The 115,343-nt window shown below is 34.8% G+C and carries 111 protein-coding genes, 8 tRNA genes, 2 rRNA genes, 5 pseudogenes and 2 riboswitches (2 of these 128 running past the window's edge); of the genes and pseudogenes, 103 read left to right on the forward strand and 23 right to left on the reverse strand.

Annotation, left to right across the window (positions count from 1 at the left end; translation table 11 throughout):
- The 18 genes from THEBR_RS02095 to THEBR_RS02175 form a co-directional block, all read left to right on the forward strand.
- Positions 1-1,606 (forward strand): 23S ribosomal RNA (locus THEBR_RS02095); it begins 1,743 nt to the left of the window's first position.
- Between the two features lie 32 nt (positions 1,607-1,638).
- Positions 1,639-1,790, forward strand: a 5S ribosomal RNA gene (gene rrf / locus THEBR_RS11635).
- A 9-nt stretch (positions 1,791-1,799) separates the two neighbouring features.
- A tRNA-Asn gene (locus THEBR_RS02100) sits at positions 1,800-1,874 on the forward strand.
- 6 nt (positions 1,875-1,880) lie between these two features.
- A tRNA-Glu gene (locus tag THEBR_RS02105) sits at positions 1,881-1,955 on the forward strand.
- A gap of 9 nt (positions 1,956-1,964) precedes the next feature.
- A tRNA-Ile gene (locus tag THEBR_RS02110) sits at positions 1,965-2,040 on the forward strand.
- Positions 2,041-2,065: 25 nt separating this feature from the next.
- Positions 2,066-2,142: transfer RNA gene (locus tag THEBR_RS02115), tRNA-Asp, on the forward strand.
- A gap of 9 nt (positions 2,143-2,151) precedes the next feature.
- A tRNA-Phe gene (locus tag THEBR_RS02120) sits at positions 2,152-2,227 on the forward strand.
- Positions 2,228-2,256: 29 nt separating this feature from the next.
- Positions 2,257-2,331, forward strand: a tRNA-Thr gene (locus THEBR_RS02125).
- Positions 2,332-2,585: 254 nt separating this feature from the next.
- On the forward strand, positions 2,586-3,872 hold the full coding sequence (locus THEBR_RS02130; protein WP_012268996.1) for a tetratricopeptide repeat protein: 1,287 nt from the start codon (positions 2,586-2,588) through the stop codon (positions 3,870-3,872).
- 99 nt (positions 3,873-3,971) lie between these two features.
- Entirely contained in the window at positions 3,972-4,223 is a 252-nt protein-coding gene (locus THEBR_RS02135; protein ID WP_013570779.1) for a hypothetical protein, read from the forward strand.
- Positions 4,189-5,175 (forward strand): ABC transporter ATP-binding protein, encoded by a 987-nt coding sequence (locus THEBR_RS02140; protein WP_012268997.1) that lies wholly within the window; start codon positions 4,189-4,191, stop codon positions 5,173-5,175. Before THEBR_RS02135 ends, THEBR_RS02140 begins: the two co-directional genes overlap by 35 nt.
- On the forward strand, positions 5,172-5,966 hold the full coding sequence (locus tag THEBR_RS02145) for an ABC transporter permease (RefSeq protein ID WP_012268998.1): 795 nt from the start codon (positions 5,172-5,174) through the stop codon (positions 5,964-5,966). Before THEBR_RS02140 ends, THEBR_RS02145 begins: the two co-directional genes overlap by 4 nt.
- A gap of 4 nt (positions 5,967-5,970) precedes the next feature.
- Entirely contained in the window at positions 5,971-6,732 is a 762-nt protein-coding gene (locus tag THEBR_RS02150) for an ABC transporter permease (protein ID WP_012268999.1), read from the forward strand.
- The gene (locus THEBR_RS12355) at positions 6,729-7,928 is read left to right on the forward strand and encodes a radical SAM protein (protein WP_012269000.1); all 1,200 of its coding nucleotides are present in this window, start codon (positions 6,729-6,731) and stop codon (positions 7,926-7,928) included. The genes THEBR_RS02150 and THEBR_RS12355 overlap by 4 nt, the downstream gene beginning before the upstream one ends.
- Before the next feature lie 17 nt (positions 7,929-7,945).
- Positions 7,946-8,929 carry a radical SAM protein gene (locus tag THEBR_RS12360; protein ID WP_013570781.1) on the forward strand — a complete coding sequence of 328 codons (984 nt, stop codon included), beginning with the start codon at positions 7,946-7,948 and terminating at the stop codon, positions 8,927-8,929.
- Between the two features lie 608 nt (positions 8,930-9,537).
- Positions 9,538-9,756: a UPF0236 family transposase-like protein gene (locus THEBR_RS02165; protein ID WP_244261797.1), complete on the forward strand. Its 219-nt coding sequence runs from the start codon at positions 9,538-9,540 to the stop codon at positions 9,754-9,756.
- Between the two features lie 405 nt (positions 9,757-10,161).
- Entirely contained in the window at positions 10,162-10,941 is a 780-nt protein-coding gene (locus THEBR_RS02170) for a hypothetical protein (RefSeq protein WP_012269002.1), read from the forward strand.
- A gap of 134 nt (positions 10,942-11,075) precedes the next feature.
- Positions 11,076-11,369 carry a hypothetical protein gene (locus tag THEBR_RS02175; RefSeq protein ID WP_012269003.1) on the forward strand — a complete coding sequence of 98 codons (294 nt, stop codon included), beginning with the start codon at positions 11,076-11,078 and terminating at the stop codon, positions 11,367-11,369.
- 204 nt (positions 11,370-11,573) lie between these two features.
- Here THEBR_RS02175 and THEBR_RS02180 read toward each other — a convergent pair.
- From THEBR_RS02180 to THEBR_RS12595, 8 genes and pseudogenes are all read right to left on the reverse strand, one after another.
- Positions 11,574-12,310, reverse strand: a pseudogene (locus THEBR_RS02180) (IS256 family transposase); the annotation flags it as partial.
- A gap of 134 nt (positions 12,311-12,444) precedes the next feature.
- Positions 12,445-13,245, reverse strand: coding sequence for an ExeA family protein (locus THEBR_RS02185; RefSeq protein WP_012268840.1), 801 nt, complete (start codon positions 13,243-13,245; stop codon positions 12,445-12,447).
- Positions 13,246-13,261: 16 nt separating this feature from the next.
- Positions 13,262-14,587, reverse strand: coding sequence for an IS481 family transposase (locus THEBR_RS02190; protein ID WP_012269005.1), 1,326 nt, complete (start codon positions 14,585-14,587; stop codon positions 13,262-13,264).
- Between the two features lie 136 nt (positions 14,588-14,723).
- Positions 14,724-15,305, reverse strand: a complete 582-nt coding sequence (locus THEBR_RS02195; protein ID WP_013570782.1) for a DUF6431 domain-containing protein — start codon at positions 15,303-15,305, stop codon at positions 14,724-14,726.
- 139 nt (positions 15,306-15,444) lie between these two features.
- A pseudogene (locus THEBR_RS02200) lies at positions 15,445-16,011 on the reverse strand (IS256 family transposase); the annotation flags it as partial.
- 93 nt (positions 16,012-16,104) lie between these two features.
- Positions 16,105-16,932, reverse strand: a pseudogene (locus THEBR_RS02205) (IS3 family transposase); the annotation flags it as partial.
- A complete protein-coding gene (locus tag THEBR_RS02210; protein WP_012269009.1) occupies positions 16,896-17,171 on the reverse strand; it encodes an IS3 family transposase in 276 nt (91 codons plus the stop codon). The gene THEBR_RS02210 and the pseudogene THEBR_RS02205, both read right to left, overlap by 37 nt.
- 56 nt (positions 17,172-17,227) lie before the next feature.
- A complete protein-coding gene (locus THEBR_RS12595; protein WP_013570784.1) occupies positions 17,228-17,362 on the reverse strand; it encodes a transposase in 135 nt (44 codons plus the stop codon).
- A gap of 88 nt (positions 17,363-17,450) precedes the next feature.
- Here THEBR_RS12595 and THEBR_RS12750 point away from each other — a divergent pair, with 88 nt between their 5' ends.
- The 22 genes from THEBR_RS12750 to trxB all read left to right on the forward strand — a co-directional run bounded on the left by THEBR_RS12750 (position 17,451) and on the right by trxB (position 33,661).
- On the forward strand, positions 17,451-17,582 hold the full coding sequence (locus THEBR_RS12750) for a cation transporting ATPase C-terminal domain-containing protein (RefSeq protein ID WP_286882031.1): 132 nt from the start codon (positions 17,451-17,453) through the stop codon (positions 17,580-17,582).
- A gap of 353 nt (positions 17,583-17,935) precedes the next feature.
- Complete coding sequence (locus THEBR_RS02215) at positions 17,936-18,430, forward strand: ferritin-like domain-containing protein (RefSeq protein ID WP_003868477.1); 495 nt, start codon at positions 17,936-17,938, stop codon at positions 18,428-18,430.
- A 21-nt stretch (positions 18,431-18,451) separates the two neighbouring features.
- Entirely contained in the window at positions 18,452-18,826 is a 375-nt protein-coding gene (locus THEBR_RS02220) for a class II SORL domain-containing protein (protein ID WP_003868478.1), read from the forward strand.
- Between the two features lie 216 nt (positions 18,827-19,042).
- Positions 19,043-19,128, forward strand: a tRNA-Tyr gene (locus THEBR_RS02225).
- A 3-nt stretch (positions 19,129-19,131) separates the two neighbouring features.
- Positions 19,132-19,207, forward strand: a tRNA-Lys gene (locus THEBR_RS02230).
- A gap of 325 nt (positions 19,208-19,532) precedes the next feature.
- Positions 19,533-20,045, forward strand: a complete 513-nt coding sequence (locus tag THEBR_RS02235) for a DUF8052 family protein (protein WP_003868479.1) — start codon at positions 19,533-19,535, stop codon at positions 20,043-20,045.
- An 18-nt stretch (positions 20,046-20,063) separates the two neighbouring features.
- On the forward strand, positions 20,064-21,704 hold the full coding sequence (locus THEBR_RS02240; RefSeq protein ID WP_012269010.1) for a carbon starvation CstA family protein: 1,641 nt from the start codon (positions 20,064-20,066) through the stop codon (positions 21,702-21,704).
- 350 nt (positions 21,705-22,054) lie between these two features.
- Positions 22,055-23,419, forward strand: coding sequence for an alanine/glycine:cation symporter family protein (locus THEBR_RS02245; RefSeq protein WP_012269011.1), 1,365 nt, complete (start codon positions 22,055-22,057; stop codon positions 23,417-23,419).
- A 402-nt stretch (positions 23,420-23,821) separates the two neighbouring features.
- The gene (locus THEBR_RS02250; protein ID WP_003868482.1) at positions 23,822-24,322 is read left to right on the forward strand and encodes a Na+/H+ antiporter subunit E; all 501 of its coding nucleotides are present in this window, start codon (positions 23,822-23,824) and stop codon (positions 24,320-24,322) included.
- A complete protein-coding gene (locus THEBR_RS02255; protein ID WP_003868483.1) occupies positions 24,303-24,578 on the forward strand; it encodes an MrpF/PhaF family protein in 276 nt (91 codons plus the stop codon). The genes THEBR_RS02250 and THEBR_RS02255 overlap by 20 nt, the downstream gene beginning before the upstream one ends.
- 1 nt (position 24,579) lies before the next feature.
- Complete coding sequence (gene mnhG, locus THEBR_RS02260) at positions 24,580-24,897, forward strand: monovalent cation/H(+) antiporter subunit G (protein ID WP_003868484.1); 318 nt, start codon at positions 24,580-24,582, stop codon at positions 24,895-24,897.
- Between the two features lies 1 nt (position 24,898).
- Positions 24,899-25,150 (forward strand): Na(+)/H(+) antiporter subunit B, encoded by a 252-nt coding sequence (locus tag THEBR_RS02265; RefSeq protein WP_003868485.1) that lies wholly within the window; start codon positions 24,899-24,901, stop codon positions 25,148-25,150.
- Position 25,151: 1 nt separating this feature from the next.
- Positions 25,152-25,877 (forward strand): MnhB domain-containing protein, encoded by a 726-nt coding sequence (locus THEBR_RS02270; protein WP_009052829.1) that lies wholly within the window; start codon positions 25,152-25,154, stop codon positions 25,875-25,877.
- Positions 25,874-26,239, forward strand: coding sequence for a sodium:proton antiporter (locus THEBR_RS02275; protein ID WP_009052828.1), 366 nt, complete (start codon positions 25,874-25,876; stop codon positions 26,237-26,239). Before THEBR_RS02270 ends, THEBR_RS02275 begins: the two co-directional genes overlap by 4 nt.
- Before the next feature lie 8 nt (positions 26,240-26,247).
- Positions 26,248-27,708: a complex I subunit 5 family protein gene (locus THEBR_RS02280; RefSeq protein WP_012268645.1), complete on the forward strand. Its 1,461-nt coding sequence runs from the start codon at positions 26,248-26,250 to the stop codon at positions 27,706-27,708.
- Between the two features lie 14 nt (positions 27,709-27,722).
- Complete coding sequence (locus THEBR_RS02285) at positions 27,723-29,402, forward strand: complex I subunit 5 family protein (protein WP_012269013.1); 1,680 nt, start codon at positions 27,723-27,725, stop codon at positions 29,400-29,402.
- Positions 29,403-29,431: 29 nt separating this feature from the next.
- Positions 29,432-30,094, forward strand: a complete 663-nt coding sequence (locus THEBR_RS02290; RefSeq protein ID WP_009052825.1) for a transporter associated domain-containing protein — start codon at positions 29,432-29,434, stop codon at positions 30,092-30,094.
- 158 nt (positions 30,095-30,252) lie between these two features.
- Positions 30,253-31,773, forward strand: coding sequence for an FAD-dependent thymidylate synthase (locus tag THEBR_RS02295; protein WP_009052824.1), 1,521 nt, complete (start codon positions 30,253-30,255; stop codon positions 31,771-31,773).
- 17 nt (positions 31,774-31,790) lie between these two features.
- Entirely contained in the window at positions 31,791-32,105 is a 315-nt protein-coding gene (locus THEBR_RS02300) for a MazG-like family protein (protein WP_003868493.1), read from the forward strand.
- 78 nt (positions 32,106-32,183) lie between these two features.
- A complete protein-coding gene (locus THEBR_RS02305) occupies positions 32,184-32,366 on the forward strand; it encodes a hypothetical protein (RefSeq protein ID WP_003868494.1) in 183 nt (60 codons plus the stop codon).
- A 15-nt stretch (positions 32,367-32,381) separates the two neighbouring features.
- A complete protein-coding gene (locus tag THEBR_RS02310; RefSeq protein WP_003868495.1) occupies positions 32,382-32,657 on the forward strand; it encodes a spore coat protein in 276 nt (91 codons plus the stop codon).
- 56 nt (positions 32,658-32,713) lie between these two features.
- Positions 32,714-33,661 (forward strand): thioredoxin-disulfide reductase, encoded by a 948-nt coding sequence (gene trxB / locus THEBR_RS02315; protein ID WP_255345463.1) that lies wholly within the window; start codon positions 32,714-32,716, stop codon positions 33,659-33,661.
- A gap of 28 nt (positions 33,662-33,689) precedes the next feature.
- Here the strand turns inward: trxB and THEBR_RS02320 are convergent, their stop codons facing one another.
- A complete protein-coding gene (locus THEBR_RS02320; RefSeq protein ID WP_009052822.1) occupies positions 33,690-34,673 on the reverse strand; it encodes a LysM peptidoglycan-binding domain-containing protein in 984 nt (327 codons plus the stop codon).
- A 105-nt stretch (positions 34,674-34,778) separates the two neighbouring features.
- Here THEBR_RS02320 and cwlD point away from each other — a divergent pair, with 105 nt between their 5' ends.
- From cwlD to THEBR_RS02355, 8 genes and pseudogenes are all read left to right on the forward strand, one after another.
- Positions 34,779-35,459, forward strand: a complete 681-nt coding sequence (gene cwlD, locus THEBR_RS02325; protein WP_003868498.1) for an N-acetylmuramoyl-L-alanine amidase CwlD — start codon at positions 34,779-34,781, stop codon at positions 35,457-35,459.
- Positions 35,460-35,542: 83 nt separating this feature from the next.
- Positions 35,543-36,175, forward strand: a complete 633-nt coding sequence (gene ppaX / locus THEBR_RS02330; RefSeq protein WP_003868499.1) for a pyrophosphatase PpaX — start codon at positions 35,543-35,545, stop codon at positions 36,173-36,175.
- 64 nt (positions 36,176-36,239) lie between these two features.
- Positions 36,240-36,659: pseudogene (locus tag THEBR_RS02335) on the forward strand (MerR family DNA-binding transcriptional regulator).
- Positions 36,640-38,076 carry an IS200/IS605 family accessory protein TnpB-related protein gene (locus THEBR_RS02340; RefSeq protein WP_003868501.1) on the forward strand — a complete coding sequence of 479 codons (1,437 nt, stop codon included), beginning with the start codon at positions 36,640-36,642 and terminating at the stop codon, positions 38,074-38,076. Before THEBR_RS02335 ends, THEBR_RS02340 begins: the two are co-directional and overlap by 20 nt.
- Before the next feature lie 145 nt (positions 38,077-38,221).
- A complete protein-coding gene (locus THEBR_RS02345) occupies positions 38,222-39,166 on the forward strand; it encodes an AAA family ATPase (RefSeq protein ID WP_012269014.1) in 945 nt (314 codons plus the stop codon).
- The gene (locus THEBR_RS12365; RefSeq protein ID WP_012269015.1) at positions 39,159-39,509 is read left to right on the forward strand and encodes a hypothetical protein; all 351 of its coding nucleotides are present in this window, start codon (positions 39,159-39,161) and stop codon (positions 39,507-39,509) included. Before THEBR_RS02345 ends, THEBR_RS12365 begins: the two co-directional genes overlap by 8 nt.
- Complete coding sequence (locus THEBR_RS12370) at positions 39,506-40,018, forward strand: DUF58 domain-containing protein (protein WP_012269016.1); 513 nt, start codon at positions 39,506-39,508, stop codon at positions 40,016-40,018. The genes THEBR_RS12365 and THEBR_RS12370 overlap by 4 nt, the downstream gene beginning before the upstream one ends.
- A 132-nt stretch (positions 40,019-40,150) precedes the next feature.
- Positions 40,151-40,564 (forward strand): universal stress protein, encoded by a 414-nt coding sequence (locus THEBR_RS02355; RefSeq protein WP_003868505.1) that lies wholly within the window; start codon positions 40,151-40,153, stop codon positions 40,562-40,564.
- A gap of 9 nt (positions 40,565-40,573) precedes the next feature.
- Here THEBR_RS02355 and THEBR_RS02360 read toward each other — a convergent pair whose 3' ends face one another.
- Entirely contained in the window at positions 40,574-40,969 is a 396-nt protein-coding gene (locus THEBR_RS02360; protein ID WP_012269017.1) for a BON domain-containing protein, read from the reverse strand.
- A 501-nt stretch (positions 40,970-41,470) separates the two neighbouring features.
- On the opposite strand from THEBR_RS02360, the gene THEBR_RS02365 reads away from it, so the two are divergent.
- The 19 genes from THEBR_RS02365 to THEBR_RS02455 all read left to right on the forward strand — a co-directional run bounded on the left by THEBR_RS02365 (position 41,471) and on the right by THEBR_RS02455 (position 59,519).
- A complete protein-coding gene (locus THEBR_RS02365; protein ID WP_172632708.1) occupies positions 41,471-42,709 on the forward strand; it encodes an IS110 family RNA-guided transposase in 1,239 nt (412 codons plus the stop codon).
- A gap of 273 nt (positions 42,710-42,982) precedes the next feature.
- Positions 42,983-43,816, forward strand: a complete 834-nt coding sequence (cdaA, locus tag THEBR_RS02370) for a diadenylate cyclase CdaA (protein WP_003867440.1) — start codon at positions 42,983-42,985, stop codon at positions 43,814-43,816.
- A complete protein-coding gene (locus THEBR_RS02375; RefSeq protein WP_003867441.1) occupies positions 43,806-44,996 on the forward strand; it encodes a CdaR family protein in 1,191 nt (396 codons plus the stop codon). Before cdaA ends, THEBR_RS02375 begins: the two co-directional genes overlap by 11 nt.
- Before the next feature lie 201 nt (positions 44,997-45,197).
- Positions 45,198-46,262 (forward strand): butyrate kinase, encoded by a 1,065-nt coding sequence (gene buk / locus THEBR_RS02380; RefSeq protein ID WP_208853767.1) that lies wholly within the window; start codon positions 45,198-45,200, stop codon positions 46,260-46,262.
- Between the two features lie 13 nt (positions 46,263-46,275).
- Positions 46,276-47,172, forward strand: coding sequence for a phosphate butyryltransferase (gene ptb, locus THEBR_RS02385; protein ID WP_003867443.1), 897 nt, complete (start codon positions 46,276-46,278; stop codon positions 47,170-47,172).
- Between the two features lie 25 nt (positions 47,173-47,197).
- Complete coding sequence (locus THEBR_RS02390; protein WP_012269019.1) at positions 47,198-48,265, forward strand: Glu/Leu/Phe/Val family dehydrogenase; 1,068 nt, start codon at positions 47,198-47,200, stop codon at positions 48,263-48,265.
- 120 nt (positions 48,266-48,385) lie between these two features.
- Positions 48,386-49,459, forward strand: coding sequence for a butyrate kinase (gene buk / locus THEBR_RS02395; protein WP_172632711.1), 1,074 nt, complete (start codon positions 48,386-48,388; stop codon positions 49,457-49,459).
- A 14-nt stretch (positions 49,460-49,473) separates the two neighbouring features.
- Positions 49,474-50,148 (forward strand): hypothetical protein, encoded by a 675-nt coding sequence (locus THEBR_RS02400; RefSeq protein ID WP_009052816.1) that lies wholly within the window; start codon positions 49,474-49,476, stop codon positions 50,146-50,148.
- 14 nt (positions 50,149-50,162) lie between these two features.
- The gene (locus tag THEBR_RS02405; protein ID WP_003867447.1) at positions 50,163-50,375 is read left to right on the forward strand and encodes a 4Fe-4S binding protein; all 213 of its coding nucleotides are present in this window, start codon (positions 50,163-50,165) and stop codon (positions 50,373-50,375) included.
- A gap of 15 nt (positions 50,376-50,390) precedes the next feature.
- Positions 50,391-51,458 carry a 3-methyl-2-oxobutanoate dehydrogenase subunit VorB gene (locus tag THEBR_RS02410; protein ID WP_012269020.1) on the forward strand — a complete coding sequence of 356 codons (1,068 nt, stop codon included), beginning with the start codon at positions 50,391-50,393 and terminating at the stop codon, positions 51,456-51,458.
- Positions 51,458-52,207, forward strand: a complete 750-nt coding sequence (locus THEBR_RS02415) for a thiamine pyrophosphate-dependent enzyme (protein WP_009052814.1) — start codon at positions 51,458-51,460, stop codon at positions 52,205-52,207. Before THEBR_RS02410 ends, THEBR_RS02415 begins: the two co-directional genes overlap by 1 nt.
- Before the next feature lie 2 nt (positions 52,208-52,209).
- A complete protein-coding gene (locus THEBR_RS02420) occupies positions 52,210-52,767 on the forward strand; it encodes a 2-oxoacid:acceptor oxidoreductase family protein (protein WP_003867450.1) in 558 nt (185 codons plus the stop codon).
- 38 nt (positions 52,768-52,805) lie between these two features.
- Positions 52,806-53,696, forward strand: coding sequence for a bifunctional enoyl-CoA hydratase/phosphate acetyltransferase (locus THEBR_RS02425; protein ID WP_003867451.1), 891 nt, complete (start codon positions 52,806-52,808; stop codon positions 53,694-53,696).
- A 115-nt stretch (positions 53,697-53,811) separates the two neighbouring features.
- Complete coding sequence (locus THEBR_RS12600; protein ID WP_279624946.1) at positions 53,812-53,934, forward strand: hypothetical protein; 123 nt, start codon at positions 53,812-53,814, stop codon at positions 53,932-53,934.
- 233 nt (positions 53,935-54,167) lie between these two features.
- Positions 54,168-54,767, forward strand: a complete 600-nt coding sequence (locus THEBR_RS02435; RefSeq protein WP_009052812.1) for a lysophospholipid acyltransferase family protein — start codon at positions 54,168-54,170, stop codon at positions 54,765-54,767.
- Between the two features lie 68 nt (positions 54,768-54,835).
- Positions 54,836-56,179: a phosphoglucosamine mutase gene (gene glmM, locus THEBR_RS02440; protein WP_012269021.1), complete on the forward strand. Its 1,344-nt coding sequence runs from the start codon at positions 54,836-54,838 to the stop codon at positions 56,177-56,179.
- A gap of 260 nt (positions 56,180-56,439) precedes the next feature.
- Entirely contained in the window at positions 56,440-58,266 is a 1,827-nt protein-coding gene (gene glmS / locus THEBR_RS02445; protein ID WP_012269022.1) for a glutamine--fructose-6-phosphate transaminase (isomerizing), read from the forward strand.
- A 341-nt stretch (positions 58,267-58,607) separates the two neighbouring features.
- Complete coding sequence (locus tag THEBR_RS02450; RefSeq protein ID WP_003870037.1) at positions 58,608-59,024, forward strand: EamA family transporter; 417 nt, start codon at positions 58,608-58,610, stop codon at positions 59,022-59,024.
- A 105-nt stretch (positions 59,025-59,129) separates the two neighbouring features.
- Entirely contained in the window at positions 59,130-59,519 is a 390-nt protein-coding gene (locus THEBR_RS02455) for a secondary thiamine-phosphate synthase enzyme YjbQ (protein ID WP_003870036.1), read from the forward strand.
- Between the two features lie 2 nt (positions 59,520-59,521).
- Here THEBR_RS02455 and ligD read toward each other — a convergent pair whose 3' ends face one another.
- Positions 59,522-60,445, reverse strand: a complete 924-nt coding sequence (ligD, locus tag THEBR_RS02460) for a non-homologous end-joining DNA ligase (protein ID WP_012269023.1) — start codon at positions 60,443-60,445, stop codon at positions 59,522-59,524.
- A 13-nt stretch (positions 60,446-60,458) separates the two neighbouring features.
- Complete coding sequence (ku, locus tag THEBR_RS02465) at positions 60,459-61,271, reverse strand: non-homologous end joining protein Ku (protein ID WP_012269024.1); 813 nt, start codon at positions 61,269-61,271, stop codon at positions 60,459-60,461.
- Between the two features lie 132 nt (positions 61,272-61,403).
- Between ku and THEBR_RS02470 the strand changes: the two genes are divergently transcribed.
- Positions 61,404-62,672 (forward strand): serine hydrolase, encoded by a 1,269-nt coding sequence (locus tag THEBR_RS02470; RefSeq protein WP_012269025.1) that lies wholly within the window; start codon positions 61,404-61,406, stop codon positions 62,670-62,672.
- Between the two features lie 93 nt (positions 62,673-62,765).
- Here the strand turns inward: THEBR_RS02470 and ytaF are convergent, their stop codons facing one another.
- Positions 62,766-63,434: a sporulation membrane protein YtaF gene (ytaF, locus tag THEBR_RS02475; protein ID WP_081448146.1), complete on the reverse strand. Its 669-nt coding sequence runs from the start codon at positions 63,432-63,434 to the stop codon at positions 62,766-62,768.
- Positions 63,435-63,532: 98 nt separating this feature from the next.
- Between ytaF and THEBR_RS02480 the strand changes: the two genes are divergently transcribed.
- Together THEBR_RS02480 and hcp are read left to right on the forward strand one after the other, a co-directional pair.
- Positions 63,533-63,820, forward strand: a complete 288-nt coding sequence (locus THEBR_RS02480; protein ID WP_012269026.1) for a DUF503 domain-containing protein — start codon at positions 63,533-63,535, stop codon at positions 63,818-63,820.
- 117 nt (positions 63,821-63,937) lie between these two features.
- Positions 63,938-65,581 carry a hydroxylamine reductase gene (gene hcp / locus THEBR_RS02485; protein WP_003867463.1) on the forward strand — a complete coding sequence of 548 codons (1,644 nt, stop codon included), beginning with the start codon at positions 63,938-63,940 and terminating at the stop codon, positions 65,579-65,581.
- A 70-nt stretch (positions 65,582-65,651) separates the two neighbouring features.
- On the opposite strand, the gene THEBR_RS02490 is transcribed toward hcp, so the two are convergent.
- On the reverse strand, positions 65,652-66,050 hold the full coding sequence (locus tag THEBR_RS02490) for a helix-turn-helix domain-containing protein (protein WP_003867464.1): 399 nt from the start codon (positions 66,048-66,050) through the stop codon (positions 65,652-65,654).
- A 177-nt stretch (positions 66,051-66,227) separates the two neighbouring features.
- On the opposite strand from THEBR_RS02490, the gene THEBR_RS02495 reads away from it, so the two are divergent.
- The 11 genes from THEBR_RS02495 (at position 66,228) to THEBR_RS02545 (ending at position 74,943) form a co-directional block, all read left to right on the forward strand.
- Positions 66,228-66,413 carry a helix-turn-helix domain-containing protein gene (locus tag THEBR_RS02495; protein WP_003867465.1) on the forward strand — a complete coding sequence of 62 codons (186 nt, stop codon included), beginning with the start codon at positions 66,228-66,230 and terminating at the stop codon, positions 66,411-66,413.
- Positions 66,414-66,711: 298 nt separating this feature from the next.
- Positions 66,712-67,077, forward strand: coding sequence for a DUF6514 family protein (locus tag THEBR_RS02500; RefSeq protein ID WP_003867466.1), 366 nt, complete (start codon positions 66,712-66,714; stop codon positions 67,075-67,077).
- Positions 67,078-67,172: 95 nt separating this feature from the next.
- Complete coding sequence (gene acpS / locus THEBR_RS02505; RefSeq protein ID WP_003867467.1) at positions 67,173-67,589, forward strand: holo-ACP synthase; 417 nt, start codon at positions 67,173-67,175, stop codon at positions 67,587-67,589.
- Positions 67,552-69,084: a bifunctional ADP-dependent NAD(P)H-hydrate dehydratase/NAD(P)H-hydrate epimerase gene (locus THEBR_RS02510; RefSeq protein WP_013570786.1), complete on the forward strand. Its 1,533-nt coding sequence runs from the start codon at positions 67,552-67,554 to the stop codon at positions 69,082-69,084. The genes acpS and THEBR_RS02510 overlap by 38 nt, the downstream gene beginning before the upstream one ends.
- Before the next feature lie 11 nt (positions 69,085-69,095).
- Positions 69,096-70,106 (forward strand): LolA family protein, encoded by a 1,011-nt coding sequence (locus THEBR_RS02515; RefSeq protein WP_003867469.1) that lies wholly within the window; start codon positions 69,096-69,098, stop codon positions 70,104-70,106.
- Positions 70,107-70,127: 21 nt separating this feature from the next.
- Complete coding sequence (gene alr / locus THEBR_RS02520) at positions 70,128-71,294, forward strand: alanine racemase (protein WP_003867470.1); 1,167 nt, start codon at positions 70,128-70,130, stop codon at positions 71,292-71,294.
- 89 nt (positions 71,295-71,383) lie between these two features.
- Positions 71,384-71,659 (forward strand): CopG family ribbon-helix-helix protein, encoded by a 276-nt coding sequence (locus THEBR_RS02525; protein WP_003867471.1) that lies wholly within the window; start codon positions 71,384-71,386, stop codon positions 71,657-71,659.
- A gap of 2 nt (positions 71,660-71,661) precedes the next feature.
- On the forward strand, positions 71,662-72,012 hold the full coding sequence (locus THEBR_RS02530; RefSeq protein WP_003867472.1) for a type II toxin-antitoxin system PemK/MazF family toxin: 351 nt from the start codon (positions 71,662-71,664) through the stop codon (positions 72,010-72,012).
- Positions 72,013-72,339: 327 nt separating this feature from the next.
- Positions 72,340-73,185: a YitT family protein gene (locus THEBR_RS02535; RefSeq protein WP_003867473.1), complete on the forward strand. Its 846-nt coding sequence runs from the start codon at positions 72,340-72,342 to the stop codon at positions 73,183-73,185.
- 15 nt (positions 73,186-73,200) lie between these two features.
- Entirely contained in the window at positions 73,201-74,022 is an 822-nt protein-coding gene (locus THEBR_RS02540) for a transketolase (protein ID WP_012268649.1), read from the forward strand.
- Positions 74,023-74,943, forward strand: a complete 921-nt coding sequence (locus tag THEBR_RS02545; protein WP_012269028.1) for a transketolase family protein — start codon at positions 74,023-74,025, stop codon at positions 74,941-74,943.
- 28 nt (positions 74,944-74,971) lie between these two features.
- Here THEBR_RS02545 and THEBR_RS02550 read toward each other — a convergent pair whose 3' ends face one another.
- Positions 74,972-75,487, reverse strand: a complete 516-nt coding sequence (locus THEBR_RS02550) for a ferredoxin domain-containing protein (RefSeq protein WP_012269029.1) — start codon at positions 75,485-75,487, stop codon at positions 74,972-74,974.
- A gap of 183 nt (positions 75,488-75,670) precedes the next feature.
- Between THEBR_RS02550 and THEBR_RS02555 the strand changes: the two genes are divergently transcribed.
- Positions 75,671-76,915 (forward strand): 6-phosphofructokinase, encoded by a 1,245-nt coding sequence (locus tag THEBR_RS02555; RefSeq protein ID WP_012269030.1) that lies wholly within the window; start codon positions 75,671-75,673, stop codon positions 76,913-76,915.
- A 12-nt stretch (positions 76,916-76,927) separates the two neighbouring features.
- Here the strand turns inward: THEBR_RS02555 and THEBR_RS02560 are convergent, their stop codons facing one another.
- The 4 genes from THEBR_RS02560 to thiC all read right to left on the reverse strand — a co-directional run bounded on the left by THEBR_RS02560 (position 76,928) and on the right by thiC (position 81,122).
- Entirely contained in the window at positions 76,928-78,292 is a 1,365-nt protein-coding gene (locus tag THEBR_RS02560; RefSeq protein WP_012269031.1) for a Na+/H+ antiporter NhaC family protein, read from the reverse strand.
- Between the two features lie 30 nt (positions 78,293-78,322).
- Positions 78,323-79,462, reverse strand: a complete 1,140-nt coding sequence (locus tag THEBR_RS02565) for a universal stress protein (RefSeq protein WP_004404448.1) — start codon at positions 79,460-79,462, stop codon at positions 78,323-78,325.
- 117 nt (positions 79,463-79,579) lie between these two features.
- Complete coding sequence (gene rd / locus THEBR_RS02570; RefSeq protein WP_003871221.1) at positions 79,580-79,738, reverse strand: rubredoxin; 159 nt, start codon at positions 79,736-79,738, stop codon at positions 79,580-79,582.
- A gap of 85 nt (positions 79,739-79,823) precedes the next feature.
- On the reverse strand, positions 79,824-81,122 hold the full coding sequence (gene thiC / locus THEBR_RS02575) for a phosphomethylpyrimidine synthase ThiC (protein ID WP_012269032.1): 1,299 nt from the start codon (positions 81,120-81,122) through the stop codon (positions 79,824-79,826).
- A 45-nt stretch (positions 81,123-81,167) separates the two neighbouring features.
- Positions 81,168-81,275, reverse strand: a riboswitch (TPP riboswitch).
- A gap of 200 nt (positions 81,276-81,475) precedes the next feature.
- On the opposite strand from thiC, the gene THEBR_RS02580 reads away from it, so the two are divergent.
- The 11 genes from THEBR_RS02580 (at position 81,476) to THEBR_RS02630 (ending at position 102,558) form a co-directional block, all read left to right on the forward strand.
- Positions 81,476-82,519: an IS30 family transposase gene (locus THEBR_RS02580; protein ID WP_011025138.1), complete on the forward strand. Its 1,044-nt coding sequence runs from the start codon at positions 81,476-81,478 to the stop codon at positions 82,517-82,519.
- Between the two features lie 300 nt (positions 82,520-82,819).
- A riboswitch (SAM riboswitch) is annotated at positions 82,820-82,930 on the forward strand.
- 67 nt (positions 82,931-82,997) lie between these two features.
- Positions 82,998-84,290, forward strand: a complete 1,293-nt coding sequence (locus THEBR_RS02585; RefSeq protein WP_012269033.1) for a homoserine dehydrogenase — start codon at positions 82,998-83,000, stop codon at positions 84,288-84,290.
- Between the two features lie 39 nt (positions 84,291-84,329).
- Complete coding sequence (locus THEBR_RS02590; protein WP_006569537.1) at positions 84,330-85,613, forward strand: homocysteine synthase; 1,284 nt, start codon at positions 84,330-84,332, stop codon at positions 85,611-85,613.
- Positions 85,614-85,633: 20 nt separating this feature from the next.
- The gene (metX, locus tag THEBR_RS02595) at positions 85,634-86,734 is read left to right on the forward strand and encodes a homoserine O-acetyltransferase MetX (RefSeq protein ID WP_003867485.1); all 1,101 of its coding nucleotides are present in this window, start codon (positions 85,634-85,636) and stop codon (positions 86,732-86,734) included.
- 98 nt (positions 86,735-86,832) lie between these two features.
- On the forward strand, positions 86,833-87,969 hold the full coding sequence (locus THEBR_RS02600; RefSeq protein WP_012269034.1) for a Gfo/Idh/MocA family protein: 1,137 nt from the start codon (positions 86,833-86,835) through the stop codon (positions 87,967-87,969).
- A gap of 44 nt (positions 87,970-88,013) precedes the next feature.
- Positions 88,014-89,396 (forward strand): RsmF rRNA methyltransferase first C-terminal domain-containing protein, encoded by a 1,383-nt coding sequence (locus THEBR_RS02605; RefSeq protein WP_012269035.1) that lies wholly within the window; start codon positions 88,014-88,016, stop codon positions 89,394-89,396.
- 108 nt (positions 89,397-89,504) lie between these two features.
- Positions 89,505-98,168 carry a glycoside hydrolase family 94 protein gene (locus tag THEBR_RS02610; RefSeq protein ID WP_012269036.1) on the forward strand — a complete coding sequence of 2,888 codons (8,664 nt, stop codon included), beginning with the start codon at positions 89,505-89,507 and terminating at the stop codon, positions 98,166-98,168.
- A 440-nt stretch (positions 98,169-98,608) separates the two neighbouring features.
- On the forward strand, positions 98,609-99,586 hold the full coding sequence (locus THEBR_RS02615) for an ABC transporter ATP-binding protein (protein ID WP_003867490.1): 978 nt from the start codon (positions 98,609-98,611) through the stop codon (positions 99,584-99,586).
- Positions 99,552-100,259 carry an ABC transporter permease gene (locus tag THEBR_RS02620; RefSeq protein ID WP_003870609.1) on the forward strand — a complete coding sequence of 236 codons (708 nt, stop codon included), beginning with the start codon at positions 99,552-99,554 and terminating at the stop codon, positions 100,257-100,259. The genes THEBR_RS02615 and THEBR_RS02620 overlap by 35 nt, the downstream gene beginning before the upstream one ends.
- Before the next feature lie 11 nt (positions 100,260-100,270).
- The gene (locus THEBR_RS02625) at positions 100,271-101,659 is read left to right on the forward strand and encodes a GldG family protein (protein ID WP_003870610.1); all 1,389 of its coding nucleotides are present in this window, start codon (positions 100,271-100,273) and stop codon (positions 101,657-101,659) included.
- Positions 101,656-102,558 (forward strand): DUF4340 domain-containing protein, encoded by a 903-nt coding sequence (locus THEBR_RS02630; RefSeq protein ID WP_004404421.1) that lies wholly within the window; start codon positions 101,656-101,658, stop codon positions 102,556-102,558. Before THEBR_RS02625 ends, THEBR_RS02630 begins: the two co-directional genes overlap by 4 nt.
- Positions 102,559-102,927: 369 nt before the next feature.
- Here THEBR_RS02630 and THEBR_RS02635 read toward each other — a convergent pair whose 3' ends face one another.
- The 3 genes and pseudogenes from THEBR_RS02635 to THEBR_RS02645 all read right to left on the reverse strand — a co-directional run.
- Positions 102,928-103,338 (reverse strand): HEPN domain-containing protein, encoded by a 411-nt coding sequence (locus THEBR_RS02635; RefSeq protein WP_012269037.1) that lies wholly within the window; start codon positions 103,336-103,338, stop codon positions 102,928-102,930.
- Complete coding sequence (locus tag THEBR_RS02640) at positions 103,322-103,669, reverse strand: nucleotidyltransferase domain-containing protein (protein ID WP_012269038.1); 348 nt, start codon at positions 103,667-103,669, stop codon at positions 103,322-103,324. Before THEBR_RS02640 ends, THEBR_RS02635 begins: the two co-directional genes overlap by 17 nt.
- Before the next feature lie 349 nt (positions 103,670-104,018).
- Positions 104,019-104,465, reverse strand: a pseudogene (locus THEBR_RS02645) (Uma2 family endonuclease); the annotation flags it as partial.
- Between the two features lie 217 nt (positions 104,466-104,682).
- Here THEBR_RS02645 and hisZ point away from each other — a divergent pair.
- The 10 genes from hisZ (at position 104,683) to ltrA (ending at position 114,070) form a co-directional block, all read left to right on the forward strand.
- On the forward strand, positions 104,683-105,825 hold the full coding sequence (gene hisZ / locus THEBR_RS02650; protein ID WP_012269040.1) for an ATP phosphoribosyltransferase regulatory subunit: 1,143 nt from the start codon (positions 104,683-104,685) through the stop codon (positions 105,823-105,825).
- A 1-nt stretch (position 105,826) separates the two neighbouring features.
- Complete coding sequence (gene hisG, locus THEBR_RS02655; protein ID WP_003870626.1) at positions 105,827-106,468, forward strand: ATP phosphoribosyltransferase; 642 nt, start codon at positions 105,827-105,829, stop codon at positions 106,466-106,468.
- A 1-nt stretch (position 106,469) separates the two neighbouring features.
- Positions 106,470-107,753 carry a histidinol dehydrogenase gene (gene hisD, locus THEBR_RS02660; protein WP_012269041.1) on the forward strand — a complete coding sequence of 428 codons (1,284 nt, stop codon included), beginning with the start codon at positions 106,470-106,472 and terminating at the stop codon, positions 107,751-107,753.
- Between the two features lies 1 nt (position 107,754).
- Entirely contained in the window at positions 107,755-108,810 is a 1,056-nt protein-coding gene (gene hisC, locus THEBR_RS02665) for a histidinol-phosphate transaminase (RefSeq protein ID WP_012269042.1), read from the forward strand.
- Positions 108,807-109,391 carry an imidazoleglycerol-phosphate dehydratase HisB gene (gene hisB / locus THEBR_RS02670; protein ID WP_012269043.1) on the forward strand — a complete coding sequence of 195 codons (585 nt, stop codon included), beginning with the start codon at positions 108,807-108,809 and terminating at the stop codon, positions 109,389-109,391. The genes hisC and hisB overlap by 4 nt, the downstream gene beginning before the upstream one ends.
- A 61-nt stretch (positions 109,392-109,452) precedes the next feature.
- Positions 109,453-110,064, forward strand: a complete 612-nt coding sequence (gene hisH / locus THEBR_RS02675) for an imidazole glycerol phosphate synthase subunit HisH (protein ID WP_012269044.1) — start codon at positions 109,453-109,455, stop codon at positions 110,062-110,064.
- Positions 110,055-110,762 carry a 1-(5-phosphoribosyl)-5-[(5-phosphoribosylamino)methylideneamino]imidazole-4-carboxamide isomerase gene (gene hisA / locus THEBR_RS02680; RefSeq protein WP_003866544.1) on the forward strand — a complete coding sequence of 236 codons (708 nt, stop codon included), beginning with the start codon at positions 110,055-110,057 and terminating at the stop codon, positions 110,760-110,762. The genes hisH and hisA overlap by 10 nt, the downstream gene beginning before the upstream one ends.
- On the forward strand, positions 110,763-111,524 hold the full coding sequence (hisF, locus tag THEBR_RS02685; protein WP_003866545.1) for an imidazole glycerol phosphate synthase subunit HisF: 762 nt from the start codon (positions 110,763-110,765) through the stop codon (positions 111,522-111,524). It begins immediately after the preceding gene.
- Between the two features lie 22 nt (positions 111,525-111,546).
- Positions 111,547-112,206, forward strand: a complete 660-nt coding sequence (gene hisIE, locus THEBR_RS02690) for a bifunctional phosphoribosyl-AMP cyclohydrolase/phosphoribosyl-ATP diphosphatase HisIE (RefSeq protein WP_012269045.1) — start codon at positions 111,547-111,549, stop codon at positions 112,204-112,206.
- Positions 112,207-112,657: 451 nt separating this feature from the next.
- Positions 112,658-114,070, forward strand: a complete 1,413-nt coding sequence (gene ltrA, locus THEBR_RS02695; protein ID WP_012269046.1) for a group II intron reverse transcriptase/maturase — start codon at positions 112,658-112,660, stop codon at positions 114,068-114,070.
- A gap of 80 nt (positions 114,071-114,150) precedes the next feature.
- Here ltrA and THEBR_RS02700 read toward each other — a convergent pair whose 3' ends face one another.
- Positions 114,151-115,343: the 3' portion of a serine hydroxymethyltransferase gene (locus THEBR_RS02700; protein WP_003866547.1), read on the reverse strand. 49 nt of this gene lie beyond the right edge of the window; only the last 1,193 of its 1,242 coding nucleotides appear in the window; its start codon lies off the right edge, out of view; its stop codon occupies positions 114,151-114,153.

The following is a 115,343-nucleotide window of genomic DNA, read 5'->3' on the forward strand; positions in this document are numbered from 1 at the left end:
GTAGAGAGAATGCCGGCATGAGTAACGAGAGTAAGGTGAGAAACCTTACCGCCGGAAGCCTGAGGTTTCCTGGGGAAGGGTAATCCACCCAGGGTAAGTCGGGGCCTAAGCCGAGGCTTAAAGCGTAGGCGATGGGGAACCGGTAGATATTCCGGTACCACCGAGGGCCGCAAAGAGATGCGGGGACGCAGCGAGATAGGTGGAGCGTGCGGTTGGTAGGGCACGTTCAATCAGGCACCGAAGGGTACGTAGGCAAATCCGCGTACTGGCAGGGGTCTGAGAAGGGGAGCCGGAAGGCGAAGCCACCGAAGCAGCTGCCGAGAAAAGCCGCTATCGAGGCCTGAGGTGCCCGTACTACAAACCGACACAGGTAGGCGAGGAGAGAATCCACAGGCGAGCGGGAGAACCCTCATTAAGGAACTCGGCAAAATGACTCCGTAACTTCGGGAGAAGGAGTGCCGAAAGGCCGCAGAGAAGAGGCCCAAGCGACTGTTTACCAAAAACACAGGTCTCTGCTAAGTCGGAAGACGAAGTATAGGGGCTGACGCCTGCCCGGTGCTGGAAGGTTAAGGGGAAGTGTGAGAGCACTGAACCGAAGCCCCAGTGAACGGCGGCCGTAACTATAACGGTCCTAAGGTAGCGAAATTCCTTGTCGGGTAAGTTCCGACCCGCACGAAAGGCGTAACGACTTGGGCGCTGTCTTGATGAGGGGCCCGGTGAAATTGTAGTACTCGTGAAGATGCGAGTTACCCGCGATTGGACAGAAAGACCCCGTGGAGCTTTACTGTAGCCTGTCACTGGATTTTGGTAATTCTTGTACAGGATAGGTGGGAGACAGAGAAGGTAGGGCGCCAGCCTTACTGGAGTCGACGTTGGGATACCACCCTGGGATTACCGGAATTCTAACCTATAGCCGTGAAACCGGCGTAGGGACAATGGCAGGTGGGCAGTTTGACTGGGGCGGTCGCCTCCTAAAGGGTAACGGAGGCGCCCAAAGGTTACCTCAGCGCGGACGGGAATCGCGCGAAAGAGTGCAAAGGCAGAAGGTAGCCTGACTGCGAGAGAGACATCTCGAGCAGGGACGAAAGTCGGGCTTAGTGATCCGGCGGCAGTGAGTGGGAACGCCGTCGCTCAACGGATAAAAGCTACCCCGGGGATAACAGGCTGATCTCCCCCAAGAGTCCACATCGACGGGGAGGTTTGGCACCTCGATGTCGGCTCATCGCATCCTGGGGCTGAAGTAGGTCCCAAGGGTTGGGCTGTTCGCCCATTAAAGCGGTACGCGAGCTGGGTTCAGAACGTCGTGAGACAGTTCGGTCCCTATCCGTCGCGGGCGTAGGAAACTTGAGAGGCACTGCCCCTAGTACGAGAGGACCGGGGTGGACGAACCGATGGTGTACCAGTTGCACCGCCAGGTGCACAGCTGGGTAGCCAAGTTCGGAAGGGATAAACGCTGAAAGCATCTAAGCGTGAAGCCCGCCTCAAGATTAGGTTTCCCATCCGAGAGGGGTAAGACACCTCGAAGACTACGAGGTAGATAGGCCGGGGGTGTAAGAGTGGAAACACTCTTAGCTGACCGGTACTAATCAGTCGAGGACTTGACCGATAAGGCTTTGTGCAGTTTTGAGGGTCTAGATTTCCGGTGGCGATAGCGGAGGGGAAACACCCGTTCCCATTCCGAACACGGTCCACAAGGGGCCCCCAGACGGTCGCAAGACCGGCTGGGGTGCTAGTTAAGCCCTCCAGCGCCGATGGTACTGCTTTCGCGGGAGAGTAGGTCGCTGCCGGAATTAAAATATTCCTCAGTAGCTCAATGGTGGAGCAACCGGCTGTTAACCGGTAGGCTGTAGGTTCGAGTCCTACCTGAGGAGCCAAATCGTGGCCCCGTGGTCAAGTGGTTAAGACACCGCCCTTTCACGGCGGCAACATGGGTTCGAATCCCGTCGGGGTCACCAAATAAATATGGGCCTTTAGCTCAGCTGGCAGAGCGGTCGGCTCATAACCGATTGGTCCGGGGTTCAAATCCCTGAAGGCCCACCATTTCAATAAAATTAAATAATAATGCGGCCCAATAGCTCAGTTGGTTAGAGCGCCAGCCTGTCACGCTGGAGGTCGAGGGTTCAAGTCCCTTTTGGGTCGCCATTATGTTATGCCTCGATAGCTCAGTAGGTAGAGCAAGGGACTGAAAATCCCTGTGTCAGTGGTTCGATTCCACTTCGAGGCACCATAATTTTTTTTATGGAGGTTTTAGTTATTGCTGGCGTAGCTCAGTGGCAGAGCAGTTGATTCGTAATCAACAGGTCGTGGGTTCGAATCCCACTGCCAGCTCCAGTATTTATGCATATTTTAAGGGTATCGACATTGTGTCGATACCCTTTTTGTGTGCGAAATTAAAATAAGATTTACACTTGTTAACATTGATTATTCTTGACATTGAAAATCATAGGCATTACAATGAATTGGACGGTAGTAATGGAGAGGAATCCGATTCAAGGCAGAGTATTTTACGAAAAATATGAAGTTGACTAGTCAAAATCCAGTACAGTATTAATTTACACATTTTTTACTAAAAGGTAGGGATGTTTATGGAATTTCTAACACCCGGTGAAAGAGTTAAAAAAATTAGAAAAATGCTCAAAATGAAACAAAGAGAACTAAAATCTGAAAATATTACAAGAGGCTTTATAAGTATGATTGAAAGTGGCAGAAGTACCATGAGTAAAGAAACTGCTTCTATTATTGCAGATAAGTTTAATAAAAGAGCTCAAGAGCTGGGTATAGATTTAAATATAGATGGGAATTATCTTTTGATGACTCCTGCAGAAGAAGCTGAATATTACTGTATTCAAAAGCTAGAAGAAATTAGAAGTTTGGAAGATTTAAACGAATTAAAAGAAATATTTGAAATTGCTGATAAATATAAAATAAAGAGAGTAACTGCTTTAGCATACGTAAAAATAGGTGATATAATGTATAGTAGTTGTAATTACCAAGACGCATTTACAAACTATTATAAAGCCCTTGATATATTGCTACTTAATAATATAAAAGACCAATTGCCATATACTTACAACATGTTAGGTGCTTGTAAAGTAAATATGCTAGAATTTTCTGAGGCAATAATATATTTTGACAAAGCTATAGAATATGCGGACGAAATTAATGCTATTGATATAAAAAATAAAGCGATTTATAACAGTGCTTTGTGTTATAGATGTATTGGTCAACCAATTATCGCAATTGATTATATTGATAAATATCTCTCAACTGGGGATAAAGAGAAGGATTTTGTACACTACATATACGCAAATTCAATAAAGGCAAACTGCTACAGGGATATGGGAAATTATGAGAAAGCGTTAGAAATATTCAAAAGATTGGTTGGCGAAATAGTTGATGAGGAACATCATTTACTAGGCTATCTTTATACAAACATTGGAGAAATTTATATGGAGAAAAATAATTTCAAAGAATCTCTAGAATATTTCAATAAGGCTGAGAGAATTAGACGCAAGAAAGATGAAAATTTACTGGGACACACCTTAATCGAAAAAGCAAATCTCTACATAAAAATGAAATTATATGACGAAGCACGCTCTTTATTAGAAGAAGGTCTTGAAATATCATACAGAAATAGTGACATAGAATATGTAGTAAAAGGCAGTTACCTTTTGATAGAAGTGTACAAACAGTTAGGGAGTAAACAAGCTATCATAGAAATATATAAAAAGATGATAGATGTACTTCAAGGCACAAGTAATAAAAAAGAAGTTCTAAAAGTTTACATAGAATTATCACTATTGTATATCGAAGACAACGATATAACTAATTCCAGTTATTATTTACAAAAAGCTAGAGAAATTATTAAATAAAAAAGCAATAAAAAAATAAAAAATATATTGTATTTTTATTTTTTATGTTAAAATAAAATCAAACGTTTAACTAGTAATTAAAAAGGAGGGGTAATGAAAATGATAAAAAAACTTAAAGCATTACTCACATTAGTGATAGGAATTATTCTTTTTACATATATGGCTGTTGTAATTCCATTTGAAAATCCTCCTGTCTGGGTTATATGTCTTTCATGTGAATTACTTCCTTTATGCGGTGGCGGTTGCCCAGGGTTAATATTCGATAGATATGGTACATTACAAGAAGTTGATCCTCGTTGTTGTAGGAGGAAAAACAATGAAACCCCAAATAATCGTCAAAAATGTCAGTAAAACTTATAAAGTATACATAAAAGAAAATGGCATGATAAATGCAGTTAAAAGCTTTTTCAATCGTAAATACAAATACATACAAGCAGTAAAAGACATTTCTTTTACTGTAAATCAAGGAGAAATACTTGGACTAATTGGTCTTAACGGTGCTGGAAAAACTACCACAATTAAATTGGTATCCGGCATAATTAAAGCAGATAAAGGTATTATAAGGGTATTAGGAAAAGACCCATTTTTACGCTCCAAAGAGTATAGAAATAAAGTATCATTAGTAATGGGACAAAAAGGGCAGTTAGATCCAGACTTATCCATCATTGATTCTGTAAAACTATTTGCCTCTATTTATTCTATTGACAAAAAAGAAGCAATTTCTAGGACAAAATCTATGGCAGAAGAACTTAACTTGTCAGAAATAGACCTGCAAAAACAGGTCAGAACTCTGTCTTTAGGACAGAGGATGAAAGGTGAATTAATATTATCTTTTATTCATCTGCCAGTAATCGTTTTTCTTGATGAACCTACACTAGGATTGGATTTCATCACCCAAAGGGCTATTAGAAATTACCTAAAAAATTATAAAAAGAAATATAATGCATCCATAATACTCACAAGCCACTATATAACTGATATTGAGGATTTATGCGACAATATATACATACTGCATAAAGGACATGAGCTCTACTATGGAACAATTGACAAATTAAAAAGCATGGTACCTAATATAAGAAAAGTAAGGTTTAATGCAAGTAATTGTGCCATTGAAAGAATCAGTAAATATTATAAGGTAGAAAAGGCAGATGAAGAACAAGAATACTTCATAAGGTTTAACCCTCATGAGACGATAAATGTAATGAAAATCTTATCAAATGAAATTGAAGTTTCAAATATAAATTTTCATGACGATACTCTTGACATAATAATAGAATCATTATATAAGGGTGCAGAGAAATGAAGACTTTGTATACTTTCATGGGATATTTTGAGTACTCAATAAAAAAGCTCCTGATGTACAGAATCTACATTATAGGAGAACTTCTAAGTTCATTAATCGTGCCGGTTATAATCAGTTTCTTTCTTTGGAGGGCCTTGATTGAAACAAACCCTATAAACTACAGCTTAAAAGAAATGATGATTTATATAATAATTTCCAATATAATACTTTTGTTTACACAGATCCACGCTGAACATGACATTGAAAGAGATATAAAGACTTATAGACTTGGTCAAAAACTTTTACTGCCTATAGATTATCTTACAAGTATTTCATACAGTTACTTAACCTCAAGCCTTGCTAAATTTACAATTGTATATCTTCCTATAATTGTTATAATTTCAATTTGGGCAAAGATTGAGATTCCGGCAAACCGCCTATTATATCTACCTATTACATTAACTTTCGGCTTTTTACTCAATGCTTTATTTTCCTTTATAATAGGCTTATTATCCTTTTGGCTGACAGAAATATGGGGTATAGCTGCTGTAAGAAACTTACTGACAGGACTTTTCTCAGGTGCTATTTTTCCTCTAGACCTTTTACCTAAGAAAGTAGAATCATTTATGCTACTTACCCCTTTTCCATATATGACCTTCATACCTGCAAAACTCATAAGTGATGATAGCTTTGATATTAAAATAGTGAATAAAGGATTATTTATTTCTCTAATCTGGGTGTTAATACTTGGTTTAATTGTATTTTTACTCGTAAAAAATGGGCTAAAAAAATACACCTCTCATGGGGCGTGAAAACATGCTAATTGAATCTGTAAAATTTTCAATTAAAAAAGCAATTCAATACAGAGCAAATTTAATCAGCTGGTTTTTGGCAGACCTATCTTTATACACTGCAATATTTTTAGGTTATTATCTACTTACACAGAGAATTACTGTCTTTGGCGATTACAGGAGGGAACAGATTCTTTTTTACATAACCTGTTTCTTTTTAGTAAACAACATATATGCTATCTTTTTTGCAGAAGCAGTTTCTAAATTTGGTCAGTCTGTTTTAACAGGATACTTTGATTTTGATTTATTAAAACCTCAGCCTCTCATAAAATACATTGTACTAAAAAACTTAAATTTCCCTGCAGCTCTTTCAACTCCACTGTTAATATTTCTAAATATATACTGTCTGAAACTATGTGGAATTAAATTGACAATACCTTATATCATTTCTATTTTTAGTGCTTCTATTTTAATGGGACTTTTATTCTTTATAGTTTACAGTTTCACTCTTTTAGGTTTAAGGTCTGAGGCAATTTCAGCAATAGTCCTGCAGCTTTTAACAATGGCAGAAAAACCCGATACAGTTTTTCCAAAAATCCTCCGCAATCTTCTCATATATGCGATTCCCATTTTCTTATTTAGTGCAATTCCTGCAAGGATTGCCCTTGGTAAGAGCAGTATATATGAAAATATATGGTGTTATTTATCCCCCTTACTATATTATTTGGTTTTAAAAATTATCCTTTGCCAAGGGCTGAAAAAATACCAGTCAGGAGGAGAATTATGAACAAGATTTTAGAATATTTAAAATATTGTAAACACAGTAATATTATTTTAACTGGAGGGATGAAGATATTTGATACTATAACAGAATATTACATTGAAAAAGGAATTCAACCCTCATATCCTCTATATCTAAGCTTATCTGTTACATCAATGTGCAACGGACAGTGCCTTTTATGTAGCTCTGAATCTAAAAAATTTTGGAGTGGGGAGATTGATAAGGCGAATCCTTTGTTAAAGAAACGCCTAGTTGAATTGTCAGAGAATAATCCTCCGGTTGTTTTCATTTTATCAGGTGGAGAGCCATTATTGTTTCCAACCAGGTGCAAGGAATATTTAGAAATTTTTTACGACACAAGTGTAATATTTGGGCTTTTTTCAAATTTAGCTTTGGATCTAGATTATAAACGATTAAAAATAGTAGAAATTCTTGAAGAAAGACCTTTTTCTTTCATACAAACAAGCATTGATAGTATTGACAAAAATGAACATGAGCTGTTAAGAAAGGGTACAAATTTGGCTGTTATTCTAAGTAACATAAAGTATTTAAAGAGGAAAAATATAAAAATAAAAGTAAATACAACTATTTCTCCATATAATTATAAAAGTATAATGGATATTGTAAAGTATGTATTTAATGAAGGGATTGAAAGCTTACATATTAATCCGGTTCTCCCTTTTGGGCGAGCAAAAGACAAAATTGATGAAAGATTGTGTATTGAGATTGTTGATGCGTTGATAAAGGTAGTAAGCAGCAGGGAGTTTAATAATATTAAAGAGCATTCAATTACATTTCCAAGTGAATTAATTCCGTTATCTTATATTGGTTCTAAATATGAAGATATTTTAGAAGTTTATGATAACAGTAAAAAAATGAAAAACAAGTTTCTGAGCCATCAATTTGTATGTGGCATTTCCCATGAAAATTGCACATGCGGTATAGGGTGGTTTCCAGAGATTTATATTTCGCTCGAAGATAAAAAAATAGAGGAAGCTTTCCGTATAGCTCTTTCCTATGGCAAAAAATATTATTACGCTACGTGCGAAAAATGCTACCAATATTATAATTGCGACTTTGAATCATCTTATACAGGTAAATGCTTAATGATGGAACTATACAACAAAATAGAATATATACTTAATTATAATACACCACTGTCAGAGGAAGAATCTATAAGAAGAAAGTGTTTAATGAATTAGAAGAGATAAGTAAAGGAATGTTTGAAGTAATTATTGGAATGACAAGAGAATGTAATGGAAATTGCAATTTCTGTCAGGTTGGGGGGCCACAAAGAGATATCAATAAAAGGTTTGATTATAAACAACTGGTTAGGTTTTTAAAAGGAAATAATTATCATATACAAATAACAGGTGGCGAACCTTTAATTAGAAAAAAAGAACTAGCTCCATTGATTCAGGATCTCAAAGAAGATGGTCATATGATAACTTTGTTAACAAACCTAGTTCTTATCGATAAGAAGTTTATTGAACTCTTAAAAGAATCATTTTCTATATTAGATGTGGTTCAGGTTTCTATTTATGCACACAATCCACAACTTCATGAGATTATAAGTGGAAGAAATGATTGGAGCAAACTAAACGCTTTAATCACAGAGCTTATTAATAATGGTATTCAATTGAGAGCAAACTTGACTTTAACGAAAGAAAATGTAAGATATATTAAAGAAATTTATAATTTTTACAAATCTCTGGGGGTGAAACAAATATCAATAAGTAGTCTTATTAAAAAAGGGAGAGCTTTTCATTTGGTTGACGAAAAGTATATCTACGACTACATTTATTATATGTACGAATTCCTCGAAAAAAACAATCCTAAATTTATAACAATTTCGATACCTATTGAACTTCTCAAAACTTATTCAAATATAAAAAGTAATTTTGGACATTATGTAAAAAATGACAACTTAATAGTTTTAGAGAAAGACAAATTATATATTCATTATGATGGAAATGTTTACTCATTGCTAACAGGGAAATTAATTTGTGAAATTTCTGCAAATAATGCAAAGAACATAGTCATTCCTCCCTTAAAACGCAACTTGTCTAAGTCAGAGTGTGCTAGGTGCCATGCTTTTTATCTTTGTAAAGGTCGTGAAGATTTCGAATTAATAAGAGCTAAATACGGAAACTTGAATTTTTCTCAGTGTGATTTAGAATTAGAGAATATAAATGTACTTTAATATTCTTATTTAAAATACCATAATTGGTAGTACATTACTATTCCAAAGACAGCAAGGGGAAATTGACCTATTATCCTGTTAATAGAAAAAACATTATATCAAGATAAGATTAAAACTTATCTAGTTTTCATAAAGAGACTCTGATTAACTTTGATTTTACATTTAAGCCTTGCAGTGATAAAAATTAATAAAAAGTTTACAACAAAGAACTTTGTTTATTGCACAGAAAACGTAATATTCCTTAAATACCTCGGGTGAGAAGGCACATTTTCCTGTAGAGATCCTCTCCAAAAGAACATCAGGTTTAAAAGGTCATGAAAGAATAGCTCATGAAAGTAGATGAGGAACATCCTTAGATCATGACTTGTTATTTGACGAAGTAGAGAACTATCTTGCTTTAAATACCTCGGCTGTTTATGTAAGACTAAAAATACTCCCAGTGTTAGTGTAAAATTTCAGTAGGTGACAATGCAGGAAAATGAGGTATGAATATAGAAAAAAGACCTCACCGGGAAAAACCAAAAATCAAATCAAAGGAAGGCGAGGTCTGATATGTTATTAGATATTGACACATAGTGGGTATAATCCTGCTTTTTATTCAAGGTTTAATGAGAATAATAAGGGAGAGTAAAGATTTTTATGAACTGGAGAAAGGGATACATGAACTTACACAAAAAGTATCAAGACAACTTCTTGAGTGGGCAGCAGAAGAGATGGATAAAAAGTTGATGGAAGACCGAGGCAAAAGAGTGTGGGAAGTAGTAGGATTTAGAGCGAAGCAGGTAATAAGCATTTTTGGGGAATTCACATATACAGAAGTTTGCTAGAGGACACCTCTTCAATCTTGATATCGAGATTACTACTCTTTGTAATCTTGCTTGCCAAACGTGCTACAATGAACCAATTCACCCACAAGTTATGACAGTGGAATAGTTTAATCGTATTTTGCCAGATGCACGGCAACTTATAGAGTGTTTGGAGATGGATGGGCTTTGGCTGACGATTTCTGGGGGAGAGCCGTTGACAAATGGCCACATATGGGACATGCTTCAGCTGGCTCAAGGGCAGGACTTTAGAGGCATTGCAATTATCACTATTTACTTTCGTTAATATAGATAAGACAGTTTTTAAAACTTAATTGGTGCATCAACAGAAGAAATATATACAAAGTTACCAATTTAATTTTAACTTTATACAGGTTTAAAAGAGAACATAACTTGGGGATGATAAGGATGGAGTATTTATGTTCACAAGAAGAATTAATTTCTTTTTATGAGCAATGTAATAAAATAGGACTTCCTTTTTCAATAAATAAACCACTAGTGTGTCTAAATATACAAGATTTAGAGGTAAAAATACAAAAAAACCAAAAACTGACAGATACCTTTCGCTGTTGTGCAGAAAAGAATTGGGTAAGAGGGAAATATCTATTTTTACTTGCAGATGTTGAAGGATATTTATTGGAAGTAAAATGCAGTATAGAAGAAGAAAAATATGTAAAAGACTCAGGTTTTAGGCCGGGCGTATCCTTTAAAGAAGAGAGCTGTGGGACAAATGCAATTTCAATGGCAATGAGATTAAAACGCGTAGTTTATATCAGAGCTTATGAACACTATTGTGACATATTTAAGAAATGGTACTGCATTGCTTCACATATAACGACAAAGAATGGAGAAATAGTAGGCTATGTAGATATATCAATAATTAATGAAAAAATTGCAGATGAAATAACAATAGTAATAAAATTGTTAGCTGAAAAAATAGCAAATAAATACGAAAACCGAGTAAAAGAGGAAGAATTAAAAGATTTTAAAATTAAATTGAATGATAAGCAGATAAAAATATTGACATTAGAAGCGAAAGGATACAAAGAATTAGCTATAGCAGAGCTGATTTTTAAAGATAGTGGTCAAATACTCATGAGCAAACTCATTAATAAAGCAGTGAAAAATCCAGTAAGAAGGAAGAGCTCTAGTAATATCGAAGCTACAAAATACAAAGATGAGCGATAATAAGATTATTGCGGAAGTAGTCTACAAGATCAGAAATTTGCCGAATTTTTCAGCCTGCATAAAGATAAAAGCTCTAAACATTGTATCATAAGAATAACCTTTACGGCCAGGACCAGAGGAAGGGAATTCAGGTATTGAAGACAGGTCAAGATTCAAGAATGGAGGGTGAAAAAATCTTGTTAAGCAAATATGTAATTAAAATACCAGTAGATAATAAAGAAACTCTTTTGTATAATTCAATTACTAAATCTTTAATATCTTTGCCTACTTCTAAAGAAGATGTAGAAATATTTATTAAAAAATTGAACCAAGAAGAATTACAATATTTAAGTAAAGAATTATACTTACAATTTGATGAAATAAATGAAGAAAAACTTGTGGATTTATGTCAATATGGGAGTGAAAAATATTTTGTGTATTTAGATTAATTTTATCCTCTTTCTCAGCAAGAATCAGTTAACATTTTTTATTTGATCAATCTTTAGTATAACCTTTTTTCTACATCTTATGCATGAAAGTGAATAATTTTGGTTAAAATATTTAATTAGGGATACTGTAAGCTTTTCTCTAGAACCTTTGAAGACCCAGGGATTCAAAGGTTCTAGAGAAAAAATTTTTTCGGGCTTCGCCCCCTATAAGTATTTTTCAAGTCTTCCAGGATACATTATGATTAATTGATTTAATACTATATCCCAGTTTTTATACCTCACTGTCCATTTCTTTAATACATTCATTGTTACTAAGTATAGCATTTTTTCTAATGCTTCATCAGATGGAAATATTGTTTTTGATTTTGTAACTTTCCTTAACTGCCTGTGGAATCCTTCAATTATGTTTGTTGTATACATTATTTTCCTTACTTCTTCAGGGAATTTGTAAAATGGACTTAATACATCCCAGTTATTCTCCCAACTCTTTATGGCATAAGGATATAGATTCTGCCATTTGTTTTTTAATTTCTCAAATTCATCCCTTGCTATTTCTTCATTAGCTGATTGATATACTGCTTTAAAATCTTTACTGAATTCTTTAAGGTGTTTATATGACACATATTTGAAGCAGTTCCTTAATTGATGTATTATACATCTTTGTATCTCTGATTTTGGAAATGCTGCTTGTATTGCTTCTTTTATCCCTGTTAATCCATCTACAGAAAATACTATAACATCTTCTACTCCTCTGTTCTTTAGCTCATTTAATACTCCAAGCCAGAATCTTGAACTCTCATTTTCTCCAATCCAAATCCCTAATACATCTTTTATGCCTTCTATCGTTACCCCTAATACTACATTGTCAATTCTCAAATTAAATCTCCAAAGATTTTCAAATTATAATGGCATTTTTTAAGTGCATAAAAGTATTTTTTCTCAAATTATCACAGCCTGATTAAAAATTTTTTTCACTTTTTAAGAGCATAACCGCCAAAATATGTTAATATCTGTTATTGGCAATTTGGGTTAATTGAAGTATAATAAAAAATGAGAGTAGCGAAAGCTACTACTCTCATAAACTGATTTCATTTTGTGCCTGGTATATTACTTCTTCATCTATTTCTCTTAGCCTTTTAGAATACGCATAGAGAAGAGAAGCCGTTACCAGGTTATTTATTATCCTTGGCAGCCCTTTTGTTAGAGAATATATTGCTTCATATGCCGATGGTGTAAATATATCATCCATCACTCCAGCTATTTTCATTCTTGTTTTTATATAATCTTGAATTTCTTCTTTTTTTAGCCCTTGCATTACATACTTTATAGAAATTCTTTGCCTTAGTGCACTGTTTACATTCAAGGCTAGTTTGTTTCTTATGTGTGGTTGTCCTGAAAGTATCAGTATATACGGGTTTTGAGAATCCATATTAAAGTTAAATATTATTCTCAAATCTTCAAGAACATCATTAGAAACCAGTTGTATTTCATCTAATATTATGACAGGAGTTATCTTCTGGCTATAGTAAAGTTCTGTTATCGCTCTTTGTATCTGGTGAAAGAGCGTTACTTTTTTGTATGAGGGGGTTTCGCCTAAAATCATAGCCAATGCTTGATAGAATTCTCTCACTGTGAGTGTAGATAGAGCAAAGTAACATGGTTTAAATGTAGAACGGTTGAGGCTTTCAGCATATCTTCTTAATGCGGTAGATTTGCCTGAACCCGCCTCCCCAACGATAAGTCCTATACCCCTTGTTTCTTGTAAATATTTTAGCCTGGCATTTAATTCAGCAATGTCTTCACTTATATAAAGGTCATTTACACTTATCTCTTTAGAAAATGGATTAAATTTCATTCCAAAATATTGGGTAAACATTGTAAACACCTCTTTTTTAATCAATGATATCATTAAAGGATATTACTGGGGGATTAGGTTTTGCAGCAAAATCCACAGTATCTTCATTTTCGCTTACAACCTTTCTGTCTTCGATATATTCTACAGGAATTTTAGCATTCTCATGAAAATTTACCTTATACGCTTCCCCTACTTTTTTGCCTTCATGAAAAAGTAAAAGGGGTGTATTATCCTTAAGCCACTGCGGGTCATATCTGACTTCTAAGCGCATACCTTTAAACTTTTCTTCTGTTTCGTAAAGTATATTTTCCACTTTAAGTGTGGCATCTTTGTTTACTTTACGATTTACTCTTATGAGAAAACATTCATTCAACATATCTATGTCACCACACATATTTACCCTTGATATTTGAGACATGAAAAAATCTAAAGGACTCATGCCAATACTGCTATGTTCTTTTCGGTTGTAATCATCCTCCAGCCATTTAAAAAACATCATATTGAGCTCATCTATACTCTTTATGGATGTAGGATCTATTGTGCTTAAAAATCTCATTCTCACCGTATGAAAGAATCTTTCTATTTTCCCTTTTGAATGAGGTGAAAAGGGCTCAGCATGAATAAGAGATGTACCTAATGATGCACATATATATTCAAATTGAGTGCTTCTATATATCTTTCCATTGTCAGTGTAGAGCATTTTGGGTATTCCCCTTCTTAGCACTGCTTCTTTAAATGAGTCTCTTAAAGCTAAAAAATTCTGGGTATAGTAAAAGCGAGCATAGGTACACAGCCTGGAAGCATCATCTATATATGCAATAAGGTACGTTTGTCTCTTTGTTTTACCTTCTTTAATATATGGCCCATACATGACATCAGTCTGCCACAGTTCATTGATGAATTCATGGGAAAATCTCTTTGTTTTACCCTCTTTTTCTTTATCTAAAGATTTTACAGGAATGTTTTTCAAAAACCTATAGAATGTCGAAAGGGATACTTTATCCGGTGAGATTATTCCTTCTCCTATCAATGTCTCATAAAGAAGTTTGTTTGGCATTTCAGGATGTTCAAGCTTTTTTTGCTTTATTTTCTCTGAAAGTTCAAAGTTTATCTTTCTGTATTTGCCTCTGTCGCTTCGATAACCCGGCTTTAACGCTTCTATACCGCCTCTTAAATACTGATATAGCCACCCTCTAAGTGTCTTGGGAGTATATCTTCTCATTCCAAGATAAGGTATCTCAATAGGTTTATCGGAAAGAGCATCAAAATATTCTTTCTGATTTTTTACCTGTCCGTTTAGCACCGGACTTATCAGTGAAAATCTCTTTAATGCTATAGCTTCTCTCGCTTTTTCATCAAGCATTTATATGTTCCCCCTTCACTTTTTTGATTTCTTAATCGTAATTTTAGCTCATACCTGGGGGACATTAAAGGAAAAAGTTATGTTGCTAAGAAAAAATCAAAATTTTTATTTAAATCTTTCGGATTTAATGCTAAAATTATGTGAGAGAGGCCAGAAATGATTTTTGGCAATGAGCATAAAACCGTTGGGAAAAGAGTGGTACAATGCTTATTATGTCCAAAATCTCTCTGGCCCTCTCTCTTTGTGAGTCAGTCTCAGATAACTTTATGTAAGGGTCTATTTGCCTTAATCCGTATATGATAAAACTTAAATTATTCATTATCCTTTTGGTGTAAAAATATATATGCTGTCTTGAAAATAGTATGGTGGGAAAGTTTCTTTTTAAGTCACTTATGAAAGAACTGAGAGTTTTTTCTCTTGTAAGTGTCTCTTTTAAAGACTTTACAATCATATTGAAAGAATACTGAAAATGGGGAAGACAGAAATCAGGAAGGTAGGAAAGAGTTCTTTTACACACAGGACATATATATCTTCTTATGGCTATTTTTATACAGTTAGGTCCATCTAAATAGTAACGGTAATAAAACCCGTGCTTTTTTAGTTTTACTCTACACTTGCAATCGGGATAAGGACATCTATCTGGCGGGGCAGGGAAATTGTAATCTTTGCCCTTTCGTAAATACTCTTCAATGTTATCAACATGGAAAACTATTTGCATAAGTAACCTCTCCAATTAAAATTAATGCTAAAGGAATCTGAAAAAAATTTTTTTAAATTCCTTTAGCATTAATTTTATCACAAGATTATTTAATCTGAAAAATTTTATCGGTTTTGGGCTAAATTAATTTGAGAAATGACACTACATAAGCTGCTCTATTGATAATATGACCGTCTGTTCTTACTTTGTAATGGATGGCATCCATAAATATGAAAGTGTATATCTTTTCTAATGGCCTTGATTGCCATTCTTTTATTTCTGGTACTATTCTTTCGGTTATTTTGCTTACCATTTCTGCAGATAGTTCTATTCCATACAGGTCTTTTATCTGGTCATGAATATCTCTTGTTGACATTCCTCTTGCATATAGAGCTATTACTTTTTCTTCAATTCCTGATATGTCTCTTTTGTATTTTGGAACTATTTTAGGTTCAAATTCTCCTTGTCTGTCTCTTGGAATATCAATTTCCATCTCACCAAATTGAGTTTTTACCGTCTTTTGAGTATAGCCATTTCTTGAATTTTGAGTATCTTTGTCTTTTTTGTCATATCTTTCGTAGCCAAGTTCTGTTGAAAGTTCTGCTTCAAGCATTTCTTGAATAGTATCTTTAAAAAGGTTTTTTAATGATGTATAAAGGTCTGGAATAGATTGAATATTGTTTTCACTAATGAAATTTCTTAATTGTTCTTTTGTCAATAGTGACATTTTTAAAACCTCCTTCTTGGTTTTGTATATATTCTAATTCTTACCAAGAAAGAGGTTTTTAATCAGTTTACACAAAATTTTTTACAGTCTCTACCAAGATTCAATATACTCAAATATAGCAAGTCTGGCAGTATCAAAATCATGGTAAGTAGCTAAATTTACTTCTTCCTTTTTTAAAGAAGCATGAAAAGATTCTATACATGCATTATCATAAGGGCATCCTTTGTGACTAAATGAGTGTTTTATGTTACCTTTGGATAATATATATTCTTGAAATTTGGTGCTTGTATACTGTGAACCTAAATCACTATGGAGTATAAGCTCTCCCTGTGGCTTTTGAGTATTATAGGCATTTTCTACAGCACGAATAGCAAGCTCTGTATCCATCGTTTTAGAAAACGCATAGCCAATGACTTTCTTGGTATAAAGATCTATTACTGTCGCAAGGTAACACCATTTATCCTTAACAGTATAAATATATGTTATATCAGTAACCCACTTTTGATTAATCGTAGTGGTAGAAAAATCCCTATTTAAAATGTTTTCTCTTTCTTCTACTCTGTTGCTAGAACTGTAAGGTTTAAACTTTTTGATAATTATAGATTTTATACCTAATTTATTCATAAGTCTTTGGACTCTTTTAAGACTTATATTATAGCCTTTATTTACAAGCATTTTGTGAATTTTGGGAGCTCCATAACGCTTTTTGCTTTCTTCATATATCTTCATTATTTCTTCCTCATACATCCTGTTTTCTCTACTCCTTTTGCTTTCTGTTTTATGAAGATACTTATAATAGGAGCTCCTTGAAACTTTTAAAACTTCACACATTAATTTAACATCATGATATTTTTTATTTTCCTCAATAAACTCAAATATAGAGTTTACTCCTTTACGAATATGGCCATGGCTTTTTTTAATATTTCATTCTCCTCTTCAAGCCTTGCCATCTTCTTTAACATAGCCTGATATTCTGCTGCTGTAATTGTTGTGCCTTTGTTGTCTATATTTATTGGTTTTGCTTTTTTCAACCAACCTGATATTGTGGATTTTGAGATGCCATATTCGCTTGAAAGCTCTGCTAGACTTTTACCATGGTTATACAACTCTACTATAGTATTCTTGAATTCATCATTATATTTTCTTTGTCCTCTTGGCATTTTGTAGACACTTCCTCTCTTTATATTTTTATTTTATCCTGTTCGAGTTAAAGTGTCTACAATAATATACTAACACCAGCTTTTGATATACCATATTTTCTACACACAGCAATCTTAGTAGTAGAAGAACTTTCTGCTTCTGCTAAAATAGCAAGTTTTTCTTCAATGGTAAAGTTTTTATGTGATGCCATTGCTTTACCCCCCCCTTCAAGAGAAATTTTATCATGTTATGCGTTTTAGTCCAATTCTCTTGAGGGGCCAGCAAGATAAGTTATCGTAATTGCAACTCCTTTAAACACTATATTTGGACTTAGAAATATTAATATTTATGACTGGGATATAATTATTGCAATGTCAATTGTACCTCTTTTAGTAATGGAAGTAATTAAATTTTTTAAAAATAAAAGGTAAGGTTGATTGTTGAAAATAATGGGGGTGGTTTTGAGAATAATTTCATCTCCATTATTTTTTTTATTTTATTTATATCTTTTAATCCAATGGGGTAAGTACCAGACTATTATTTATGACTTTCTTTTAAAAGAAAATAGTTAGTTTATAATTTTTTGTTAAATATATGTTAAATATAAAATTTTTAGAGCTTTTTGACTTTGGGATAAAGTTGTGGTATAATGAAAAACAAGGATGTAGTAGAAAAAAATGCTGTATCAATATAAATAGACGGTATTTGAAGATAGCTTTAAATTCAGTTTACACAAGCTAAAGATAAAAGAATAAACTAAAAATATGTGGGAAGGAGAGTTTATATGGGAACAAAGGGAAGAGAGATAGTGGGAAAAGAGGTTGACAAGATAATTGAATTTTTAAACAAAGCATTAGCTGATGAATGGTTGGCTTATTATCAGTATTGGATTGGGGCAAAAGTTGTAAGAGGGCCAATGAGTGGAGCAGTAGCTGCTGAACTAAGTGAGCATGCAGGAGAGGAATTAAGCCATGCTGAGAAGTTGGCAGAGCGCATCATTCAATTAGGTGGAACACCTATATTAAAACCAGAGGATTGGTATAAGCTTACCAATTGCGGTTATGATACGCCAGACAATCCTGAAGTTAAAGTTATTTTGGAGCAAAATATAAAAGGAGAACAATGTGCTATAGAAGTTTACAACAAAATGTTGTCAGAACTTAAAGATGTTGATCCTGTGACATATCATTTAATTTTAGAGATATTAGAAGATGAGATAGAGCACGAAGAAGATTTAGAGAACTTAAAAGAAGACATGGATATGATGAATAAAAAATAATAAAAAGTGAGGAGGATATTTATGGAGAAATTTGGTTCATTATATCAAAGTGGAGATTGGAAAGGAGAAAAACACGTTCCTGTCATACATATCTCTGACAAGGTCAAAAAAGAAGAGGTAGTTGAATTAAGAGTTAATATAGGAGAAGAAATTCCACATCCAAATACGCTAGAACATCACATCAAATGGATTAAAGTGTATTTTCATGGTGAAGGAGATAAATTCCCTGTTGAGATAGGTAATTACAATTTCACATCTCACGGAGAGTATGGAGTGTTTACAGAACCCGACTTGACAATAAAGTTTAAAGTTGAAAAATCAGGGACAATCTATGCGGCAAGTTACTGCAATATACACGGTTTGTGGGAGAATAGCAAAAAGATAGAGGTTGAGTAAAATATCAAAGGGCTTTCATCTTTAAATTTATCCAGATGAAAGCCCTTTGTTGCTAATTTAATGAAAGGAGTAAATCAAATTATAGAATCATTCACATATTTTAACATAAAAATAGTTGCATAAAAGCCCTTTACAAATAGGGCTCTATATGATAAAATAAGCTACGTGGTTTTTCTTAAAGTTTTAGAGTAAAACTTTTTATTGTCTTAAAAATGTGGAGGGGTACCCAAGTGGCCAAAGGGGGCAGACTGTAAATCTGTTGGCTATCGCCTTCGATGGTTCGAATCCATCTCCCTCCACCATATGACCCATTAGCTCAGGAGGTAGAGCACCTGCCTTTTAAGCAGGGTGTCCCGCGTTCGAGTCGCGGATGGGTCACCAGTTATGAGAAAAACAGTTATCTTTTTAGATAGCTGTTTTTTTATCATAGTGTAAAATTATCCTAAAGTATCTTGACACTATCGGAATATGTGCTATAATGATAACGTAACCATGCAGCAATTGATATTACGGTTTATCATGATTAGGTTTTAAAATATGGATATTAGAGCTTTAAATACGATTATAATAAAAAAAAGAAAGAGAAGTGATTTTGCTATAGGGACAATAGGTTAAACCGAATTTTATTTTAAAATAATGAAGGAATTTCTATAACTATGTAGACTATATACATAAAGAAGATAATAATCTTGCGGGGTGTATATAAATGGTTAAGGAAGAATATTTAGATTTATTGGAAAAGAAACATAGTGTTTACTATGATGTGTATAGAGACTATGAATTAAACGGTAGATTTCTGGATATATATGCAGAGTTTCATATGAGGAATGAGAGGTACTTTTTGATAGATGTGCTGGATGCATACGAGACCCATGAGTATAGGCTCGTGAAATATTATGAAAATCTAAAGCTTGATGATGCAGCAGAGTTTGGCACATGGTTGAAAGAGCAGGTTGAAGTCCTCATTAAACCTCATACGGAGCATATGTGCACCATATTGACCGGAGTAATGGTAACTGATAGAGGTATTAACAGGAATGTGGAGAAATTTATTAAAGATTACAGGTATACAAGATACTTCACATTTGGAATAAAAGGCTGGGGAGAAATAAGACTTGTAGGCGTTGACATTGCTTCCAATAGGGTGGTGGCAAACAGGAAGGGAAGAGAGGTGATAAAGGATTTTATGATTCCTATGCCAAAGCCCAATTATAAATAAAAGGGAGGCAACATTTAAATGAGTGCAATAATTTTACTGATAAGTGCTATTATTCTTTTTGTACTTGCTTATATCTTTTACGGAGGCTGGCTTGCAAAACAGTGGGGTTTGCAGCCAGACAATAATACCCCTGCACACACCATGTATGATGGCGTGGACTATGTCCCTGCAAAGGCACCTGTCCTTCTGGGCCATCACTTTGCATCCATAGCCGGTGCCGGTCCTATAAACGGACCTATACAAGCCGCTATATTTGGATGGGTACCAGCAACACTCTGGATTCTTTTAGGCGGTATATTCTTAGGTGGAGCCCATGATTTTGGTTCACTTCTTGCATCATTGAGGCATAAGGGCAAGTCCATAGGTGATATCATACAAGCAAATGTTGGCTTGACAGCAAAGAGGTTGTTTCTTTTGTTTTCCTGGTCGACACTGGTACTCATAGTTGCAGCCTTTACAAACATAGTGGCTGATACTTTTGTCTCTACACCCCAGGCAGCCACTGCTTCACTGCTTTTTATACTATTTGCCGTGGTATTTGGATTTGCTGTATACAGAAGGAATGCACCACTTGGCTTGAGTACCGTGTTGGGTGTGGCGGCTTTGGCGTTATCTATATGGATAGGTTATATAGCCCCGTTATCATTGCCTAAGACCACATGGATAATCATCCTTGCCGTGTATATAGTAGCTGCATCAGTTATGCCTGTATGGATACTCCTGCAGCCAAGGGATTACTTGAACTCTTTCCTTCTCTATGGAATGATGATTGGCGGTGTTGTTGGTATACTGCTTTATAACCCGAGGATTCAACTTCCAGCGTTTACAAGCTTTAAGGTTGGTACGCAGTATCTCTTCCCGATCCTGTTCATTACCATAGCATGCGGTGCCATATCCGGTTTCCACTCACTGGTGGCCTCCGGCACCACAGCAAAACAGCTGGACAAAGAAGGGGATGCTAAGTTAATAGGCTATGGCTCTATGCTTATAGAGAGCACCTTAGCCATAATTTCTATAATTACCGCAGCGTATCTTACTCAAGATAAGTTTGCAGAGCTTATTAAGTTTGGTCCAACCAATGTGTTTGCTGATGGATTAGGTACATTCATGGCCAGCTTTGGTATAAATCAGGTTGTAGGAAAGACCTTTGCTGCCCTTGCTGTGTCTGCATTTGCCATGACCACGCTGGATACAGCCACAAGGCTCGGCAGGTTTGCCTTCCAGGAGTTTTTTGAAAATATATCGGAGTCTGGAGAGACAGTGGCATCTTCTAACCCTGTGGCTAAATTCTTTAGTGACAGGTATGTGGCATCTGTAATCACTGTGGTTATTTCTATTGTACTTGCATTTACAAGCTGGAAGGCTATATGGCCTATATTTGGTGCGGCTAACCAGCTCCTCGCAGCGGTAGCACTGCTGGCAGTGGCTGCATGGCTTGCCAATGCAGGTAGGAACAATAAAATGCTCATTATCCCTATGATATTTATGTTTATAGTTACTTTGACAGCCCTTGTACTTCTGATTCAATCTAATATTGCTTCTGGTAACTATATACTGGTGTTATTTGCCGTCCTGCTGTTTATCCTGGCTATACTATTAATACTTCAAACATATGGAGTGCTTACAGGAAAGAACAGAAGAGAAGGGGTAGCAAAATAGATAAAAAGCCTGCCGCAGGGCAGGCTTTTTAAGTGCGCCCGGCATGGGCGATAGCTAGGCGGTGAAAGTCCGCTATGGCCATGGCGGTGGGAACCATTAGCCAAAGGCAAGGGTGTCCATCGTAATTGGACGTTAATTGTTTAGCTTTGTTTTCAAAGGATTTCCTCCATTATAAGAATTCGACAAAAAGGAGGAATTCCTTTAAAAATACATAGCAGAACCCCTTAATTTGTGAGGATTTTGGGGTTTTGTAATCTCTAATGAATGTATTTTGAAAGAGGGTATATTAGGTTAAATTTTGTATATAATTAAGAAATTTATAAAAATTGAGTGTTTAGAGGGGTTATATTATGGACAAATTATTGGAAATCAATAGTACTGTCAATGGTATAGTATGGGGTCCACCTATGCTTATTCTTATCGTTGGAACGGGCCTTATACTTACCATAGGTCTGGGATTCATACAGATTAGAAAATTCCCTTATGTAATGAAAAACACGTTGTTTAAAATGTTTGAAAAGTCCCAGAAGGGAGAAGGAGAAATAACTCCCTTTCAGGCTCTGGCAACGGCTCTGGCGGCGACGGTTGGAACCGGCAATATCGCGGGTGTCGCTACGGCTATTGCACTTGGCGGACCGGGAGCTATTTTTTGGATGCTCATCGCTGCTCTCGTCGGCATGGCAACCAAATTCAGTGAAGTCGTGCTGGCGGTTCATTTTAGAGACAGAAAACCCGACGGAAGTTTTGCCGGTGGGCCTATGTATTATCTGGAGAAGGGGCTTAAACAGAAATGGCTAGCGGTGCTTTTTGCCCTGTTCGGTGCACTAGCTGCTTTTGGTATAGGCAATATGGTTCAGGCCAATTCGGTAGCTGCTTCTCTTGAAACGACTTTCGGGGTCCCGAAGTTATATACCGGTGTAGCCCTTGCAATATTGACCGCCCTTGTAATCCTTGGAGGTTTAAAGAGGCTAGCTGCAGTTACTGAAAAACTGGTGCCCTTTATGGCTGCGTTTTATATTATTGGAGCTCTAATAATAATTTTATTGAATATATCAAAACTACCCTCAGCCATCGGTATGATAATAAATCAGGCCTTCACGGGATCGGCTGCCGCTGGTGGATTTGCCGGCGCTACAGTTATGATGGGGATGCGCTATGGTGTGGCCAGGGGTATTTTTTCTAACGAAGCCGGTTTGGGTAGCGCTCCCATAGCCCATGCTGCGGCTACCACTGACCATCCGGTCCGCCAGGGTCTGTGGGGAATTTTCGAGGTTTTCATGGATACCATCGTTATATGCTCGCTAACTGCCCTTGCAATACTCACCACTGGTGTATGGGCCGAGGTGGATGCGGCTGGCAAGCAGCTTACAGGCGCTGCGTTGACCACCGCAGCGTTTAACAAGGGGCTCCCAGGACCGGGCGGCATTATAGTGGCTATAGGTATACTGCTTTTCGCGTTTTCAACCTTGCTCAGCTGGTCCTATTACGGAGAAAAGTCTGCCGAGTACCTTTTCGGCGTAGGCGTAAAGATTATATACAGAATTATATGGATACCTTTTGTGGTAATAGGTGCAGTGGGTGGACTTGAACCACTGTGGGACCTGGCGGATACTTTAAACGGCCTTATGGCGGTACCGAACCTCATTGGTCTTATAGGTTTGAGCGGAACAGTCTTTAAATTAACAAGGGAGTTTTTTAAAAAAGAGGGCGCGTAACTCGTCTTTACGTAGCAAGAAGGATATTATTTTCCCGCCCTGAAATTTCTTTCTAAGAGAGGGGACTAAGGCGGGTATTGTTTTTTTGGAATTATTTGAGTATAATGCTTCTATACATTATTTCATTATTTACATTACGGGTGGTGCTGTTGTTCAGTGTTGTGGGATTTGTCGTTTTTTCCGACAGCGGAAAAGAGGAGAATGGCCAATGTCAAATCACTAAAGGAAGCTATTTTAAAAGAAATATATGTAATTATATATTTCCATCCCTGGGGTTGTAGAAGGAGAGGTCTTATTGAATAAAAAACCTAAAAATACTTGATATGTTCTTTTATTTATGATACCATTTTTATTGGTATAATATTCTTAAGCTATAAAATTTATATTTGAGGTAATGATAATATGACGAATCTCATATATTTTTATACTGTTCTTTTCATTTTTTGGTTTGCTTCGTCTGGAAAAACAGATTTCATAAATCTATCTTTAGGGTTTTTGGCAAGTATTTTTGCAATGGAAGTTTATAAAAAATTCTTTTATATTTCAAAGATGAAGGAAATAAATCTTATAAAATTTCTTCTCTCATTCTTTAATTATATAGTAAACTTGATAAAAAATATTTTAATGGCAGGAATTCAGGTAACGAGGATTGTCCTGTCGAGAGAAATGAAGATTTCACCGAGGATTATAAAAGTTCGGAAAAAATTTAAGACCAATTTTGGAAGGGTTATAGCTGCTACAACAATAACGTTGACTCCGGGCACATTGACAATAGATTTTTATAACGATACTTTTATAATACATGCTTTAAATTCCCAAAATGCTGAAGAAATGCTGGAATGGCCCCTGGAAAAAGTTATTTTGGAGTTGGAGGATGTTTTTTATGGAAATGGAAATACTTAAGACTCTAGGGGGCATAATCCTATGTATTACAATAATAATATCTATTTTGGCCAGCATAAATAGAAAGGGAGTTCTTGAAAAAGTCGTAATAACAAATATAGTCAATACAAAGACGGTAGCTCTTATTTTTATTTTATCTTATATTAGGAATAAACCTGTTTTTCTTGACGTAGCTGTAGTATATGCTTTGATAAACTTTATCGCAGCTATTGCAGTTTCCAAATTTTTTGATGGTTATCATAAGCAGGGTGATTAATATGGTGATATTATCTTATATAACCTTTTACATGGGAATATTTTTCTTCGTTGTTTCAACAGTAGGGGTAGTACGCCTTCCCGATTTGTATTCCCGGCTTCATGCAGCTACGATATGTGATACCCTAGGTTTAGGCCTTGTTGCTCTTTCGCTGACGATGATGTACGGTATTTCTATCGAATCCCTGAAACTCCTTTTTATAGTTGTTTTGATTTGGATAGCAAATCCAGTAGCTGCACATTTGGTTTCGAAAGCAGCGTACATTAATAAGCTGCCGACTGTTCAGGGGAAATTTGTCATCGAGGAAGGAGAAAAGTAGAATGCGATGGTTGGAGGAAGCTTTTAATCTTCTTCTGCTGGTGATATTGATTCTCTGCTCCTTGGTAGTATACATTAAAAAAGAAATAATCTCAGCTGTAGTTATATTTTCAATTTACAGTTTCGTGATGGCCATTGTTTGGCTCGAATTGAAAGCCCCTGACCTGGCGATTACAGAAGCAGCCGTTGGAGCTGGGATAACAACCATTTTGTTCGTCATTGCAATTAAGAGAATGGGTGGTCGGTGGGATTGATATGAAAAAATATATTTATTTTATTATTTCTGTATCGCTTTTTATACTTTTGCTTTTTGTAAATTCGGAATTACCACCTTTCGGTAGTGGAGAAAATACTTCTTATCTAAATAACTATGTTGTAAAAAAATATGTCGACGATGTATTAGACGATACTGGGGTTTTAAGCTCAATTGCTGCAATCCTTTATGATTACAGAGGTTTTGATACACTCGGTGAAGCCACTGTGCTTTATACGTCTGTGCTGGCGGTATCTGTGATGTTAAAAAACGAAAAAAAATATTACTTTAGACATACTGAAAGCACTTATCTTAAAACCGTAAGCAAATTAATATTTCCATTTATATTTGTTTACGGTATCTACATAACTCTTTATGGTCATATTTCACCTGGAGGAGCTTTCTCCGGAGGGGTTGTCATTGCAGCTGGTTTTATTTTAATAATGCTCAGCTACGGAAAAAAATATTGTGAGTATTTTCTTGATTATTACCGGGCTTCAATGATTGAAAGCCTTTCAATGCTGTGGTACATTACAGTAGGCCTTTTCTCGGTTTTAGCAGGATATCAATTTCTCTCAAACAAAATTGCAGGGATTCCAACGGGGGTTGCTGGCAGCGTTTTTAGCGGAGGTTCAATTTTTTTATTAAACGCAGCGGTGGCCATGAAAGTATTTGGAACTATATATATACTCTTTTACTTTATTGCTCTTGAGGAGGTCGAAAGGTGAAGGTATTATATGGAATTTTAAATAATTATTATTATTTAGCGGCGTTTGTTCTTTTTTGCATAGGGTTTTATATAATACTTGCAAGCCCCAATTTAATCAAAAAAGTTATTGGTATGAACATTATGGATACCTCCGTTTTTCTATTTATAGTGGCTTCTGGCTATATCAAGGACGGAAAGGTACCAATTATGTCAACATCAACACCAGGGCCTACAGTTTATGTAAACCCATTAACCACAGCTTTTGTCTTAACAGGAATCGTAATTGCAGTTAGTAAGACTGCATATGCTCTTACGCTCATTACTAAGATTCACGATTTTTACGGTTCTATAGATATTGATAATATTTATAAGTCCGGGTGAAAATGGTTATGAATCACATTCCAATTGTATTAATAATATCCCTTTTCAGCCATGCTTTTTTAACTCCTCTGTTAAAGAAAAAATTTCGCAGCCTATACATATTCAGTCTTGCTTTATATTCTTTGTTGCTTTTTCTAACAGGTAAAACATTTTTTTACGTCGAATCGATGGGGCCTATTAGGTACTGGATAGGAGGATGGATCCCTCCGATAGGTATAGAACTTTATGCGGATAAACTTTCGGTCTTTATGGCTACTCTTTTTTTGAGCTGCGCCTTATTAATTCTTGTTAGCTTTGAGTCGTTTAAGTACGAGATAGGAGAAGAAAAGGCAGCATATTATTTTATGCTAGTTTCAATTTTAATTGGCGCTATGCTGGGCATAATCTTTACCAGGGACCTCTTTAATTTATATGTTTTTGTAGAAATTACAACAATTGCTGCTTGTGGAATTATATCTATAAAAAATGAAAAGAAAGCGGTGGAAGCTGCTCTTAAATATTTTATATTGAGCTCTATAGCATCTACCTCTATATTACTTGGCCTGATCCTCATATACAATATAGGTGGTTATTTACACTACGATACATTAAAATCTGTTTTGCTAGAATCTAAGGATGTATTTCCGAAGATTATATCTGGATCTTTAGTACTTATAATATCAGGATTTAGCTTGAAATCTGCTCTCTTTCCTTTGCACATATGGCTCCCCGATGCCCACTCTGCCGCCCCTACAACATCAAGCGCTCTATTGTCCGGATTAGTTATAAAAGTTTATGTTTTCGCCATAATACGCCTGCTAAACGATGTTTTTGGTCTAATGTATACATACACTTCAATTTTGTTGGAGGTCCTTTTAGCATTAGGCAATGTTGGTGTATTTTCTGGGGCTGTTTTGGCGGGATTTCAAAACGATATAAAAAGAAGGTTAGCTTATTCAAGTGTATCTCAAATGGGCTATGTTTTTTTAGGTCTCGGCTTTAATAATCAGTACGGATTTGAAGGAGCATTGTTACAGGTATTAAACCATGCCCTTGCCAAAAGCGGTTTGTTTTTAGCTGCAGGCTGGATGGTCAAATTCACTGGCACAAGAGATATAAAAGGACTAGAAAAAATCAGTGACAAATTGCCGCTGACAGCTCTTTGCTTTTCTGTATGTGCCATGTCTTTGGTGGGGATGCCTTTTACCTTGGGATTTTTATCAAAGTGGCACTTGGCTATGGCCGCTATAGAATCGGGAAGGCCTTTACAATTAATTTTTATAATATTATCTGCCCTTTTGACATTAAGTTATTATTTTCCCATCATAGTAAAGGCCTTTACAGGCGATAAATCCTTTGAAAGAAAGTTAGAATTTGAAAAGATAAAGGGCGGTAGTTTGATTTCCATTCTTATATTTACTTTTGTTATCATGTTTTTAGGCATTTATCCTAAATTTTTGTTAAAATATTTGTTGCAGAACATGTTCTAAGGAGAGTGAAAGCAATGAGCTCATTGAGCTTACTTTTTATATTGGTACTCCCAATTATAGGTACGCTGGTAATATGGCCTGCCAGTAAAAAAAATGATAAGATGGGGGAGATTTTTGTCGCATTGATATGTGGCATCTGTGTATTATTTGCAGCATTTACTCCAGCAGGAGATTTTTTGAGTATAAACACAGGTTTTCACTCAATTAGGTTTACTTTAGGTGATATAAATCGCATATTCCTGCTTTTTTCCACCTCTATTTGGTGTTTAGTTGCACTTTTTCTGACGGGCTATGTTCATCATATGGAAAATAGGGCAAGGTTCTGGGGCTTTTTCATGCTAACGTTATGGTCGGTTATATTTGTTTTTTTAGCTGGAGATCTTTTGACCTTTTACTTTTTTTTCGAATTAATGGCTTTATTTTCTTATTTCTTAATTATACACCAAGAGTCAACTGAAGCCCTATCGTCAGGGAATTTATATATCTTTACCACATTTGTAGGGGGTCTTGCAGTTCTAGGTGCCATACTGATAATATACAATAATGTTGGAACTTTTGAGTTTGAAAAATTAAACCTTGTCATAGAACATGGGGGATTAAAGGGGTATTTGGCCCTCGTATTATTATTTGTAGGATTCGGGATTAAAGCAGGTTGCCTGCCTTTTCATTTTTGGCTCCCAAGAGCTCATCCAGTAGCGCCGGCTCCAGCCAGTGCCTTGCTCTCTGGGGTACTTGTGAAATCAGGAGTCTTTGGCATTCTGCAGATTTTGCGATATACAAATTCGCATTATTTAGGGCTGGTCCTGATAATTTTAGGAATTTTGTCAACATTATACGGCGGTTTTATGGCTCTGTGTGACAATTACCCCAAGCGTCTTTTAGCATATGGTACTATAAGCCAGATAGGATATATTTTTGTAAGTATTAGTGCAACGATTTTAGCAGGGGCACATTCTTTGGTCGCTCCTTACTTGCACATATATGCTCACGGTCTTTCTAAAACAGCATTGTTTCTTGCTGTTGGGTATATATATTTAAAGACTTATGAAATGAAACAACTAAAAAATCTTACTTTAGTCCCGCTGGCAGCAATTGCACTTGCGGGACTAAATCTCGCGGGATTCCCGGGATTTATAGGTTATACCGCAAAAATTTTAACAAAAGATTTACTTCTATGTCTTTCGACTCAAGGAATGTTTTTTCATTGGGTGGAGGTAATTTTTAGACTTTCTGGCATTCTGACGGCGGCTTATCTAACCAAGATCTTTTTCTGCTTTTATGAGTCTTACTTAAAACACAGGGTAAAAAATCCATTGAGTAATCAAAAAGAGTTTAATATAATGATATTCGTGCTGTTTTTGTTGGTTTTTATGACAATCATCCTTGGATTCTTACCAATTGCGGCTAGCGATGTTGAAATTAATCTATATTCTCCAGCTAAAATAATTGCATCGATATTTGATATTATTACAGGTATTATAGTTTATTTGAAGTTCAAAGGTCACATAAAAAGACCTGTATTAATACCACAGCCTTCATACAGAAATACAGTTTTCAAACTTACCGGTTATTTTGGTAATTTAGTCCAAAGGTATATTCATCTTCCTATAAGTATAGATCTCAGCATTGCGCTTTTTGGCATCTCAATTCCGTTGCTGTATTTACTGTTAATATTATACCTAAAGCCTTATTGAGTTTGAAAAAACGAGGAGGTTAGAGCCTTATGTTAAACTTTTGGGAAAAGTTCAAGTGGCGATTGCCCAAAAATTTTGCGAGGCTGGTGTTTTTTTTGGAAGCATTGCTGGCTTTATTCATAATTAGCGGGGTTGCAATTAGCTTTTTGGACCTTATAAGGTATTTAAACCTTATTATAAGCCAACCACCATTGCAAACTTATGAGATATTGAGGACCTTTTTAGGTCATATACTTTTACTCGTAATCGGCCTTGAGTTGGTTATAATGCTAGTTAGGCACACTCCTTCAAGCGTGGTAGAAGTTCTTCTTTACGCTATAGCGCGAAAAATTATTATGGAAGCCAAAACCACCCTCGATGTCTTGATAGGTGTTGTGGCTCTAGGAGGTCTATTTTTACTTATTAAAATATATACCCCAGAAAGACTTCATGCAGAAAAAGGCGCTATAGTAAGTTCAAGTATGCCAATATGGGAGGTAAATGAGATAGCAAATGTAAATATTCCCGAAAATATGGCAAATACTATAGGAGGACTTATATCAATTTTGGCCAGCAATGAAGGGAAAAACATAGCTATTGGTCAAGTGTTTAGAATAAATGATGCAGAAATCTCAATTTATTCTATGGAAGGAAACCTAGTAAGGTCGGTTTTTGTCAAAAGAAGCGAAGAAGCTAACGAGGTGCATTGTTGATTATGAAATTTAGGAAAAGCCGGCGGGCTGTACAGATTTATAAACTGGGAGTGTTCTATACTTACCGATTTTATTTCCCTTTTTAAAAAAGGTTTTATGGTATAATAATATAAAGTGGAAAAAGTGATGATTTTACGATTTTGAAGGGAGTTTTTGACATGAAAATGAGAAAATTGACTCTTGAAGAGGAGAGGCTTTTAGAGAATTTTGTAACAGATGTATACGGACCCGTTTATTTTATACATTCACTTCCAGAATTTATCATACCGCCTATAAATTCAAAAGTGAGTAGAAGAGACACCAGCTGGAGGCTTAATATACTTGAGTCTTTGACAGATGGAGATTTAAACATAACTGACTATATACCCAAACACAACATACCTTTAGAAAAAGCAATACAAAAAGCGAAAGAATTTCACGAAAAGTGGGTGGAAAGGTTTGGACATTCTTCTATTGCTGAGCAGCATTTAATGCACCTGTGTGTGGAAGATGTGTCGAGGCTTTTGTCAGGGGATATTGAGCTTATGAACAGAAGACCTGCTTTTATAGAGTGGAGTCAGAGGTATCAAAAGCCTACAAGAGATAAAGTAGTGATACCACAAGAATTAGAAGAAAAGCCCGATTTGAAAGAAAAGTTTTTAAAAGTCTGGAACAACTCCTATGATGCTTATGAAAAACTTGTAGAAGTTTTGACGGAATATTTAGCTAGGGCAGAAGAGAAAAAAGAGGGAGAAAGTGAAGAAAGATTTTACAATAGGATTAGTAAGATTGCCTTTGAAGATGCGAGATATGCCCTTCTTTTAGCTACTAAGACAAGTTTTGCAGTGGCTTTAAATGCCCTAGATTTACAGGATATAGTGCGAAAACTTTTTGTACATCCTACTAAAGAGGCGAAGTTATTAGCTGAAAGAATAGTCGAACAAGGGGAAAAAATTGCACCGAGTATGTTAAGACATACAGCTCCTACTGTTTATCAATTAAAAGTTCACGATAGATTAAAGAATTTAGCGAGTGTTGTAAAAGAAGATGAGCTTTCAGATTCAAATGAGGATGTTATTTTAATAGATTATACAGGGAAAGATAGCGAATATTCTCCTGTAGATATTGTAATTATGCATATTTTGTTTACATATTCAGGTAAAAATTTTGAAGCAGTGAGAAAAACAGTGAAGAATATGTCCGAAGAGGAGAAAAGTAAAATCCTGCAGCAGGCAGTTGAAGATATAGGGGAGTTTGACCATTTAATAGAGGCATTTAAATCGATCAGATTTAAATTTCAACTGAAGATAAGTGAAGCCAATTGGCATCAGCTTTTAAGACATAGAACTATTGTCTTTGATTACAGTGAACCGACAATTGAAAATGGCTTTGTTATTCCTCCTAATATTGAAAAAGCGAATGCTTCTGAAATTTTAATAGAAGCAATAAAGGCTTCAGAGGAATTATTTATAGAATTAAAAGAAAAATTGCCTGAAGTAAGTCCTTACGTGGTAACAAATGCACACAAACGCTTGGTTCTTATGAATGCGGATTTATGGGCTTTTGATCATTTTGCAAATTTGAGATGCACTAATGAAGCTCAGTGGGATATACGGAATGTTTCTTTTAAGATGCTTGATTTGATTAAGGAAGTAGCTCCCCAGTTGACAACCTTTATGGCAAGGCGAAAAAAAGCTTAAAAGATGGAGATGAAATCATGAAAACCAGTTTTAAAGAAATAAGTTTGCCAAAGCTTAATAATTTGACACCATCACTGGAATCTACTGCCCTTAAATTAATGGAAGAAGCAGGAGAATTAGCACAAGCTATAGGAAAATTTAGAGGTTTAAACGGAGAAAATGTCACTTTAAGCGAAAAAGAGATAATGGAAAAAATTTCAGAAGAACTTTTAGATGTTGCTCAAGTGGCAGTTTCAATGATGTTTGTATTAGAGGAAAAGTATAATATAAATATTGAAGAAAAACTTAAAGAACATATCGAAAAATTAAAAAGGAAAGGGTATATAAAATAAAAAATATGCAGAAAAACTCTGCATATTTTTTGTTTTTGTGCACATATTAAAATTGAAATCTAAGAAGGGAGGATAAATATGCAACTTTCAACCAAAGAGTTACTTTATTTGGATGATATTTTATCATTACAGCAAAATATGACAAAAACTTTAAACGATTATGCTTCAAGATGTCAAGACCCACAGCTTAAAGCTTTATGCCAAAATCTTGCGGATAGATGTCAAAACAATTTCAATTCTCTGCTAAAACATTTAAGTTAGAAGGAGTGTAAAAATATGTATGGAAATACGCAAATTAGTGACAAGGATATTATGATGAATGTACTGGGCAGTTATAAATTGGCAATAGAAATGTTCAGTCATGCAGCAGTTGAGTCTGCAAATGAAAGCATAAGAAGAGAATATATCAATCTTTTAAATTCTACTTTAGAAGACCAAAGGACAGTTTGGAATGCTGTAAATCAAAGAGGATGGTATCCTGTCAAACCGGCTCCACCTCAGGATATACAAGAGGCAAGGAATAAATTTAGACAACCAGTTGGGATGATGTAAATATAAAAAGTTTGTGATATAATAATGGAAGTAGTGTTTTTACTACTTCCATTATTATATTTTATTTTCAAAGGAGGAGTGATTTTATTATGTACGATCTAATTATTTTAGGAGGAGGTCCTGCGGGACTTACTGCTGGATTGTATGCTGCAAGGTCAAGGCTTAAAACGGTACTTATTGAAAAAACTTATCTGGGAGGGCAAATAGTAAATACTTATCAGTTAGAAAATTACCCGGGTTATGAAGAGATAAGTGGTGCTGACCTTATTGCCAAGATGGAGGCACAGGTGAGAAAACACGGCCTTGAGATTGTTAATGAAGATGTTGAGAGTCTAGATATTACAGGAGATGTAAAGAAAGTTAAGACTTCTAATAAAACTTATGAAGCAAAAGCTATTATTTTAGCGATGGGCGCTACACCTAAAAAGTTAGGTGTTCCAAATGAGGATAGATTTATAGGGGCAGGTATCTCCTTCTGTGCTACCTGTGACGGAGCTTTTTACAGAGATGCCACAGTGGCAGTTATAGGCGGAGGAAATACAGCAGTAGAAGACGCGTTATACCTTACTAAATTTGCAAAAAAAGTCTATATAATTCATAGAAGAAATGAACTTAGAGCTACAAAGATTGAACAGGAAAAAGCCTTCGCAAATGAAAAAATTGAGTTTATTTGGGATACTGTAGTAGTTGATGTAGAGGGAGAGTATGGAGTAGAAAGACTCAAACTTAAAAATGTTAAAACAGGAGAAGAAAGCACACTAAACGTAGATGGTGTCTTTGTAGCTATTGGATATGCTCCTAATACAGAATTGGTGAAAGGCATAGTAGACCTTGATGAATATGGATATATCATGACAGATGATGATATGAGGACAAATATACCTGGAGTTTTTGCAGCTGGAGACATAAGGCATAAATCTTTAAGACAAGTTATAACGGCTGCTGGAGATGGCGCAATAGCGGCTTATGTAGCAGAAAAATATATAGACAGCCTAAAAAAATAGTCAGGATTTTTCCTGACTATTTTTCACTTTATTCTTCTTGCTCTTGTTCTTGTTCTGCATTTATTTCTTGTACTTCTTGGTTATAGACTATTTCTTGTGAAGATGTAGGAATTATAATTCTCTGACCGGGATAAATCAAATTAGGGTCTTTAATATCTGGATTTGCCTTTAATATAACGTCTACTGTTGTATTGAAAGTTTTTGCTATATTCCATAAAGTGTCACCAGGTTTTACTATATAAACTTTTCCTGGTGGTGTAGGGGTAGTAACAGGAGGAGTTCCAAACAAGAGTGCATTCCATGTCACATTATCGACAATTCCTGTTACTGGAAGTCCTCTGCTTTGCTGATACGCTTTTACGGCTTCTTCTGTTTTTCTTCCAAAGATACCATCAATAGGACCAGGGTCAAAGCCCAAAGATTTTAGTCTTGCTTGGAGATTTACTACAAAGGGTCCTTTATCTCCAATCTTTAGTGTGGGATATTCAATGGGTGGCGATGTGGGACAAGGAATTATTAATGTTTGCCCAGGGTATATCATATTTGGATTTATTAAATAGTTTGCTTTAATTAGCTCCTCCAATGATACTCCAAATTTTTGTGCTATAGTCCATAAAGTATCTCCTGGCTGTACTGTGTAATAAGTTGGACAAGGCTTTTGTGCGGGAGGTGGTGAAGGTAGTGGTGGTTGTGGTGCGATTATTTTTGCTCCAGGGATGAATAGCTTTTGACCCGGATATATTGTATAAGGGTATGTGAGATTATTTGTATAAATGATAGCTTCGTAAGGAACATTAAATTTTTGAGCAATAAGATATAGAGTATCTCCAGGTTGGACAGTATAATAACTTCCTTGTACTGGAATGACAAGCCTTTGTCCAGGATATATTAAAGATGGATTTATAATGTTGTTTCTTGTGATTATAGCGTCAACTGAGGTGTTAAATTTTTTAGCAATTGAAAATATCGTGTCTCCTGGTTGTACTACGTATGTGAATTCTAAAGTGACCATATTTTTACCCCCTTCCTTTAATCATAATATGTGGATTTTATTATTAAGTGACATATAAACTTTTTTAGATGAATAATTTTTACTAAAAGATAAGGGGATGGGGACATGGTATTTAAAAGGTGGATGATGTTTTTACTAATTGTAAGTTTAATAGTAGGGTTATATAGTTTTAAAAAAGGGTATTATATAGCTGCTTTTAAAACTGTTCCAATAATGAATAAAGTTATTGTCATAGATGCGGGACATGGAGGACCGGACCCTGGGAAACCTGGAAAATATGGAAAAGATGAGGATGAGTTAAATCTTGAGATTGCTCAAAAATTAAGAGAACTTATTGAAGAAAGTGGTGGGATTGTAGTGATGACAAGGGAAGACGACACTTTGTCAGATAGCTCTCTTTCAAAGGATTTAAAAAATAGAGTGGTAAAAGCAAATGAAGTAATAGCAGATGTTTTAATTAGTATTCATTTAAATAGCTTTAGTCAATCTAAATACAAAGGGGCACAGGTATTTTATCAAAACAATTCTGAAAAAGGTAAACTATTAGCAGAACTTATTCAACAAGAGTTAAGAAATACGTTAGATCCGAATAACGACAGGATGGCTAAAAGTTCTAATAGTTATTACCTTTTGCGAAACGCTAAAATGCCGGCAGTTATTGTGGAATGTGGCTTTATGTCAAATCCTGAAGAAGAAAAACTTTTAAATGACGAAAATTATCAATATAAAATTGCTTGGGCAATATATAAAGGTTTAATACATTATTTTCAAAAAGTTTCAGAATAGAAAAATTTTTCACTTCATGTCTTGTTATGAAGTGATTTTTTTTGTATACTAAAAGAAGAAGAGAATTTATGAAGGGAGATAATATGGGGATAAAAACAGTACTTTTCGATTTAGATGGAACGATTATTGATACCAATGAACTTATTATTGAGTCTTTTAAATACACAATAGAACGGCATTTAGGATATACCGTAAAACCGGAAGACGTTACTCCTTACTTTGGAGAACCCCTTCCAATAACTTTAAAAAGATTTAGCCAAGATAAATGGGAATTAATGCTGGATACTTATAGACAATACAATGAGTTTAATCATGATAAATATACCAAAATAAGAAAAGATGTAAAAGAAGCCCTTGAATTTATGCATAAAAAAGGTATAAAAATGGGTATAGTTACATCTAAAAGGAGAGAATTGGCTATAAGGGGATTAAGGCTTTTTGACTTGGAAAAGTATTTTAAGGTAATTGTAGCATTAGAAGACACTGAAAAACATAAGCCAAATCCGGAGCCAATTTTAAAAGCTTTGGAACTACTCAATGCTAATAAAGAAGAGACTTTAATGGTGGGAGACAGTCCTTATGACATATTATGTGCTTCTAATGCTGGGGTAAAAAGTGTGGCTGTTAAATGGACAATCTTGCCCTTTAATCTTTTAGAGGAAGCAAAACCGGATTATGTCATAAATGATATGTTGGAAATTCTAAAAATAATTTGAATATATGGTGGAGGTAAAAACAGTTGAAATTAATAGTAAAAAATGATGTAATTTCAATTAGATGATGACAAATGTTATTAACTATAAAAAAGTTAAAGAGCTATATGATATAAGCAGAATTACATTAATAAACTGGGAAAAGGAAGGATTAATAACCCCAGTTAGAACAGCAAAAGGAAGAAGAAGGTACAAAAAAGATATAGAGAAGTTATTAGGCATGCTGGAAGAAAAACCAAAACCTAAAGTAGTTTTGTATGCAAGAGTGTCCACAAAGAAACAAGAAGAATATCTTAAGAATCAAATTAGAAGGCTTGAAGAGTATGCTAATTCCCAAGGATGTCAGTATGAAGTCATATCCGAAATAGCAAGTGAAGTAAATGAAATAAAGAACTAGCAGAAGACTTAATAGCAATAGTCACCTCATTTGCAGCAAGAATTTATGGACAAAAGAGGTGGTAAAAAACATGATAGTAATACAGGCTAAACTTATTTTTTTAAGTCAAGATGACAAACAAATAGTGCTGGATTTAATGAGAAGATGGTCTTCCTGTATGAGATTTGCATACAAGAGACTCTTAGAAGGTTATGATAGAAACACACTAAAAAGAGAGCTTCAAGGGATTTTTAACTTAAACTCAAGATACGTAGATGATGCAATAATGAAAGCAAGAAGCACATTAGAATCCTCTAAAGAATTAGGGAATAATCCAAAGAAAGTAATTTTTGGAGGGAAAGATTTATTTAAAAAACTTCAAAAGCGCCATATAAATGGGAAAGAATATAAAAAACTAAAAACAAAGTGGCAAGAAAGAAGAAAAGGAAACCTTTATTCAAGAGGAGATAAAAGCAAAAAGGGGAATCTCAACACAAGAATAGAAGTAAAAGAAAATGGCACTTTCTTAAGGATAAATGTAGGGGAAAGAAAATACTTATACGCCAGAATAGAAGCAGGTTATAAAAAGAATAAAAGCAGAGGAAAACTCCTGCAGGAAATTGCCCAATCAAACATACCCTACTCTGTAGAAGTAAAACTCAAAAATGGCAATATATATGCCTATTTTGCTATTGAAAAAGAATATCCAGAGATAAAAATAACAAAAGAAAAAGGAGTCATAGGGATAGATGTAAATGCATATCCGGACAACATATCATGGGCAGAAACAGATGAAAAAGGGAATCTAATAAGCTATGGGAATATGCCAATGACAGAGCTTGCAAGTGGCAGTAAAGACAAAAAAGAATATTTCAGATGGCAGTATGCTCATGAGATAGTAAATATAGCAAAAGAAAAAGGAAAAGCAATTGTAATTGAGGGATTAGACATAAAAAACAAAGGTAAAAGAGGAGACTTTTCAGGGAGAAAATCAAGAAGAATAAGACATAACTTTAGTTATAGAGCACTTCTTTCAAAAATAAAAACACTAGCAAAAAGAGAAGGGATAGAAGTAATAGAAGTCAATCCTTCTTATACATCAATAATAGGAATGTTAAAATATTCTCCGCAGTATATGATAACAAAAGATATAGCGGCAGCCTACGTAATAGCAAGAAGAGGATTGGGTAAAGAAGAGAAAATGCCAAATAATTATATGAAGTTTCTTAATGCATTGACTGTAGATGAATTAGAAGAATTAAAAGAGCATGTAAAGAAAACAGTTAGAAACAAGCATATAAATAAAAAGCATTTAAAGGAAATAGATAAGGCAATAAAATTTTTACAAAGCCTTGAGAGTAAGCCAGGAAGGGTGCTAGAACCTCTGAATGGAACAAGTTTTAGTGCCTATAATTTCTGGCAAGTTCTCAAGGTAGCGGTGGTAACGCCACTCTCTCCTGAGAAGGTACCAAGAGACTTCTCTGCCCTGAGGGAATTATTAATCCAGGGCAAATGGGGAGACCCGTAAGGGCGTGAGTCCCTGCTTCTTGGGGCAGGGGCTATGGCTTTCCCAAATACCGCCTGCTGGGGCTGGGAAAGTCTGAAGGGCGGACTACAAATACCCCAGCTATCTAAACTGTGCAGTTTTGTACAGTTTGGGTAACCAGGTAAAAATGGATAATATTGCTGTAGAAAAAATTATAGAGAATATAGAAAGAGTAATAATAGGGAAGAGAAAAGTTATTGAACTTGTGGTAATAGCTTTATTGGCTGAAGGTCACGTCCTAATTGAGGATGTTCCTGGTGTAGGAAAGACTTCTTTAGTTAAGGCTTTAGCTAAATCAGTAAATCTTAAATTTAAACGAATACAATTCACACCGGACCTTTTGCCTTCAGATGTTATAGTCATAACTATTTACAATCAATTAAAGAATGAATTTGAATTTAAAGCAGGTCCTATAATGAGTCAGATAGTTTTAGCTGATGAAATCAACAGAACTTCTCCTAAGACTCAATCTAGCCTCTTAGAGGCAATGGAAGAAAGACAAATAACTGTTGATGGGGTTACTTATTCTTTACCTAAGCCTTTTATGGTATTGGCTACCCAAAATCCAATTGAATATGAAGGGACTTTTAGATTGCCAGAAGCTCAATTGGACAGATTTATGATAAAAATAGAGATAGGTTATCCCGATGAATATCAAGAAATGAGGATTTTAAAAAATTTTGAGAAAGAGGACCCTTTAGAGTCTCTTTCTCCAGTAGCCGATGCTGAAGACATAAAGGAAATGCAAATGAAGGTAAAGTCTGTCTATGTAGATGACTTGGTCAGAAATTATATTGTCACATTAGTTGCTAATACCAGAAAAAGCAAAGCAATAAGGTTAGGTGCAAGTCCAAGAGCTACTGTAAATTTAATGAGAGCTGCTCAGGCAAAGGCCTTTTGCGAAGGAAGAAATTATGTTTTACCAGATGATGTAAAAGAATTAGCGGTACCTGTGTTATCTCATAGAATCATTTTAAAAAATGAAGAAAGATTTGAAGGATTGGACGAGAAAATGTTTATTAAAAATATTGTAGATACCACAAAGGTGCCGGTGATAAAAAGATATGCGTAATAAAATTTTTCTTTTATTGCTACTCATAGTTTCTTTTGCTTTTGCCATTTTTACCGGCGGGAAAATACTTTATTTGCTTGTCTATGAATTTGCATTTTTTATCCTTTTGAATTACCTGTATATAAGGCATATAAAAAATTCTATAGATATCTATGTTATATCTCACAAAGATGAAATTACTGTTGGAGAAGAGATAGCCTATGAAATAACTTTGATAAACAACAGTTTTCTTCCTGTTTTTAATCTTAAAATTATTGACTATTCTCCTCTAAATGCTAAATTTAAATCAGAAGAATGGTATCTTATGCCTTTTAAAAATAAAAAAGTACAAAAAAATTTGTGATTTCAAAAAGAGGAATATATTTTCTTGGACCTTTTGAAGTAGAAATAAAAGATCCTTTTGGAATTTTTAATGTAGTAAAAAAATATGATTTTAAATTAAAATTTGTAGTGCTACCAAGGATTCATAATATAAATGTGGAATTGAAGGCAAGACAACAATTAGGGAATATAGAGGCGGAAAATAAAGCTTTTGAAGATTATACTAATATATCACAATTAAGAAAGTACAATTATGGTGACAGTATTAAAAGGATTCATTGGAAGGTATCAGCAAAGAAAAGAGAATTCTACGTGAAAGAATTTCAAGTATCCGCGATGAGTGAAGTTTATATTTTGTGGGATTTAAATAAAAACCATTTTGCTATGGATACCCAAGGAATAATGGATGAAAATTGTGCGGAGTGCATGTTATCTATAGCGAAATTTTGCCTTTTGCATGACATCCCTGTAAGTGTTATAGATTACAATACTGGTACGGTAGGTAGCAGTGGAAGAATAAAGAATTTATAAAAGGGTTAAAGAAAAGAAGCCAGTTACATCTAAAAAGAATATAAGGCTTATTAATAAATTTGACATAAAGTAAAGAATTCACATATAATAATATTGGAAGGGAAAGTATGCACCTGAAAGGGGTTTATTAAAATGGTTTTAAGTTACGAGCCTGGCGTGAAGAGCAGGATCATGGTATGCGTGACCCCGCAGAAAAGCTGCCGCAGGCTTGTGGAAAGAGGTGCTGAAAGAGCGAAAGAAACTAATGGTGAGTTCTGTGTTGTATACGTTAACAAAAACAACGATATCTCTAATGATTTAAAACAAAACAAAGTATTGCTAGAGCTCTTTGATTTAGCGCAAAAAATGGGTGGCAGAGTTTCTATTTTGGTGGGTAAAAAAATCTCAAAAACGCTGGCAGAATTCGCAAAAGAAAATAATATAACTGAGATAATAGTAGGCAAGTCTTTAAGGTCTGCTCTGGATGTTATACTTCATGGAGATGTGATAAATCCATTGAAAAAAGAAGTAGAAAAGAATGATATAAGAGTAGAAGTCATAGAATAACATATCCTTCTATGACTTCTCTCTAATTTTTATATGATTTATTACTTTTTTTACCCCATTTACGCTTTGAGCTGCTTCATTGGCTAATTCTTTTTCTTTTAAATTATTTACATATCCACTTAATGTTACTGTCCCATTGTTTGCTGTAATAACTAAATCAGGTAAACTCAAATCATAACGAGACAGCTTTTGTACTACTAAATTTACAAGAGACACATCTTTTTCTACACCTTCCACGCTTTCTGCTATTTTTTGAGCGTGATTTTTTTCGGATAAGTTATCTACTATTCCGTACAAAGTTACATGTCCATTGATACACCGAACATTTATATCTACCCCGTAAGACACCATTTCCTTTTCTAATTTTTCCCTTATATTTTTTTCTATAATTTTATCTTTATTCATTTTCATCCTCCTCGTATAATTAATTTTAAAGACAATAAATTTGTCTCACTTCTTAAAAATTTAATAAAGTGCATTTATAACTGGAAATCTTTAATATTCTCATCTTGTCTAAAATCTTATCTATTGCCATGAATCCGTAATATTGCGCAATATGCAGGATTCATGGCGCGGCCGTCTCATCTTTTTTCGGCCTTATTATTTACTTTTGAGATAACTTGTAGCATTATTATACTGTAAAGTTAATGTGGGACAGGCTTTCGTCCTCCATGCGGCTTGACCGCTCTTTTAAGTGTGGTCCCTACACCAGATTTGCCTTTTCTTACGCGAAATCTGCTTTGTCATATATAAGCCCCTGGCAGCAGAGGATTCAGGCTTATATATTAAGAGCTAATTGCGAGGTTGCTACATAATCTGGTTGCTAGGGTTATCTCAAATTAACTTTTACTTACTTTATCACTTTTGAAAGGAGGTGTAACAATCTTGAATAAGCTTTTTGTTGGTATGGATGTAAGCCTGAATGATGTCAAGGTTCATATTCTCGACCAGGAGGGTAATGATGCTTCCTCCCGTTTTTCTGTAGAAAATAACCCTCATGGTTGTGATGTTATAGTATCACGTATCTTGGAGTGTTGTAATAAATACAATATTCAAAAGGTCTTTATTGGTTTGGAATCTACCTCAGTCTATGGCTGGCACCTCCAGTATTATTTGGCTGATCATTCTGCTCTTAAGCCTTATCAACCTTCTATTACTACTTTTAATGCAAATATTATTAATGCTTTTAAAAAGTCTCTCGGCAATTTACCTAAAAATGACTGGATTGATGCCTTTGCTATTGCCGAAAAACTGAGATTCGGTAGACTCCCTAAATCTTGTTCTGTAGATTTTAGATATCTTGCTCTCCAGAGGCTTACTCGCCATCGCTTTCACATTGTTAATAGTATTGTTAGAGAAAAAAATTATTTACTCAGCAATTTGTTCCTTAAGTTTAGCGGTTTGTGCCAAAATAAAGTCTTTAGTAATAATTTTGGAGCAACTGCTACTGAAATATTTAATGAGTTTTTCACCCTTGATGATATTGCGGCTCGACCGCTTGATGAACTTGCCGGCTTTTTGGTTGATAAGAGTAAAGATCGCTTTGATGATCCAGAAGCTACAGCTAAATTGCTTCAAGAGGCTGTTCGCAAGTCTTATAGAATTAATGCTACTGTAGATGATTCTTTAAACTTTGTTATCAAGTCTTGCTTTGACAATCTACAGTCCCTTGAAAAGCAGAAGAAAGCTGTAGAAAAAGCCATTATTAATGAGGTAAAAGGATTTAACAATGAATTTCTTTGTCTTACATCAGTAAAAGGTATTGGCCCAACCATCGCAGCCGGCTTAATATCTGAGATAGGCGGAATTTCAAGGTTTGATAATGATAATGCCCTTGCAAAGTTTTCCGGCCTTTATTGGTCAGAGTACCAGTCTGCTGATTTTAAAGCGGAGGACACATATCTCAAGCGTACTGGTAATGAGTATCTCAGATATTATTTTATTCAAGCAGCTGACCAGCTCAGGAAGTATTTACCTGAGTTCTCACAATACTATGCCCGCAAATTTAAAGAAAGCAAAACTCACAAGCATAAACGTGCTCTTGTATTGACTGCACGTAAAACTGTAAGGTTAGTCTTCGCTCTGCTGCGCGAAGAAAAACTTTATAAATCCCCAATAATGAAAGGAGATGATTGTATAAGTTAACATATTACCCCATAACCATATTTTACATTAATTTCCATTAGCTTATTGCGTGATGGTTAGCTTTGCTATACCCTTTTTTAGGTTATTTTATTAAATTTTTTTTGAATTTTTTTTACCACCCTCTTGACATATTACCGAAATACTTATTTTTTGCTAAAATAATTTTTCCACTTTAATTAAAATTTAATTCAGTTTAAATTATTTTTTATTCAAATTTGTTGTATAATTAATATGTACACACAATTTACCACAAAGCCTTGAGAGGTGAATTTTTTGTTTAATGGACTTATAGATATCATAAAAACAATGCGAATTAACGATGTAATAGATATTTTAATAATAGCTTATGTCCTGTACCGCTTAATTTTGGTAATACACAAAACACGAGTAGAGCAGTTGCTTAAAGGGCTTGCTGTGTTAATTGTAATTACCAAAGTGAGCGAATGGCTACAAATTAGGACAGTCAATTATATATTGCGAAATGCTATGACTGTAGGAGTTATTGCGCTTTTAATTGTTTTTCAACCGGAGTTAAGGCGTGGATTAGAGTCTTTAGGTAGGAGTGGCTTCTTAGGCAAGAATTTCTTCTTTTTTAATGAAGAGGAAAAAGATATGTCTGAGGTTTTGGGAGAGATATGCGATGCAGTGCAATTTTTGTCTCGCTCAAAAATAGGAGCTTTAATTGTTTTAGAAAGGGAGACAGGCCTTAATGAGCTTATTGAAACTGGCATAGCCATGGATTCTAAAATTTCCAGTGAGCTTTTAATAAATACCTTTATACCTAACACGCCTCTTCATGATGGAGCTGTCATAATTCGTGGAGATAGGATTATGGCGGCAGGTTGTTTTTTGCCTTTAACAGACAACCAAAATCTAAGTAGTGAATTAGGAACACGCCATAGAGCGGGAATAGGTGTCACTGAAATATCTGATGCGGTAGCGATAATTGTTTCTGAAGAGACAGGCACTATATCTCTTGCACAAAATGGCAGGCTTTCAAGGCATCTAGATGCAAAGACTTTGAAAGAGGTATTGTCCAGCATCTTTGAAGTAAAAGAAAACAAGAAGCCTGTATGGAAAAAATGGGGGAACAAACATGCTGACTAAAGATTTTACAATTAAATTGCTGTCACTGGTGTTGGCTTTTCTGCTATGGCTTTATGTAATGGGAGAAGAGAATCCAGAAATTCCTTATGAAATAAACGATGTGCCTGTCAAATTGATTAATAGCGATACTTTAGAGAAAAAAGGGCTTATTGTTTTAGATGAAAAAAATTATACGGTGAATGTAAAAGTAAGAGGAAGACGCAGTGATGTTTTAAATATAGCAGCTCAGAATATATCAGTTTTTGCAGATTTAAGCAGAGTAAATTCTAAGGGGACAAATGTTATTCCTGTTACAGTAGAAGGATTACCTAGAAATGTCTCATTAGTTTCAATAAATCCGCCAGAAATAAAAGTAGAAATAGATAAAATTGCAAAAACGCAAATGCCAGTTACTGTAAAAATAATTGGCAATGTGATGGATGGCTATGCTATGCAACCTGCTGTCTCCACGCCGGGAGAGGTATTAGTGATTGGGCCAGAAAGTAAAATTAATCTTATAAAAAATGTGATAGCTGGGGTCAATGTTTCTTATAAAAAAGAAGATATAAAAATCTCTGTTCCAGTGGTTGCTGTTGACAGAGAAGGAAAAGAAATAAAAGGCGTTACTATTACTCCTAATCTTGTTGAAGTGTATATTCCCGTAAATAAATCTATTCGTGTGCCTGTAGTTCCTAAAATATTTGGAAAACCAATGGAAGGATATATGATATCATCTGTAAATGTACTGCCAGAGTACGTGTATATTACTGGTGATGCGACTATCCTAAATACGATAAAATCTATAAGCACTAAGCAAATTGATATTTCTGGGAAAAATGAACCTGTTACTGAAAGTGTACCTCTTGACTTGCCAGATGGTGTGAAACTTGTTAAAAGCGATATTAATGCAAAAGTATATGTGGATATACAAAAAATATCGACTAAAGAGATTACAATAAACAATATAGATATAAAAGGAGCAGACAACAAAAATGTTGTAATTCAAAATCCAGAACTACTCATTACTGTATCTGGCCCAGAAAATGTAGTTAATGGAGCGAAAGCTTCCGATTTTACCGCATATATAGACGTAACAAATCTGCCAACAGGTATTCATTCTTTAGCTGTAAATATAAGTACTGACTTGAACTTGCAAATAATTAGAATTAAACCTGACAAAGTAACTGTTAATATTCAATAGGCGGGTACTTCCTGCCTATTAATTTTGCTAAAAATCTATCAATTCCACAAAATATAAAATCCTTATAAAAAAATTTTAAATTAAAAGAAGGATTTTTGACAAATATGTAGAATTAAAATATTGTAAGGTTAAAAAATTTTTAATAACACTCAAAAATTGTAATAGAACATCATATTATGTATTAAGAAGGGGCAGGTGAACCTGTTGAAAGTTTTAGTTATCAATCCGGGTTCTACTTCTACTAAAGTGGCGTTGTATGAAGAGGAAAGAGAAATTGTAAAAACAGAGATTGCCCACGACATTGAAGCGCTTAAAAAATATAAGAGTATCATTGAGCAATTTGATTTAAGGTTAAATGCTATAAATGATTGGATAGAGCAAAACAACATAAACTTGAAAGAAATATTTGCAATTGTGGTAAGAGGTGGACTTATAAAGCCGGTCCAAAGTGGTACTTATCTTGTAAACGATATTATGCTTGAGGATTTGAGAAAGGGAGTTGGAGGTGAACATGCTTCAAATCTCGGTGGACTAATTGGAAGAGCTATAGGAGATAAGTATAATATTCCCGTTTATACATTAGATCCTGTAGCTGTTGATGAAATGGAAGATGTTGCAAGAATTTCTGGCCTTCCTGAACTTCCAAGAAAAAGCCAATCTCATGCTTTAAACATAAAAGCGTGTGTTCATCGATATGCAAGGGAAAATAGCATTAATGAGGAGAATTTAAATCTTGTTGTTGCTCATATGGGAGGAGGTATTTCAGTAGCGGCGATAAAGGGAGGAAAAATTGTAGATGTAAATAATGCAAATCAAATGGGGCCCTTTTCTCCTGAGAGGACAGGCAGCCTGCCATCGATGAAAGTTGTTGACCTTTGTTATTCTGGTAAATACAGTTTTGATGAGATGAAGAAAAAAGTTGTAGGTATGGGTGGAATGGTAGCCCATCTTAGGACAAATGATGCGAAAGAAATAGAAAGACGCATACAAAATGGTGATAAAAAAGCTAAATTAGTTTTTGAAGCTATGGCTTATCAAATTGCAAAGGAAATTGGCAGAATGGCGGCAGTATTAAAGGGGGACGTAAAATCAATTATTTTAACTGGTGGACTTGCTTATTCTAAACGACTAATAGAGATAATCATTGATATGACCAGCTTTATTGCACCGATAACTCTTTATCCAGGGGGAGATGAAATGGAAGCCTTAAGAGATGGTGCATTAAGGGTTTTAAGAAATATTGAAAAGCCCAAGATTTATAGCTGATGAGGTGTAGGATATGAGAACATTTGAAGAAATGTATAACTATGTAAAAGATTTACCGCCTAAAACAATAGCAGTAGCGCAGGCAGCCGATGAAGATGTATTGGAAGCGATTAAAGAAGCTCATGAAAGAGGCATAGTAAAAGCCATATTAGTTGGTGATAAAGAAAAAATAGAAAGGATAGCATCTTCAATATTAATGCCTTTAAAAGAGCACGAAATAATAGATACAAAAAATAACTTAGAAGCTTGTCGCGAAGCTGTAAAGATTGTGAGTGAAGGCAAAGCGGACATATTGATGAAAGGCCTTGTACAGACGGCGGAGATATTAAGGGTTGTTTTAGATAAGGAAATTGGTCTTCGAACTGGTAGAACGTTAAGCCATGTGGCTGTTTTTGAGTCTCCTTATAACAGGCTTATACTTTTGACAGATGCGGCAATGAACATTGCCCCTGATTTGAAAGTGAAAATAGACATAATTTTAAATGCAGTAGACGTTGCAAGGCAAATTGGAATTGATGCTCCAAGGGTTGCAGTTTTAGGAGCTGTCGAAACAGTTAATCCTGATATGCAAGCTACATTAGATGCAGCAATACTTTCAAAAATGAGTGAAAGAGGTCAAATCAAAGGGGCTATAATAGATGGGCCGTTGGCTCTTGATAATGCTTTATCAGTAGAAGCAGCGCGGCATAAAGGGATAATAAGCCCTGTTGCAGGTAATGCTGACATTCTTTTAGTTCCAGATATTGAAGCTGGTAATATGCTGTATAAAGCTATAACCTATATAGCAGAAAGAAGGATAGCAGGGATAATAATGGGGGCAAAAAGGCCGATTGTCTTGACTTCAAGGGCAGACTCCAGTGAAGCTAAATTTAACTCTATAATGTTGGCATCTCTTGCTTCTAATGTTTGATTATTAAAGAGGGGGGAAGATATTTATGAAAATATTTGACATAATGGAAACTAAAGATTATGAAAATGTGATTTTATGCCATGACAAGACTTCAGGTCTTAAGGCGATAATTGCAATTCATGACACAACTTTAGGTCCTGCTTTAGGCGGATGTAGGATGTGGACTTATGACTCAGAAGAGGATGCAATAAACGATGCATTAAGGCTTGCAAGGGGAATGACTTACAAAAATGCTGCTGCTGGTTTAAACTTAGGTGGTGGCAAAACAGTTGTAATTGGAAATCCGAGAAAAGACAAATCAGAAGCATTGTTTAGAAGTCTTGGAAGGTATATAGAGTCCCTTAAAGGAAGATATATAACTGCTGAGGACGTGGGAACAAACTTAAAAGATATGGAATATATACGTTATGAGACAAAATACGTTGCAGGGCTGGCTGAAACCAGCGGGGATCCATCTCCTTTTACAGCCTATGGCGTATTTAGAGGAATACAGGCAGCTTGTGAAGAAGTTTTTGGGACTTCAGATCTTAAAGGTTTGAGAATTGCAATACAAGGAGTAGGAAATGTAGGATACAATTTAGCAAAGTATCTATATGGAGCAGGGGCAAAGTTAATTGTAACAGACATATTTGAGGACAATGTAAAAAGAGTAGTGGAAGAAGTCAAAGCCGAATATGTAAAGCCAGATGAGATATACGGGGTAGAATGTGATATATTTGCCCCTTGTGCCTTAGGAGCGATAATAAACGATGAAACGATTCCACAGCTTAAGTGCAAGATAGTAGCAGGTTCAGCTAATAACCAGTTAAAAGAAGAGAGGCATGGGGATATATTACAAGAGAAAGGGATCCTCTATGTACCAGATTATATCATAAATGCGGGTGGAGTTATAAATGTAGCTGATGAGCTCAATCCTTCTGGTTATAACAGAGATAGGGCTATGAGAAAGGTTTCAATGATATTTGATACAGTGAAAAAGGTGATACAGAAGTCCAAAGAAGAGAACATTCCGACATATGTTGCAGCTGACAGAGTTGCGGAAGAGAGGATAAAAACTATTGCTGCCGTAAAAGACAATTATATTGTTAAATAATGAGCAGGATCTTCCTGCTCATTCCTTAAAATTTTGAAATAACATTAATAAATTTTTGAAAAAACTTTAATGTAAAAACGAAGTGTAATATAATATAAATTGAGGAAATAGACGGAGGGGATTGTTTTGTTTTTGATTCTCGTAATAAATCCCGGTTCTACATCTACAAAAGTTGCCGTGTTTAGAGACAAAGAGCCGGTTTTTACTGAGACTTTGAGACACAGTACTGAAGAACTTAGCAAATACAAAAGTATTATTGACCAGTTTGAATTTAGAACTCAGGCGATTTTAAATATGTTAAAAGAAAAAGGCATTTCTCTTTCAGAAATTGATGCAATAGTAGGGAGAGGCGGACTTTTAAAGCCAATAGAAAGTGGAACTTATATTGTAAATGAAAAAATGATAGAGGATTTAAAGAAGGCTGAAAGAGGAGAACATGCTTCCAATTTAGGGGGTATAATTGCTTATACTTTAGCTAAAGAACACAATATTCCAGCTTATATAGTAGACCCTGTAGTAGTAGATGAATTAGAGGATATAGCAAGAATAACAGGAATGCCTGAGATTGAAAAATCTAGTATATTCCATGCTTTAAATCAAAAAGCAATTGCTCGCCGTTTAGCTGCTGATTTAAACAAAAAATACGAAGAAGTAAATTTAATTATTGCTCATTTAGGTGGCGGTATATCTATTGGGGCTCATAAACACGGCAGAGTAGTAGATGTAAATGATGCTTTAAATGGGGAAGGGCCTTTTTCTCCAGAAAGAGCGGGAGGACTTCCTGTACTTGACTTAGTAAAATTATGTTATAGTGGTAAATACACCTATCAGGAGATGAAAAAGAAGTTAATAGGACAAGGGGGAATAGTGGCACATTTAGGCACTAACGATGTAAGAGAAGTTTATAAAAAAATTGAAGAAGGAGATAAAAAAGCAGAATTGGTCTTAGAAGCTATGGCCTATCAGACAGCTAAGGAAATTGGAGCGATGGCAGTGGTTTTAAAAGGCCATGTAGATGCAATAGGAATTACAGGTGGAATAGCGTATAACGAGGATTTTGTAAAAAGGATAAGTGAAAGGGTAAAATTTATAGCTCCTGTTTATGTATATCCTGGTGAGGATGAGATGTTAGCTTTGGCGCAGGGGGCATATCGGGTGCTTAGCGGTGAAGAAAAAGCTAAAATGTATAGTTAAAGGGATGATAGATAATGGATTTTAAAAGATTGACAATTGTAGTAGGGCATTACGGTACAGGTAAGACGGAAATTGCGATAAATTATGCTAAGCTTATAAGAGAATCAGGAAAAGAGGTAGAAATAGTCGATTTAGATATTGTAAATCCATATTTTAGGTCGAGGGAAGTGAGAAAAGAACTTTTCGATAAGTGGGGAATACGAGTAGCAGGAGTAGAAGAGAAATATATGAATGCAGATGTGCCTGCTATTTCTCGTAACATCTATGGGGCATTATACAGCAAGGATAAATATGCAGTCTTCGATGTTGGAGGAGACGATGTAGGAGCAACTCCATTAGGTCAGTATCGGCATATAATAAAGGATCAAGATGTAGAAGTATTATTTGTGATTAATGTAAACAGGCCACTAACAAAAGATGTAAAATCGGTAATTGAATATCTTAAATCGATTGAAGAAGCAGCTAAAATTAAAGTGACTCATTTGGTAAACAATACCCATTTATCTTATGAAACAACAGTAGAGGATATTTTAAAAGGTCAAAAAGTGGTGGAGGAAGTCTCGAAAATTACAGGGATACCTATTAAGATGGTTACTGTAAAAAGAGAATTACTCAACCAAGTTCCTGACTTAGGATATCCAATATTTCCAATTGACCTTTATATGAAAACTCCGTGGGATAAAATGTGAGAGGAGGAATTTATGTGGCAAAAGTTATTTTTAATGAAGAGTTATGTAAAGGTTGCGAATTGTGTGTTAATGCCTGTCCTAAAAATATTATTGAGATGGATTTAAGTAAAATAAATGTGAAAGGATATCATCCTGCTACTGTTAAGCCTGAAAATATGGACAAATGTATAGGTTGTGCATTTTGCGCGATGATGTGTCCTGATACTGTTATAACAGTTATAAAATAAATGGAGGGGAGTAAGATGGCTAAGGTATTAATGAAAGGTAATGAGGCGTTAGCGGAAGCAGCTATTCAAGCTGGGTGTAGACATTACTTTGGTTATCCTATAACACCTCAAAATGAGGTTACGGCTTACATGGCAAAAAGAATGCCAGAGGTAGGTGGCGTATTTTTACAAGCAGAAAGTGAAGTTTCTGCTATAAATATGGTATATGGGGCAGGTGGAGCAGGAGCTCGTGTTATGACTTCCACCAGCAGCCCTGGTTTGAGTCTTATGCAAGAGGGTATCTCATATCTTGCAGGTGCTCAAATACCTTGTGTAATTGTGAATATAATGAGGGGTGGCCCAGGATTAGGGGATATTCAAGGAGCTCAAGGAGATTACTTTCAATCTACAAAAGGAGGAGGCCATGGAGATTATAGATTGATTGTCCTTGCTCCTTCTACAATCCAAGAAATGGCAGATTTAGTCCAAGAAGCTTTTGACATTGCAGATGAATATCGAAACCCTGTTGTAATATTAGGGGATGGAATGTTAGGTCAAATGATGGAGCCGGTAGATTTTGATAATATTCAGAAAAAGACAAGGAATATTCCTGAAAAAATGTGGGCTACTACAGGCAGAGGAAATAGAGAGCATAGAAACATAATCAACTCTTTATATATCGATCCACCTGTATTAGAGAAATATAATTATGAATTATTTGAAAAATATGCAAAGGCTGAAAAGAATGAAGTTAGATATGAAATGATAAATTGCGAAGATGCGGATATTATTTTAGTTGCTTATGGTACTATTGCCCGCGTAGCAAAGAATGTAATGAATATTGCAAGAAGAGAAGGGTATAAAGTAGGATTAATAAGACCAATTTCTCTATGGCCTTTCCCGAAAGAGCCTTTCGAAAAGACAGTTAATACCGCAAAAGCTTATTTGACTGTAGAAATGAGCATGGGACAAATGGTAGAAGATGTAAAACTTGCAGTACAATTCAAAAAACCGGTCTATTTCTACGGAAGGCCGGGTGGTATGATACCAGAACCAGCTGTGATGCTAGAACAAATTAAGAAAATAGCAGGGGGTGTGAAATAATGGCTGTTGTATTTCAAAAAACAAAGGGATTAACAGATACGCCTTTCCATTATTGTCCCGGTTGTACCCACGGTATAATCCATAGGCTGGTAGCTGAAGTTATGGAAGAATTAGATGTTTTAGATAAAGCAATAGGAGTTGCTCCTGTAGGATGTGCTGTATTTGCATATGAGTATTTTAATTGCGATATGCAAGAGGCTGCTCATGGAAGGGCTCCAGCAGTTGCTACAGGTATAAAGAGAGTTCATCCTGATAAAATTGTGTTTACTTATCAAGGAGATGGAGACTTAGCAGCTATTGGAACGGCAGAGATTGTTCATGCGGCTGCAAGGGGAGAAAATATAACAGTTATTTTTGTCAACAATGCTAACTATGGAATGACAGGAGGACAAATGGCTCCTACTACATTAATTGGTCAGGAAACAACTACTACTCCTTACGGAAGAAAGCCAGAAATAAATGGTTATCCCATTAGAGTGAGTGAAATGCTAGCAACACTTGAGGGGACAGCGTATATTGAAAGAGTAGCGGTTTATGATGTGAAACATGTAATGCAGGCTAAAAAAGCTATAAAAAACGCATTTTTAGCTCAAATACAAAAGAAAGGATTTGCAATGGTAGAAGTTCTATCTAGTTGTCCTACTAACTGGGGTATGACACCGATAGAGGCATTAAATTGGATAAAAGATCATATGGAACCTTATTACCCTTTGGGTGTGTATAAAAACACCTTAGAGGAGGTTAAGTAATTATGGAAGAAAGAATAATCTTTGCAGGCTTTGGTGGTCAAGGAGTTTTGTCAATGGGGCTTATAATTACCTATGCGGGAATGTTTGAGGGAAAAAATGTGTCTTGGACTCCTTCTTATGGTCCTGAAATGAGAGGAGGAACAGCCTACTGCAATGTCACAGTATCAGATGAAGAGGTAGGCTCTCCGGTTATTACAGAGGCTACTTCTGTAATTGTAATGAATAGGCCTTCTTTAGACAAATACGAATCTTATGTAATACCAGGTGGTAAATTATTCATAAATACTTCATTAGTAGACAGAAAAGCAGAGAGAAAAGACATAGAAGTGTATGAAATACCTGCTAATGATATTGCTAATGAATTGGGTAATTTAAAAATTGCTAACATGGTGATGTTAGGAGCTTTCATAGAAGCTACTAAAGTTGTAAAATTGGAAACAGTGTTAAAAGCTCTGCCTGAGGTCTTTGGCAAAGGTAAGGAGCATTTGATACCTATAAATGAAAAAGCCTTAAATAAGGGAGCAGAATTAGTAAAAAATCTCATTACAACTAAAAAATAACCTCTTCGGAGGTTATTTTTTCTACAGGAGGTGCTAATTTGAAAAAATTAAGTGAAATTGTGGAAAGAGCCAAAGGAGTTAATAAAAAATTTACGGTGGCAGGGGCAGAAGACAGTGAAGTGCTTTTAGCTTGTGAAGCTGCGAAAAAAGAAGGCATAGGACAGCCTGTATTGATAGGTTCAAAAGAAAAGATAGAGACATTATCTAAAGAATTGAATATTAATATAGAGGATTATGAAATAATTGACGAAGCAGAAGAAGTGCAAAAATGTAAAAAAGCAGTCATAGAAGTTAAAGAAGGTAGAGCCTCTTTTGTGATGAAAGGCCTTGTTCCTACTGCTACTCTTTTAAAGGCAGTTCTTGACAGCGAATACGGCATTAGAGGAGAAGGTTTATTAAGTCATGTAATGGTTTACGAAATTCCAAATTATCATAAATTATTACTTTTAACCGATGGAGGAATGAATATAAGTCCTACATTAGAAGAGAAAGTGCAAATTTTAAGAAATGCTATCAAAGTAGCAAAAGCTATAGAAATAGAAAATCCTAAAGTAGCCTGTTTGTCGGCGGTAGAAGTGGTAAACCCTAAAATGCCTTCTACTGTTGAAGCCGCTAAATTAAAGGAAATGAACCAAAGAGGTGAGATAGAAGGAATAGTAGATGGTCCTTTAGCATTTGACCTTGCCATAAGCAAAGAGGCAGCAATTCACAAAGGAGTAAAAAGTGAGGTTGCAGGAGATGCAGATATATTATTAGTACCTTTTATAGAAGTTGGAAATGCTTTGGGTAAAAGCTTTACTTACTTTGCGAAGGCAAGAAGTGCGGGAATTGTGGTAGGAGCAAAAGCACCAATTGTCTTAGTGTCAAGAGCTGATTCCCACGAAGACAAGTTCAATTCCATAGCTTTTGCATGTGCTGTCTCTGTTTGATAAAGATAAATTAAATGGGGGGAAATGAATGAAAAAAATAATGATGGGGGATGAAGCAGTAGCCCGTGGTATTATACTTTCTGTACTCATGGGCAAAGAAGAATAGCCTAAAAACTTGATTGAGGAAATATCAAAAAGCACAAAGACAATTGCAGTAGAAGCAGATAAGATAGCAGAAAGCCTTGGGAATGTAAAAGCGCAAAATGCAAAATATAGTTCTTTTAGGAGTACTTGTTAAATATTTAGGACTATAAGACATTGATTGGGAAGAGGTAATAAAAAATAACGTGCCACAAAAATTTGTTGAATTAAATACAAATGCCTTTAGAAAAGGGCTGGAGGTAATCTAAGAGGGGGAGATAATTTCCTCCATTTTTTATTAAAAGAAGGATTGTTAAAGATTGTGGCGAATATATCTTATAGCGCTGACTTTATTGAATTTGTCATTAAAGGAAGGGAGGTATTATTTTTTTGTTATATAGAATTTTCCGGCTTATTGCTAAATTGATTCTTAAGATATTCTATTCCTTTGAAGTAAAATATGAGAAAAATTTGCCTGAGGGAGCTTGTATTTTTGTTGCAAACCATCAAAGTTTGCTAGACCCAGTTGTGGTAGCCTGTTCTGTAAAAAGACCCGTTATATTTTTAGCAAGTTCTGAACTTTATAAAAGGCGTTTTTTAAAATATTTTTTAAAAATTGATAAAGCAATTCCCATAAAGAAAAATTCGCCTGATTTAAATGCCATAAAACAAGCATTATCTAGGTTAGAAGAAGGACACACAATAGGATTATTTCCAGAAGGTAGGATATCGCCAACTGGCAAAGTAGAAAAAATGTATGAAGGGGCTATGTATCTAGCATATAAATCGGGAAAGCCCATTGTGCCAGTGGCTATAAAAGGCACAAGAGAAATACTACCTTTTGGCAAATATTTTCCCAAATTTAGGGGAAAAATTGAACTAAAAATAGGGGAACCAATTTACCCAAATCTGAATATTGATATAAAGATGGAAATTGTTGAATTGAGAGACAAAGTCATGCAAAATATATTAACAATGTTGGAGAAATAGTGTAAATTGAAATGTAGTTTTCACTGTGATAAAATATTATCGTATGATTTATTGAGAGGAGATAGAAAATGGCAAGGTTGTTTGGTACAGATGGTGTTAGAGGTATAGCTAATTATGACTTGACTCCACAACTTGCTTTTGAACTAGGGAGAGCAGGGGCTTATGTGTTGACTCACGGGACTCATAGGCCTAAGGTTGTGGTTGGTAAAGACAGTCGTATATCTGGTGATATGTTGGAATGTGCCTTAACTGCAGGCCTTACCTCTGTAGGGGCAGAGGTCATAAGTGTGGGGATAATTCCTACACCAGCGGTAGCTTACCTTACCCGATTATATCAAGCAGATGCTGGAGTTATGATATCGGCATCTCATAATCCCGTAGAGTACAATGGGATAAAATTTTTTGATAAAGATGGGTATAAATTGCCAGATGAAGTAGAAGATAGAATAGAAAATATAATAAAAGAAAAAATTGAGTTGCCTTCTCCTATTGGGACGGGAATAGGTACCAGGAAAGAATACACAAATTCTCATAGAGATTACATAGAGTTCTTAAAGTCTACTATTGATGGGGATTTAAAAGAAATGAAAATTGTAATTGATTGTGCTTATGGAGCTAGCAGCACAATAGCGCCAATTCTATTTAAAGAACTAGGGGCGGAAGTCATATTACATGGAGCAGAGCCTATAGGGGAAAAGATAAATGTCAATTGTGGGTCTACTCATCCTGAAAAATTGCAACAACTCGTCATAGAAAATGGGGCCGACATCGGTTTAGCCTTTGACGGAGATGCTGACAGGCTTATTGCAGTTGATGAAAAAGGAAATGTTGTTGATGGAGACCACATAATGGCAATATGTGCTATAGATTTAAAGAAAAAAGGTAGGTTAAAAAATAACACAGTTGTGGCAACAGTTATGAGCAATATCGGTTTTGAAATTGCACTTAAAGAGCAAGGGATTAATCTCATTAGAACAAAAGTAGGGGACAGATATGTTTTGGAAGAAATGACAAAAGGTGGATATTCTATTGGTGGCGAACAATCAGGCCATATTATTTTCCTTGATGACAATACTACGGGAGATGGGGAAATTACTGCTTTAAAGCTTTGTTCTATTTCAAAAGAAAGTGGTAAAAAATTGTCAGAATTAGCTGCCTGCATGATTACTTACCCACAAGTCCTTATAAACGCAAAAGTAAAAAATGAGTTAAAAAATGCCTATTTAGAGGATGAAGAAATTAAGAGGGAAATTGAAAACTTAGAAAGGGAAATGAGGGGAGAAGGTCGAGTACTTATAAGACCATCAGGTACTGAGCCCCTTGTGAGAGTTATGGTAGAAGGAAAAGATTATGATAAAATTAGTCAAATGGCAAAAGAACTTGCTGAATTAATAGAAAGAAAATTAAATTAAATAAAAGTACGAAAGGTATTATTTGAAAGGGGGGATGCCTATTGAAGAAGAGTAAAAGAAGGTAAGGATTAAAAATTTAAAAAGCGCCTGGGCTTAAAGTGTATACTTTAAGCTGACGAGGACAGGGTTTATCGAGTTATCGGCGGGTGCCCTGCGGTTTCCTGCGACCGATAAAGGACTGGTAAAACCACAGGCGACTGTGGCATAGAGCAGTCTGGGCAGGGAGGAATCTTTATTACAAAAGTGAGAGGAGACCGAGTATGTGTGGAATTGTAGGATATATTGGCGATAAACAGGCGACGCCAATACTTTTAGAAGGATTGACAAAATTGGAGTATCGAGGCTATGATTCAGCAGGAATTGCCATTTTAAATGATGGCAATATAAATATAAAGAAAGCAAAGGGAAGATTAAACGTCCTAAAAGAGCTTGTTGAAAAAGATAATATGGTAGGGACAATAGGCATAGGACACACAAGGTGGGCTACGCATGGTGAACCATCTGATACAAACTCTCATCCTCATTTATCCCAATCAGGGCTAATTGCAGTAGTCCACAATGGCATAATTGAAAACTATCTTCCACTGAAGAAATGGCTGTTAGAGGAAGGTTATACCTTTAAGTCTGAGACTGATACAGAAGTTGTAGCAAATTTGCTGGAGTATTATTACAATGGCGATATAGTAGAGGCTGTGAAAAAAGTTTTAGACAGAATTGAAGGTTCTTATGCCTTAGGCGTTTTGTGCAAAAACAATCCCGATATGATTGTAGCTGCAAGAAAAGAAGCACCTCTTATAGTTGGAATAGGCAATGGTGAAAACTTTATTGCATCTGATATCCCAGCTATATTAAAACATACAAGAAGTGTATATTTTCTTGATGATCATGAGATTGCCATAATTAAAAAAGACAGCGTAGAGTTTATAGACATGTTTGGAAGGCAAGTAGAAAAATCGCTTTTTGAAGTAAAATGGGATGTAGAGGCGGCTGAAAAGGGCGGTTATGAACATTTCATGATAAAAGAAATTCACGAGCAGCCAAGCGCTATAAAAGATACGTTAAGAGGCAGAATAATTGATGATTCAGAAATAGTTTTAGATGATGTGAAAATTACAAAAGAAGACCTTGAAAAGATAGATAAAATTTTTATTGTAGCCTGTGGAACAGCTTATCATGCAGGTGTTGTTGGGAAATACGTCATAGAAAATCTTGCGAGAATACCTGTTGAAGTAGATGTCGCTTCAGAATTTAGATATAGAAACCCCTTAGTAAATGAAAGAACTCTTACAATTGTAATAAGCCAGTCAGGGGAGACAGCAGATACTATAGCTGCGTTAAAAGAAGCTAAGAAAAAAGGGTCAAGAGTTATAGCCATTACAAACGTCGTTGGAAGTTCTGTCTCCAGAGAAGCAGATGATGTACTATACACATGGGCAGGACCTGAAATAGCTGTAGCTTCTACCAAAGCTTATACTACGCAACTTATAGCCCTTTATCTTATAGCTATGGACCTTGCAATAAAAAGAGGGATAATAACTAAAACAAAGGTTATGGAACTTTGCACAGAATTAAAGAAGCTCCCAGAAAAAGTTCAGTATTTACTTGACAACAAAGATGTAATACAAAAATTTGCCTCTGAACACTATAATGCAAAAGACGTATTTTACATTGGAAGAGGACTGGACTATGCCGTTGCTATGGAGGGTTCTTTAAAACTCAAAGAAATATCCTATATTCATTCAGAGGCTTATCCGGCTGGTGAATTAAAACACGGTACTTTGGCCCTTGTAGAAGAGGGAACACTTGTGATAGCTCTTGCAACACAAGATGACCTTTTTGAAAAGATGCTTAGTAATATAAAAGAAGTAAAAGCAAGAGGTGGTTTTTTAGTCGCCTTTGCAAAGCAAGGTAATTTGCAGCTGGAGGGCGTTGTAGATAAAGTAATATATATACCTGAAACGCTTAAAGAGCTTACTCCAGTATTGACAGTTGTGCCTTTGCAACTTTTAGCATATTATATGGCAGTAGAAAAAGGATGTGACGTAGATAAACCGCGTAATCTTGCAAAGTCAGTAACTGTAGAGTAATGGAGGTCAAAAGGCTGAAGAGTTGTGTATTTCTCATTTATACCTTTTCCCCATGCGAAAAAAGTGGTTCCGTTTGGGGAGGAATAAGGGAAAAGGATTAAGTCTTTACAGAATAACAAAGGGATAAGTGGTAAGACCTTGAAAAATTCGGGATTTACGCCACTTATCCCTTTTTTCCTTGATCCATAATCCTCTCCTACGGAACGACTTTTTTCAACTATTAATATTGCTACTTTTTCCTTCCTCAAGTATAATGAAGTTAAAAGGTTAAGACGCAGTAGTAATTGAAGTGAGACGTAAAAATAGTTAAGTGTAAAAATTGCATTGAGGGGATGTTTATTATGTGGAAATTATTTGCAATATTATCAGCTTTGTTTGCTGCTTTGACTTCAATTCTTGCTAAAATTGGTATAAAAGGCGTGGATTCTAACTTGGCTACAGCTATTCGTACAACTGTTATTATATTTTTAGCGTGGGGTATTGTATTTACAACAGGGGGACAGTATGGAATTAAAAGTTTGACAAAACAAAATTGGATCTTTTTGATTCTCTCTGGACTGGCGACAGGTTTGTCCTGGTTATTTTATTATAAGGCAATATCTATAGGTGAAGTATCAAAGGTTGCACTTATTGATAAATCCAGCATCGTCCTAACTTTAACTTTATCTTTTTTTATCCTAAACGAGCAATTCACCGCAAAAACGTTAGTTGCAAGTGTACTTATTACCGCAGGTATATTTATGATGATATGGAAATAAATGTTGCATTTTTGATTTACTTTTTTATAATCCATGTTGACATGCCATTAAACAATTTGCTATTATAAAAAGCAAATCCAGAAAACAAAAAATGGAGGAGTCGTTATGGTTGTTTTGGAGATAAATACACCGACAAGGGAAGTTATGGTGGATATTACTGATATGGTAATGCAAGAAATTAAAAAATCTGGCGTTGTTGATGGCCTTTGTGTTATCTTTGTGCCCCATACAACAGCGGGAATTACAATAAACGAAAATGCAGATCCAACTGTAAGAGAAGATATAATGGCAGCCTTAGAAAAAATAATTCCTAATATGCGTTTTAAACACATGGAAGGCAATTCTGATGCCCACATCAAGGCGTCTCTTATGGGAAGTTCAGTAACTTTAATTATTGAAAATGGAAGGCCACTTTTAGGAACTTGGCAGGGTATTTATTTATGTGAGTTTGATGGTCCAAGGAGAAGAAGAGTGTATATTAAGTTTTTGAAGTGAGTTTATTCAAACCTGCACTCTTCTGGTTTTACGTTATACTCAAATTGAATAAAAGAAGGTGCCCTCATCTTCATGTTTTCAGACCATTCCATAAATCTCACTTTACATGTTAGCAAGGGTTTTAACCACTGCACATTTTTTTCTTTAAAGTTATAATAATTATCTGGGGCTTTTATCTCCTTGGCAACTTCATAGAATGCTTTTAATTCCTTCTGGGATAGGCCTGATTCACAACTTCCTATGTTTATTAAATTATTTTCCTCATCGTAAAGCCCCAGTATGAGGGCTGTTTTGTCAGTTCTGTACCCTATAATAACAGCATTTATTACAATAAAATGTTTTGACTTAAGCCAGAGTTTACTCCTTTTTCCTATTAAATATTTTGAATCTGCTTTTTTGGCAACAATTCCTTCAAGTCCTTTTTTCCCTGTCTCTTCAAAAAGCATTTTTCCATGTTCAAATATAAAATCTGATATTTTTATGATCTCATTTTCTTTAACTGTTTTTCTAAGGATATCTTTTCTCTCTATAAGTGGCAATTCTACAAGAGACTTGCCGTTTAAGTATAATATATCCCATGTTATGAAAATTACGGGCATTATCTTGCTTAAAAGATTTATTTTTACTAAATTTTGTTGATGCTTTCTCGACATAATGCTTTTGTAACTGGGCTTGCCGTTTTTTAAAACTACAAGTTCACCGTCAAGTATTGCTTCTTTTGCTTTTATTTGCTTATAAAGTAATGCCAAATCCGGAAACTGGTGGGTTATATCAACAAGCCTTCTATCTTGAAGTCTTGTTTTATTTGAAAGAAAGGCAATAGTCCTTGAACCATCCCATTTGATTTCATATATCCATTCGGGGCTATCAAAAGGGTCACTGCTGGATGCCAGCATAGGTGATATTTTTTCTTCTATCATAGACATATTCAATCTTCCTTTATGCGCCTTTTCTTTTGCGTCCTTTTTTTGCTTTTTCTTCATTCTTTACAGATTCAATACTCGCTTTTAATGCACTTACTAAATCAAGAACATTATCAGCTTCAGGTGCTTTTTGAGGAATTTCTATATCTTTGTCCTGTATCTTTGACTCAATCATTTCGATTAACGTTTTTCTGTAGCTATCATCATATTTTTCGGGTTTAAAGTCGGAGGTCAAAGTATCAATAAGTTGTTTGGCCATTTTTATTTCATTTTCCTGTAAGCTGACTTCTCTTAAGGGAGGAAGCTGATTTGTGTTTTTTATTTCATCAGGAAAATGCATTGTTTCCATGACCATGTATTTTTCCTCATACACTCGTATGCATGCGAGGTTTTGCTTTGACCTAATTACCACTTTCGCTATTGCAACTCGTTTTGTTTCTTTCATAGAATCTCTTAAAAGTACATAAGGCTTTGTACCAATATCTTCGGGTACAATGAAATATGTTTTATCATAATATATGGGGTCTATTTGTCCTATATCGGTAAAATCTACTATATCAATGGTTTTAACTGTTGGCATAGGTATCCTTTCCAAATCTTCATCATCTATAATGACAAATTTACCTGGTTCGTATTCATACCCTCGAACTATTTCCTCATCTGAAACGGGTCTATTACATACAGGGCAAATTTTTTCATATTTTATGGGGGATTTACATTCTTTGTGGAGTTGCCTAAAATGTATGGCATGGTCTTCTGTAGCGGTATACAGTTTTATGGGTATACTTACAAGACCAAAACTTATTGCTCCTTTCCACATTGAGCGCATTTTTAAATCACCTCATATTTAATATTCCCATTAAGAAACTTTTTATTTATAAAAACATATATATAAATTGGTATATATGGATATATATATTTATTGAAATATGATATTATATACAATATAATATGGAGTTGAATGGGGGGGATAAAATTGAAGAATATAAAAAAGATACTTTCATGGATTCTTATTATTGCTATTGTTGTATTGATACCTATATTTTCGTATGCAAGAAATCTTCCAAAATTCACTTTTGGGTCAAGGCTTTTATATAGCGGGACGTATGGGACTGATGTAGAAGAATTACAAGCTATGTTAAATAAAGCGGGATTTGATACAGGTACTGTTGACGGCATATTTGGTAAAATGACATTAAATGGAGTTTTAGACTTTCAAAGGTCCAAAAATCTTGTACCCGATGGAATTGTAGGTCCTAAGACATATGCTGCTCTTGAAACTGTTTCCTGGGCTGACCCGATAGTTTACTCTGTCAAACCAGGGGACAACTTATACTTTATAGCAAAGCGCCATGGAACGAATGTCCAAAATATAATAGATGCAAATGGATTAAATGATGGGGATAGTTTATATGTTGGGCAAAAGATTTTAATTCCTCATCCGCCTGTTGAAGTGCCGCAACAATTGAACAATGCTACAAATTATCAAGAACTTAAAAATAACATTCAGGCATTAATATCTCAATATCCTGGCAAATACGGAGTTTACTTTATTGACTTAAATACAGGGCAAACTTTTGAAATAAACGGTTATGATTCGTTTATTGCGGCAAGCACTTATAAAGTACCTCTTAACTTTTACCTTTATACTCTTATAACCGATGGAAAAATAGACCCTAATATGAAAGTGCAATACACTCAAGCTGACTATGAAGGGGGTGCCGGTTCTATACAGGCAGACCCTGTTGGAAGTTATTATACCATAAGAGAGCTTTCAAGACGCTCCATTGAAGAAAGTGACAATATTGCATCAAATATGATTATGAGAATTGTAGGAAGGGATAATTATATAAAATTTATGGAAAAGTTAGGGGCCTATGTAATACCCTACAGTAACAATGTCACTTCTCCAAGAGATATGAGCATGTATATGAAAAATCTTTTAGATTATGTAAATGCTCATCCGGATACTGCAGGAGAATTGATGTATTATCTTAAAAATACCATATATAATGATAGAATATCTTATCCTATACCAGATGGAATAGAGGTTGCACACAAAATAGGTAATTTGTCCAATGTAGTAAATGATGCAGCGATAGTTTTCCATCCTACAAGGCCATATATATTAACTGTACTTGCAAATAATGTAGACGGTTCTGACGACTCTTATGCTTATACTGTAATAAGGCAGATATCAAAAATGGTATATGACTTTCAAAATAGATAAAAGTTTAAGCCGGGTTTTCCGGCTTAAACTTTTTTATAGCAGAGATTCCAATCTGTGAAGTTATATCTTTCAACATTGTGTAAAAGCTAAAAATTAGAACAAGGCTTTATAAGCTATTATAAGTAAAATAACTCCACTTATAATTGTGCCAAATTGTCCAATGGTAAAAGAGCCTATTCGTATATTAGCAACTTTTGTCCCTAATTGTACTCCTGTCCATACAGAAACAAAGCTTCCAATTGATGTAGTGAAAGATATAGCAAAGGGAGAAAAACCCAAAAGCCCTGCTCCTAGTCCGTTTGTCAGAGCATTTGCTGAAAGGGCTATTCCCAAAAGGATTGCTTCCCATAAATTGATTTCTCCGGATTTGTCCAAATCTACAATTTCGGGATTTTCCAAAATTTCTTTTATAGAAGTAGTCTTTGATGATACTTGTTGTATATTTTTGGTAAAAGATTTACGAGGGATAGCCAGCAAAATAATTCTAAGTCCTATTATAAAAAGCAGAAATGCTCCTACAATTATAGGTAATGATCCTGGAAGGATTTTGTTTAACCATTTACCAAAAAATATCCCAGATATGCTAAATAAAAAAGAGATTACTGCAATAATTGTATTGGAAAAAAGACTTATTCGTATATTTCGTATACCATAGGAAATGCCTACTCCAAAATTATCTATGCTTGATGATATTGCAAAACCTAAAATGATTAGCCATTTCATATGTTCACACTCCTCTCTATCTACCTTTATAGTACGCATTAGATAGAGAAGATGTGATTTTATTGAAAAAACATAATATTGTAAGGTATAATTATATTGTAAAAATTTTCTGAAGGAAATTAGGTAAGGGGATATATATGATTGTATCTTATTGTAAAATATATTTACGTGCAAATTGGGTTCATTCTTTAAAAGAAAAAAGAATGATTGTAAAAAGTATTGTAGGTAAAGTAAAAAGTCACTATAATGTTTCTATATGTGAAATAGAAAATCAAGATTTACACAAATCAATTGTCATAGGTTTTTCGGTGTGTGGCAGTGATGCTGTTTTAACAAATAAAATAGTTCAAGAGGTTGTAGACTATATTGAAGAAAATACAGATGCTTATATAGAAAATATAGAAATGGATACAATAAATGTCTGACTCCAAATGAATTATGTTCATTTGGAGCTTTTATTTTGTGATTTTTATCACAGATTCTTTTGAGTTTTTAGCTTATCATAATTTGTGGACAAGAACTTAGAAAAAGGAGGAAGTAAAATGAGTATGTTTTGTTATCAATGTCAAGAAGCCTCTCAAGGCATAGGATGTACAGTGAGAGGTGTATGCGGTAAGACAGACGACGTTGCAAATCTGCAAGATTTGTTGATTTTTACATTAAAAGGCATATCTTTTTTGAACTTAAAGGCAAGAGAGACAGGAGTGAATAAAGAGAAGACGGACAGATTCCTTTTTGAGGGATTATTTTCCACAATAACTAACGTTAATTTTGACAGAAACTTCTTTATTAACAAAATAAAAGAAGCTGTTGCATTAAGAGAAGAAATAAAAGAAGACCTCAAAAAGGCAGGAATTGAAGTAGACGAATCCTGTGAGGCAATACACTGGGTTTATGATACAGATGAAGATATAGAAGCAATAGCAGCTGAAGTAGGAGTTTTATCTACGAAAGACGAAGATATAAGGTCTTTGAGAGAGCTTATCACTTATGGTGTAAAAGGTATGGCGGCTTATGCATATCACGCATATCAGCTAGGATACAAAGATGATAATATATTTAGGTTTATGGAAAAGGCTTTAGCTAAAGTTTTAGATGACAGCTTAACTGCAGATGATTATGTGGCTCTTGCACTCGAGGCAGGAAAATATGGTGTTGATACAATGGCGCTCCTTGACAAAGCAAATACCTCGACTTATGGCCATCCTGAGATAACAAAAGTTAATATCGGTGTGAGAAATAATCCTGGAATATTGATAAGCGGTCATGATTTGAAAGACTTAGAGCAATTGTTAGAGCAAACTGCTGGTACAGGGGTAGATGTTTATACACATGGAGAAATGCTTCCTGCTCATTATTATCCAGCTTTTAAGAAATATCCGCATTTTGTTGGTAACTATGGAAATGCATGGTGGCAGCAAGATAGAGAGTTTGAGCTATTTAACGGACCAATTTTAATGACTACAAACTGCCTTGTGCCTCCAAAGGATTCCTACAAGGATAGAGTTTACACTACAGGTGTTGTAGGCTTTGAGGGAGTAAAATACATTCCAGAAGGTCCCGACGGAAAGAAGGACTTTTCAGAAATAATTGAACATGCAAAGAGATGCAAGCCACCTGTGGAGATTGAAAGAGGGGAAATAATTGGTGGTTTTGCTCACAACCAAGTTTTAGAGCTGGCGGATAAAATTGTAGAAGCGGTAAAGACAGGAGCTATAAAGAGATTTTTCGTAATGGCAGGCTGTGACGGCAGAATGAAGAGCAGAACCTATTATACCGAATTTGCTAAAGCTCTTCCTAAAGATACAGTCATTTTAACTGCAGGCTGTGCAAAATACAGGTACAACAAGTTAAACCTTGGAGACATAAACGGAATTCCAAGAGTTTTAGACGCAGGACAGTGCAATGACTCTTACTCATTAGCTGTGATAGCCATGAAGCTTAAAGAAGTCTTTGGTTTAAATGACATAAACAAGCTTCCTATTTCTTACAACATTGCGTGGTATGAACAGAAGGCTGTTATAGTGCTTTTGGCACTTTTATACCTCGGAGTAAAAAATATTCATTTAGGACCTACGCTTCCTGCTTTCTTATCACCAAATGTCACAAAAGTATTAGTTGACAAATTTGGCATTGGTGGTATCACAAACGTAGAAGATGATATGAAAATGTTCATGGGTGAGTAAAGATTACGGCTGCAAAATGCAGCCGTAATCTTTTGTCATTATGATTAATAATTAATCATAATGGTTAAAATTATACTTTCTTTTCTTTTTTAATGAACTCTTCTAAATCAGTAGTATTCAAACTCACTTTTATGTATCCTTCTATATCTCTCTTTCTTTCCTCAGGCAATGTTTCAAAGGCTTTAAAAATTATTTTATCCTTTTCACTGATGCTTTCAAACTCTTCTCTCGATAAGTATTTTTCCTCTTCTTCTTTTACATATTCTATTTGTTGGCCAGTAAGAAGCCAATCTATTGAAACATTAAGAGCGTTTTTTAACTTTATCAAAGCATTGGAAGAAGGCATTGATTTGTTATTTTCAAGGTCACTTAAATTTCCAACAGATAAACCTGTGAGTTTGCTCAAAGCTGTTATAGTTAAATTATTTTTTTTACGAGCATATTTTATGCGTTCGCCGACTGTATCCATAACACTCCTCCTTTGTTTTTCTGAATTACGATATTAGTATTGACATTTTCGTAATTCAGATATATATTTAAAATAGTTAATTTTTAATCATTATCTATTTTAACACAAATATTTTATTATTCCTACTGCATAAGTATGCTAACTTTTGTTTGTAGGAAAAAATAAGGGGGTGCTTTGATGAAGAAAAGAAAGTTGACAGATTTTGGGAAATTAGTGAATGACAGATTGGCGGAACTGAATATGACACAAAAAGAATTGTCGCGATTGATAGGTACCAGTGAGCCATATTTAAGCATGATTTTACATGGTGAAAGGTCAGGGAAAAAATATATGGATAAAATAAAGGAGATATTAAAACTTTAAAAAAGAGTTTTAGTATTTTATGAAATTTTCCTGATAGAAATTTTTTATAAATTTTTTTCGACAATTATAGTTCTAATATTGAACATAGACAGAATAATTTACAATTTTCGATATCGCAAAAAACACCAAATAGTTTTACATAGACTTGTTAAATGTTTGTTAAAGTAAAAAAAGTGTCTTTTCTGTCGATAAAAAATTTTCAAAAAAATAAAGGATTTTTTAGAAAAAAATAGAATATATTAATATGTATTGTAAGTTAATAATTAATCTTAAAAAATAAATTGGAGGGGATAGTAAGATGTATTACAGGAAAGTGAGCGAGTACATATCGACAAGGGAGGAAGAAAGGAGAAACATAACTACTCACTACACAGTGGTCATGTCAGAAATAAGTGTTTTTAACGGAAAAGAGGAAGTAAAATTGCCGTCGTATGGGATCAAAATTCTTCAAGAAATTTTTGATGGAGAAAAGGAGAAAATTGAAATAATAGAAGAAAAAGTGACAAATATAAGTCCTTACTTTGAAAAAGTGGACAAGCTAGCACAATTCTTTAAAGAAATGACGGTATCGCCTGTTCATCTGTATGAAGTAATTGACGATATGTGTGAAGATTATATAAGTGACTATGATAGACAAGCTAAATTGTGTAAGGTTGCTATTTAAGAAGGTGTCATGCCTTCTTTTATTTTTTTGAAGGATTTTGTGAATTAATAGAGAAATAATATAATGTAATTAGGATAATTGGAGGAACTGTATATATGGAACTGTTTGTGGGAACGGATATTGTAGAAGTTGAAAGGATAAAAAAAGCTTTTGATGCAAATTCTAAATTTTTGGAACGGTTATTTACTCAAAAAGAGATAGAGTATTTTAACAGTAAAAGGATGAAATTACCTCATATAGCGGGTTTTTTTTCAGCAAAAGAAAGCATATCAAAAGTCTTAGGAACAGGTATCAGTGGTTTTAGCTGGAAAGATATTGAAATATGTCACGATGAAAAAGGAGCCCCTGCCGTAATTTTAAAGGGGAAGGCTAAAAATATTGCAGACAAAAAGGGAATAAGGGATATAAAGCTGTCTATTTCTCATACGAAGACCTATGCTATAAGCTGTGCTATTGCTATTGGAGGTGAAAAAAATGATAGTGCTGACCTCAAAACAGATGAGAGAAGTTGAAAAAATAGCTATAGAAAAAATAGGAATTCCTTCTATAGGTTTAATGGAGAATGCGGGAAGAGAAACAGCGCTAGAGGTAAAAAAGATTTTAGAGGAAGAGAATTTAAACTCTGTAATAGTTATATCTGGAAAGGGGAATAATGGTGGAGATGGTTATGTAGTGGCTAGAAATCTTTATAATTGGGGAGTCGATGTAAAAGTATTTTTAACTACAAGTTTAGGTGCTATTTCAGGTGATGCAAAAGTAAATTTAGATGCAATCCTAAATATGGGGATTTATGTAGCGGAAATTACTCAAAGAGAACATCTAAAATTTTTGGAAAAAACCATTAAAGACAGCGATGTGATTGTGGACGCAATTTACGGAATTGGGCTTAAAGGAGAAATAAGCGGTATAACAAAAGAGATTATAGAAATGATAAACCAAGCAAATAAAATTGTGGTATCTGTCGATATTCCTTCTGGGTTAAATGCTGATACAGGTAAAATAGAAGGATGCGCTGTTAGGGCTACTAAAACAGTTACTATGCAATTTCTAAAGCCGGGTTTATTAGTGTATCCGGGTGTCGATTATGCAGGAGAAGTTCGTGTTGCTGAAATAGGGATTCCTTACCGGTTAGCAGCAGAGGTAGGTTATAATTATAACCTTGTGACTTCAGAGGATGTAAAGCTTCCAAAAAGGCATGGAAATACTCATAAAGGAGATTATGGTAAAGCTTTGATTATAGCTGGTTCTAAAAATATGACAGGAGCAGCATATCTGTGTGCTAAAAGCGCTATTAAGGCAGGTTGCGGATTGGTGAAATTAGCAGTTCCCCAAAGTGTGCAATCAGTAATTCAAGGGGGACTTTATGAGGTTATAACCTATGGATTAGAGGAACAAAATGGTATTTTATCCCATAATGCTTTAAGTAGTGTACTAGAGTTAATAGAGGAAAGTGATGTTATTGCTATAGGACCAGGATTGACTCATGATAGAGATATTTCACAATTGGTATATGACATTGTAAAAAATACGGATAAGCCTGTAGTTTTAGATGCTGATGCTCTCAATGCTTTGGTAGGAAGATTGGAAGTTATACAAGGTAAAAAAATTATTCTAACTCCCCATTATGGCGAAATGTCAAGATTGACAGGCCTAAAAATTGATGAGATTAAGAATAATCTTTTTGAAGTAGCAAAAACTTTTATTGATAGGTATAAAGTGACACTTGTACTTAAAGGTGCTAAAACTGTAATAGCGACAAAAGAAGGAAGCATATATATAAATAGCACAGGCAACCCTGGAATGGCAACTGCTGGTAGTGGAGATGTTTTGGCAGGAATGATTACAGCTTTTTTGGCTCAAGGGTTTAGCGAAGAAAAAGCAGCAATTTATGGGATATTTTATCATGGAAAGGCAGGAGATATTGCTAAAGAATATGTAGGAGAGTATGGAATGACAGCGATGGATATCCTTGAGAACATTCCGGAGGCTCTTAAATGTAGTTTGTAAGAGGGTGAGAGTTGTTGAAAAAGAGCTTTTTTGTAATTGTTTTTGTGCTTATATTTCTTCTTTCAGGGTGTGGAATAAAAGCAAAAAAAGTTAAAGATCCTTTTATTTCTATTAAAGAACAATTAGATAAATTAGAAAGTTATACTGCCACAGCAATTGTAGAGCTTTATAACAACAAGATAGGTAACAAATTTTCAGTTGTGCAGTTTTATAAAAAAGGTAAATTTCGCTTAGAAGTTTTAGAGGAAAGTGGGAGTCCGGATAAAATTATTGTATATGACGGCAAAAGAAGTTATGTGTATTTTGCAAAGGTGAATCAAGTTTTTGTAGCAGAAAATACAGAAGAGATTCCTTTGTATTCGCTGATTACTTCTTTTATAAAAAACTATATTAATTCAGGTGGAGAGATAGAAAAAAGAGAGATGGATAAATTTTATTTAATAACAGTTCCTATTTTGGATAAAAATATTTTCATGTACAAAGAACAAATGGCTTTTTCTAAAGAGGATTTGACACCTAAAGAATTGACAATTTTTGATATTAATAATGAAATTTTTTCAAAAATTACTTATAAGGATTATAAATATAACCCTGAGATAAATGACAAGTTATTTACTAAGGATAGCGTAACGACGTTAGCGGGAAATCTTTTAGATTCTCCAGTAATAGAAATAGATGCAAAAGAGGTTTATAAATATTGCGGCATAAATCCTGTAATGCCTGTGTATTTACCACAAGGCTTTAAACTTTTAAATGTATTAGTGAATGTTAATGAAAATAATGGAGTTACTTTTGTGTATACTTTGGGTAAGAATTTGATGGAAATTTTTGAGACTGTGGTTGACCAAAACGAAATAGTTAATGAAAAAGGATTTCTTTTGAGTGAAGGAGTGTATTATAAAGAAAAAGACAATGGGGAAAAGGAATATACTACGATGGTAAATGGTATTCAAATAAAAATTACAGTAACAGGAGATTTGAGTGAAGAAGAGATACTTAAGGTGATAAAATCCTTGAGGTGAAAAACAAAAGGGGGATTTTTAATGTTTGATAATATAAGGCCAACAAGAGCAGAAATATATTTGGATAATATAGTGCATAATTTGAGTGAAGTAAAGAGATGGGTGGGGAAGAAAGTAAAAATAATGGGGGTAGTGAAAGCCAATGCTTATGGTCATGGAGCTTGTCAAGTAGCAAAGGTTTTAATAGAAAATGGGGTTTCTTATTTGGGAGTAGCTACAATAGAAGAGGCGTTAGAATTAAGGGAATGCGGAATTAATATTCCCATACTCGTTTTTGGATATACGCCTTTACCTCAGGCCAAAGAATTAATTGTGCACAATATAACTCAAACTGTTTTTGATATAAACTATGTTAAAGACTTAGAAAGAATTGCCTTAAATGTGGGTAAGAAGGCTAAAGTTCATGTAAAAGTTGATACAGGTATGGGACGGATAGGATATACAGATTTAAATGTAGCTGAAAAAGAGATAGAAAAAATGATGGAAATGGAAGGGGTAGAGGTAGAAGGCATATTTAGTCATTTTGCTACTTCTGATGAAAAAGATAAAACATATGCTGAACAACAGTTTGATATGTTCAAGAAATTGTTAGAAAGCTTAAAGCAAAAAGAGATAAACATTCCTTTAAAGCATATAGCTAACAGTGGAGCAATTATTGACCTTAAATATACTTATTTAGACATGGTAAGGCCAGGAATAGTTCTATACGGTAGTTATCCTTCAGAAAATGTTGAAAGACCATTGGATTTAAGACAGACTATGGGTTTTAAAACTAAAATAGTGTATATAAAAGAAGTACCTGAAGGTACTTCCATTAGTTATGGAAGGACATTTATAACTAAAAGAAAAAGCAAAATTGCCACATTGCCTGTAGGATATGCTGATGGTTTTAATAGATTACTCTCTAATAATCATCATGTCTTAGTAAAAGGGAAATATGCTCCTGTAATTGGGAGAATTTGTATGGACCAAACGATGTTAGATGTCACCGATATAGAAGGAGTAGAAGTAGGTGATGATGTAACTATTTTTGGAAATCAAGATGGAGAAAAAATAACAGCAGAGGAGATTGCTAAAAAATTAAATACTATACCTTATGAAGTATATTGTGGAATATCTAGAAGGGTACCTCGAATATATATTTACAAAGGAGAGGTAATTGAGGTAAAAAATTATTTAAAAATTTGACTTTTATAGTATAAAATTTACAAATGATTGACATCATTATATATAGTAATATATAATAAATTATATAAGTGCGTAAGGAGGTCCTAAAAGTGGGCGAAACAAAGCGAATACTTGTAAGCTTGCCGCAAAGTTTATTAGAAGAAGTTGATGTTCTTGCCGCTATGGAAAACAGGAATCGCAGTGAATTTATAAGAGAAGCGATGAAATTATATATACGCGAGAAGAAAAAAATTCAAATACGAGAGAGCATGAAAAAGGGATATCTTGAGATGGCAGCAATTAACAGTGAACTTGCGGAAATGGGCCTAACCGCAGAAAACGAATGTTTTACAGGATATGAAATGAAATTGAAAAAGTGTGATTAACTATGGTGATAAAGAGGGGAGACATTTTTTATGCCGATTTAAGCCCTGTAATAGGCTCTGAACAGGGCGGAATTCGGCCTGTACTTATAATTCAAAATGATATTGGTAATAAATATAGTCCAACAGTAATAGTAGCGGCAATTACATCTCAGATTAACAAAGCCAAATTGCCCACTCATGTTGAAATAAATGGGGCAGAATATGGACTTAACAAAGATTCTGTAGTATTATTGGAGCAAATAAGGACTATTGACAAAAAACGTTTAAGAGAAAAAATTGGTCATTTTGACCAGGAAATGATGGAGAAAGTCAATGAAGCTTTGCAAATAAGTTTAGGGTTGATTGATTTTTAAAAGGTTAACTAATTATAAGGCAGCGCTTAGCGCTGTTTTTTTGTACGGCGAAAAAAGTTTTATGATATAATTATAATTAAAGTCTTTTATAGTTTTTCCTTTAAAAAAGAGAATAGAATTTTTATCCTTTATGTTAGTAATAAATTCATAAACACAAGAAGGATATACGAATAAGATGTCTAAATATTTAGATGAGTTAAGGGAAAAAACCAAAAAGAATTTTGATATATTATTTGAGCACAATATTTCTTAAGCGAGGATGAAATAATAAGTCTTATAAAAGATTGCTACTATTCAAAAACTAACAGAATCTTTAAGGAGGATATTATGAAAATTACCGCTAAAAAAATAATAATAGATTTTTTTGGGGTTAGTGTAGGAACATTACTTGTGGCTTTATCCTTAGATTTGTTTTTGGCACCTAACAAAATTGCTCCTGGTGGAGTAAGTGGACTTGCAGTTGTTCTACAACATTTGTTTGGATGGCCAATAGGAGCAGTTACCTTGGCAATAAATATTCCGCTTTTTATCATCTCGACTAAAGCTTTAGGAACAGGTTTTGGAGCTAAAACACTTTATTCAACTATTTTATTAGGTGTTTCTATTGATGCATTGGCTTTTTTAAAACCTCTTACCCATGATACAATATTGGCGGCAGTATATGGTGGTATAATAATGGGTGTAGGGATAGGTATTGTGATAAAATATGGAGCAACAACTGGTGGAACAGACATGGCTGCTATGACTTTGCATAAATACATACACTTTTTAAGTGTGGGCAGAATACTGCTTATAATAGACTTTGTAATAATAACTTTAGCAGGCATAGTTTTTAGCCCGGAACTTGCCCTTTATGCTTTAGCTACTGAATTTATTTCTATCAAAGTTATTGACCTCATACAAGAAGGTAGTGGCGATGAGAGAATTGCTATAATTATTTCTGATAGGTATGAGGAAATTAGTAAATCAATATTGGAGGAAATGGAAAGGGGGGTAACAGAACTAAAAGGAAGAGGGGGTTATTCAAAAAAGGACAAAAATGTTTTGTTGTGTGTTGTAACTCGTAGAGAAGTTACAACCTTAAGAAGCCTTGTGAAAAGAATAGACCCCAACGCTTTCATGATATTATCAACAGCCCATGAAGTTTTAGGAGAAGGATTTAAAAACATGTGAAATGGAGGTATTGGTATGGACAAAGAATTTTTAAAGCAAAAGGCAAAAGAAGTGAGAATAGACATCATAAACATGTTGGCAGAAGCAGGATCTGGCCATCCTGGGGGGTCATTATCCTGTGCAGATATTTTAACCCTGCTCTATTTTGACAAAATGAATGTAAAGCCTGACAATCCCAAATGGGAAGATAGGGACAGACTTGTGCTTTCAAAAGGTCATGCAGCTCCTGCCCTGTATGCTGTATTAGCTGAAAAAGGGTTTTTCCCGAAAGAAGAGTTAAAAACTTTAAGAAAGCTTGGCTCAATACTTCAAGGGCATCCCGATATGAAATCCACACCGGGACTTGATATGACCACAGGGTCATTAGGGCAAGGACTTTCTGCTGCAAATGGAATGGCATTAGCAGGTAAATTAGATAAAAAGGGCTATAGAGTCTATGTAATATTAGGAGATGGAGAATTACAAGAAGGGCAAATATGGGAAGCAGCTATGACAGCAGCCCATTACAAATTGGACAACTTAACAGCAATACTTGACTTTAACGGCTTACAAATAGATGGCCCAAACAGAGAAGTAAAAAACATAGAACCAGTAAATGAAAAATTCAATGCTTTTGGATGGCACGTAATAGAAATAGACGGTCACGACTTTGACCAAATAGACAAAGCCATAGAAGAAGCAAAAGCTACAAAAGGAAAACCCACTTTGATAATAGCTCATACAATAAAAGGAAAAGGCGTATCCTTCATGGAAAATCAAGTAGGATGGCATGGCAGTGCGCCTAACGAAGAACAAAGACAAAAAGCTATACAAGAACTTGAAGGGAGTGGAGTATAAATGGCTATGGCGACAAGAGAAGCCTATGGGAAAGCCTTAGTAGAATTAGGCGCAAAAAACAAAAATGTAGTAGTATTAGATGCAGATTTATCAAAATCTACAAAGACGGCAGATTTTCAAAAAGTATATCCAGATAGATTTTTCAACATGGGAATATCAGAGCAAGACATGATGGTAACAGCAGCAGGACTTGCTACCTGTGGGAAAATTCCTTTTGCCAGCACTTTTGCCATATTTGCAACAGGAAGAGCATACGAGCAAGTGAGAAACTCCATAGGTTATCCACACTTAAATGTAAAAATAGCGGCAACCCATGCTGGTATAACAGTAGGAGAAGACGGGGCGACCCATCAATCAATAGAGGACATATCCCTTATGAGAGGAATACCAGGGATGGTAGTGATAAACCCTGCCGATGCAGAAGAAGCAAGACAAGCCATATTTGCGGCGGCAGAACACTATGGACCAGTATACATAAGGCTGGGGAGGATGGCAGTACCAGATATACATGACCAAAACTACAAATTCGAATTAGGGAAAGGTGAAGTAATAAGAGAAGGAAAAGACGTAGCGATAATAGCAACGGGGGTAATGGTGGCCATAGCGATTGAAGCAGCAGATAAACTAAAAGAAGAGGGAATAGAGGCGACAGTTGTCAATATACACACAATAAAGCCGATAGACAAAGATTTAATAGTAGAAGTAGCTAAAAAGACGGGCAAAGTTATAACAGCAGAAGAGCACAGCATAATAGGTGGGCTTGGTTCGGCGGTAGCAGAGGTTCTTTCAGAGGAATATCCAGTGAAGATAAAGAGAATTGGAATAAGAGATGAGTTTGGACAATCGGGTTCACCTAAAGAGCTTTTAAAACATTATGGTTTGACAGCGGAGGATATTGTAAAAGCAGCTAAGTCATTTTAAAAAATGCCAGGATTTAACCTGGCATTTTTTATCTATCAAAGTATATGTTTTTGCCTGTAGCAGAAAGAGGAATGCCTACCACAATCTCTCCTTCAATTAATTTTAACCTTCTTGCACTTACACCTATTCTATACATAACTCGATTATCCACATTCAAGAGACTGGCGGTTTTAACTGCAGACCCTACTGCTATTCCTAAGTCGATGAGCCTCCATGCACATATGGGACCTGCAAATTCTGTACCTTCTCTAAAATCCCTTAGACTAGTGCAAAGATTATAACCGCAAGCGCCGCAATTTAGTCCAACTTTTTCTGGTTTATTTAATGAAATTAAAAGTACTGCACTGGAGTTAGCGACGTTTTTTGCATCCCTGTCAAAATTTTTCTTTCCGGATTCTTCTCCATATTTCATCATATCCTCTTTTAATCTTATAAGGTCTTCACCTGTGATAACTTTTGTCTCTATAAAGTCTTTTCCAGTTGCTTTAGGCGCTGTTCTCGCTGATAATGCCATCAAATGAGCAGCTAATTCAATTACATCCATAATGTTTCCCTCCGTATTTTTAAGATGAATGCGTTATTTATTATAATTTTCCTATATTTTTTTACTTTTTGCAAGAAGGGTTGATAAAATTTTATCGAAAATTATTATTATATTTCTTTTTGTGATATAATATATCTGAATTACTTTACAATTTATAATAGAATATCACAATGGGGGTATATTATGTATACTAAAAGCAATTGTCTTATAGCACAATCGGGTGGTCCTACAGCTGTTATTAACTCCAGTCTGTATGGAGCTATAATGGAAGCTTCACGCTCAGAGAAAATTGATAAAGTTTATGGTGGGATAAACGGCATAGAAGGTATAATAAAAGGCAATATTATTGACATATTTGATATTCCCTATGAAAGAATAAAACAAATGAGATTTAGCCCTGCGGCTGCATTAGGGTCGTGCCGATATAGGCTAAAAGACTATTTAGAGGATGAAGAGGAATACAAAAAGTTAATAGAAATTTTTAAGAAATACAACATTAAATATTTTTTCTACATAGGTGGCAATGATTCTATGGATGCCGTTGACAAAATCAGTAAATATGCAAGAGAAATAGGTTTTGAAATAAATGTAATTGGAATTCCTAAGACTATTGATAACGATTTGATGTTTACAGATCATTCTCCTGGTTTTGGAAGTGCGGCAAAATATATAGCCACAACTACTTTAGAACTTGCTTTAGATGCGGAAGTGTATGAGACTAAAACAATTAACGTACTCGAAGTGATGGGCAGAAATGCAGGTTGGCTTACCGCTTCTTCTGCTTTGGTTAAAGAAAGATTGCCCCATTTGAAACAACTTATTTATCTTCCTGAGATACCTTTTAATGAGGAAAGATTTTTAGAGGATGTAAATAAAGCTTATAAGGAATATGGCAATGTCTTTATAACTGTATCAGAAGGACTTATGGATGAAAAAGGGAATTACATTGGAAGAAAAGAAAATGCTTATCATAAAGATGCTTTTGGTCATCCTCAACTGGGAGGAGTAGGAGACTATATAGAAAAGCTTGTAAAAGAGAAAATATATAAACGTGTCAAAATGACCAGACTTGGTGTAACGCAAAGATGTGCAATGCACTTGGCATCTAAAGTGGATTTTGAAGAAGCTGAGATGTTGGGGAAGGAAGCAGTAAAGTATGCGTTATTTGGTGAAACCGGGAAAATGATAAGTCTTGTAAGAGAAAGAAATTACCCATACACTGTTAAAACGGATATTGTAGATGTTGATAAAGTGTGTAACAAGGAGAAAAAAATGCCTTTAAATTGGATAAATGAAGAAGGTAATTATGTTACTGAAGAATTTTTTGATTATGCAAGACCACTTATACAAGGAGAAGTGAAGGTCCCTATGGCAGAAGGGTTACCTTATTATATAAACTTAAAATATGCGATAAAAAAGCAGGAATAAAATCCTGCTTTTTTAAAATTCTTCCATTAGAACATTGCTATATTGTTTATTACTTTCTATAAACACGATAAGTATTGATAATATAGGGAATAATAGATTTAAATAAGCATAGGGAAGGTAATCAATGACTTTTACTCCTAAAACTGCAGAAAGAAACATTGCTGCTAAATTCCAGGGTATTATGCCGGCAAGTATCATGCCTGAATCTGCTATTGCTCTTACCATCATATCACTTTTTACGTTAAGATTTCTAAACACTTCTAACATTATGCGGGAAGGTAAAATTACAGAAAGGGCTTGATTGCAAGTTATTACTGCCATTAAAGTGCTTAATAACATTGTGACCAAATAGGCAATTTTAGGGTTTTTAATTTTTTGAGCTTTTTTAAAAACTGCTTTTATAATTCCTGTCCCTTCTAATATTCCAGAAAGAGCGGTAGCAAAGGTTACTACTCCTATCATTGGGAAAATTGAAACCATACCTCCTCCTGAAAAGAAAGATTTAAATTCTGGAATATTAGATACATTTCCCATCATAATGACTTTTAAAGAATCTATAAGGTTATAACCATTTAGTAAAGAGACAAAGTAGGAGAGAAGGACAGCAATTGAAAGATTTATCTTTGTAGGAATTCTAAAAAAAGCTAAGGTTATAATCATTATAGGAGCTAAAAACAAGAAGAAGTTTATTTTATAATTTTTCAAAATTATAGCTGCAAGATTGTCAAAAGTGTAGGGCGAAGAAATATTAATGTGAAGACTTAAAAGATAGTACAATAAACCAGTTAATATATAAGTAGGAATTGCAGTTTTAAAAAGAGATTTAAGTACATTGTATTGCTCAATTTCTCCCATATCCGACAGAAGAATGACATTTCCTGCAAGGGGAGAGGTCCTATCTCCTATAAAAGAACCGGATATTACTGCACCAGCAACTATTGGAAGAGGATAGCCAAAGCCATGGGCTAATCCCATTATTACTATTCCAATAGTACTGGCGGTTCCTACAGCTGTACCTAAAATCATTGAGATAATAGAGGTTGTGATAAAAGACAATAATAGAAAACCTTGTGGTTTTAAAAAGTGGGAGGCATAGTAAACAAGAGCCGGAAGCGTTCCATTCTGTTTCCACAAGGCAACTAGGGCTCCTATCAAAAGGAGTATAATCATCACATTTATACCTTTTTTAAATCCATCAATTGACATATTGACAAGTTCTTGAGGCGAAAAACCGTTTATCAAAACAATAGCAAAGGTTATTATATAGCTTATAAAAAGCGGTATATAGGGAGGTTGGTGAAAAACTAATACCATTGTCATGGTTATGGCTAAAATTAACAAAAAAGTTATAAGTGAGATTCTAAATTTGTTTTCCATTTTTCACTGCTCCTTTTAGTAATGAAGAAGTTATTTATAAGGTATTACGTGAATTTCTATATTTTTTGCTTTTTTAATTAACTTTATAACAGTAGAACCTCTAAAAAAGGTTTGCAGTCTTGACCTTTGAGAATGCCCTATTATTATTTGTGTAATGTGCATTTGCTTTGCAAATTTTAAAAGCTCATCAGACACGCTTTTTCCTGTCAATGTGTAGACTTCTGCTCCTAATTGTTTTGCTAACATAAAATGGCTTTCTAAAACTTCTTTATCTTTTTCAGTAAGTTTAGGTGCAAGAAAATGTGTACAGTTTACATACACTACTACCCAATCACATTTGAATCTTCTTGCTCTCCTTGCACCCCTTCTTATAAGCTTTTTAGATAGTGGATTTGGTGTTATACACACCATTATTTTTTCATTTGTTTCCCATGTATCAGTTATTCCATGCTCTTTCATATATTCTTCTAATTCTATATCTACTTCTTCGGCGGTAAGTCTTAGCATTAACTCTCTTAAAGCATTTAAATTTCCCTTTCTAAAAAAGTTAGATAGACACTCATCGACTTTGCTTACTGGATAAATATCTCCTCTTTTTAATCGATTAAGCAAAGCATCAGGAGTCAAATCTACAGCAACAATTTCATCTGCGTTATCGACTATGCTGTCAGGGATTGTTTCTCTTACAGCAACACCTGTGATTTGTTGAATAACGTCATTTAAACTTTCTAAATGTTGGATGTTAAGTGTTGTAATTACATTTATTCCATGGCGTAAAATTTCTTCCACATCTTCATATCTTTTTTTGTGCTTAGAGCCAGGCGCATTCGTATGTGCCAATTCATCTATCAAAACTACTTCTGGTTTACGAGCAATTATGGCGTCGGTATCCATTTCTTCTAATATCATGCCGTGGTATTCAATTTTTTTTCGCGGGATTATTTCTAAATTTCCTATTTGTGCTTCTGTCTCTTTTCTTCCATGAGTTTCCACATAACCTATTACTACATCTTGACCTCTTTTAAGACGCCTGTTGCCTTCATTGAGCATTGCATAAGTTTTTCCAACACCAGGAGCATATCCTAAGAATATTTTTAATTTTCCTCGCTGTTGCTTTTTTATAATTTCTAAAGCTTCTTCAGGAGTTAACCTCCTAAAACCTTCACTCATTAAATTTACACGCCCTCCACAGTTTGATTATATCTTTGTTTGAGCATAATGATTTCATACAACTATAATAATATGAATCTTATTAAAAATCAATAAAAAGAGAGAGCAATTGCTCCCTCACATTTTTTCAAACATATCTTTTCCTACTCCACAGTCCGGGCAGACCCAATCATCAGGCAATTCTTCAAAAGGAGTTCCTGGTTCAATTCCTTGTGATGGGTCTCCTTCTTCTGGATCATAGATGTACCCGCATACTGTGCACTGCCACTTTTCCATAAAAAATACCCCCTTGATGTTTTCCTCTATTATAGCAGAAATTAGCAAAGAAAATCAAGGGGGGAATGTAAATAAGGCAAAGGTATTAGCAAGTCATAGTTGAAGTTCCAAGGTACTCACTGACAATTTTCATAGCGCAGAATTTTCCGCACATACTGCAAGTTTTGGCTGTAGATATGTTTTTATTGACGCGATATTTAAAAGCTTTATCAGGGTCTATAGAAAGCTTTATTTGCTCATCCCAGTTTAAGGCTTTTCTAGCTCTAGCCATAGTTAAATCTTTTTCTTTAGCACCTTTTACGCCTTTTGCGATATCTGCAGCATGGGCAGCTATTTTTGCTGCAATAACGCCTTCTTTGACATCTTCTTTGTCTGGAAGTCCGAGATGTTCAGCGGGTGTAACATAGCAAAGGAAATCAGCACCAGAAGCTGCTGCAATTGCTCCTCCGATTGCTGAAGTTATGTGGTCATAACCAGGAGCTATATCAGTCACAATAGGGCCAAGCACATAAAAAGGAGCGTTGTGACAAAGTTGTTTTTGAAGTTTTACATTTGCTTCAATTTGGTCAATTGGCACATGCCCGGGTCCTTCTACCATAACTTGAACTCCTGCCTCTCGAGATTTCTTTACCAATTCGCCAAGGATTATAAGTTCTTGAATTTGTGCTGCGTCTGTAGCATCTTCAAGACAACCTGGACGCAGTCCATCTCCTAAGCTTAGAGTTATGTCATATTTTTTAGCAATATCAAGGAGTCTATCAAAATGTTTATACAAAGGATTTTCTTTGTTGTTATGGAGCATCCAAGCAATTGTAAAGGAGCCACCGCGGCTTACTATATCCATCACTCGGCCGTTGTCTTTAAGCTTTTTCAATGATTCAAATGTTAGACCACAGTGGACTGTAATAAAATCAACCCCGTCTTTTGCTTGTTCTTCTATAACTTCAAAAATAAATTCTTCAGGCATAGCTACAATGCTACCGTATTTGGATATAGATTCTACAGCTGCTTGATACATAGGGACAGTTCCTACAGGGACAGGGGAATTTTCAAGTATTTTTCTACAAGATTGGTTAATGTCGCCCCCTGTGCTTAAATCCATTACCGCATCTGCTCCAGCTTTTACAGCAACATTTAATTTTTCAATTTCTTTTTCAATTTCAGGGTATGCATCAGAGGTTCCTATATTGGCATTTACTTTTGTCGATAAACCCCTTCCTATGCCTTTGGGAATGAGGTTTTTGTGGTTGATGTTTGATGGTATTACTATTTCTCCTTTTTTAACTCCTTCTAAAATAAATTCTTCGTCTACTCCTTCATACTCTGCGACTATTTTCATCTCTTTTGTGACAATGCCTGAAAGGGCGTATTCCAATTGTGTCATAATAAAAACCTCCTTAAAAAATAAATAAACCATGGGGATTATAGCCATGGCAGATGACCACATCCCTACGCAGGTACTAACCTAACAGGTTCGATGGGTTAAAAGGCAACACCTTTTTCTCAGCCGGTTACGCCGGCACCCCATGTGGCAAATATTAAATTTTTATAATCGATAGGGTATAAATATTATACAATATTATTATACCACTAAAAAAAATCGGCGTATATTATAATTTAGAAAAAATTTAAGGTTAGTTGTATAATTAAATGCAACAGATAAAAGAATAGAAACCATAGTGAAAATCGTGTATGATATAGGTGTCAACTAAACATCATACAAGGAGGATTTTCACTATGGTTCATAATAATGATACCACAAAAAAGCGTTCTTTTAAACACTTAAGTAGCTATGAACGAGGAGAAATCTATGCATTACTCAAAGAAGGAAGAAGTATTCGGTATATTGCTAAAAAACTTAATCGATCTCCAAGCACTATAAGCCGTGAAATTAAACGTGGAACTACTACACAACTTAGAAGTGATTTATCTTCTTATACAAGCTATTTTCCTGAAACCGGTCAAGCTATCTACGAAAAAAATCGCTCAAATTGCGGAGCTAAATTTAAAGTAGCTAAAGCAGAAGATTTTTTGAAATATGCTGAAAATAAAATATTAAATGAAAAATGGTCACCAGATGCAGTTGTAGGCTATTGTAAAAAAGACCCAAGCTGGAATAATAAAACTATTGTTTGTACTAAAACACTGTACAACTATATAGATAGAGGATTATTAAAAGTTAAAAACATTGATTTACCTTTAAAACTACGTTTAAAACCAAGAAAGAAACAAAATCGTAAAAATAAACGTATTATGGGTAAAAGTATTGATTTTAGGCCTAAAGAAGTTGAAAGCCGTGAAGTTTTTGGGCATTGGGAAATAGATACGTTAATTGGCAAGAAATCTAATGACAAGGTCCTTTTAACATTAATAGAGCGTAAGACTCGCCATGAAATAATATTCTTATTAGATGCAAAAGACAATAAATCTGTTAAAGATGCATTATCAAAATTAAAAGATATGTTTGGTGACAATTTAAGCAAGGTCTTTAAAACAATAACATCTGATAATGGTACAGAGTTTAGTGATTTAGAAAGTGCTCTTTTAGAATATGGCGTAGAAGTATATTATACACATCCATATTCATCTTGGGAAAGAGCTACAAATGAACGACATAACGGTCTTATACGACGTTTCATCCCTAAAGGTAAAAGTATTAAAGATTTATCTATAGATACGATAAAGAGAGTAGAAAACTGGCTTAATAACCTTCCACGAAAATTGTTAAATTACAAAACGCCTAAGGAATACTTTTATGAAGAGCTGGCAAAAATCTGTTAAGCCCATCCATTATAAAGTTTAGAGCTCGTTCGTGATTTGTCAAGGGGCAGGCTTCGCCTGACTTTAACCCTTGACAAATCACGACCTTCGCTCAACTTGTTAACTAAGATGGGCTTAAGGTTATATATGATTTGTTCCAAATCCTATATCTACATGATTTTCATTAGGTGTTGCATTTAATATTGCAATTTATAAGAAAAAATTTAAGAAAGAGTACAAAAAAAAGTTCTTGACTTTACAGTTTCAAAGTGATAACATAGATTACAACATGCAAAATTGAATATAATATTACACACAAACCTCTTATCAAGAGTGGTGGAGGGACTGGCCCGATGAAACCCGGCAACCGGCATTTATATGCGTCTGGTGCCAAATCCTGCAGGTTAGGGTGTCTAACCTGAGAGATGAGAGGAGTGGCGGATTATTAGGCCCTCTTCTCATTGAGAAGAGGGCCTAAAAATTTATTTGGAGGTGTGACATGAAAATAAAAATCGGATTATTAGGACTTGGAACAGTAGGAACAGGAGTATATAAATTGATAACTTCAAGAGGAGGTCATATAAGGGAGAGTACAGGGGTTTATCCTGAGATAAAGAAGATACTCGTGAAAAATCTCAATAAGCCAAGGAAAGTGAAGGTAGAAGGACTACTTACCCAAAATGCTGAAGAAATTTTGAAAGATAAAGAGATAAAAATAGTCATTGAAGCAATAGGAGGCATTTCTCCAGCTTACGAATATGTGAAGGAAGCCTTGTCTTCAGGGAAGCATGTAATCACTGCAAATAAAGAATTGATGGCTAAACATGGGGAAGATTTAAATGAAACAGCAAAAAAAAATGGAGTGTTTTTAAAATGCGAAGCAAGTGTTGGAGGAGCAATACCTATACTTCATCAAATTGATAGATTAAAAATCACAGATGAAATAGATTTTGTAGGAGGTATAGTAAACGGCACTACTAACTACATTCTTACGCAAATGTCTACTAAAGGAAAAAGTTATGAAGAAGCACTTAAAGAAGCTCAGCAATTAGGTTATGCAGAAGCAAATCCCGATTATGATGTAAAAGGTTTTGATTCACTGTATAAACTGATTATTCTAATGCGCAAAGTATTTAATGTAAATGTGCCGGTAAATTCTATAAGGAGAAGTGGGATTGATGGGATTGCAAGAGAAGATTTAGATTATATCACTGAATGGGGGTATAAATTAAAATTGTTTGCATGGGGAAAAAAGATAGAAAATGGTGTTTTTGCAGGAGTAGAACCCGTTTTGGTTGAGGAAAGCAATATTTTGTCGAGGGTAAACGACGTAAATAATGCTGTTATTCTTAAAGGAGATAGTTTTGGCGAATATGTATTTGTGGGCAAAGGGGCAGGAGAGCTTCCTACTGGAGATGCAGTTGTCGCGGATTTAATTGATATACTGTTAAATTATAATATCAAAGATAATGATGCAGCAAAGCTTCTTCCAGTTCGTCAAGGAAGCTTTACAGATACGTTTTATATAAGACTCAAAATGCATAAAGGAGATATTTTAAATCTACAAAAGATTTTGAATTTCTTTAAAAGAGAAGAAGCTTTAATCTTAGAGTCCTCTTACGAAAATGACACATTTGCTGCTGTAATTAAATTAAAGACAAATATTGATGTATTTGTAGAAAAGCTAAATGACAAAAAAATTGGAGAACTAAAAGCAATTTTTAAAGTGTTACAAGAGGATATAGATGAGTTACAGTTAAAAGAATTTGAAGATTTGGTAGGAGTAATTTAGAAATCAAATATTTATATTTGATGAAAGGGGATAAAGATTATGTCTAAAAAATATGGTTTTTCAACTTTGGCAATTCATGAAGGGTGGGAGCCTGACCCAACTACGGGAGCTGTAGCACTTCCTATATATCAAACTTCTTCCTTTGCTTTTAAAAGTACTGAGCACGCTGCAGACCTCTTTGCCTTAAAAGAAGAAGGGTATATATATACTCGAATGATGAACCCCACAGTTGACGTTTTTGAAAAGAGAATAGCTGCATTAGAAGGTGGAGTAGGTGCCCTTGCTGTATCTTCAGGTCAAGCAGCTATAACGCTGGCAGTTACTAATATCGCAGGAGTAGGAGACGAGATTGTATCTTCTACCAATCTTTATGGAGGGACTTATAATCTTTTTGCGACTACTTTGAAAAAGTTTGGTATAAATTTTAAGTTTGTGGACCCCAGCAATCCTGAAAACTTTAAAAGTCAAATAACAGATAACACAAAAGCTTTGTACGTTGAGACTATTGGCAATCCAAAGATTGACGTGGCTGACATTGAAAAAATAGCAGAAATTGCCCACACTGCAGGAATTCCTCTCATTGTAGATAATACTTTTGCAACTCCTTACCTTGCACGGCCTATCGAGTTTGGGGCTGATATAGTGGTACATTCGGCGACTAAATTTATAGGTGGACATGGGACTTCTATAGGTGGAGTTATAGTAGATTCTGGAAAATTTAATTGGGACAATGGAAAGTTTCCAGAACTTACAGAACCAGATCCAAGTTATCATGGTATAAGGTATGTAAAAGATGTAGGCGAAGCAGCTTATATTGTAAAAGCGAGGGTGCAGCTTTTAAGGGATTTGGGTACTGCTTTGAGTCCCTTTAATGCATTTTTATTCGCACAAGGATTAGAGACTTTATCTCTTAGGATGGAAAGGCACAGTCAAAATGCTTTAAAAGTTGCAGAGTTTTTAGCTTCTCATCCCTACGTTTCGTGGGTGAATTATCCAGGACTTAAATCAAGTCCATATTATGCTTTGGCACAAAAGTATTTGCCAAGAGGGCAAGGAGGAGTTTTGACTTTTGGCATAAAAGGTGGATTAAAAGCAGGCATTAAGTTTATAGAGAGTTTAAAATTATTTACTCATCTTGCTAATATAGGGGATGCAAAGTCTTTGGTTATACATCCAGCCAGCACGACCCATCAGCAGTTATCAAAAGAAGAACAGCTAGCTTCTGGTGTTACGGAGGATATGATAAGACTTTCTGTAGGGCTGGAAGACATAGAAGATATATTAGAAGACCTTGATAATGCGCTTTATGCATCGCAAAAATAGATAAGGAAAGGTTGATGTAGATGATAGTTGAGGAAAAAAAGGTTACACTAAAAGGGAAAAATATATTCACTACAGAAAGTGGATATAGTTTTGATGAACTTACTATTGTTTATGAAACTTATGGAAAATTAAATAAAGAAAAAAATAACGTGATACTTGTGGAACACGCTTTAAGTGGCAGTGCACATGCAGCAGGTATGCATCCTGGGAAAAATAACGTGGGCTGGTGGGACCCTTTAATTGGTCCGGGCAAGTATATTGATACAGATAAGTATTTTGTCATATGTTCTAACTTTCTTGGCAGTTGTTATGGAACGACAGGCCCTTCTTCTATAGACCCTAGAACAGGAAAACCTTACGGTTTAAGGTTTCCAAAAATTAATATAAGAGACATGGTGAGAGTGCAGAAACTTCTTCTAGATTATCTTGGCATAGACCGGATAAAAGTCGCTATTGGAGGGTCTATGGGAGGAATGCAGGCTTTAGAGTGGGCAGTGACATACCCGGATTTAGTGGATAAATCTATTGTCATAGCTGCTGATTATAAGCTTACTCCTCTTAATATTGCGTATAATCATGTAGGAATACAATGCATACTAAATGACCCACATTTTTACGGCGGTGATTACTATGATAAGCCCCATAAACCTGATAAAGGATTGAGTACTGCCAGAATGCTGGGAATGATAACCTACAAAAGTGGCGATTTATTTGACTATAGATTTGATAGGTTAAGAGATGAAAACAATTTTGAAGTGGAAAATTACCTCAACTATCATGGTTTGTCTTTTATAAACAGATTTGATGCAAATTCCTATTTATATATTTTATGGGCTATGAATGAACATGACATTACGAAGCCTTATGGTTCTTTAAAGATGGCACTTAAAAGGATTAAAGCGGAAATACTCATGATAGGGATAGATACAGATATGATTTTTCCTTCTAAGTACATGAGGGATTTCATTAAAAAACTTAATGCTTCAGGAGGGTGTGGCAAAATTGAAGAAATATCTTCAATGCAAGGTCATGACTCTTTTTTGGTGGATATAGATAAGATTGGACCTATTATTTCGGATTTTATAGAAGAAACATACAATAAAGAAATGGTTTGTGTATAATTGTAAAAGAACAGTCCCTTTTAAAAGGGGGTTGTTCTTTTTTATGCTTTATTAATGTTATAATTAATATATCGGAATTTTAAAAAGAGGTGATTTTGATGTCAAAAAAAGAAATAAAACTTGGTTTTGTAGGGCTTGGCTTTATTGGGACAATCCATTCTATAGCTTGTTTTTCAATGCCTTTGATATTTAAAAACCTTCCTTTTGAAGTGAAACTTGGACCTGTGTACAAGAATAACATAGAAGATATACCACATTTTTTTGAAAAAGGTGTAAAAAGTATTGAAGAAATGTTGGAAGAGGGCGGCCTTGATGCTGTCGACATATGTACCCCTAATTACCTTCATTATGAACAGGCGATGAAAGTGATAGAAAAAGGCATTCCATTATATCTTGAGAAGCCAATAGGAGTTAACGGCAAAGAAGCCTATGAAATAATGGAAAAGGCAAAAGAAAAAAGGATAATACATCAAACAGCTTTAATGTATAGGTTTATGCCTGCTGTAAACCAGGCAAGAGATATGATAAAAAATGGAGAAATAGGTGAAATTTTAAATTTTAAAGCTTTAATGCTTCATTCAGGATATATGGACCCTAAAAGGCCTATGTCCTGGAAAATGAAAAAAGCTACTTCTGGTGGTGGAGCAATAGTTGACATGGGGATACACCTTGTGGATGCAGTAAGATTTATGATGGGAGAAATAAAGTCTTTAAGATCAAATTCGAAGACATATTTTAAAAAAAGGCCTGTATCCAAAGGCTCTGAAATTTATGAAGAAGTGGATGTAGATGACTGGACAAATGTAGAAGTGGAAATGAAAAATGGAGGATGGGGAAGCATCGAAGCTTCAAGGATATCTGCCGACCTTGAGGAGGAGACTCGATTTGAAATATACGGTACAAAGGGCTCAATAAAAATATCTACAAAACATCCTCGTTATGCTGTATTATATAAAAAGCAAGAGAATGTCCAAATAATTGGCGATTACGATACAAAAAGCAAATTTAGCGAGTATGTGGAGTCAATATATCCTACAGAAAAGTATTCTCTTGGATGGATGGTAGATTTACACATGGCAAGCCTTATAAATTTTTTTACAAATATAGTAGAGGATAAAATTGTATTTAGTGAGACACCCACTTTTGAGGAAGCCTACAAAGACCAGGTTATTTTGGATAAAATATTATTATCAGCTGAAAATAATGGGAAAGTTATTAGTAATCTAAAAGATTAGTTGTCAGTATATTATTCAATCAATAAGATAGGGGTAGTAATAAGATGAAAATTACAGTAAAAAAAGAGTTTTTGAAGAGAATGGAGCAATTACTTAAAGAAGAGTATGAAGATTTTTTAAAGGAATACGACAAAAAGCCTCAAAAAGGCTTAAGAGTGAATACATTAAAAATCGGTGTAGAAGAGTTTAAAAAAATTGTTCCTTTTGAGATAACCCCAATTCCTTGGTGCCCAACTGGGTTTTATTATGATAAAGAAGAAAAGGCGGGCAACCATTTGTACCATATTTTAGGACTTTACTATATTCAAGAGCCGACAGCGATGGCAGTTGTGGAGGTGTTAGACCCTAAACCAGGGGAAAAGATTCTCGATGTAAGTGCAGCGCCCGGTGGTAAGACTACACACATAGCTACGAAAATTGGCGATGAAGGAATAATTGTTGCTAATGAAATAGATAAAAAAAGAATAAAAGCACTGGTGGAAAATGTAGAGAGAATGGGAATAAGAAATATTGTCATAACAAATGAAACTCCTGAAAAGTTGGCTACCGCATTTGAAGGATATTTTGATAAAATTTTGGTAGATGCTCCTTGTTCAGGAGAGGGAATGTTTAGAAAAGACCCTACAGCAAGGAAAATTTGGTCTTTAAATAATGTCATGAGTTGTTCTATTACACAGAGAAATATTTTGCGAAGTGTAGCTCCTTTATTAAAAAAGGGAGGCATTTTGGTTTATTCTACCTGTACTTTTGCTCCTGAGGAGGATGAAGGAGTTATAAAAAAATTTTTAGAAGAACATCCTGAATTTGAAATTGAAGAAAGTGAGATTAGCAAATTCTTTGACAGAGGGCATCCCGAATGGGTTGAAGGTCCTGAAGATTTAAAAAAATGCATGAGATTATGGCCACATAAGGTGAGAGGAGAAGGACATTTTATTGCGAAACTGAGAAAAAAAGAGGAAGAAGAACCAGACTCTAGATTTAAAAAAGCAAAAGGCAGAAAAAAGCAAAAAGAATTACAACTATTTTACGATTTTGCTGATAAATATCTTAATTTAGACTTAGATAATCTAAATATTGAAGTGCATAATGATTTTGTTTACCATGTACCAGAGGGTTTACCGGATTTGAGTAATATAAAGGTATACAGATACGGTTGGCAGTTAGGGGAGCTTAAGAAAAACAGGTTTGAGCCTTCTCACTGGTTGGCAATGGGAATTAAAACTTTCCAAGCTAAAAGACTTTTGGAACTTGAAAGAGAACAAAGGGAAAAATATTTAAAAGGTGAAACTTTTGAATTGGACTTAGAAGACGGCTGGATTTTTTTTACTATAGAAGGGTTTCCTGCGGGATGGGGCAGAATTGCAAAAGGGGTAGTTAAAAATTATTATCCTAAGTGGCTTAGAGATATAAAAGTTTGGGAAGAATAGTTGTGTAATGCTCGCGTATGCGAGCTTTTATTTTTATGCTTTAAAATCTCAATTTTGGGGGAATAATATTTTTAGCTGAAATTGCAGTGGAGAAGGAGTTGACAGACCGTGTGGTACATAGTAGCTTTAGTTTTGCTTTTAATAGCAACTTCAATAGTACATATTTCAAAAAATCAGAGATTAAGTAGAGAAGATTCGATTAGGGATTTTGACGATATCATTTTAAATTCGGAAGAAATGGAAAAGCATGCAGCAGAAATAGCGCAGAATCACAACATAATGAAGAGAACTAAATTATCCTATTTGCTAATTCCGCGGATGAATAAAAACTACAACTACATAAAGAATGTTTACAGAAATTTGAACAGCATTTTAAAAGAAGAGGATGTCTATATTTCTCAAGAAGAGGAGTGGTTGTTAGATAACTTTTATATAATCGAAGAGCAAGTTAAGGAAATAAGGAAAAGTTTGTCAAAAAGTTATTATTCGGGGCTTCCAGGGCTTAAAAATGGTTTATTCAAAGGTTACCCAAGAATATATGCTATAGCCTTTGAGCTAGTTCTTCACACTGATGGGAAAATTGATGAAAAAGCCATAATTAATTTTATAAAGGCTTATCAGACAAAGGCTTTGCTTTCCAGCTCTGAGCTGTGGGCTTTAAGCCTTATGATACGTATTGCTTTGGTGGAGAAAATAAAAAAGATTTGCGAGAAAATTGTAGAAACTCGCCACCAAAGGGAAAAAGCAGAAAAGATACTCACATTGCTTTTGGAAAAAGAAATGAAATATGAAGAAGTGAAAAAGCTTATAAGGAACAATATCAATGTTGCAGACAGATTCCCTCTACAATTTATTGAACATTTGGTAAGTAGACTTAGAAAAGAAGGGAGTAATTCTGTTAATGTCATACAGTCTATAGAAAAAATTTTAATGGAGTATGATACTAGCATTAACGATGTAGCAGAAAAGGCTCATCAAATACAGGCAAAAAGGCAAATTTCTATAGGCAATGCTATTACCAGTTTAAAAACTGTTTCCTCTCTCGATTGGGCACAAATTTTTGAAAGTTTGAGTTCCGTAGAGCAAGTTTTGAGGCAAGACCCGGACGGTACATATCCTAAGATGGATTTTGAATCAAGAGATTATTACAGACATGAAATAGAAAAAATAGCTAAATATTATAATACTTCAGAAACTTATGTTGCTAAAAAGGCAATTGAATGTGCAAAAGAAGTGACAGAACAAGAGGGAAAACTAGGATATATAAACCATGTAGGATTTTACCTTGTAGGCAAAGGAAGAAGTATTCTTGAAAATAAGCTGAGTAACAAATCAAAAAGGACAATAAGCTGGAAAAAAATTGCCAAAAAATCTCCAGAGACTTTGTATGTAGGTTTAATTTTAATCTTCCTATTGGTGGAGGAGTTTTTTGCATTAAAATATATAGCAAATTTTTCTAATAAATGGGGGCTATTATTTATCTCTGGTGTAATTCTTCTAATACCTTTTAGTGAAATGTCAGTTCAATTAGTAAATTGGATTTTAGTGCATATTTTTAAGCCAGTAGTATTGCCAAAAATTGAGTTAAAAGAAGGTATTCCTGAAGATGCTAAGACAATGGTAGTTATTTCTTCTCTTTTGCCAGATGAAAAAAGGACAAAAGAGCTGATTGAAAATCTTGAGGTGTATTATCACGCCAACAGAGAAAAGAATTTGTATTTTGGCTTATTAGGGGATTTTAAAGACGCTCCTTTTGAGGTTATGTCGGAGGATGAGAAGATTGTAAAGTGTGCTTTGGAACAAATTGAAAAGTTAAACGAGAAATATTCTAAAAACGGCGAAAAGATATTTTACTATTTCCACAGAAAAAGAAAATACAATCAAATGCAAAAAAGCTGGATGGGCTGGGAAAGAAAAAGAGGAGCTCTTGTCGAATTTAATGAACTTTTAAGAGGGAAGGAAGATACGAGTTTTTATGTAGTTAGTGGAGATGTTGCCAAACTAAATATAAAATATGTAATAACTTTGGATGCAGATACAAATTTGCCTATTGATACTGCTAAAAAATTAGTAGGTACTATGTTGCATCCCTTAAACAAAGCAGTGATTGACAGAGATTATGGTGTAGTAGTAGAGGGATATGGACTATTGCAACCTAGAATAGGCATTGATATAGAAAGCGCAAATGCTACACTGTTTTCTAAAATCTATGCTGGAGAAGGCGGTATAGATCCATATACTACAGCAGTATCAGATGTTTATCAGGATTTGTTCGGAGAAGGCATATATACAGGTAAAGGAATATACGATGTAGATGTATTTAGAGAACTTTTAAGAGATACTATACCGGATAATTCTATTTTAAGTCATGACCTTTTAGAAGGGTCCTTTGTGCGAACCGGTCTTGTCAGTGATATAGAATTGATTGATGGCTATCCTGCTAAATACAATTCCTATATCATGAGACTGCACAGATGGGTAAGAGGGGATTGGCAGTTATTGCCTTATTTGAAATCTAAAATAAAAAATAGAAAAGGAGAAATGGTAAAAAACCCCCTTTCTTTAATAACTAAATGGAAAATTATAGACAACCTAAGAAGAAGTGTTGTTTCAGTTGCCTTGATGTTAATGCTATTTTTAGGATTTAGCCTTTTGCCGGGAAGCAGTTTTTTATGGTTAGGGGTTGCGATTTTAACTGTATTCTTCCCAATTCTACCTGCTTTAGTTGACACTATTTTTAAAGGCCAGTTCAGACACTATTGGGAAAAAAGACATAAAGCCGTGATAACAAGCATAGAAGCCGCTTTTTATCAATCATTACTTAATTTTGCGTTTTTACCCTATCAAGCTTATATGATGGCAGATGCAATAGTTAGAACACTGACGAGACTGTATATAACTCGAAAGAATTTATTAGAATGGGTTACGGCTGCTGACATGGAGAAGCGACTTAGAAATGACTTTGCAAGTTTTTTTAAAAGAATGTGGATAGTTTTAGTAGAGGGATTAGCATTAGTTGCATTAGTTATGTATTTTAAACCCCAAGATTTAATTGGGGCAATAGTGCTTTTTTTCCTTTGGGCAATTTCTCCCTACATTGCTTTTTATATAAGCCAGCCAATAATTTCAAAAGAAAAAACTGTGTCACAAGAGGAAATGGAGGAATTGCGACTAATTGCGAGAAAAACCTGGAGATTTTTTGAAGACTTTGTGACAGAAAGCCAGAATTATCTACCACCAGATAATTTTCAAGAAGACCCGCCTAATGGGATTGCGGAGAGAACGTCACCTACAAACATAGGACTTTACTTGGTTTCAGTAGTTGGAGCAAGAGATTTAGGCTATATAACCACAACTGAGATGGTAGAAAGAATCAAAAAAACCCTCACTACAATTGGAAAAATGGAAAAATGGAACGGCCATTTGTACAATTGGTACAATACGAGGACTTTAGAGCCTTTAAGGCCCTATTATGTGTCTACTGTCGATAGCGGAAATTTAGTAGGTTATTTGATTACAGTAAAGGAAGCAATAGGTGAATTTTTAAATAAACCTCTTATAGATATTGAATTGGCAAAAGGCTTAAAAGATACTATCAAAATGTTGAATATAGAAGGAATTACTGAAGATATTTTTAGAAACATTTTAAATAAAAAAACTTTAATGCCATCTGATTGGGAGGTATTCTTAAGTAAAATTAGTGAGAAACTTTCAAGTACAGAAGATGAGGTAGGAAATATTGAAAGGTTAAAGAATATAATTGGGGCTTTAAAAAGGGAGATGAAAGAATTTTTAGCATGGACAGAATTTGATGAAAGACAGAAAGAGCAAGAAATTTTTAAAAGATATAAGGAGGTTTTTGAAGAACATTCATCTCCAAAAGAATTGGAAAAAGTCTATAAAAACTATTTATTAGAAATAGAAGAAGTTTTTAAAAAAGCTACAGAAGAGGAGAAAGCTTTGTTAAAAAGTCAAAAAGATAAAGTTGCCCAGGCTCTGGAGAAAATTAAAAAGTTGGAGGCAGAGATTGAAAATATAAAGAGTACAATTGAAAATTTGGTAGAAAAAACAGAGTTCAGGCATTTGTATGACGAAAAAAGACAATTATTCTCAATAGGGTACAATGTTGAAGAGGAAAAACTTACAAAGTCTTATTATGATTTGTTGGCTTCGGAAGCAAGGCAAGCAAGTTTTATTGCTATTGCAAAAAGAGAAATTGATAAAAAACATTGGTTTAAATTGGGCCGGATGCTTGCCATTGAAAATCGTTATAAAGGCTTGGTATCTTGGTCTGGAACGATGTTTGAGTACTTTATGCCCCTTTTAATAATGAAAAATTACCAAAATACTTTATTGGATGAAACTTATGCCTTTGCTGTAAGAGTGCAAAAAAATTATGCTAAAGAATTAGGAATTCCATGGGGTATATCGGAGTCCGGATTTTACGCTTTTGACATAAATTTGAATTATCAGTACAAAGCTTTTGGAGTCCCAAGTCTAGGTCTTAAAAGGGGATTATCCCACGACAAAGTAGTAGCTCCTTATGGGTCTTTGCTGGCTATTGGAGTAGATGTAGAAGGGGTACTACAAAACATAAGGTTCCTTAAAAAAGAAGGAGTTGAAGGGAAATACGGTTTTTATGAAGCGATAGATTATACACCAGAAAGATTTCCTTTTGGCAAGAAAAGTGCGATAGTCAAAAGCTTTATGGCTCATCACCAAGGTATGGCTTTTGTGGCTTTAGACAATTTTATAAATAACAATATAATGCAAAAAAGATTTCATAAAGACCCAAGTATAAAAGCTATTCAAATATTATTACAAGAAAAAATGCCAATGTATTTAGATATAACGAGGGAAGAAAGAGAAGAAGCAAGAAAAATTCAAAAAGTTCGCAAAGAAGATGGAGACTTTGTAAGGGTTTTAGGAGAATCAAAAACTTGGCTGCCAGAGGTTCATATTTTATCGAGCGGAAGATATTTTGTAATGCTTACAGAAAAAGGGACAGGATACAGTAAAAATAACAAAGGTATTTTCTTGACAAGATGGAGGAAAGACTTGGCGCAAGATTTTGGTACCTTTATATTTGTTCAAAATATAAACTCTAATACTGTATGGTCAGCCACTTACGCTCCCTTTTACGAAAAAGGTCAGAATTACAGGGTTGTTTTCTCTGCAGATAAAGCAGAATACTTTAAAAGAGTTGGAAATATAGATACTCACTTAGAGATAGTCGTTTCACCAGAGGATGATGTGGAGATAAGGCGGTTGACTTTAAAAAATCATAGTAAACATCCGAGAATATTAGAAATTACAAGTTTTGGAGAAATAAGCTTAATAGATTTGCCAACAGATGTGGCACATCCTGCTTTTAATAAACTTTTTGTAAAAACAGAATTTTTAAAGGAAGAAGATGCAATTTTAGTCTGCAGAAAGCCAAGGGAACAAGGAAAAAATAAACTATGGGCTGTGCACAAGGTAGCAGTTTTAAGTGGAGAAATTGTGGGAGATACTCAGTTTGAAACTGATAGAGCAAAATTTATAGGAAGAGGAAGAAGTCTAAAAAATCCAATTGCTTTAGAAGCTGATCAGCCCCTTTCCAATACAGAAGGAGCAGTTCTTGATCCTATTGTAAGTTTAAGAAAAAGAGTAAAAGTAATGCCAGGGGAAGTAGCAAAAGTAGTATATATTTCTGCAATAACTGAAACTAAAGAAAAAGCCATAAAAATTGCTGCAAAATACAAAGAGGAAAATGTAGTAGAAAGAGATTTTGAAATGTCGTGGACAAGAAGTAGGGTAGAATTAGATTATCTTAATTTAAAACCCAGAGAATTAGGCCTTTTGCAAAGAATGTTGGCTCACATTTTATTTGTGAGTCCTCAACGCAGGTATAGAGAAGAGATGATTTTGAAAAATGTAAAAGGTCAATCTGGTCTGTGGGCATATGGGATTTCAGGAGATTTGCCAATTGTGTTAGTAGAGATAGAAAAGATGGAAGAAATAGAAATGGTAAAGTGGTTTTTAAAAGCTTATGAATATTGGAAAATGAAAGGGATAAATATTGACCTTGTGATATTAAACAAAGATAAAAGCGGTTATCTACAGCCCTTACATGATAAGATAAAAGAATTAATTAATACTACCTTTTCTTATGACATTTTTGGCAAATATGGAGGCGTATATTTGTTACAGCAAAATAATTTAAAAGAGGAAGATGTATATCTTTTAAATACTGTTGTTGCCCTTAAGTTTGAAGGAGGAAATGAATCTATTTACGACCAGATAATGATTAAAGAGACAAAAAACGCTCCAAAACTTAAAAATTGGGTCAAAAAAGTACAAAATTTTGAAGAAATCAAATTAGAGGAATTACCATTAGATTATTACAATGGTTTTGGAGGATTTAGCTATGATGGCAAAGAGTATATCATAAAGTGGGAAGGCAAAAGTACTCCTGCTCCTTGGATAAATGTGATTTCCAACCCTTCTTTTGGCTTTCAGGTGTCAGAAACAGGAGCAGGGTATACTTGGGCAGAAAACAGCCGGGAATACAAATTGACTCCATGGTACAATGACCCTGTTTTAGACCCCCATGGAGAGGTAATTTATTTAACAGATGAGGAAACAGGGGACAGATGGTCAATTACTCCTTTACCTGCTGGTAAAGCAAAAGTTCATTATATAAAACATGGTTTTGGGTATACTTCATTTGAAACAATATGCTGTGGTTTAAGCCAACACTTAAAGATGTTTGTAGCAAAGGAAGATTCTATAAAGATAAATTTAGTTACCATCAAAAATTTAGGGAATGAAAACAGGAAACTTACAGTATCTTATTACATAAGGCCAGTTTTAGGAGTAACTGATGAGATTACTTTTCCGTATCTATTTACAAAGTACGATGAAAAAATAGGAGCATTAATGATTAAAAATGTGTACAATGAAGATTTTGCTAATAGATTAGCATTTTTGTCAGCTTCAGAAAAGATAAATTCATTTACAGGCGACAGAGCAGAGTTTATAGGAGTTGCTTCAAGTTTAACTTTACCCCAAGCATTGGAATATGAGACTCTCTCAAATTCTACAGGAATATCATTAGACCCCTGTGCTGCAATACAATTTCATGTAGAAGTAAAAGCTAAAGAAGAAAAGCAATTTACAATCTTGTTAGGACATGGTAAAAACGAAGAAGAAGTAAAAAGGTTGATTTTAAAGTATACAAATGTTGAAAATTGTCAGAATGAATTGCAAAGAGTCCAAGAATTTTGGCAAGAGCTTCTAAGAAGGATACAGATTAAAACTCCTGACAAGTCAATGGATTTACTTGTAAATGGATGGCTGCCTTATCAAACAATTGCGTGTAGATTGTGGGCAAGGTCAGCTTTTTATCAATCAGGAGGAGCTTATGGCTTTAGAGACCAATTGCAGGATGCTATGAATATGGTATATCTAGAGCCAGAATTTACAAAAAATCAAATAGTCAACGCTTGCCAGCATCAGTTTGTTGAAGGAGATGTGCAACATTGGTGGCATCCTGTATTAAATAAAGGTATAAGGACAAAATTTGCCGATGACTTGTTGTGGCTTCCTTACGTCACAGCTGACTATATAGAAAAGACAGGAGATTGGCCTATACTGGACATAGAAGTAAATTACTTAGAAGATTTGCGTTTAAAAGAAGAAGAGGAAGAAAGATATTCAACACCTCGTATATCTGAAACAAAAGGTACAGTATATGAGCATTGCATAAGGGCTATAGACTATTCGTTAAAATTTGGAGAACATGGTTTGCCTTTGATGGGGGCTGGCGACTGGAATGACGGAATGAATAAGGTAGGAAACAAAGGAAAAGGGGAAAGTGTATGGCTTGGCTGGTTTTTGTACACTATTCTTCAGAAGTTTTCGCCCATATGTCAAACTAAAAAGGATGAAGAACATGCAAAAAAGTATCAAGAAATAGCTAATAAATTAATAAAAGCTATAGAAGAAAATGCATGGGACGGAAGTTGGTACAGAAGGGCTTACTTTGACGATGGGACACCTTTAGGATCTGTAGACAATTCAGAATGTAAAATTGATTCCATATCTCAATCTTGGTCTGTTATATCTAAAGCGGGAAAAGAAGTAAGAGTAAAAGAGGCAATGAAGGCTGTTGTAAATTATTTGGTCAATGAGGAAGAAGGGATAATAAAGCTTTTAACCCCTCCCTTTGACAACGGGGATTTAAATCCGGGGTATATAAAAGGATATGTTCCAGGAGTTAGAGAAAATGGGGGTCAATACACTCATGCGGCAGCATGGGTAATACTCGCCTTTGCAGAGCTAGGAGAAGGAGATAGAGCATGGCAACTTTACAATATGATAAATCCTATAAATCACACCAGGACCCCTATTGAGTGTATGAAGTATAAAGTAGAGCCCTATGTCATGGCTGCAGATGTGTATGCGGTAGAACCTCATGTAGGAAGAGGAGGTTGGACGTGGTATACTGGCGCAGCAGGTTGGATGTACAGAATAGCAATTGAGAACCTCTTGGGTTTGAAAAAATACGGAGAAAAACTTATAATAGACCCTTGTATACCAAAAAATTGGGATAAATATGTGATAGAATATAACTATAAGAATACGAAATACCTAATAGAGGTAAGAAATCCCGAAGGTGTTAACAAAGGTGTAAAAGAAGTATATATAGATGGAGAGCTTGTCACAGATAAGACTATTGATTTAACAAAAGAAGGAAATGGTCATCAGGTGTTAGTGATAATGGGATAAGAAGAAGCTATGACGACTTTTGTCATAGTTTCAATTTGTAGACAAACTTTCGTAAAGTAGATATTTTGCATAAGGAGCGACTTGTTACAAAGCGGTAACAAAACTTAGCGAGACCGAGGGTGGAGGCAGGGCCGAAGCCAAGGATGGCGGAGGCGGGCACCTGAGACAGGACGTCGATTGTGCCCGGGACCCTGCCGGAACCCGAAGGTAAAGCTTAGTTTTGTCGCTTTGGAACACCGGAGCGACGATGCAAAATATCTACTTTAAAAAATTTTTGACTTTGTCAACAAACTAAAGCTATGACGACTTTTGTCATAGTTTCTTATTATCATTTTGCTTTAAGTTACAATCTTAACTAATGCTTAACAATTTGTACACAAATTTTTAATAATTTTATGATACAATTTCCACACTATGTAAAATGGAGGGTTGAGACTGCTATGATGATAGAGCTAAAAAACGTCACAAAAGTTTATGGTACTCGTAAAGCAGTAGATAACATAAGCTTTTCTGTCGATAAAGGAGAAATAGTTGGTTTTTTGGGGCCCAATGGTGCTGGTAAAACTACCACTATGAAAATGATAACAGGATATATGCCTCCTACCAGCGGTACTATAAAAATTGCAGGATATGATATTGTTGAACAACCGATAGAGGCAAAGAAACATATTGGTTATTTACCAGAGGTACCTCCTTTGTATTTAGATATGACCGTAGAGGCATATCTCCATTTTGTAGGAGGTATAAAAGGTGTTCCTCCAAAAAAGAGAAGAGAAGATGTTGAACGAATTATACATGAAGTTGGTTTGACTGATGTGAGAAAAAGGCTTATAAAAAACTTGTCTAAAGGTTATAAACAAAGGGTTGGACTAGCACAAGCAATCATAGGAGACCCTGATGTTTTGGTATTAGATGAGCCGACAGTAGGTCTTGACCCTAAGCAAATTAAAGAAATAAGAGATATTATAAAAGAGTTAGGGAAAAAGCATACAATAATTTTAAGCACTCATATATTGCCAGAAGTTAGTATGGTATGTGACAGAGTTATTATAATAAATAAAGGTAAAATTGTTGCAATAGATAAGACAGAGAATTTATCAACTGCATTGCAAAATTCAAGGAGATATTTTATAAAAGTGGAAGGGCCTTATGAAGAAGTAGTAAACAGTGTAAAAGAGATTGAAGGAGTAACTAATGTAGAAGCAGAAGTTGATTCAGATAATACGATAAAGTTGACAGTGGAATCTTCTGCTGATAAAGATGTTCGAAAAGATATGTTTTTTGCTTTTGCCAAAAAAGGCTTTCCAATATTAGAACTTAAAATGCTAAATTATAGTCTTGAAGAAGTATTTTTAGAACTTACAACAGAGGAGGAAAGTTACGATGAAAATGTGGGAAATACTAAAGAGGGAGCTTAAAAGCTATTTCTTTTCCCCACTTGCCTATGTGCTGCTAGGATTTTATCTTTTGATATCTGGATACTTTTTTACAACCTATGTGTTATCTACTCATTATGCTATATTAACTCCAATCTTAGGTAGTATGGTCACTGTTTTTATGTTTATAAGTCCTATTTTGACAATGAGACTTATTTCAGAGGATATGAAGACGGGAACAGATCAACTTTTACTCACGTCACCCGTTACAGTTACTGATATAGTGATTGGCAAGTTTTTTTCTACAGTGTTTGTGTATTTAGTAGCACTTGTAATAACTTTTTTATACCCCATTTATCTTAAATTGTATTCTTCACCAGATATGGGTTCTATCATAGCAGGTTATATTGGAGTGTTTCTAATAGGAGTGACTTTTATATCAATAGGGCTTTTTGCTTCTTCACTTACAGAAAATCAAATGATAGCTGGAGTAATTGGATTTGCTTTAATTCTTGTGCTTTGGTTGATTAGTTGGCTAGGAGACGTGTTTAGTGGAAAAGCAAAAACTATTTTTCAGAATCTGTCTTTCTTTGACAGGCTAAATAATTTTCTAAATGGATTAGTGAATTTAAGTGATGTAGTCTTTTTCATAAGTGTAATTATATTCTTTATTTTCTTGACAATTCGTGTTGTAGACAAAAGACGTTGGAGTTAGGAGGAGAAAAGATGAATAATATAAGGCTAAAGTACGGGACTAATGCTTTTATAATGACAGCTCTTTTACTGGCTATTTTAATATTGGCAAATGTTATAGTCACGCAAAAGCCTGTCAAGTGGGATTTGACTAAAAACAAGCAATATACCCTTTCTGACCAAACAAAACAAGTTTTGAAAAGTCTAAAAACAGATGTAACTGTCTATGCCTTTTTCAAAGAGGGTACTACTTCAAGAGACATGGTAAAAAGTTTGTTAGATCAATACAGAAATGTTTCAAAGAGAATAATTGTCCATTTTGTAGACCCAGATAAGGAGCCGGCAACTGCTCAAAGATATGGAATTACGGATTATGACACAGTGCTTTTTATTGCAGGAAGTGGTGCTAATGAAAAAAGACAGATAGTAAATTCTTATGATATTTTTGGCATGGGTAGTCAGCCTAATACTGCTACTTTTAATGGAGAAGAACAGTTTACACAGGCTATAATTGATGTTACACAGCCTAAAAAATTAAATGCGTATATTCTTCAAGGACATGATGAATTAAACAGTATTGACTATTTGGTGACTTTTAAAAACGCTTTGAGAGGAGAAGGATATAATGTAGAAGATTTAAATATAGGACAGGCAGGAGGAATACCAAAAAATACAGACTTATTAGTTATTGTTAACCCAAGAAGAGACTTTACTGACAAGGAAATGGCTGCTTTAAAAGAATACTTTGACAAAGGCGGAAAAGCAATCATTGCAATGGGGGCAGAATATGGGCCTTTGACTCAAAAATCTGTAAATGAGCTTTTGTCTACTTGGGGTGTAAAATTTGACAATGACGTTGTAGTAGATCCAGGAAGGAATTATTTTATGGACCCGCTTTCTCCAGTTCCTCAGTACAAATTTCATACTATAACTAATAAATTGGATTTATCAAACTTGTACGTTGTAATGCCAATGTCAAGAAGTATTTCTTATCCTGATAAACCAACAGAAAATATAACTATAGAGCAATTGCTTTCAACCAGTGATAAAGCTTGGGGTAAAACCGATTTTAACTCAAAAGATGCTAATTTTCAAAAAGGTGATATCAAAGGTCCTTTAAGCTTAGGCTTAGCTATATCCGATTCAAAGACAGGAATGAAGATTGTAGCTATTGGAAGTAGCATGATGTTTACTGATAAAATAATTACATTGGAAGCTAATAGAGACTTTTTAATGAACAGTGCTAACTGGTTAGCGGATAAGACAACACAGATTTCTATACGTCCTAAATCCCTTGAGTTTAATCAGATTTTCCTAACTGGCAAACAAGCTGCTATACTCTTTTATACCACAGTTGTAACTATTCCACTGGTAATGTGGATAATTGGAGGATACATGTGGTATAGGAGGAAGACATTATGAAGATTTTTAAAACCACTATTGTTTTGCTGGTAATATTCGCTGTTCTTTTTGGCTACTATTTTTATGAAAGTAAGACCAATAAACCTGTTAAAGAAGACAACAAAATTTTTACCTTCAAAAATAACGATGTAAATTCTATAAAAATAGAAAAAGAAGGGAAAACTTTAATTGATTTTAAAAAAGAAGGCGATACATGGTTTATAAAAGAACCTATTGACTACAAAGCAGATAGCATTTATGTTGATGAATTATTAGACAGCTTGACATCTCTCACTTTTGATAGAACGTTAGAAGGTGATTTATCCACTTATGGTCTTGACAAACCTTCTTATGCGATAAAAGTATCTTTGAAAAATGGAAAAAGCTATTCACTTTTTATAGGTAATAAATCTCCTGTAAAAGAAAATTACCAAGAGGGTTATTATGCAAAAACTGATGGAGATAAAATTTACAGAGTCAATGCTTCTTCTTTAGAGAATTTCTTTCTGACAGATGATTACGTATATAAATATATGGAAAAATTTGTAGTGTCTATTCCAAAGAATGAAATAACTAAATTAGTTTTCTATCAAGATAGAAAAGAGTATCAAATACAAAAAGGTGAAAAAGATAACTGGCAAATTGATGGGAAAGCTATTAAAGCTGATGATGTGGACAATCTCTTAGACGGAATAGTGTTACTTCAAATTAGTGGATTAGATGAAGGAAAAAATATTTCACAGGGAGAAACACCTTTTGCTTTTGATGTGTATGGCAAGGACAAAGTAGAAAAAATAAGCTTTGCTAAAAGAGATGCAGAAAATAAATATGTGCTTATTAATGGACATTGCATAGGACAATATGTAACTTTGAAAGACATAAAAAATCTGCAAGATACTTTTGATAAACTTATTAAGTAAAATTATAGAAAGGCAGAAACTGTATGTTTCTGCCTTAAATTTATACTAAGCTTTTAAATGCAAAGTGCGTTGTACGAGTATTTAATGTAATTTTTAAAATTACAAATTATACGCTATGCGAAAACCTTCGTGAATGGCATCTATAAATTTTCTAGGCTTGACACAATCCCCAATAGCATAAACAGGTATATTTTCTTCTTCAATGGACTTCAATAAATCATTTTTGGGTTTAGAATCAACTGCCATTACGACTGGATAATGATGATACTACAATTATTAGTAATGTCAAGAGCTTTGTGTATCTTTAGTAAAACTTTGTTTGCTTTTTATGGGTTCATTCCATTTAATACACTAAGCTGAGGAAGACGATCACTTTTTCTTATCTTCTATAAGTTTAATTATATATTTCACAGAATTTTCAGCTTTTTCAAATGCCTTGGTAGCATTATCTTTATTAGGTTTGCCACCAGGTAAATAGCCAATAGGAGCACTTGGATATCTTGTTGGAATATAATAGGAATCTAAAAATTCCATATCATCTCTCAAAATTTCAAATTCTTTGTCCAAGTTTATACACAATTCTAACAAAGTGATCAAATTGTGTACTTTAGGAGGATTTACATTATTAAAAACCAAATAGGCTTTTAAAGCTTTTTCTACCGCTTGCTGCGAATGGAAACAAACAATATTATGCAAATCAGTTTTTAACAGTTCTTTTGCTGCCATCAAATCGTCATTAGCATAATCTAGCCACTGACTATATTTATGAACTTCTGTCATGCAATATGACCCCCTTCTTGAGTACCTCTTCGGTATAAAATAGGTCTCTATTCTTTTTAAACAACTCTTCTTCTTCTGGTGTATATACTAAAAAATCAACTCCTACTCTAGGATGGGTAAGCCTCATTAAATATAAAGTTCTATCAGCAAATCTTAAATCCGTATCCATTATCACGACTAAGTCAATATCGCTCCATTCCTTAGCAGTACCATTAGCCATTGACCCGAAAAGTATTATCCTCTCTGGATTGCACTTTTCAATAATAATATTCGTTATCCTCTTTAGCTCATCTTCTAAGGAATACTTTAATAATTCAGTAGCTTCTATCATAAAAAACACCTCTTTATTAAACTCTCCCTTTTATCCATCAACGTTTGCTAGGAGTAGCGACTGTAACATTTTTAGTTCCGGAAGAAATGTTAAAGAAAAAAGGAATTTTAGATATAGTTGAAAAACAATACAATTAAAAGTCATATTTAGATTCTTTGTCAGGAGTTGAGATGGGTACTTTTCTGAATGCCACTTTATTATAGCAGGTATTTAGAATAAGTATCCTATTTTTTATGGGTGATTTTTATACGACCAATATTTATTACAGAACAGTTTTACATTCTAATTTTTGTCAATAAAGAGGTTTATAATCAGTCTACACAAAATTTTCTACAGTATCATTTTCTATTCATATTAGTACTGTTTTTAAATCAATCACAAGATCTTCAAAAATAGAAACTTTAACCTTATCATCTTGTGTATATATGTCGGGTCGTCCATATCTTTCATTATCCTGTAAAATAAACACACTTAGGATTTTGTTTTCGGGTTCTACTATCCAATATTCTTTCACACCATACTTTTCATACAAGTTAAACTTGTGGAGTTTATCTTTCTGTGCTGTTGAAGGCGAAATAATTTCGATTATCAAATCAGGAGCTCCCGTACATCCCTTCTCATCAAGTTTGGATTCATCACACACAACAACTATATCAGGCTGAACTACAGTCTTTATATTTTTCTCGTCCTTCTCATTTCCGTCAGGAAACCTTACATCAAAAGGTGCCATATATACTTCACACGATTTATCTTTGAGATAATCAAAGAATTGGTAGAAAAGCTGTCCCATATATTTAATTATACCACAAACAACCTTGAGTTTTCTTCAAATAATGTAAAATTTCACTTTTTTGATTTTGCGCGTGGATTTACAATGCAAGCAGGATAATATTCAGTACGTTTCTGCCTATTTGTCTATGCTTGACATACATTAAAAATTAGGATACAATAAAAGAAATACAGTTTATTACTTTATCACGTTACAAAGACAGAGTAAATTGTGGGGTGTTTTAATGATATATTTGCCTGATGGTGTACAAGATTTTTTACCGGAAGAATATAAGTTTAAGCGCAAAATAGAAGAAAAGTTTAGAGAGGTTTTTATAAAATTTGGCTATCAAGAGATAATGCCTCCTACTTTTGAATATAGCGATAATTTTTCTGTTTTGTTTGATGAAAACAATTTGTACAGATTTTTTGATAAAAAGGGAAATATATTAGCTTTAAGGCCAGATGTGACTACTCAAATAGCGAGAATTGTCTCTACAAAGTTAAAAGGTAGTTTCCCACTTAAGTTATGCTATGTCGCTAATGTCTATCGCTATGATGATCCCCAGGTAGGAAAAATGAGAGAGTTTACTCAGGCAGGGATTGAACTTATAGGTACAAATCATGAAGAATCTGATGCAGAGATAATTGCAGTTGCGATAGAGGCTTTAAAAAGTGTTGGAATAAAGGACTTTAAAGTGGACGTGGGACAGGTGGAATTTTTTAAAAGAGTAGTGGAAGATTTAGAGTTACAAAATGAAGAAATAAACCTTTTAAGAGAGTTTTTGCAACAGAAAAATCAATCTGCGATAGAAGAATTCATAAATGATAAAGGAATTAGGGGCAAAAAAGCAAAGTTTTTAAGTGAACTTCCTCTTTTATTTGGTGGCGAAGAAGTGCTTAAAAGAGCAAAAGAGCTTTATGATACTCCTAAACTAGGTGAAACGATAGATTACCTTGAAAGAGTATATAGAATATTAAAAGATTTTGGTATGGAAGAGTATATAAGTTTTGACTTAGGAATGGTGCAAAATCTTAATTATTATACTGGTATCATATTCAGGTGTTTTGTTAAAGGGATTGGTTATGCTATATGTACCGGAGGAAGGTATGATGGTCTTTTAGGGATTTTTGGAGAGCACATTCCGGCGACAGGTTTTGCTATAAGTGTGGAAAGGTCAATGTTAGCACTTCAAAAACAGAAAAAAGATATTATTGATAAATCCTGGAGAGTTTTAATAAAATACAAGGAAAACTTAAGAAGTAATGCTTACAAGAAAGCCACTTTGTTAAGAGGTGAGGGAAAAATTGTAGAGATGTATAGCTATGAAAAAGCGAAGCATGTTGATGAAAATAGCTTTGACGAAATTATAGATATGGAGGAATAATATGGAAAATATTTCTATTGCACTGCCAAAAGGTAGAATGGCAGATAGTGCTATAACTTTGTTTGAAAAGGCAGGAATTGCTGAGAATATTTTAAAAGATATTTCTCGAAAACTTGTTGTTAATGACCATAAAAATTTAATGAAGTTTATGTTGGTGAAGCCAATGGATGTGCCCACATATGTAGAACACGGGGCAGCTGATTTAGGAATTTGTGGAAAAGACATTCTCTTAGAGCAAAAAAAAGATTGCTATGAAGTTTTAGATTTAAAATTCGGTTTTTGTAAAATGGTGGTTGCGGGGCCTAAAGAGGCAAAGGACAGTTTTCTTACTAATAAAAGAGTTGCAACAAAGTTTCCCAATATTGCAGAAGAATTTTTCAGGCAAAAGGGAGAAAATGTAGAAATAATTAAGCTGAATGGTTCTGTTGAGCTTGCTCCTATTGTGGGGCTGTCAGAGGTAATTGTAGACATTGTAGAGACAGGCAATACTTTAAGAGAAAATGGTCTTATAGTCATTGAAGAAATTTTTCCTTCCAGTGCGAGATTGATAGTGAATAAAGCCAGTCTTAAAACTAAAAGCCAGAGAATAAAAGAGATAATTATAAAATTAAAAGAGGTTGTGGAAACTTTTAAGGAGGTTTAAAATGATTGAGATATTTGATTTTCGAAAGGGAATTGACAATGGTATTTTACAAAAGCTTCACAACAGAAGTAAATTAGAGAATAAAGAAATAGCAAAAAAAGTGGAAGAAATAATTTCAAACGTAAGAGAGAGAAAAGACAAGGCTTTGTTTGAGTATACTTACATGTTTGACGGAATAAATCTTGACAAAAGTACTGTAAAAGTTACGAAAGAGGAAATAAAAAATGCTTATAAAGAAGTGGAAGGAGAATTTTTAAAAGCGATTGACAAAGCTATCAAAAACATAACAGAATTTCATGAAAAGCAAAAACAGTCTACATGGATGGATTTTAAAGAAGGTATAGTTTATGGGCAAATAATAAGGCCCCTTTCTCAAGTTGGAATTTATGTGCCGGGGGGAACCGCTTCTTATCCTTCTTCAGTTTTGATGAATGGAATACCTGCAAAGGTGGCTGGTGTAGAGAAAATAGTGATGGTTTCTCCGGCTGGTAAGAAGGGAGTAAACCCTTATGTGTTAGTGGCTGCAGACAAGATAGGAATAGAGGATATATATAAAGTTGGAGGCGCACAGGCTGTTGCAGCCTTGGCATTTGGGACAGAGTCAATACCTAAGGTTGATAAAATAGTTGGCCCGGGAAATATTTTTGTCGCACTGGCTAAAAGAGCTCTTTACGGACATGTGGATATTGATATGGTGGCAGGCCCCAGTGAAGTTTTAGTTATAGCTGACGAAACTGCTAATCCTAAATATGTGGCGGCGGACCTGTTGTCACAGGCGGAACATGATGTAATGGCATCTTCAATACTTGTCACAACATCTTTGGAGGTTGCGCAACAAGTAAAAATAGAAATTGAAAGGCAAATGGAATATCTTGAAAGGAAAGAAATAATTGAAAAGTCTTTAAAAAATTTTGGTGCGATAATTGTTGTAAATAATTTAAAAGAAGCAATTGGTATTGCAAATGACATAGCTCCGGAGCATTTAGAGCTTAACATTTCCAATGCCTTTGAAATAATTGGTGAAATCAAGAATGCAGGAGCAGTCTTTGTGGGAGAATATTCTCCAGAACCCTTAGGGGACTATCTTGCTGGCCCTAACCATGTGCTTCCTACTAGTGGAACAGCAAGGTTTTTCTCGCCTCTTTCTGTGACGGACTTTATCAAAAAGATGAATATTCTCTATTATTCTAAGGATTCTTTGAGAGAGGTAAAAGAGGATGTAATAACTTTAGCAAATTCAGAAGGGCTTACCGCTCATGCTAATTCTATAAAAGTGAGGTTTTAAAATGATTGAGAATTTGGTGAGAGAAGAAATTAAGGGATTTAAAAATTATGAAGTGCACAGTATTCCCTACAGATATAAGATGGATGCAAATGAAACGCCTTTTGAACTTCCTGAAGAAGTGATAAAAAATATTCAAGAGATTGTAAAATCTTCTCAAGTAAATGTATATCCAGACCCTACTGCAGAAAAGTTAAAAGAAGAATTGGCACGATATTGTGGAGTAGTGCCTACAAACATATTTGTGGGAAATGGCTCGGATGAGATAATCCACCTTATTATGCTGGCTTTCATAAACAAAGGTGATGTGGTAGCATATCCTCATCCTTCTTTTGCTATGTACAGTGTATATAGCAAAATTGCAGGAGCAGTCGAAATACCTGTAAGGTTGAGAGAAGATTATAATTACGATGTTGATAGTTTTATTAAAGTTATAGAAAAATATCAGCCTAAATTAGTGTTTTTGTGCAACCCTAATAATCCAACAGGAAGTGTTATAGAAAGAGAAGATATAATTAAAATAATACAAAAGAGCAATGGAATTGTAGTTGTTGACGAAGCTTATTTTGAGTTTTATGGTAATACAATTGTAGACGTTATAAATGAATTTGAAAACTTGATTGTTTTAAGGACTTTATCTAAGGCTTTTGGACTTGCCGGTTTGAGAGTGGGATATGCTGTGGCTAACGAGAATATTTTAAAGTATTTAAACCTTGTGAAGTCACCTTATAACATTAACTCTTTATCTCAGGTAATAGCTTTAAAGGTTTTAAGGACTGGTGTTTTAAAAGAAAGAGTTAACTTTATTTTAAAAGAAAGAGAGCGTTTAATAAAAGAATTATCTAAAATTCCTGGCATTAAAGTTTATCCCTCAAAAACGAATTTTATATTGGTAAAATTTAAAGATGCAGATTATGTGTACCAGGGGCTTTTGGAAAGAGGAATTTTGGTGAGAGATTTTTCAAAGGTAGAAGGGCTTGAAGGAGCTTTAAGGATAACGGTGAGTAGTTGCGAGGCTAATGATTATTTAATAAATGGATTAAAGGAGTTATTGCTATGAGGAAGGCGGAAGTTAAAAGAAAAACTAGAGAGACGGATATATACGTTGAACTTAATATTGACGGAAAAGGAAATTATGACATAGCTACAGGAATAGGTTTTTTTGACCACATGCTTTCTTTATTTGCTAAGCATGGACTTTTTGATTTAAAAGTAGTGGCAAAGGGAGATTTAGAGGTAGACACTCATCACACTGTTGAAGACGTAGGTATTGTATTGGGCAATGCTTTTTTAAAGGCTGCCGGCGATAAAAAATCTATTAAGAGGTTTAGTACTTTTTATGTACCCATGGACGAAGCCTTAGTGAGAGTTTCTGTAGACATAAGTGGAAGGCCTTTTTTATACTGTGATTTGCCTTTAAAAGCTGAAAGAGTTGGAAATTTTGAAACGGAAAATGTGGAAGAATTTTTAAGAGCCTTTGCTTACAACTTTGGCATTACACTGCATGTAGAACTTTTGCACGGCAGTAACAGTCATCACATTATAGAGGCAACTTTTAAAGCACTGGGGAGGGCTCTTGATGAGGCATTGAGAATAGATGAAAGGGTAGAAGGGATACCTTCTACTAAAGGGATTTTATAAAGATACAGTTTAAGCGAGACTGCATATACTTTACACGTAATTTAAGTGAGGCGGTGAAAAATTGATAGGGATTATTGACTATGGAATGGGAAATTTAAGAAGTGTAGAAAAAGCATTTAAATACGTAGGCTATGAGGCAAAAATTATAAAAGATGTAGCTTCGGTAAAAGAGGCTCATGCATTAGTTCTTCCTGGAGTGGGAGCTTTTCCTGATGCGATGGATACTCTCATTAAAACAGGCATGTTTGAAGAGATAAAAAGACAAATCGACAAAGGTAAGTTGTTTCTTGGGATATGTTTGGGGATGCAGCTTTTATTTGAAAAGGGTTTTGAGATAGAAGAAACTGAGGGTTTTAAGATTTTTAAAGGGCAAGTAATAGAACTTCCAAAACATAATAAAATTCCTCACATGGGATGGAATAGTCTTGAAATAAAAAAGGAAACTCCACTTCTTAAAGGAGTGGAGAATGGAGATTATGCGTATTTTGTTCATTCTTATTATGTAGCCAACAATGAAGAGAAATATGTGTATGCAGTGACTGATTATGGTGTTCAGATTCCTGCAGTTATAATTAAAGACAATGTTTTTTCTTGTCAATTCCATCCTGAGAAGAGCGGAAAAGTGGGGCTTAAAATTTTAAAGAATTTTGGAGAGATGGCAAAATGGTTTTAATACCTGCAATTGATATTATGGAAGAAAAATGTGTAAGGCTTACAAAAGGAGATTTTAATACCAAAGAGGTTTATTATGAAAATCCCGTTGACGTAGCTAAAATGTGGGAGGAATTAGGAGCAAAGAGAATTCATGTGGTAGATTTAGATGGTGCAAAACAAGGTCATTTGGTAAATGGTAATGTCATTGAACAGATTACAAAAAACTGTAAAGCCGAGATAGAAGTAGGTGGAGGAATAAGGAATAGAGAAACTATCGATTATCTTTTTTCTGTAGGTGTTAAGTATGTAATTTTAGGTTCGGCGGCAATATATGACAAAGACCTTCTTCTTTATTCCCTTTCCAATTACGGAGAAAGGACGATAGTGGGTATAGATTCAAAGAATGGAGAAGTTGCCGTAAGTGGATGGCTTGAAAAGACTAAAATAAAAGATATGGAGTTAGCTAAAAAAATGAAAGAAATAGGAGTAAAAACGATAATTTTCACTGATATTTCTAAAGATGGAACTCTTAATGGACCAAATTTTAAAGCTTTAGAAAATATTTTAAAAACAGGTGTTCAAGTGATAGCATCAGGAGGAATATCCTCAATTGAGGATTTAAAAAAGCTTAAAGAGATGGGAGCATATGGTGCGATAATTGGAAAAGCCTTATATATTGGAAAAATAAACTTTAAAAGTGCTTTGGAGGTAATATAAATGCTTGCAAAAAGAATAATTCCTTGTTTAGATGTGAAAGACGGCAGGGTAGTAAAAGGAGTTAACTTTTTAAATTTAAAAGATGCGGGAGACCCTGTCCAGATAGCATCAGAGTACAATGAATTAGGAGCAGATGAGCTTGTATTCTTGGACATTACTGCTTCTTATGAAAAGCGAAAAATAATGATAGAAGTTGTAAAAAGGACTTCTGAAAAAGTATTTATTCCTTTAACTGTTGGGGGTGGAATTTCAGACCTTGACGATATAAAAGATATTCTAAGAGCAGGGGCTGATAAGGTTTCAATAAATACCCAAGCTGTGAAACAACCAACTCTTATTCGTCAGGCCGCTGTACGTTTTGGAAGCCAATGTGTGGTTGTAGCAATTGATGCCAAGAGGCGAAGTGATGGCTCGGGCTTTGATGTGTATATAAACGGCGGAAGGGTAAACACAGGGCTTGATGTGATTGAGTGGGCTAAAAAAGTAGAGTCTTTAGGAGCAGGAGAAATACTTCTTACAAGTATGGATAAAGACGGTACTAAAGATGGGTATGATATAGAGCTTACAAGAATGGTAAGTGAAGCTGTCAATATCCCCGTTATAGCTTCTGGAGGTGCAGGAAATAAAGAGCATTTTAAAGAGGTTTTTACTGAAGGCAAAGCTGATGCTGCGTTAGCGGCTTCTGTGTTTCATTACAGGGAGTTGGAAATAAAAGAAGTTAAAAGATATTTAAAAGAAGAAGGTATACCAGTGAGAATTTAAATTTATCGAAAGGATGTAGAGAATGATTGATATAGAGGAATTAAAGTTTGATGAAAAAGGACTTATTCCTGCGATTGTGCAAGACTACAATACAAAACAAGTATTAATGTTGGCTTATATGAATGAGGAAAGTTTAAAATTAAGCTTGGAAAAGGGAGAAACTTATTTTTTTAGCAGAAGTAGAAAGGAAATTTGGCATAAAGGGGAAACTTCAGGTAATACCCAAAAGATAAAAAACATATTTTATGACTGCGATGGGGATGCTTTGCTAATTGAGGTGGAGCCAAAAGGGCCGGCATGCCATACAGGGAATGTAAGCTGTTTTTATAGGAGCTTTTTAGGTGAAGTTGAAAATTATGACATGGAAATACTTAAAATGCTATATGAACGGGTAAAAGATAGAAAGACAAACCCGGCAGAAGGGTCTTATACTAATTATTTGTTTGAAAAAGGCATAGATAAGATTTTAAAGAAAATTGGCGAAGAAACTACGGAGGTAGTGATAGCTTCCAAAAATGACTCCAAAGAAGAGATAGTGTATGAGGTTTCAGATTTACTTTATCATTTAATAGTTTTGTTAGTTGACAAAGGTATAAAGCTCGAGGATGTATACGGTGAGCTTGGTAGAAGGTATTATAAGCCAAAGGAATTTAAAGAAGAACATGAAGAGAGAAAGAAATAGGGAAAGTCAGTAAAAGACTTTCCCTATCTTCGTGCGCCCGGCATGGGCGATAGCTAGGCGGTGAAAGTCCGCTGTGGGCTTGGTAGTGGGAACCACTAGCCAAAAGCAAGGGTGTCCATCGTGAGGTGGAATCTGAAGGAAGCTTAAGGCAAAATCTCGGTCTGATGAACAAGAACCAGATAAGAGGCTGAATTGGGATGGATGAGTTTGCGTAACAAAACGAAGTCCAACACTACCCGAATCCCATACAGTAAATCTGGCAGATATATGAGATGAAAGTTATCGTTCTTACCCGGGGAGGTCTCAAGGATAAGTCACTAAAGTGAACTCTGAAGTGACAACCCATACAGTGATGTATGGTTGAACCTTGAGAAGTCAGCAGAGGTCATAGTACTTATCTAGTCATGAATAGATAAGGAAGGGCCGAACGTTAGGAGGTTTTGGAAATCTTATGGACTCGAAAGATATGCAGAGACTGCAGACAACTCAACAAAGAGGCTATCCGTTGAATAGAGAAATGGAATTTCAAAAGACAACGGAAGTGCATAGTATATCATCGGCGTCAAAAGATAGAAGAAACGATGTACAAAGATATACCAGCAAGATGCTTGAAATGATAGTAGAACGAGGAAACATGAGAGCAGCATACAAGCGCGTTGTTGCAAATAAAGGAAGCCATGGAGTCGATGGGATGGGAGTAGATGAACTTCTACCGTATCTCAAAGAAAACTGGGCAACCATAAAACAACAACTGCTGGAGGGGAAATACAAACCACAACCAGTGCGAAGAGTAGAAATTCCCAAACCTGATGGAGGAAAAAGACTACTAGGAATACCTACAGCACTAGATAGGCTAATACAACAAGCAATAGCCCAAATACTAAATAGAGTCTACAACCATACATTTTCTGATAGCAGTTATGGATTCAGACCAGGACGCAGTGCAAAAGACGCAATAAAAGCCGCAGAAGCATACATAAATGAAGGATACACATGGGTTGTAGATATGGACTTAGAAAAGTTCTTTGACAGAGTAAACCACGACATAATAATGTCCAAACTAGAAAAGCGGATAGGAGATAAAAGGGTACTAAAGTTAATACGAAGATACCTAGAATCAGGAGTAATGATAAACGGAATCAAAGTATCAACAGAAGAAGGGACACCCCAAGGAGGGCCATTAAGTCCACTATTAGCAAACATAATGTTGGACGAACTAGACAAAGAACTTGAAAAACGAGGGCATAAATTCTGCCGATATGCAGATGACTGCAACATATATGTAAAAAGCAGGTCTGCAGGAGACAGAGTAATGAAGAGCATAAAGAAATTCATAGAAAGCAAATTAAAACTAAAAGTCAACGAAGCAAAAAGTGCTGTAGATAGACCATGGAGAAGAAAATTTCTTGGATTTTCATTCTATACAAAAGAAAACGAAGTAAGAATAAGAATTCATGAAAAATCCATCAAAAGGTTTAAGGAAAAAGTAAGAGAAATAACCAATCGGAACAAGGGAATAAGCATGGAAAACAGAATAAAAAGACTAAATCAAATAACAACAGGATGGGTCAACTATTTTGGATTAGCAGACGCGAAAAGCATAATGAAAACCCTTGACGAATGGATAAGGCGAAGACTAAGGGCATGTATATGGAAACAATGGAAGAAGATAAAAACGAAGCATGATAACCTAGTAAAACTAGGAGTAGAAGAACAAAAAGCCTGGGAATACGCCAATACAAGGAAAGGCTACTGGAGAATATCCAATAGCCCAATCCTAAATAAGACTCTTACAAATAAATACTTTGAAAGCATAGGTTATAAGAGTTTATCCCAAAGATATCTAATTGTACATAATTCCTAATGAACCGCCGTATACCGAACGGTACGTACGGTGGTGTGAGAGGACGCTGAATAAAATAATTATTCAGCTCCTACTCGATTTTATATGAGGTCCTCATAAAGAGGGTATTTTTTGAGAAGATTTGCTACTCTTTCTTTTGCTTTTTCTTTATAGTTTTCATCCCTTATTACATTGACTATAATGTCCGCTATTTCTACCATATCTTCAGGTTTCATTCCTCTTGTTGTAACAGCTGGAGTTCCCAGTCTCACACCAGAAGTGACATTTGGCCCTAATGGGTCAAAAGGTATAGCATTTTTGTTGCAAGTTATGTTTACTTCATCTAATCTTGTTTCTAACTCTTTGCCTGTTATTCCTGTGTTTCTTAAATCCAACAACATCAAGTGGTTATCGGTTCCACCTGACACTAAATTTATTCCTCTTTCCATTAATGCATTTGCTAAAGCTTTTGCATTTTCGACAATTCTTTTTTGATATTCTTTGAATTCATCGGTGAGAGCTTCTTTAAAACAAACGGCTTTTGCTGCTATTATATGCATTAAAGGGCCACCTTGTGTGCCCGGGAAGAGTGCTTTGTCTATTGCTTTTGCGTATTCTTCTTTGCAAAGAATAGCTCCTCCTCTTGGGCCTCTTAAAGTCTTATGGGTGGTAGTCGTAACGACATCTGCATAAGGAACAGGATTAGGATGAAGACCTGCTGCTACAAGACCAGCTATATGAGCCATGTCTACCATTAGGTAAGCTCCAACCTTGTCTGCAATTTCTCTAAATCTCTTAAAATCGATTATCCTTGGGTAAGCGCTAGCACCTGCGACAATCAATTTGGGTTTGTGCTTTTTTGCGACTCTTTCTACTTCATCGTAATCTATATATCCTGTATCTTCTCTTACTCCGTAAGATACGAAATTATAGATTTGGCCTGAAAAATTGACTTTGCTTCCATGAGTGAGGTGCCCTCCATGGGCTAAATCCATTCCCAGCACAGTATCTCCTGGCTTTATAAGAGCAAAATAAGCAGCCATGTTTGCCTGTGCTCCTGAATGAGGTTGTACATTTGCGTGTTCAGCACCAAAAAGTTTTTTGAGCCTTTCTCTTGCTAACTCTTCAGCTATATCCACATATTCGCAACCGCCGTAATACCTTTTATTTGGATACCCTTCTGCGTATTTATTAGTAAGAGGGGACCCCATTGCTTCCATTACAGCTCTACTTACAAAATTTTCAGAAGCTATAAGCTCTATTTTATTTCTCTGCCTTATAAGCTCTTTTTCAA

Source organism: Thermoanaerobacter brockii subsp. finnii Ako-1 (assembly GCF_000175295.2).
In the GTDB taxonomy this organism is placed as follows: Bacteria; Bacillota; Thermoanaerobacteria; order Thermoanaerobacterales; family Thermoanaerobacteraceae; genus Thermoanaerobacter; species Thermoanaerobacter pseudethanolicus.

Coding starts and splice junctions, on each gene's coding strand:
- THEBR_RS02625 (WP_003870610.1), top strand. CDS start 100,271: ATGAATAATATAAGGCTAAAGTACGGGACTAATGCTTTTATAATGACA.
- THEBR_RS02210 (WP_012269009.1), bottom strand. CDS start 17,171: ATGCCAAGAGGACAAAGAAAATATAATGATGAATTCAAGAATACTATA.
- THEBR_RS12595 (WP_013570784.1), bottom strand. CDS start 17,362: ATGGCATCACATAAAAACTTTACCATTGAAGAAAAACTTGCTATTTTA.
- THEBR_RS02245 (WP_012269011.1), top strand. CDS start 22,055: ATGGACAAATTATTGGAAATCAATAGTACTGTCAATGGTATAGTATGG.
- hisG (WP_003870626.1), top strand. CDS start 105,827: ATGGAAAATATTTCTATTGCACTGCCAAAAGGTAGAATGGCAGATAGT.
- THEBR_RS02280 (WP_012268645.1), top strand. CDS start 26,248: ATGAATCACATTCCAATTGTATTAATAATATCCCTTTTCAGCCATGCT.
- THEBR_RS02545 (WP_012269028.1), top strand. CDS start 74,023: ATGGCTATGGCGACAAGAGAAGCCTATGGGAAAGCCTTAGTAGAATTA.
- THEBR_RS02220 (WP_003868478.1), top strand. CDS start 18,452: ATGGAGAAATTTGGTTCATTATATCAAAGTGGAGATTGGAAAGGAGAA.
- THEBR_RS02235 (WP_003868479.1), top strand. CDS start 19,533: ATGGTTAAGGAAGAATATTTAGATTTATTGGAAAAGAAACATAGTGTT.
- THEBR_RS02355 (WP_003868505.1), top strand. CDS start 40,151: ATGGTTTTAAGTTACGAGCCTGGCGTGAAGAGCAGGATCATGGTATGC.
- THEBR_RS02640 (WP_012269038.1), bottom strand. CDS start 103,669: ATGATAGAAGCTACTGAATTATTAAAGTATTCCTTAGAAGATGAGCTA.
- THEBR_RS02255 (WP_003868483.1), top strand. CDS start 24,303: ATGGAAATGGAAATACTTAAGACTCTAGGGGGCATAATCCTATGTATT.
- THEBR_RS02510 (WP_013570786.1), top strand. CDS start 67,552: ATGATAGTGCTGACCTCAAAACAGATGAGAGAAGTTGAAAAAATAGCT.
- THEBR_RS02140 (WP_012268997.1), top strand. CDS start 4,189: ATGAAACCCCAAATAATCGTCAAAAATGTCAGTAAAACTTATAAAGTA.
- hisIE (WP_012269045.1), top strand. CDS start 111,547: ATGATTGATATAGAGGAATTAAAGTTTGATGAAAAAGGACTTATTCCT.
- THEBR_RS02560 (WP_012269031.1), bottom strand. CDS start 78,292: ATGGAAAACAAATTTAGAATCTCACTTATAACTTTTTTGTTAATTTTA.
- ligD (WP_012269023.1), bottom strand. CDS start 60,445: ATGTCTATGATAGAAGAAAAAATATCACCTATGCTGGCATCCAGCAGT.
- THEBR_RS02580 (WP_011025138.1), top strand. CDS start 81,476: ATGGTTCATAATAATGATACCACAAAAAAGCGTTCTTTTAAACACTTA.
- THEBR_RS02295 (WP_009052824.1), top strand. CDS start 30,253: ATGAAAATGAGAAAATTGACTCTTGAAGAGGAGAGGCTTTTAGAGAAT.
- THEBR_RS02240 (WP_012269010.1), top strand. CDS start 20,064: ATGAGTGCAATAATTTTACTGATAAGTGCTATTATTCTTTTTGTACTT.
- THEBR_RS02605 (WP_012269035.1), top strand. CDS start 88,014: ATGAAAATTACAGTAAAAAAAGAGTTTTTGAAGAGAATGGAGCAATTA.
- ytaF (WP_081448146.1), bottom strand. CDS start 63,434: ATGCGTACTATAAAGGTAGATAGAGAGGAGTGTGAACATATGAAATGG.
- THEBR_RS02590 (WP_006569537.1), top strand. CDS start 84,330: ATGTCTAAAAAATATGGTTTTTCAACTTTGGCAATTCATGAAGGGTGG.
- thiC (WP_012269032.1), bottom strand. CDS start 81,122: ATGACACAATTGGAATACGCCCTTTCAGGCATTGTCACAAAAGAGATG.
- THEBR_RS02540 (WP_012268649.1), top strand. CDS start 73,201: ATGGACAAAGAATTTTTAAAGCAAAAGGCAAAAGAAGTGAGAATAGAC.
- THEBR_RS12365 (WP_012269015.1), top strand. CDS start 39,159: ATGCGTAATAAAATTTTTCTTTTATTGCTACTCATAGTTTCTTTTGCT.
- glmS (WP_012269022.1), top strand. CDS start 56,440: ATGTGTGGAATTGTAGGATATATTGGCGATAAACAGGCGACGCCAATA.
- THEBR_RS02420 (WP_003867450.1), top strand. CDS start 52,210: ATGGAAGAAAGAATAATCTTTGCAGGCTTTGGTGGTCAAGGAGTTTTG.
- THEBR_RS02410 (WP_012269020.1), top strand. CDS start 50,391: ATGGCTAAGGTATTAATGAAAGGTAATGAGGCGTTAGCGGAAGCAGCT.
- ku (WP_012269024.1), bottom strand. CDS start 61,271: ATGCGCTCAATGTGGAAAGGAGCAATAAGTTTTGGTCTTGTAAGTATA.
- THEBR_RS02190 (WP_012269005.1), bottom strand. CDS start 14,587: ATGCTTGATGAAAAAGCGAGAGAAGCTATAGCATTAAAGAGATTTTCA.
- hisZ (WP_012269040.1), top strand. CDS start 104,683: ATGATATATTTGCCTGATGGTGTACAAGATTTTTTACCGGAAGAATAT.
- hcp (WP_003867463.1), top strand. CDS start 63,938: ATGAGTATGTTTTGTTATCAATGTCAAGAAGCCTCTCAAGGCATAGGA.
- THEBR_RS02490 (WP_003867464.1), bottom strand. CDS start 66,050: ATGGATACAGTCGGCGAACGCATAAAATATGCTCGTAAAAAAAATAAT.
- ptb (WP_003867443.1), top strand. CDS start 46,276: ATGAGAACATTTGAAGAAATGTATAACTATGTAAAAGATTTACCGCCT.
- ltrA (WP_012269046.1), top strand. CDS start 112,658: ATGGACTCGAAAGATATGCAGAGACTGCAGACAACTCAACAAAGAGGC.
- THEBR_RS02185 (WP_012268840.1), bottom strand. CDS start 13,245: ATGTTTACCCAATATTTTGGAATGAAATTTAATCCATTTTCTAAAGAG.
- THEBR_RS02500 (WP_003867466.1), top strand. CDS start 66,712: ATGTATTACAGGAAAGTGAGCGAGTACATATCGACAAGGGAGGAAGAA.
- THEBR_RS02480 (WP_012269026.1), top strand. CDS start 63,533: ATGATTGTATCTTATTGTAAAATATATTTACGTGCAAATTGGGTTCAT.
- THEBR_RS02345 (WP_012269014.1), top strand. CDS start 38,222: ATGGATAATATTGCTGTAGAAAAAATTATAGAGAATATAGAAAGAGTA.
- THEBR_RS02250 (WP_003868482.1), top strand. CDS start 23,822: ATGACGAATCTCATATATTTTTATACTGTTCTTTTCATTTTTTGGTTT.
- THEBR_RS02455 (WP_003870036.1), top strand. CDS start 59,130: ATGGTTGTTTTGGAGATAAATACACCGACAAGGGAAGTTATGGTGGAT.
- THEBR_RS02305 (WP_003868494.1), top strand. CDS start 32,184: ATGCAACTTTCAACCAAAGAGTTACTTTATTTGGATGATATTTTATCA.
- THEBR_RS02535 (WP_003867473.1), top strand. CDS start 72,340: ATGAAAATTACCGCTAAAAAAATAATAATAGATTTTTTTGGGGTTAGT.
- THEBR_RS02165 (WP_244261797.1), top strand. CDS start 9,538: ATGAGAATAATAAGGGAGAGTAAAGATTTTTATGAACTGGAGAAAGGG.
- hisB (WP_012269043.1), top strand. CDS start 108,807: ATGAGGAAGGCGGAAGTTAAAAGAAAAACTAGAGAGACGGATATATAC.
- THEBR_RS02620 (WP_003870609.1), top strand. CDS start 99,552: ATGAAAATGTGGGAAATACTAAAGAGGGAGCTTAAAAGCTATTTCTTT.
- THEBR_RS02145 (WP_012268998.1), top strand. CDS start 5,172: ATGAAGACTTTGTATACTTTCATGGGATATTTTGAGTACTCAATAAAA.
- THEBR_RS02290 (WP_009052825.1), top strand. CDS start 29,432: ATGTTAAACTTTTGGGAAAAGTTCAAGTGGCGATTGCCCAAAAATTTT.
- THEBR_RS12360 (WP_013570781.1), top strand. CDS start 7,946: ATGTTTGAAGTAATTATTGGAATGACAAGAGAATGTAATGGAAATTGC.
- THEBR_RS02600 (WP_012269034.1), top strand. CDS start 86,833: ATGTCAAAAAAAGAAATAAAACTTGGTTTTGTAGGGCTTGGCTTTATT.
- THEBR_RS12355 (WP_012269000.1), top strand. CDS start 6,729: ATGAACAAGATTTTAGAATATTTAAAATATTGTAAACACAGTAATATT.
- THEBR_RS02470 (WP_012269025.1), top strand. CDS start 61,404: ATGGGGGGGATAAAATTGAAGAATATAAAAAAGATACTTTCATGGATT.
- THEBR_RS02310 (WP_003868495.1), top strand. CDS start 32,382: ATGTATGGAAATACGCAAATTAGTGACAAGGATATTATGATGAATGTA.
- THEBR_RS02530 (WP_003867472.1), top strand. CDS start 71,662: ATGGTGATAAAGAGGGGAGACATTTTTTATGCCGATTTAAGCCCTGTA.
- THEBR_RS02170 (WP_012269002.1), top strand. CDS start 10,162: ATGGAGTATTTATGTTCACAAGAAGAATTAATTTCTTTTTATGAGCAA.
- THEBR_RS02415 (WP_009052814.1), top strand. CDS start 51,458: ATGGCTGTTGTATTTCAAAAAACAAAGGGATTAACAGATACGCCTTTC.
- THEBR_RS02300 (WP_003868493.1), top strand. CDS start 31,791: ATGAAAACCAGTTTTAAAGAAATAAGTTTGCCAAAGCTTAATAATTTG.
- glmM (WP_012269021.1), top strand. CDS start 54,836: ATGGCAAGGTTGTTTGGTACAGATGGTGTTAGAGGTATAGCTAATTAT.
- THEBR_RS02495 (WP_003867465.1), top strand. CDS start 66,228: ATGAAGAAAAGAAAGTTGACAGATTTTGGGAAATTAGTGAATGACAGA.
- THEBR_RS02635 (WP_012269037.1), bottom strand. CDS start 103,338: ATGACAGAAGTTCATAAATATAGTCAGTGGCTAGATTATGCTAATGAC.
- hisF (WP_003866545.1), top strand. CDS start 110,763: ATGCTTGCAAAAAGAATAATTCCTTGTTTAGATGTGAAAGACGGCAGG.
- THEBR_RS02360 (WP_012269017.1), bottom strand. CDS start 40,969: ATGAATAAAGATAAAATTATAGAAAAAAATATAAGGGAAAAATTAGAA.
- THEBR_RS02365 (WP_172632708.1), top strand. CDS start 41,471: ATGGATGTAAGCCTGAATGATGTCAAGGTTCATATTCTCGACCAGGAG.
- THEBR_RS02630 (WP_004404421.1), top strand. CDS start 101,656: ATGAAGATTTTTAAAACCACTATTGTTTTGCTGGTAATATTCGCTGTT.
- alr (WP_003867470.1), top strand. CDS start 70,128: ATGTTTGATAATATAAGGCCAACAAGAGCAGAAATATATTTGGATAAT.
- hisD (WP_012269041.1), top strand. CDS start 106,470: ATGATTGAGATATTTGATTTTCGAAAGGGAATTGACAATGGTATTTTA.
- THEBR_RS02150 (WP_012268999.1), top strand. CDS start 5,971: ATGCTAATTGAATCTGTAAAATTTTCAATTAAAAAAGCAATTCAATAC.
- THEBR_RS02565 (WP_004404448.1), bottom strand. CDS start 79,462: ATGAGTGAAGGTTTTAGGAGGTTAACTCCTGAAGAAGCTTTAGAAATT.
- THEBR_RS02135 (WP_013570779.1), top strand. CDS start 3,972: ATGATAAAAAAACTTAAAGCATTACTCACATTAGTGATAGGAATTATT.
- rd (WP_003871221.1), bottom strand. CDS start 79,738: ATGGAAAAGTGGCAGTGCACAGTATGCGGGTACATCTATGATCCAGAA.
- THEBR_RS02265 (WP_003868485.1), top strand. CDS start 24,899: ATGCGATGGTTGGAGGAAGCTTTTAATCTTCTTCTGCTGGTGATATTG.
- THEBR_RS02285 (WP_012269013.1), top strand. CDS start 27,723: ATGAGCTCATTGAGCTTACTTTTTATATTGGTACTCCCAATTATAGGT.
- THEBR_RS02550 (WP_012269029.1), bottom strand. CDS start 75,487: ATGGATGTAATTGAATTAGCTGCTCATTTGATGGCATTATCAGCGAGA.
- ppaX (WP_003868499.1), top strand. CDS start 35,543: ATGGGGATAAAAACAGTACTTTTCGATTTAGATGGAACGATTATTGAT.
- THEBR_RS02215 (WP_003868477.1), top strand. CDS start 17,936: ATGGGAACAAAGGGAAGAGAGATAGTGGGAAAAGAGGTTGACAAGATA.
- THEBR_RS02375 (WP_003867441.1), top strand. CDS start 43,806: ATGCTGACTAAAGATTTTACAATTAAATTGCTGTCACTGGTGTTGGCT.
- cwlD (WP_003868498.1), top strand. CDS start 34,779: ATGGTATTTAAAAGGTGGATGATGTTTTTACTAATTGTAAGTTTAATA.
- mnhG (WP_003868484.1), top strand. CDS start 24,580: ATGGTGATATTATCTTATATAACCTTTTACATGGGAATATTTTTCTTC.
- THEBR_RS02400 (WP_009052816.1), top strand. CDS start 49,474: ATGGATTTTAAAAGATTGACAATTGTAGTAGGGCATTACGGTACAGGT.
- THEBR_RS02555 (WP_012269030.1), top strand. CDS start 75,671: ATGTATACTAAAAGCAATTGTCTTATAGCACAATCGGGTGGTCCTACA.
- THEBR_RS02450 (WP_003870037.1), top strand. CDS start 58,608: ATGTGGAAATTATTTGCAATATTATCAGCTTTGTTTGCTGCTTTGACT.
- metX (WP_003867485.1), top strand. CDS start 85,634: ATGATAGTTGAGGAAAAAAAGGTTACACTAAAAGGGAAAAATATATTC.
- THEBR_RS02390 (WP_012269019.1), top strand. CDS start 47,198: ATGAAAATATTTGACATAATGGAAACTAAAGATTATGAAAATGTGATT.
- hisC (WP_012269042.1), top strand. CDS start 107,755: ATGATTGAGAATTTGGTGAGAGAAGAAATTAAGGGATTTAAAAATTAT.
- THEBR_RS02195 (WP_013570782.1), bottom strand. CDS start 15,305: ATGCAAATAGTTTTCCATGTTGATAACATTGAAGAGTATTTACGAAAG.
- THEBR_RS02585 (WP_012269033.1), top strand. CDS start 82,998: ATGAAAATAAAAATCGGATTATTAGGACTTGGAACAGTAGGAACAGGA.
- acpS (WP_003867467.1), top strand. CDS start 67,173: ATGGAACTGTTTGTGGGAACGGATATTGTAGAAGTTGAAAGGATAAAA.
- THEBR_RS02340 (WP_003868501.1), top strand. CDS start 36,640: ATGATAGTAATACAGGCTAAACTTATTTTTTTAAGTCAAGATGACAAA.
- THEBR_RS02320 (WP_009052822.1), bottom strand. CDS start 34,673: ATGGTCACTTTAGAATTCACATACGTAGTACAACCAGGAGACACGATA.
- THEBR_RS02615 (WP_003867490.1), top strand. CDS start 98,609: ATGATGATAGAGCTAAAAAACGTCACAAAAGTTTATGGTACTCGTAAA.
- THEBR_RS02130 (WP_012268996.1), top strand. CDS start 2,586: ATGGAATTTCTAACACCCGGTGAAAGAGTTAAAAAAATTAGAAAAATG.
- THEBR_RS02270 (WP_009052829.1), top strand. CDS start 25,152: ATGAAAAAATATATTTATTTTATTATTTCTGTATCGCTTTTTATACTT.
- hisA (WP_003866544.1), top strand. CDS start 110,055: ATGGTTTTAATACCTGCAATTGATATTATGGAAGAAAAATGTGTAAGG.